This is a genomic window from Nocardioides panzhihuensis (genome assembly GCF_013408335.1).
Taxonomy (GTDB): Bacteria; Actinomycetota; Actinomycetes; order Propionibacteriales; family Nocardioidaceae; genus Nocardioides; species Nocardioides panzhihuensis.
This window is the reverse complement of sequence record NZ_JACBZR010000001.1, coordinates 2038476-2148183: the sequence shown is the minus strand read 5'-3', so window position 1 is coordinate 2148183 and position 109708 is coordinate 2038476. Positions and strand designations below refer to the sequence as shown.

Sequence of the window (109708 nt, the reverse complement as noted above, 5' to 3'; positions counted from 1 at the left end):
CGTCACCGTCCCCGCCCGCGGCTACGGCACCGTCGCCCCGACCGGGACGAAGCCCGGCATCCGCACCGAGCAGGTCCTGACCCTGGCGGCCTTCGTCATCGTCGCCGCCGTCGCCCTGTTCTTCGACAAGAACATCGGCTTCGCCTCGATCACCGCCGCGACCGTCCTGGCGGCTCTCTCCCCGAGTCAGCACAAGGAGGCGATCCGCCAGATCGCCTGGCCGACCGTCCTGCTGGTCGCCGGTGTCTCGACGTACGCCACGATCCTCAACACCGCCGGATCGCCGGAGTTCGTGGGCAACTGGGCCGCAGGCCTGGGCGCCGTGGCCATCGGCGCGCTCGTCCTCTGCTATGTCGGCGGCGTGGTCTCCGCGTTCGCCTCCTCGACGGCGCTGCTCCCGATCATCATCCCGATCTCGGTGCCGCTGATCGCCGAGGGCGGGATCTCGGCGGCCCTGTTCATCTCCGCGCTGGCGATCTCCTCGACGATCGTCGATGTGAGCCCGTTCTCCACCAACGGTGCGTTGATGCTGGCCAACCGTCCCGAGAGCATCACCGAGGAGCGCTACTACAAGCAGATCCTCGGCTACAGCGTCATCGTGGTGCTCGTCGGCCCCCTCCTGGTCTGGACCGCCCTGGTCCTCCCGGGGTGGTGACGCAGATGCGTGGACAGCTCGACGACATCGTCGTCCTCGACCTCTCCCGTGCTCTGGCCGGGCCGCACGCCGCGATGATGATGGGCGACCTCGGTGCTCGCGTCATCAAGGTGGAGGCGCCCGGTCACGGCGACGACACCCGGGGCTGGGGCCCGCCGTTCGTGGGCCAGGAGGGGCAGCGGGAGGCGACGTACTTCCTCTCGGCCAACCGCAACAAGGAGTCGATCACCCTCGACCTCAAGGACCCCGACGACAAGGACGTCCTGCTGCGCCTGGCCGACCGGGCCGACGTGCTCATCGAGAACTTCCGCACCGGCGTCCTGGAGCGGCTCGGGCTCGGCGTCGACGACCTCCAGGCCCGCAACCCTCGTCTCGTCGTGCTCTCGATCACCGGGTTCGGCCACGACGGCCCCGAGGGAGGGCGGTCCGGCTATGACCAGATCGCGCAGGGCGAGGCCGGCCTGATGTCGCTCACCGGCTCGGGCCCCGACGACCCCCAGCGGGTGGGTACGCCGATCGCCGACCTGCTGGCCGGGATGTACGGCGCCTACGGCGTGCTCGCCGCACTGCACGAGCGGGAGCGCACCGGCCGCGGGACCGTCGTACGTACCTCGTTGCTCTCCGCGGTCGTCGGTGTCCACGGTTTCCAGGGAACTCGCTGGACTGTCGCCGGCGAGGTCGGCCGCTCGCAGGGCAACCATCACCCGAGCATCTCGCCGTACGGCCTGTTCCGCTGTGCCGACGGCACCGTGCAGATCGCGGTCGGGAGCGAGGGGCTGTGGCGGCGGTTCTGCACCGCCTTCGACATCTCACCGGACCGTGAGGGAATGGCGACCAATCCCGAGCGCGCCGCCAACCGCGAGAAGGTCGTCGAGCTCGTCGAGACGCTCTTCGCGCCGTGGCCTGCCGAAGAGCTGCTCGCCAAGCTCGCCGAGGCCGGCGTCCCGGCCGGCAAGGTGCGCTCCCTGGACGAGGTCTACGCCTGGGAGCAGACCGCCAGCCAGGGCCTGCTGATCGACGTCGACCACGCCACCCTCGGTCACCTGACCCTCCCCGGGCCGCCGCTGCGGTTCTTCACCGAGGGCGCCGAGGTGACGCCCACCGAACACGCCGCGCCGCCCACCCTCGACCAGCACGGCGGAGACCTGCGAGCGTGGGTCGCGGACGGCTGACGTACCGTCTAGTCGGGCGCGGGCCGACTCTGGGCGCGGATGAGCGACGCCACCACCACGACGTTGAAGATGATCATCGCGCACACCAACGCCCGGGCGATCTGCCCCTCGGCGTGGACATCGCCGTACCCGACCGTCGTCATCGTGCTCAAGGTGAAGTAGAGAGCGTCTGTCCGTGTATCCAGGCCGACGATCTCGTCGGGACGATTCTGGTCGAGCAGGAAGAAGGTCAGCGATGCCGCCATCACCAGCAGGATCAGCAGCATGGCCAGCACTCGCACGCTTCGTCCGGGCAAGCCCCTACGGACGGAGTCGAGCTCTCTGACCATCACCGTCCCGACGAGTGCGAGCGCGCCCACCGTCACGAGCAGGTTCGTGCCGACCGCCACCACCGATTCCGTCCACCTCAACGGGAACGCGTAGTAGGCGAGCAGCAGGCCGCCGAAGACCCAGAACGGACGCGACCAGGCCCTGGACAGCACATTCATCTCATTTCCCCGGAACCGACAACGGCAAGGATCGTCCTCAGGATGCGGGCGCGTGCGGGGCGACGCGTCACCCGTCTCGGGTGATGGCGCCTGACTGGGATACTGCTCGCAACGGCGTCTCTGCCACCGAGAGAAGGGAGCCCGATCATGACGGACTCTGCGAGCGACCCGGCTCCTCTCCGGCTGGGCACCGCCCGCGGCCGGTGGGTGCTCGCGACGACGGTGCTGGGCTCCGGGCTGGCGATGCTCGACTCGACGGTCGTCAACGTCGCCCTCGGCCGGATCGGGGAGGACCTCGACGCGGGCTTCTCCGGCCTGCAGTGGACGGTCAACGCCTACACGCTGAGCCTCGCGGCACTGATCCTCCTCGGTGGTTCCCTCGGCGACCGCTTCGGTCGGCGGCGGATCTTCCTCATCGGCGTGGTGTGGTTCGCTGTCGCGTCGCTGCTGTGCGGGCTGGCTCCCGACATCCAGGTGCTGATCGCCGCGCGTGGTCTGCAGGGAGTCGGAGGTGCCCTGCTGACACCGGGGAGCCTGGCGATCATCGCCGCCTCGTTCCACGGCGAGGACCGGTCCGCGGCCGTGGGTGCCTGGTCAGGTCTGAGCGGCATCGCTGCCGCGATCGGACCGCTCGTCGGCGGCTGGCTGGTCGAGATCAACTGGCGGCTGGTCTTCCTCATCAACGTCCCCGTCGCGGTGCTCATCGTCATCGTCGCCGCTCGCCACGTCCCGGAGAGCCGGGACCCGGACGCCGCCGGCCGGCTCGACCTCACCGGCACGGTGCTGGCCGCGACCGGGCTCGGCGCTCTCACCTTCGGGCTGACTCGGGCGGGCGAGGTCGGCTTCGTCGGCTCGGTGGCGGTGACCGTCGCAGCCGGAGTCGTCTCCCTGGTCGCCTTCGTGGTCGTCGAGGCCCGCTCGGCCCATCCGCTGGTTCCGCTCGGGTTGTTCCGCAACCCCCAGTTCAGCGCGGCGAACGCCGTCACCCTGCTCGTGTACGCGCCACTCGGCGTGATCTTCGTGCTGCTGGTCCTCCAGCTCCAGGTCGTCAGCGGCTGGTCGCCTCTCGCCGCCGGCTCGGCGCTGCTGCCGGTGACCGTGGTGATGCTGCTCTTCTCGTCCCGTGCGGGTGCGCTGGCGCAACGCATCGGTCCGCGCCTGCCGATGACCCTCGGGCCGCTGCTGGCGGCCGGCGGCGCACTCTGGATGGGGCGGATCGGGCCGGAGGCGGCGTACGCCGTCGACGTGCTGCCACCCGTCCTGCTGTTCGCCATCGGACTCACGCTGCTGGTCTCGCCGCTGACCGCCACCGTGCTCGACGCCGCTGACGACCGGCACGTCGGCATCGCCTCGGGCGTCAACAACGCGGTCGCCCGGACCGCCGGGCTGCTGGCCGTCGCCGTCGTCCCGGCGGCGGTCGGGATCGCGGGCGACGACTACACGAACCCGCAGACCTTCGACGACGGCTACGGCGCGGCGATGCTCCTCAACGCCGGTCTGCTGATCCTCGGCGCGGTGCTCGCCGCGGTGTTCGTACGCCGCCCGCTCGCCGCCGAACCCGAGCCTGATCCCGAGGAGCACCGAGTGCACATCGAGACCTGTGCGCACTGCGGTGTCACCGGGACCCAGCTGCACCCGGCCGACCACGACCGCTGAGGACGGTCTGACGGTCGGGCGGACCAAGGCCCTGGGATGGCATGACCTGAGGGGCATCGGGTTACCGAGCAACCCGTGAGTTCCCCGTGGTGGCGTGAGGCCGTGACCTACCAGATCTATCCGCGTTCGTTCGCCGATGCAGACGGGGACGGCACCGGCGACCTCGCCGGTATCACCTCACGGTTGGACTACCTGGCCGCTCTCGGCGGCGACGCGATCTGGCTCTCACCGTTCTATCCTTCGCCGCAGATCGACTACGGGTACGACGTCGTCGACGCCCGTGGGGTCGACCCCCTCTTCGGGACGCTCGAGGACGCCGAGGAGCTGCTCACCAGGGCGCATGGGCTGGGGCTGAAGGTGATCATCGACCTGATCCCCAACCACACCTCCTCGTCTCACCCATGGTTCGTCGACGCTCTCGCGGCCGGCCCCGGCTCGCCGGAGCGCGATCGCTACCTCTTCCAGGACGGTCGAGGACCCGACGGCGAGGAGCCGCCGACCAACTGGCGGTCCGTGTTCGGCCAGGTGGCATGGACGCGGGTCGAAGACGGGCAGTGGTACCTCCACATGTTCGACAAGGAGGAGCCCGACCTGAACTGGCGCAACCCGGAGGTGGCCGAGGAGTTCCGTTCGGTGCTGAGGTGGTGGCTGGACCGGGGCGTCGACGGGTTCCGCGTCGACGTCGCCCACGGCTTGGTCAAAGCGCTGCGTGACCAGCACGTCCCCGCCGGCGAGTCGCCCAACTCCGACCCGGCGGTGATGTACGACCTCGGCGTCGACGACGACCCGATGTGGGACCATCCCGACGTCCACGAGGTCTACCGGGACTGGCACGACCTCATCGCCTCCTATCCCGGAGAGCGGATGCTCGTCGCTGAGGCGTGGACCCAGGGCCCGGCGGACCTACGCGGCTATCTGCGCACCGACGAGTTCGAGCAGGCGTTCAACTTCCAGTGGCTGCAGTCGCCATGGTCGGCGGTCGCGTTCCGCGACGCGATCGTGACCACCCTGGATGCGCTGCGGCCCTCCCGAGCGTGGCCGACGTGGGTCCTCTCCAACCACGATGCGGTACGCCACCGGACGCGCTACGGCGACGGGGCCCAGGCGCTCGCCCGCGCTCGCGCGGCGACCCTGGCGATGCTGGCGCTGCCGGGGGCGGCGTACCTCTATCAGGGCGAGGAGCTCGGGCTGCCCCATGTGCAGCTACCCCCGGAGCAGCAGCAGGACCCATGGGCAGAGGGCGGGAACGGCCGCGACGGCTGCCGGGTGCCGTTGCCCTGGAGCGGAGACGCGCCGCCCTTCGGCTTCGGGCCCGGCGATGGACAGCCCTGGCTGCCGCAGCCGGTCCAGTGGACGGACCTGACCGTGGCGGCGCAGACAGGTCGGCCCGGCTCGACCCTGGAGTTCTACCGGTCTGCGCTCACGGCCCGTCGTCGCCTCGCGCGTGGCGAGGACGAGGAGGTGAGGCTGCTCGATGCGCCCGAGGACGTCATCGCCTTTCACCGCGGCCGGCTGACCGTCGTCCTCAACTGCGGCGCGGAGCCCACGCCGCTGCCTCGCGGGGAGGTCGTGATCTGCAGCGGCGAGCCGGTCAGCTCCGAGCTCCCGCCGGACACCGCGGTCTGGTTGCTCAGCGACGGGTGAGACCGTGGGCTCAGCGCCGGTAGACCCGCGCCTCCCACGGCGAGAGCACCGGGCCGCCGCCGCTCCCGATCACGAGCTCACCGCGGCACTCCTCGGCGAGCTCGCCCAGGTCTGCCTCGGCTCCGCTGAAGTTCGCGAGCACGACCAGCTGACCGCTCTCGTGACGACGGCGGAAGGCGAAGACCTGAGGATGGCTGTCGGACAGCAGGGTGAAGTCGCCGTCGGCGACGATCGGGTCCTCGTGCCGCAACCGGATCAGCCGCCGGTAGTGCGAGAGCACCGAGTCCGGGTCGTCGTACTGAGCCGCGACGTTGATCTCGGTGTGGTTCGGGTTCACCGCGAGCCACGGCGTCCCGGTGGTGAAGCCGGCGCCGGGGGAGTCGTCCCACTGCATCGGCGTACGCCCGTTGTCGCGGCACATCGCCCGCAGCGACGCCATCACGTCCTCGGGCTCGAGACCCGCGGCGACCGCTTCGTGGTAGTAGTTCACCGCCTCCACGTCGTCGACCTCGTCGATGGAGGCGAACGGGTGGTTCGTCATGCCGATCTCGTCGCCCTGGTAGACGAACGGCGTGCCTCGCTGCAGGTGCAGGACGGTCGCGAGCAGCTTGGCCGACTCGGTTCGCCAGCGGCCGTCGTCGCCGTATCGCGACACGATCCTCGGCTGGTCGTGGTTGTCCCAGTAGAGGCTGTTCCAGCCCACGTCTGCCAGGCCCTCCTGCCAGGCCGCGAGCCGATCACGCAGACGACCGACGTCGAAGGGGCGTACGTCCCACTTGAAGGTGCCGTGATCGATCTCGACATGCTCGTAGTGGAGGACCATGTCGAGCTCGCGGCGTGCCGGGTCGGTGTACTTCCGTCCCTCCTCGACCGTCGTCTCACCGGTCTCCCCGACCAGCAGCAGGTCGCGGTCGTACCGGTCGAAGACCTCCCGGTGCATCTCGGCGAGGAACTCGTGCACGCGTGGCCCGTCGAGCACCGACTCGCGCATGTTGCCGTAGCGCTGCCCGGGCATGACCGGCGCATCCGGCAGCTCGGGGTCCTTCGAGATCAGGTTCACCACGTCCATGCGGAAGCCGTCGACACCGCGGTCCAGCCACCACCGCATGATCTCGTACACCGCCTGCCTCACCTCGGGGTTCTCCCAGTTCAGGTCCGGCTGCTTCTTGGTGAACAGGTGCATGTAGTACGCGGCCCTGCCCTCGCAGTAGGTCCACGCCGGACCGGAGAAGAACGACCCCCAGTTGTTGGGCTCGTCGCGCCACCAGTACCAGTCGCGTTTGGCGTTCTCGGGGCTCGAGCTGGACTCCACGAACCAGGGATGCTCGTCGGAGGTGTGGTTCGCGACGAGATCCATCACCAGCTTCATTCCGCGGCGGTGGAGCTCGGCGATCAGCTCGTCGAGCTCCGCCAGCGTGCCGTAGGTGGGGTCGACATCGTGGTAGTCGCTGACGTCGTAGCCGTTGTCGGCCATCGGCGAGGGGTAGACGGGGGAGATCCACAGGACGTCGACACCGAGCCACTCGAGGTGGTCGAGGTGCTCCCTGATCCCGCGCAGATCGCCCACGCCGTCGCCGTTCGCGTCGGCGAAGCTGCGCGGATAGACCTGGTAGACGACGGCGGAGCGCCACCATCCCGGGCCGGTGCGTCCAGCGGATCCGGTCACGGTCGCGGGCATGCTGTCTCCTCGAGCCGGTGTCGAGTGGGTCATCGAACCTCTCCTGCTTCGCGGTCGTTACCTGTCCCAGCGAGCGGTAACCGGGTCGGACGCCGCACATACACCGCCCGCACCGGCGCTAGCGTGTGGGCATGGCAATGATCCATGAGTACGCGGTCTCGGTGGAGTGGACGGGCAACCGTGGCACCGGAACGAGCGGCTACCGCGACTACAGCCGAGACCACGTCGTACGCATCGAAGGACTACCCGACATCCTCGGCTCCGCCGACCGGACCTTCCGCGGAGACGCCGGCCGGCACAACCCGGAGCAGCTGCTGCTGACAGCGCTGGCGCAGTGCCACATGCTGTCCTACCTGCACCAGGCGGTGAAGGTCGGTGTGGTCGTCCTCGACTACCAGGACGCCGCGACCGCCACCATGGAGACACAGGGGAGCGGCGGCCGGTTCATCCAGGCTGTGCTGCACCCCGTCGTCACCGTCGCGGACGCAGAGATGGTCGAGGCCGCGACCTCGGCGCATCACCAGGCCCACCTGGACTGCTTCATCGCCAACAGCGTGAGCTTCCCCGTCGTCGTCGAGCCGACCGTTCACGTTGGCTGACCTCGGTCCTTGCGTGATGGGAACAGCACGGGAAGGAGGCGTGGAAGGTGACTGAGCAGGTGCGCGCGCTGGCCGACCTGGTTCGCGCCGACCAGCCGATCACACCCGAAGCGCTTCGGCAGGCCGCGGAAGGCCTCGAGGAGGAGACCGTCCGGGCGCTGCTGGACGTTCGGGCGCGGCTCGACCGGCTGCGTGCGCGAGACCGCGAGCTGTCCTCGCTGATGGCCAGTCTCCGCGAGCTCGTGGAGGTGCGTGACGTGCAGAAGCTCCTGCAGAAGCTCGTCGACCGCGCGCACGAGCTCATGGGCACCGACCTGACCTATCTGTCGGAGTACGACGAAGCGACGGACGAGCTGCTCGTGCGAGCCAACCGGGGCACGATCTCGTCCAACATGCGCGACCTGCGGGTCCCCGCAGGCATCGGCCTGGCCAGCAAGGTCGTGCAGACACGCACACCCCAGTGGACCGCGGCCTACGATGTCGCGGCCTTCCCACACGAGAGCGAGGTCACCGCGGCGGTCGAGGCCGAACACATGGAGTCGATCCTCGGGGTGCCGCTGATCTCCTCGGATCGCGTGCTCGGGGTGCTCTTCGCCGCCGACCGGTCCGCTCACAACTTCAGCACCGAGCAGATCTCCCTTCTCACGGCGTTCGCCGACCAGGCTGCGGTGATCCTGCAGTCGGCTCGGTTGTTGGCGGCCGAGCGTGAGTCGGCGGCCAACGCGGCTGCTGCCAGCGCCGAAGCAGAGCAGAGGGCTTCCGCGATGGAGGCGTCCGCCAGCCTCCACGAGCGTCTGACCCGGCTGGTGCTCGAAGGGGAGGGCTCGTCCGCCATCGCGAGAATCCTGGCAGAGTCCCTGGGGCGCCCGGTCGCGATCGCGGACCGAGACCTCGCACCGCTGGCGACGAGCTGCGAGCAGGCGGCGGGCTGGTGGACCGCCGGGCGGCTGAGCCCCGAGGTCAGCGCCGCGATCGAGAAGAGCCGGGGCACCGCGAGATGGGTCGACGTCGGCACCGACGTGCTCGGCGTGGTCGCCGCGATGGCCGGACGTACGTTGCTCGGCGTGCTTCTGGTGGGTGGAGAGCATCTCGACGAGGTCCAGCGTCGGACGGTCGAGCGCGGCGCCCAGAGCCACGCCTTGGTCACGATGCAGCGCGACGCGATCGCCGACGCCGAGGAACGAGTGCGCGGTGAGCTGGTCGGCGATCTCGTGTCCGGGCGCCAGAGCTGGAACGGCCTGCGCCACCGGGCTTCGCAGCGCGGTGTGAATCTTGCCGGGAGCTGGACGCCGGTGGTCGCCGCCGGCTGGAAGCAGCAGCGATGGAGTCTTGTTCGTGCCCTGTCCGGCCTCGACTCCGGGTGGCTCGCCACCCAGCACGACGCTGGCGTGGTCGCGCTGGTGCCAGGTTCACCCGACGCGCGGGAGCTGCTGAACGAGTCCACGCGCGGCTTGCCCGGAGCGGCGGCACCGGACTGGTGCTTGTCGGCAGTACGACCCGGATCGAGAACGTTCCCGGCGAGGTCACCGACCTCTCCACGCTCTCGCGGATGCTTCCCGGCATCGGCGTCAGCGACGCCGCCGTCCTGGGACGGGACTACGCGCCGTACCTGGCACTCTTCGGGCCGGACGGCGAGCGGGCGCTGGCGTTCGCTCACGGGCTCCTCGCCCCGCTGCTGGCATGGGACACATCGCACCGTTCCGCCCTCGTCCGCACGCTCGACGCGTACCTGACCCACAACGCCAGCGTCACCCGGGCCGCGGCGGCGCTCTTCGTGCATCCGAACACCGTCAAGCAGCGTCTCGAGCGCATCGACCAGCTGTTGCCGGGTTGGCGGAGCCAGGAGGCCAGCTTCCGGCTGGGAATCGCGCTACAGCTCAACAGGCTGTCCGGATCGGACACTCCGGAAGGCTGATCCTGTCCGATTCAGACATGTGCGGTTCGTCACATCCAGTGGTGTCCTTGTCGGGTCAGTCAACCGAGAGGACCGATCGTGACCACCAGCCGCATCCAAGGCTTCCGCAACCTGAGCGTCGAGGAGCGCCGCTCCGTCGTGACCCAGCAGACCGGCGTCGACGCCGCCACGCTCGCTGCCTTCGACGACGGCGGCTTCGGGATCGATGCCGCCAACCACCTGAGCGAGAACGTCATCGGCACGTTCTCGCTGCCGATCGGCATCGCGGCCAACCACACGGTCAACGGACGTGACGTGCTCGTCCCGATGGTCACCGAGGAGGCGTCGGTGATCGCCGCCGCCAGCAACGGTGCACGGATGGCACGAACGCTGGGCGGCTTCCACACCTCGAGCACAGGTCCGATCATGCAAGCGCAGATCCAGGTGGTCGACGTCGTCGACCCCCACGCTGCGAGACTCCGCGTTCTCGAGGCCCGCCACGAGCTGATCGAGCTCGCCAGTGCCCAGGACCCCAAGCTCGCCGAGGTCGGCGGCGGTGTCCGCGACCTCACCGTGCGTGTCGTCGACTTCGAGAACGAGGCCTACGTGGTGGCTCACCTGGTCGTCGACGTGCGCGACGCGATGGGCGCCAACGCGGTCAACACGATGGCCGAAGCGGTGGCCGACCGGATAGCCGAGCTCGCCGGCGGACGCGTCGTCCTCAGGATCCTCACCAACAAGGCCGACCTCCGCCTGGCGCGTGCCCGCGCGGTGCTCGACGCCGAGACCCTCGGTGGAGATCAGGTCGTCGACGACATGGTCCACGCCTACAAGCTCGCGGCCGGTGACCCGTACCGCGCGGCCACTCACAACAAGGGCATCATGAACGGCATCTCCGCGGTGGTGCTCGCGACGGGCAACGACACCCGCGCCGTCGAGGCCGGGGCGCACTCCCATGCCGTCAGCGCCGCGGGCCGCTACACCTCGCTGTCGACCTACGAGAAGGACGCCGACGGCAACATCGTGGCGACCCTCGAGCTGCCCATGCCGGTCGGCCTCGTCGGGGGTGCGACCAAGTCCCACCCGGGCGCTCGCGCCGCGGTGGCGCTCACCGGTGCGACCTCTGCGGCGGAGCTCGCCGAGCTCATCACCGCTGTCGGGCTGGCACAGAACATCGCCGCGCTGCGGGTGCTCGCCAGCGAGGGCGTGCAACGCGGCCACATGTCGCTGCACGCCAAGAACATCGCCATCGCCGTGGGTGCCGGCCCCGGTGAGATCGGTCAGGTCGTAGAGCGACTGATCGCCGAGAAGGCCTTCCGTCACGACCGCGCCGAGACCGTGCTCGCTGAGCTGCGGAGCGGGCGATGACCCTAGCCCCAACCATCTCGCGAGCCGCCGATGCGCTCGCTACCAAGAACTGATCGGAGATCTGTCCCATGTCCCGACTCATCGAAGTCTGGGGTGACACCGTCGACACCAGACACCTGGGTGCGTCGATCGCGCTCGGTGCCGGCATCGCGACCCCGACCTTCCTGCTGGGCAGGAGGCTCTTCAGAGCGACGGTGGAAGACCAGACTCTTGCCCAGTCGTATGCTCTGCTGCTCGGCCTCGGCGCTTGTCTGGTCGCAGCGTTCATCGCCGCCCGGCTCTTCAAGCCCAAGCGCATCGTCACCCAGACCGCGGCGACCGCGGAGAGCCGCCGAGAAGCGCTCGACGCGATCGCGGCCGACGGTGGGGAGTGGACCGATCCCGCGGACCTGTCGGTCGAGGTGCGGGACGAGCTACGCCAGCTCGGGCTCTACGACGTGCTGAAGCAGGCACACCTCGACGCCGAGTCCGAGGCCGGCGACCGACAGGAGACCCGCTCATGATGGAACCACTGCTCTGGGCCATCGGGATGGGCCTGATCGGCGCCGTCGTCTTCGCCGCCATCGGTCTGGTGTCGGGCACCGACGAGACCGCCGTCGTCGCACCCATCACGCTGCTCGTCGTGCTCCTCGGCGTACCCGCCGCCGGCGTCTTCAGCTTCTTCCTCGCCGCGGTCATCGCCAAGCACATCACTCACGCCATCCCCACCACCTTGCTCGGAATCCCGGGCGACACGATGGCGGCGCCGATGCTGGCCGACGCCCAACAGCTGCGTGAGCTGGGAGTGCCGCACATCGCCTTGCGGAAGGCGATCTCCGGCGGCGTGCTGTCCGCATTCATCGCGGTTCCCCTGGCAGTCCTCTTCGCCTGGATGCTCTCGCCCGTGGCTGACGAGATCGGCAAGGCAGCGCCGTGGATCTTCGCCGGCGCGGCCATCCTGATCGCGCTCACCTCGAAGGGCCGCTGGGCCGCGGTGGCCGCGCTGTTCCCGTTCGTGCTGCTGATCGTCGGGATCAACTCGTTCGTCACGGCACAGCTCGGCCACGCACTGAGCATCAGCTTCTTCCTCGGCATCGCCACCGGGCCGCTCATCGCCGACCTCTTCCTGGCGATGTCGCCATCAGGCCGCAAGAGCCTCGAACGCAGCGGGCCGCGCGAGTTCGCCCTGGCCCCCGACGTACGCACCTGGTCTGGGCGGATGCCCAACCCGCTCAAGGTGCTCGACCGCAAGCAGGTGGCCTACACCTCAGGGGCCGCGGTCGTCTCGAGCGCGACCTTCGTCTTCTCCCCGGTCGCGATGACCGTCCTGATGGGCGAGGCGGTGGGTGCCCGCGTCAAGAACGGCTATCACAAGCTCACCACCAAGATGGCCGTACGCAACGGCACGACGGAGTCGACCTACATCGCGGAGACGATGATCCCGCTGATCGCGCTGGGCCTGCCGCTCTCGCCGATGGCGGCTGGTCCGGCGGCGCCGCTCTTCAACGCGCCGCCGGTCTACACGGTCGACGCCGAGACGGGTGCGACCAACAACCTCCACGACCTGCTCACGACGTGGGAGTTCCTGGCGTTCGGCCTGATCGCCGTCACGATCGCCACGCTCGTCGCCTACCCGTTCGCGATGACGCATGCCCACCGAGCCGCGTCCTGGGTCATGCGCAACGTCTCCCACGAGGCGATCATCGGCGCCTTCGCCGGGCTGATCCTCGTCATCTGCCTCTACGAAGGTGGCCTCTTGGCCGTGCTGGTCACCGTGACCGTGGGGCTGATCGGAGGCCTGCTCAACCGCGCGTTCGGCATGCACTCCGGCGTGCAGTTCATGGGCTACTACGCCGCGGTGCTCACGGTGCCCGCGATGATCGCTCTGGGCTGACCCGCCCGAGCGACCCGAGCGAGGCCCCGGCAGGCATCTGCCGGGGCCTCGCCGCACTCCTCGGAGTCAGGCCCCCTCTTCCGGGGGTAGGGCGGCGGTCAAGCTCGCGGCGATGATGACGGCCATGACGAGATCGACTTCGACCGACGCCCTCCGTGCTGCCCGCGACGCGCTGATCGACCAGCGTCTCGACTATGCGGGAGCAGTCGAGACCTTTGGCTGGCCAGAGGTCGGGGCGAGCTTCAACTTCGCCCATGACTGGTTCGACCCGATGGCGCGGGGCAACGATGCTCCGGGTCTGGTGATCTCCGAGGCCGACGGGTCGCGGGCTGCGTACTCCTTCGACGAGCTGGCGCGACGCTCGGACGCGGTCGCCCGCTACCTCGGTCGTCTCGGCGTCGGCCGCGGCGACAGCGTGATCGTGATGCTCGGCAACCAGGTCGAGCTGTGGGAGACGATGCTCGCGGCGATGAAGGTCGGAGCGGTCCTGATGCCGACGACGACGGCGGTCGGCACCGCCGAGCTGGTGGACCGGCTCGCCCGCGGCCGGGCGAAGGCGGTGGTCTGCAACGCCGAGGACACGGGCAAGTTCGACGGCGTCCCCGGCGACTACGTCCGGATCAGCGTGGGGGAGCAGGAGGGCTGGAACGGGTACGCCGCGGCGGCGGCCGAGCGCCAGGAGCCAGTCGACCACCCCGGCAACGCCACGAGCGACGCGCTGCTCCTCTACTTCACCAGCGGCACCACCAGCCGTCCGAAGCTGGTCGAGCACACCCACTACACCTACCCGGTGGGACACCTGTCGACGATGTACTGGCTGGGCCTGCGTCCCGGCGACGTGCACATGAACATCTCGAGCCCCGGCTGGGCCAAGCACGCGTGGTCGAACTTCTTCGCGCCCTGGCTCGCCGGAGCGACCGTCTTCGTCCTCAACTACGCGCGCTTCGACGCGGCCACCCTGCTGCAGCGCATCCGGGAGGAGCACGTCACCAGCATGTGCGCTCCGCCCACGGTGTGGCGGATGCTCATCCAGGCCGACCTCACCGGCGGCTGTGGCTCGCTGCGGGAGGCGATCAGCGCAGGGGAGCCGCTCAACCCCGAGGTGATCAGCCAGATCCGTCAGGCGTGGAGCCTGACCATCCGGGACGGCTTCGGGCAGACCGAGATGACCGCGACGATCGCCAACAGCCCAGGTCAGCCGGTCCGTCCCGGGTCGATGGGGCGGCCGCTGCCAGGCGTTCCGGTGGTGCTGGTCGACCCGATCGAGGGGACCGTGATCGAGGGGCCGGGGGAGGGTGAGCTCTGCCTCGATCTGGGCCTCGACCTCTCGGCGCGACCCGCCACGCTGATGACCGCCTACCGCGACGACGAGAAGCGCACCGCCGACGCCATGCGCGGCGGCTTCTTCCACACCGGTGACGTCGCCAGCCGCGACGAGGACGGCTACATCACCTACGTAGGCCGCACCGACGACGTCTTCAAGGCATCCGACTACAAGGTCTCGCCCTTCGAGCTGGAGTCGGTCCTGATCGAGCACCCCGCGGTGGCCGAGGCGGCGGTCGTCCCCGCACCGGACCCCGTGCGGCTCGCTGTCCCCAAGGCGTACGTCTCGCTCACCGCCGGCCACGAGCCGACCGCCGAGACTGCCCGGGCCATCCTCGAGTTCGCCCGCGACCACCTCCCGCCCTACCTGCGGGTGCGGCGCCTGGAGTTCTTCGACCTTCCCAAGACGATCTCGGGCAAGATCCGGCGCGTCGAGCTCCGGACCCGCGAGCAGGAGGTCGTCGACCAGCGGCCGGCGGGGGAGCACCGCTACGAGGACTTCTTTCCCCGCAGCTGAACGACGAGCAACGGGAGTGCCTGACCGTCGGTCACGGACGGACGGTCAGGCACTGCGTACTGACCCCGAAGGCGCCGCGTTCGTCGTGGAGCACCGTGGTCGTCACCCCGGCGCCCTCCGGGCCGAACGAGACGGTCGTGTCGAGCCCCAGCCAGCCGATGCCCGGCGTACGGAACAGGTGCGCGGTCAGGTCGAGGTTGGGGAAGCTGACGTCCTTCGGGTCGACCCGGACGGCTACGCCGTTGGTGATGTCGAGCAGTCCTGCGACCTGCGCCAGCCGGCTCACCTCCTCGTCGGCGACCAGGGGATGAGGCGTACGCACCCAGGCCTGGGCCCGTCCCGGGCCGAGGTCACGCCGACGCACCTCGACCGAGGCGATGAAGCCCCCGCCCCACACCGCCGTCATGTCCCAGGCAGGCACCTCGTCGCCCGGTGCGGGCATCGACGCGTGGTGGGTTCCTGCGAGGTCAGCGGTCGGGTAGTCGGCGGTCAGCCAGGCACGCAGGAGCACGACCGGCCGGCCGGCATGGCTGGCTCGGGCCTCGACGAGCTCGATCGTGCGGCCGCCGCGGAGCACTGTCACCTCCACGGCGACCGGCTCGAGCGGGATGGTCCCGAGGATGTCGTAGCCGAGCCGGGTGATCCGGAGACCGTCGTCGCGGCGGGTGTCGCGGTCGCGCTCGACCTCGTGCGCGAGCACGCCGAGCAGAGTGGCGATGTGCTGAGTCTCCAGGTCCCAGGCGCCGCCGACGTGCTCGGTCGGGGTGAAGGTGTGCGCGCCGGTCCGATGCCAATAGGTCATCGGCGACTCAGAGGCCGAGCAGAGCGACGCTCTGCTCGCGCATGTCGATCTTGCGGACCTTGCCGGTCACGGTCATCGGGAACTCGTCGACGACCAGGACATAGCGCGGCGTCTTGTAGTGGGCGAGCTTCCCGCTGGCGAAGGCACGGACGGCCTCGGTGTCCAACGGTTCGGCGTCGGGACGCATCCGGATCCAGGCGCAGAGCTCCTCGCCGTACCTCTCGTCGGGAACGCCCACGACCTGGGCCTCGGCGATGTCGGGGTGGGTGAAGAGGAACTCCTCGATCTCGCGCGGATAGATGTTCTCGCCTCCGCGGATGACCATGTCCTTGATCCGGCCCACGACCACGCAGTAGCCGTCCTCGCGCATCACCGCCAGGTCACCGGTGTGCATCCAGCCGTCGGCGTCGATCACCTCGGCCGTCTTCGTCTCATCGTCCCAGTAGCCCAGCATCACCGAGTAGCCGCGGGTGCAGAACTCGCCCGCCGTGCCGTGGGGGACCACCTCGCCGGTGGCTGGGTCGACGATCTTGATCTCGACGTGCGGGGCGGCCCGGCCGATCGTCTCGGTGCGCCGCTCGAGGTCGTCGTCGGTGCGGGTCTGGCAGGAGACCGGGGAGGTCTCTGTCATGCCGTACGCGATCGCGACCTCGCTCATGTGCATCTCGCTGACGCACCGCTTCATGACCTCGACCGGGCACAGCGCACCGGCCATGATCCCGGTACGCAGTGTGGACAGGTCGTAGGAGGCGAAGCCCGGATCGTCCTGCATCGCGATGAACATCGTCGGCACCCCGTACAGCGCCGTGCACCTCTCGTCCTGCACGGTCTGCAGCGTCGTGACCGGGTCGAAGCCGGGCCCGGGGATGACCATCGTCGCCCCGTGGGTGGTGCAGCCGAGGTTCGCCATCACCATGCCGAAGCAGTGGTAGAACGGCACCGGGATGCAGAGCCGGTCCTGTTCGGTGAAGTGGATCGTCTCGGTGACGAAGAAGCCGTTGTTCAAGATGTTGCGGTGCGACAGCGTCGCGCCCTTCGGGAAGCCCGTGGTCCCGGAGGTGTACTGGATGTTGATCGCGTCGTTCGGGTCGAGCGGGTAGCCGACGTGGTCGGCCAGCCGCTCACCACGGCCGCTGGCCAGCAGCGCATCCCATTCCGGGGAGCCCAGGAAGATCGTCTGCTCCAGCGCGCCGCAGTCGCCCTCGACCGCGCCGACGAGCGAGACGTAGTCGCTGGTCTTGAACGCCGTCGCGCTGATGAGCAGCCGCACCCCGGACTGGTTGAGCGCATAGGCGAGCTCGTGCGTGCGGTAGGCGGGGTTGATGTTGACCAGGATCGCGCCGATCTTGGCCGTGGCGAACTGGACCATCGTCCACTCGGCGCAGTTCGGCGCCCAGATGCCGACGCGGTCGCCCTTGCCGATGCCCGCCTTGCGGAGGCCGACCGCGAGAGCGTCGACGTCGGTGTTGAGCTCCGTGTAGGTCCAGCGCCGGCCGGTGGCTGCCTCGACGAGCGCCTCACGGTCTCCATGAAGGGCGACGGTGCGCTCGAAGTTGGCTCCGATCGTCTCCTCGAGCAGCGGAACGTCGGTGTTGCCACGGGCCGACGATGCGGTGATGGATGAGGTCTCGGTCATGCCGCGAGCATGACCGAGACCGGGGTGGCTGCCACACCCCCGAAGGAGGGTGAGCCGGTCCGCTGATCAGGTGAGCGCCGGCTCCGCGTCCAGGTCGACGCGGCTGGTCTCCTTGGCGATCAGCAGGCAGACGACGCTCAGCAGGGCAAGAGCGGTGAGGAAGTACGCGATCCCGTCGGTGCCCCACCGGGACAGCAGATCCTCGGCGATGACGAGCGGGACTGCACCGCCGAGGATGCCCGCGATGTTGTAGGCCAGCCCCGCACCCGTGTAGCGGTACCTGGCCTGGAACGTCTCGGGCAGGAACGCTGCGATCGGGCCGTAGTTGAGGCCGAGGACGCAGAGCAGCAGGCTGTTGCCGAGGGCGAAGCTGACGAAGCTGCCGGGCTCCATGACGCCGAAGGCGAGCGGCCCGGCGACGACGCCGAAAGCAGCGCCGACGAGCAGGACCGCGCGCCGGCCGAGCACGTCGGAGAGCAACGCCGAGACGATGACGGTCACGCTCATTGCGAAGGCCGCGATGATGACGCCGAGCAGGGCCTGGGTCATGCTCAGGCCGAGGGTGCCGACCGCGTAGGCGACCATGAAGCTGGCTCCCGTGTAGAAGGCGCCGAAGACGATCGCCATGATGCCGCCGCCGAGCAGCACCTGTCGCCACTGGTCCCGGAGGCAGCCGAGGAACGGCAGCGCGCTACGGGTCCCGGCCGACTGAACCTTCTTGAACGACGGGGTCTCGGCGATGCTCAGCCGGACCCAGAGCCCGACGCCGACCAGGATGGCGCTGGCCAGGAACGGGATCCGCCAGCCCCAGGCCGCGAACGCCTCGGGAGCCATCAGGCTGAAGGTGAGGAGCATCGCGCCGGCAGCGAGGATCAGCCCGAGGCTGGGGCCGAGCTGCGGGAACATGCTGTAGCGCCCGCGCTGGCCGTGGGCGGCGTACTCGGTGGTGAGGAGGGCCGCGCCGGCCCACTCGCCGCCGAGAGCGATGCCCTGGAAGGCGCGCAGCACCACCAGGATCACGACGGCGCTCTTGCCGATCGAGTCCGCGCTCGGGAGAAGCCCGATCGCGAACGTCGAGGCGCCCATGATCATCAGCGTCGTGATCAGGGTGGCCTTGCGGCCGATCCGGTCGCCGTAGTGGCCGAAGAGGATCGCGCCGAGCGGCCGGAAGACGAATGCGACACCGAAGGTCGCGATCGACGCCATGGTGCCCTCGGGACCGCCCATGGACGGGAAGAAGACGGCGTTGAACACCAGCGCCGCGGCGAGGCCGTAGATGAGGAAGTCGTAGAACTCGATGGTGGTGCCGGTCAGTGACGCCGTCGCGACGCGGCGCATGGTGCGCCCGTCGACCTCGGCTCGGGTAGCCGCGATTTGGGCCATGATCGTGCCTCCTACTCGGTGGGTGAACCGAGTGTTGGGGCTGCCGCAACCTCTCCGATACCCCCTGAAGGATGCCCTCGAAAGAGGGGGTATGCCCCTTGTTGCCTGTGATGGTCGTCACTTACGCTCATCGTCATGAGCACCATCGCGATCGCCCCCGAGGCGCCGTACGACGGGTCCAGGATCGCCCAGACACTGGCGTCGTTCCGCGCCGCGTCGGGGCTGGATCTCGCCTTCGGTGGTCCGGTCCGCGGTGACGGGACAGCCATCGACATCACCGCGACCTGCGGCGCCAAGGGCACTGCGCTGCGGGGTCTGCGGGTCGTCAACGGTGAAGGCCTGGGCGGAAAGACGCTGCAGACCCGTCAGCCCGGCTCCGTCGACCACTACTACACCGCTCGCGGGATCACCCACGTCTACGACACCGCCGTCGCTCAGGAGCAGATACAGACCGTCGCCGCCCTGCCGATCCTGGTCGACCGGACCCCGCGGATGCTCGTCTATCTCGCCTCCCGCTCGCAGGTCGGCCTCGGCGGCGTCTGGTTCGACGCGCTGCGCCCGCTGGTCCGCACTCTCGAGCGCGAGATCCTGATCGACGACGAGGTCCGCAACCGGCTCTCGCGGCTGGCGCCCGCGCCGTCGCCGGCTCCGAGCCCGATCGAGACGGCCGCGAAGCGCGATCTGGCCGAGCGCAGGGAGATGGCGGCCGAGCTCACCGCCCTGGCCGGCCAGGTGCTCGATCCCGAGGTCCGCGGCCGACTCGAGGCCATGGTCCGGCGGCTCACCGCCGCGCCGGGGGAGAGGAGACCGGCTCAGCTGGCCCCGGCCGTGCGCCTGGCCGCCCGCGAGCTCGACGTCCTTCGCCAGGTGGCGCTCGGGAACAGCAACCGGGAAGCCGCCGAGGCGCTCGGGATCGTGGAGAGCACGGTGAAGTCCTACCTGAAGAGCGCCACCCGCAAGCTCAACGCCAACAACCGCGTCCACGCCGTCCGCGTGGCGCGCGAAGCCGGCCTGATCGACTGACCCTGCCCTCGTACGGCGGCTACCTGCATCACGGGCCCGCGAGGCGATGAGGGTGGGCGCAGAAGCGGATTGATCGTTCCCGCCATGCGACGGGCACGCGCCCAGAATGGTTGTGTACGGAAACGGTACGGGTTGGTACGGGACGGTACGGGCAGGCTCGTGCGACCGACACTCATATCTTCGATGTCCCATCACCTCGGAGAAGGAGTGAACATGCCCGTACGTCTCAGAACGGTCATCAGCGGTCTCGTCCTGGCGGCCCTGGCGGCAGTCGTCGGCGTCTTCGTCACGACGCCCGCCCAGGCGGCTTCGCACTACGGCTGTAGCTATCCGAACATCTGCCTCAAGAACGGCTCATACAACGGCGGAACGAAGATCTGGCAAGCATGGTCGCCCGGCTACAAGATCCTCCCCAGCGGCGACCAGAACGTCGCCGACTCCGTCATCAACACCAAGAACGACGACTCGATCTGGCTTCTGGACACCGGTACGAGCCCGGATCGCTATCTTTGCATCCCCGCCGACACCTATGTGAACCTGGGGTCCTTCGCCCACCCGACGCGTGGCGGCACTTGGGCAGGCGATGTCGATGTCGTGCAGATCTGGCCGAGTTCCGACGACGGAATGTGCAGCGGTACGAACCAGGTACGGCAAGGCAGCGTCCGAGACGGGTGGCGACCGTGACGCTTTCCTGAGGAGCTGAGGATCCGACCTCGTGATGTCATCACGGGGTCGGATCTCCGGTCGTGGCCCTAGTACGCTCACGGGGTGGCCACAGTCGGAGTCATCGCCAGCGCTGCCGGCGGCGTGGAGCTCCTCTGCGACGAGCTGGTCCGCCCGCTGCTGGACGCGGGCCACCAGGTGCCGGTGACCCTGACGCCGACGGCGTTCAGCTGGCTGAGCGCGAACGGCGAGGCCGACCGGATCGAGGCCGCCACCAGGCTCCCGGTGCGGGGGACGAGCCGACTCCCGTGGGAGCCGCGCCCGCACCCGGACCTCGACGTCATCGTCGTGGCCCCCGCGACCTTCAACACCACCGCCAAGATCGCCCTGGGCCTGGCCGACAACCAGGCGCTGACGGTCGTGACCGAGGTGCTCGCGACCGTGCCGGTGGTGCTCTTCCCGCTGATCAACGCCGCCCACGCCGCGCACCCGGCCTGGGCCTCCCATCTGGCCGCGCTTCGCGCTGCCGGTGTGCACCTCATCGAGGGTCCCGACCTCTGGCCCCTCCACCCGCCGCGCCAGATGCCCCGGGATCAGGCCCTGCCGTGGAAAGCCGTCATCGACGCCGCCCGCCAGGCAGCAGCTCGCCGCTAGCGTCCTGTAGGCGCGAGCATCTCCCGGTCGACACCGGAGTTTCCGACGGATCGACAAGGTGGCGAGCGCCCGCACCGGGTCCTCGTACGCGTTGAGGTCGGCGGCGATGATCGCCATCGCTCCCGTGCCCTGGACCGCCATCGCGGCGCTCCCGGTGAACAGCGCCCGCCCGCGAGCCCGAACAGATAGCCATAGAGCCCGGCCACCGGGCTCACCCCCGCGAGCAGCCCGCTGGCCAGCCCGTCCGGCACGGACTCGATCCCGAGCACGACCCCGGCAGCAGCATCGCGTCGAGCCGTACGCCGATCGAACAGATGGCGCGGCAGCGTGATCCGCTCGCGAAGCCAGGTCAGCATCAGCCGTTGGATCGGCCGTCGGCGTACGTGGGGCTGCTCACCGAACCATCGCAGCGCCGATCGTGTGCGGCTGCCTCACCTGACTCGGGTGAGGTCGGCCGATTGGCCTTCCGGAGTGGGACCCCAGCCCGTCCTAGCGGGCGACCGGGGCTGATGCGACGCCCCGAGCGTCCGATGTTCGCGTTGCGCGTCGCGCACCTCGTCGTTGTTCGCGCCGCAGATCCCACAAGTAGTAGTCGAAGTCGACCTCCATGGTGTGTCGTGCCGACGAGTAGAACTGGCGCCGGTTTCGCTCGTGGTCGGCCAGCATCTGGCGCCGGACCTCGTCTCTGGGCGGTGCGACGTACCGTCCGATGAGCTGCTCGACGATCCATCGGCTCTGCGCTTCGGCCAACGGCATCACGGCACCGATCGGCTGCAGCAGCCCGATGAAGTACAGGCCCGGCAGGTCGGGGTGAACAGTGCGCTTCCAGAGTGGCAGGTCGTTGTCATCCGCGGCTACCAGGCTCGGTGCCAGGAACGGGAAGGTGACGTTGTATCCGGTCGCCCAGACGATGAGGTCCGCGGGCACGCGTGTGCCGTCGGCGAACTCCACGTGCTGCCGGTCCAGTCGCGAGATCCCCGGATGAGGCTGGACCCGTCCTGAACGCAGCGCGTCGCGGATGCCCTCCGACTGCACCGGGTGCGACTGCCCGGGCTTGTGATCGGGTTGCGGCAGCCCGAGCTTCGCCACGCTTCCCGACGTCACCGCCGCCAAGCGCAACCGGGCTGCGGTGACCCACCACGGCAACCATCCGGGCAGCGCGACCTGATCGGCGGGACGACCCAAGAGGAACTTGCGCAGCACCCACTGGCCGCGACGCTGCGACAGGTGCGCCGAACGTGCGATCCGCCCTGCTTCCACAGAGATGTCCAACGCCGAGTTGCCCGAACCGACGACTACGACGTCTCGTCCGGCCAGCTGCGATGAGGAACGGTAGTCGTGCGCGTGGATCTGCTCCCCCTCGAAGGTGCCCGGGTAGGCCGGCTCAGGCCAGCGCGGGTCCCAGTGATGACCGTTCGCCACGAGCACCGCGTCATATTCAATGACCGTGTCGCCGTCGGCGTCCGAAGTGCGCACGCGCCATTTGTCGTCGGCCGTGGGCGTCACCTCGGTCACGGTCGTGGAGAACGTGATCCGGTCGCGAAAGCCGAAGTGGTCGACGTACGCGTTGAAGTAGTCCGCGACCTGGTCGTGGCGGGCGTAGGCGGGGTAGTGCTCCGGCATGGGGAAGTCCGAGAAAGCCATGCGCGGGCACGAGGTGTTGATCTCCAGCGTCTCGTAGCACGCCGACTGTCCGTTGGGGTTGTCCAGCACCCAGTTGCCGCCGACGGTCGTGCCCTTCTCGAAGCAGTCGAACGGCACCCCGGCCGTGTACAGAGCCTTCGCCGCAGCGAGACCCGACGAACCGCCACCGATGACACACACTCGAGGCAGCGAACTGTCGGGCACGACGGGTGCGGTGACGGCAGGGGCGCGGTGACGTTGCTTGACCAGGTAGGGCATTGCGCAAGGTTGCCACCTCGGGACCTAGATTTACTTGACTCCAGAGGACATCGTTTTGACTTCTGGGGACATCGGCCCCCGTCGCGGCGTACGCGCCGTCATCGGGTGGCGGCGGGCTCGCTTCCCCGCGCCTGTCGTCGGATGTTTGCCGGGCTGTCGTTGAACCAGCGACGGCAGGAGCGGGTCAACACGCTTTGCTCGGAGTAGCCGAGCTCTCGCGCCAGGTGGGTCAAGCTCAGCTCCGTCTCGCGCAGGTACCGTTCGGCGCTCTCTCTGCGAACGCCGTCGACCAGGCTCCCGTAGGTGTGGCCCTCCAGGGCGAGCCGGCGTTGCAACGCTTTGGGATGCAGGGAGAACTGCGCAGCGATGAGCTCGAGGGTGACCGCACCGGTAGGGAGGAGTCGCCGGACCACGTCACGTACTTCGCCGGCCAGGCCGGGCTCCGCAGTGGCGACCACGCCGCGCAGGTAGTCCAGCAGCGCCTGGTGCGTGATGTCGTCGTGCTGCAACGGTCGGCTCAGGGTCGCCGCCTCGATGGTGAACCCGGACAGACGATCGTCGACGCTCGGAGCGCACCCGAAGTAGGCCACGTAGTCCGCGCGGGGGGCCAAGGCCGCGTGCGGAATGTGCACCGCGACAGGGGCATAGTCACGTCCGACCAGGAATCGGCACACCCTCAGCGCCACGCCGAGAGACAGTTCGGTCACCTGCGGATGGGCGAGCCTCTTGTCCAGCACGATCCGGAACTCGAAACGAAGCCGCGTTGAGCCCGGCAGCGCAGTCAGGGTGGTCCGGATGGCGGGGCTATAGGCGGAGATGTAGGTGTCGAAGATCGCGAACGCGTCACCGACCGTCGCCGATGTCTTGGCTGCCGACCCCACCGGCCCCAGGATCTCGATGCCCTGGCGGGAGGCGAGACGCCGACCGAAGTCGGCGGTTCCGGTCGACGCGGCTGCGGACTCGACGGCCGCGATCACGCCCACGTAGCTGATGAACACGTCGTTGCGGCCGATGTCGCGAATGCGCAGCCCAGCGTCGGCCAGCAGCCGTGACGGATCACCGCCCAGCTCCGCGACCAGTTCCGGGTACCCGGACAAGCAGGTCCCGCGGATCAACGACATGTCCGCAAATGTCAAGGATTCGTCCTTGCGTGTCAAGACACCGCGTCTCGTCGCTGACAGTGTGAGCCGCCTCACGTTCTTCACTCTCAAGGAGTCGCGATGCGACCACGCCCCAACCAGATGACGCCTGGGCGGACCGACCCGACCCTGCGTCGTGGTTTCAGTGCGACAGCGCTGGCCCTCACCCTCTCGATCACATTCCTCGGAGTGAGCGAGACCCCGCCGGCGTACGCAGCGGCAGCGCCAAGCGACTCGTTCTACGTCTATACCGGCTCGACACCGCTCGCGTCCCTTGCTCCCGGCGCGGTGCTCGCGACCAGAACGGTGCCCTACAGCGTCGTTGGACTACCTACGCCGGTCACCGCGGTGCAGCTCCTCTACCGCACGCAAGACGCCCAGGGGAAGCCGACCGCCAACGTCACCACAGTGTTGAAGACGCCCGGGTCCTCGTCCACGCGTGCGGTGTCGTACCAGTCGTTCTACGACTCGATGAATCCTGAGGACGGCCCATCGCATGCCATCGCCGGCAACGTCGGGCTGGGAGGACTCATCGCAAACGCCGAGGCGATCTTCCTCGTCCCACTTCTCGCCCAGGGATACACCGTGGTCGTGCCCGACACCGAAGGTCAGACCGCAGACTTCGGCTACGGCCCCGAGTACGGCATCAACACGTTGGACTCGATGCGGGCGGCCGGCAACTCCTCCGCCACCGGCCTGACGCAGAACACCGAGTTCGGCATGATCGGCTACTCCGGCGGCGCCATCGCCACCAACTGGGCTGCGCAGCTGGCGCCGGGCTATGCGCCCGACATCAATGCACGACTCGTCGGCGCGACTGACGGTGGCGTGCTCGTCGACCCGGTCCGCAACCTGTCCTACGTCAGCGGTTCAGCCTTCTGGGCTGGCGTGGCTCCGATGGCCATCGCCGGCGTCGCCCGAGCCAAGGGCGTCGACCTCACGCCCTACCTCAACGCCTACGGGCAACAGGTCTTCGCGGATATGCAGGACGCCTCGATCCTGGAGGTCAACGGCCGCTATCCAGGCTTGACCTGGCAGCAGCTTGCCAAGCCCGAGTATGCCGACTTCACCTCCGTCCGCGTGCTTGCAGACCTCCTGGACGAGGTCAACATGGCTACCGCTCCTACGCCGACCATCCCGATGTTCATCGGCCAGGGCGCCGCCGGGTGGCAGGAGGGGACCCTGGGCAACAAACCTGGCATCGGCCCCGGTGACGGAGTGATGATCGCTGGAGATGTACGGACGCTGGCCCGGCAGTTCTGCGACGACGGGAACCGCGACATCAAGTACACCCAGTACGACCTCACCGGACACAACAGCACCACCGCGGTATGGGCGCCGGTGGCGATCACCTGGCTGAACAACCGGTTCGCCGGCATCGACGCCCCGTCGAACTGCGGGCGCATTGCCCCAGGCAACGTCCTCACCCCCTGAGCCGTACCCACACGATCCCTGATGGAGGCCCTCATGAGGCACGCCAAACACGAACTGAACGGCAAGGTCGTCGCCATCACGGGTGGCGCACGCGGCATCGGGTTCGCCGTCGCCCAGAGGTGCGCCGAGGCCGGCATGCGGGTCGCCATCGGCGACGTCGAGGCCGATCTCGTCATGGACGCCGCAGCGCGGCTGGGCCCCTCCGCGCGCGGATACGTCCTGGACGTACGAGACAAGGCCTCCTTCCAGTCGTACCTGGACTCCGCAGAGGCGGAGCTCGGGCCCCTCGACGCGCTGGTCAACAACGCGGGAGTCCTGCGCATGGGGCCTCTGGCTGCCACTGACGACGCGTCGGTGGATCTTCAGCTCGACGTCAACATCAAGGGGGTCATCACCGGGTCCCGTCTTGCGCTGGAGCGGTTCCTGACCCGCGGTGACGGCCACTTGGTGAACATGGCATCCAGCGCAGGCATGGTCGCCACCGCCAACGGCGCCGCCTACAGCGCGACCAAGCATGCCGTCCTGGGGTTCACCCGAGCGCTCCGCGGCGAGCTGCGGGGGAGTGGTGTGCGCACCACCGTGGTGATGCCGGGCGTCATTCGAACCGACATGACCACCGACTTCAAGAACGCGGTCGGTGTCCGCGTGGTCGAGCCCGCCATGGTCGCCGAACGCATCGTCGAAGCGCTGCGGTCCGGTGCCCTCGAGGTCTGCGTCCCGCGGGAGATCGCGGTCCAAGGCCGCCTGTTCGCCTGCCTTCCCCCGCGCGCCTCAGACTTCCTCAAACGGATCACGCGCGTTGATGAGGTCATGCACTGAGGAGCGCAGGGTTCGAAATCGAACTAGCCCCTGACTGCATCACTGCAGATCAGGGACTAGTTTTCTGTGGACGATACTGGGTTTGAACCAGTGACCTCTTCCGTGTCAAGGAAGCGCGCTACCGCTGCGCCAATCGTCCGTGGTTATTCAGTTTGTGTCCTGCAGTTTACATCAGGGTGGTGCTTCGAGGTGGGTACGGGATTTGAACCCGTGTACACGGATTTGCAGTCCGTTGCCTCGCCTCTCGGCCAACCCACCGCTGGAGGCATTGCCTCCGGTGGAGACCTACTCCGAGCGGACGACGAGGCTCGAACTCGCGACCTCAACCTTGGCAAGGTTGCGCTCTACCAACTGAGCTACGTCCGCTTGCTGCTTCGGACCCGGTTTCCCGTGCCCTTGGCGACGAGAAGAACATTAACGGAGGCACGTGGCGGCCACAAATCGGGGGTCACCTCCGTGTCATTCGCTCGACATCTCGAAGGTCGCACCGGCGCGCTTTCCCGGCTCTGATCAGGGACGTTTTAGAGTTGCAGCATGCGCGCGTGGATCGATGGTCATCTTCTCGACAACCCGGCCGCCCCGGCGGTCTCCGTCCGCGACCATGGTCTGGTCGTCGGCGACGGCGTCTTCGAGACGCTCAAGGTGATCGAGGACCGGCCGTTCGGGCTCGCCCTCCATCTCGACCGCCTCGAACGCTCTGCGAACGGGCTTGGACTGCCCGCGTTTGACCGCACGCTCGTCACGAAGGGCGTCGAGGCTGTGCTGGGCGCGGGCCCGACGGCGTACGGGCGCCTGCGGATCACCGTCACGGGTGGGCCGGCGCCGTTCGGGTCGGGTCGCGCGGAGGTGGCACCGACGATCATGGTCGGCCTCGAGGACGCGACGCCCCTGCCGGCCGAGACGAAGGTCGTCAGTGTGCCGTGGCGCCGCAACGAGCACGGTGCGACGTCCGGCCTGAAGACGACGTCGTACGCCGAGAACGTCATCGCCCTCGCCGAGGCTCACAAGCACGGGGCCAGCGAGGCGATCTTCGCCAACACCGTCGGCGACCTGTGCGAGGGCACCGGGAGCAACGTCTTCTACGTGCTCGACGGTGCGCTCAAGACGCCGACGCTCTCCAGCGGTCCGTTGGCCGGGATCACCCGGGCCCTGGTGCTGGAGTGGTTCGGCGCCGAGGAGACCGACGAGCCGCTCGCCGAGGTGGAGGAGTACGCCACCGAGGTCTTCCTCACCTCCAGCCTGCGCGACGTGCAGGCTGTCACCGAGTGGGGCACGCGCACCCTCCCGCACGGCCCGGTGACCCGGGCGGCGCAGGAGGCCTGGCGTACGAACGAGTCGAGCCTGCTCGGCCTCTGATCGACCAGCGACGGAGCTCAGCCGGTGAAGAGCTGCGCCGCGCGGCGCAGCGTCTCGATGATCCCGTAGGCCAGGGGGATCCCGACCAGGGCCCAGGCGCCTGTGACCTTGGGGTTCATGCCGCGCTCCTCTCGGTCTCGGCGGGATCGGTGGACTTCGGTTCGTGGAACCTGTCGGGGACCTGGCGGACCAGGAGGTTGGCGACGAAGCCGACCGCGAGGACGCCGACCATGGTCAGCAGTGCCGGGCGGTAGGCCTCCGCGGTGAGCGTGCCGGGCTCACCCTGCGCGTCCAGGAAGGCGTTGATGATGAGCGGTCCGGCGATCCCGGCCGCCGACCAGGCGGTCAGGAGGCGGCCGTGGATGGCGCCGACCTGGAAGGTGCCGAAGAGGTCGCGCAGGTAGGCGGGCACGGTCGCGAAGCCGCCGCCGTAGAAGGACAGGATCACCACGGCGAGCAGCACGAAGAGCGCCATCGAGGCGTCTCCGACTGTCGCCAGCAGGAGGTAGAGGACCAGGCCGACCCCGAGGTACATCATGTAGATCGGCTTGCGGCCGATGACGTCGGAGGTCGAGGACCACACGAAGCGACCGGCCATGTTGGCGATCGAGAGCAACCCCACGAAGCCTCCGGCCGCCGCGGCGCTGACCGAGGACACCCCATCGACGCGGAAGAAGTCCTGGATCATCGGGGCCGCCTGCTCGAGGATCCCGATGCCGGCGGTGACGTTGCAGAAGAGCACGATCCACACCAACCAGAACGCCCGAGTCCGGATCGCACTGTTCGCCGAGACGCTCGCCGTGGTGACGAGCTTCTTCGCCTTGACGGTTGCCGGGTCCCAGCCGGCCGGCGTCCAGCCCGCCGGCGGGACCCGGACCGTGGCCGCGCCGAAGGACATGAAGACCAGGTAGACGACGCCCAGGGTGAGGAAGAGCATCATCACCGCATGCCCGTCGGGCACCGTGGTGCCGTCGCCGGTGAAGGACGGGTCGTAGATCGACAGGAGCCGGCCGCTCAACGGGCTGGCGATCATCGCGCCACCACCGAAGCCCATGATCGCCATGCCTGTCGCCAGGCCGGGCCGGTCCGGGAACCACTTGATCAGCGTGGAGACAGGGGAGATGTAGCCGATCCCGAGACCGATACCGCCGACGACGCCGTAGCCGAGGTAGACCAGCCACAGCTGGCCGGTGCCGATACCGAGGGCACCGATGAAGAATCCAGAGGCCCAGAAGATCGCGGCCGCGGTCATCGCCGCGCGGGGTCCGTTGCGGTCGACCCAGGTGCCCATCACCGCGGCTGAGAGACCGAGCATCACGATCGCGATCGAGAAGATAACTCCGATCGCGGTCTGGCTCGTGTCGAAGTGCTCGACCAGGGCGGTCTTGTAGACGCTGGTGGCGTACACCTGGCCGATGCAGAGATGGACCGCGAGAGCGGCGGGCGGGATGAGCCAACGGCTGAAGCCGGGACCGGCGACCGTTCGCTCGCGAGACAGGAAAGCGGGAAGCAATGTGACCTCCGAGAGAGACGCGTGACGCACATCACTATCACAGTTGACGCGGCAACGGCGAGAGCGCACTTCCGGCCAGCGAAAACGACGAACCCTCTCGTGCCGGACAGCCGGGACGAGAGGGTGCGAAGACGAAGGAGCAGACGGGCGGAGTGCCTACTCGACGTCGGAGGAGGTGCCGAGCAGGTCCGCGACCAGCGCATCGAGGTCCATGTGCTGGCCCTCGGCGCCGACCGGGACGGCCGAGAAGGACTTGCCGAGGAACGTCTGCACCTCGCTGGAATCGGCGGTCGCGATCAGGCGGCCGTCGGGGGAGCTGAAGTCGAAGACGGCGACAGCCTTGGCGTCCTCGTCGATGCTCGGGTAGATCTTCACGTCGCCCTCGCCGGCGGGCGCGGCCAGGCCCTGCAGCATCAGGGTGCGGGAGACGACCCACTCGACGTCACCGGCCCCGGAGTGGAAGGTCAGGCTCACTGCGTACGGGTCGCTCTCGCGGTAGCCGAGGGTGGTCGGCACCTCGACCGTGCGGCCCCAGGGGTCGAGGCACGAGATCTGGATGTCCTGCTGCACTGCCGGGTGCTTGATGTCGCTCATTCGTCCGCTCCTTCTTGGTGGTCTTGCCAAGGAGACGGAGCGGTACGCAGGTGATGATGCCGTTTCTACGAACTTTCTGAACCGAGTCGCGTAGACCCCGGTCACACCCGGGCGAGAGCGGCTTCCAGGCGCGCGACGGGCGAGGTGAGGTTGTACGTCGCGGCGAGCTCGTACAGACGAGTCGGGTCGGCCGGAGCGCTGGGCAGTGTCGTACGGCTGCGGTCCAGCGGGAGGTCCCGGGCCACGGCCACGACCTTCGGCGCGACTGCCAGATAGTCGACCGCGTCGATGAACCTCTGACGCTGGGACTTGGTCAGCGAGGTGGTCGGGTCGGCGACGGCGGCGATGATCCCCTCCAGGTCTCCGAACTGGTCGAGCAGCTTGGCGGCGGTCTTGTCGCCGACGCCCTTCACTCCCGGCAGCCCGTCGGAGGAGTCGCCGCGCATCGTCGCGAAGTCGGCGTACTGCGCGGCGCTGATCCCGTACTTGGCGAGCACCCACCTCTCGTCGACCAGGTCGGGATCGCCCACGCCACGGGTCGGGTAGAGGATGCGTACGCCGGCCGTGTCGTCGACCAGCTGGAACAGGTCGCGGTCGCCGGTGACGACGTCGACCGGCATCCCCGCGCCGGTGGCGAGGGTGCCGATCACGTCGTCGGCCTCGTAGCCGTCGGCGCCGATGACGCAGATCCCGGCCGCGGCGAGCACCTCGCGGATGATCGGGACCTGCACCTGCAGCGGGTCGGGGACCTCCTCGACGTCGGGGGCGGTCTCGACCTCCTCGACCACGCGGTGGGACTTGTAGGAGGGGATCAGGTCGACCCGCCACTGCGGGCGCCAGTCGTTGTCCCAGCAGCACACCAGATCGGTGGGAGAGTAGTCGTTGACCAGGCGGGAGATGAACTCCAGCAGGCCTCGGACGGCGTTGACCGGAGTGCCGTCCTCCGCCTTGATCTCAGGCACGCCGAAGAAGGCGCGGAAGTAGAGCGACGCGGTGTCCAGCAGGAGCATTCGAGGTTCAGGCACGAGTGAAGCCTAGTGAATCGCCCGCGTCGTGTCGGTCGGGTCGGACGAGAGTCGCTGGGCGAGCCAGATCGGCGCGACCGAGACGACGATCATGACGACGGCCACCACGTTGACGATCGGCGCCTGACCGGGCCGGAACAGGTTGGTCAGGATCCAGACGGGCAGGGTGGTCACGCCCGGACCGGCCGCGAACGTCGTCACGATGATCTCGTCGAAGCTGAGCGCGAACGCCAGCAGCCCTCCGGCCAGCAGCGCGGAGCGCAGCTGGGGGAGCGTGACCAGCCGGAACGTGGTCCACATCCCCGCCCCGAGGTCGGCGGAGGCCTCCTCCAGATTGCCTCCCATCCGTCGCAAGCGCGCCTGCACGTTGTTGAAGACGGTCACGATGCAGAACGTCGCATGCGCCACCACCAGGGTGAAGAATCCCAGGCGGATCCCGAGGATCGACGAGAACGCGTTGGACAGCGCGATGCCGGTGACGATTCCGGGAAGGGCGATCGGGAGGATCACCAGCAGGTTGACGGTGTTCTTCCCGAAGAAGGAGTAGCGCTGCATCGCCAGGCCGAGCAAGGTGCCGAGGAGCAGGGCCAGCACGGTGGCGCAGGTCGCGACGACCAGCGAGGTGCGGATCGCGTCGTGCGCTCCTGGGTTGACCGCGGCGCGTTGCCACCACTCGGTGGTGAACCCGCTGGGCGGCCAGGTCAGTGCCTGGGAGGTGTTGAAGGAGTTCACCACGACCAGGGCAAGCGGTGCGTAGAGCACCGCCAGCACCAGGCCGGTCACCACGGCGAGCAGACGCCGGGTCGTTCTCGAGATGGTCATAGGTTCTCCAGAGCTCCGGTGCGGCGTACCAACGCCAGGTAGATCATGATCACGACGATCGGGATCAGTGCGATCGCAGCGGCCAACGGCAGGTTCGACCCCGAGTTGATGAAGACGAGGTTGCCGAGCATCTGGTTGGCCCCACCGACGATGTTGACGGTGATGTAGTCGCCCATGGTCAACGAGAACGAGAAGATCGACCCGGCGACCAGGCCCGGAACCACGAGAGGCAGCACGACGGTACGGAACGTCAGCGCGGGCCGGGCACCGAGGTCGCCGGCCGCGTCGAGCAGCGAGTCCGGGACACGTTCATAGGCTGCGTACACGGGGAGGACGACGTACGGGAGCCAGATGTACGCCTGGGTGAGCACGATCGCAGTGAAGCCGAACCCCGGTGTGCCGAGACCGACCAGGCCGCCGGCCCAGTCCAGGAGGCCGCCATTGGACAGCAGCGAGCGCCAGGCGAGCGCCTTGACGAGGTAGGACGCCCACAGCGGCATCAGGAAGGCGATCACCAGCAGGTGACGGGAGCGCCGGGAAGCGATCTTGGCCATGTAGAAGCCGACCGGCAGCGCGATCGCGCAGTCGATCAGGGTCACCAGCAGTGCCACGCCGATGGTGCGCAGCGTGACGGTCCGGTAGAGGGCTTCGCCCGTGATCTCACGGACGTTGTCGAGGGTGAAGGTGCGTTCGAGCTCGTTGGTGAACGAGTCGATCGTCCAGAACGCGGTCACCAGCAGTGCGGCGAGGGCGACGACGTAGACGAGCACCAGCCAGGTCAGGGGAGCGGCCAGCAGGAGGCCGAGACGGATGCCCGGCCTCCTGCTGAGCGTGCTGCTGATGGAGCTCAAGGTCACCCCTTGATCTCCGACCAGGCCTTGGTCCAGTCCTGGTAGTCGGTGCACTCGACGTCGGTCCGGCCGTCCAGGCAGTCGTTGATGGGCGTGTTCCAGAACCAGATCTTCTCCGCGTACGCCTCGTCGCCGGCGTGGAAGGTCTCGCAGTGTCCCTCGGAGGCGAACTCGCAGGCCTTGTCCGAGTTGGGGGCCTCGCCGAAGTACTCCGTCGCCTGGGCGTTGACCTCCGGGTCGGAGATGTGGTTGAGCCAGGCGTAGGCGCAGTTGGGCGACTTCGAGTTCGAGGAGATCATCCAGGTGTCGTTCCAGCCGGTTGCCCCCTCCGACGGGAGGATCGCCTCGACCGGGGCCTTCTTCTGGTCGATCAGGTTGGCGATCACCTGCCAGGTCGTACCGACCACGGTGTCACCGGTCTCGAACGAGGCCTGTGTCTTGGTGTAGTCGGACCAGTACTCACCGACGGAGGCCCGCTGGGACTTGAGCAGGTCGACGGCCGCGGCGAGCTGCTTCTCGTCGAGGGAGTACGGGTTCTCGATGCCCAGGTCGGGCTGGTGCGCCATCAGGTAGACCGCCGCGTCGGCGATGTAGATCGGCGAGTCGTACGCGGTGACCTGGCCCTTGTGCTTCGGTGCGTCCTCGAAGACCGCCTTCCACGAGGTCGGCGCGGGGGTGACGTCCTTGGTGTTGTACATCAGCAGGTTCGCGCCGTAGCCGTGGGGGATGCCGTAGTTCTTGTCGTCCACGGTGTTCCACTCGCGGTCTTTGAGGAAGTCGTAGATGCCCTCGTAGTTGGGGATCAGGTCGGTGTTGACCTCGGCCGCCTCACCTGCCGCGACCATGCGCAGGGTGAGGTCGCCGGAGGCGGCCACGACGTCGTACTCGCCGGACTTGGCCAGGTTGAAGGCCTCGTCGGAGGTGCCGTAGACCTTGGCGGTGACCTGGCACCCGGTCTCCTTCTCGAAGCCGGAGACCCAGTCGACCTCGGGGTCGGTCGAGCCGTCCTCGACGTAGCCGGGCCAAGCGAGGATCGAGACCTCGCCCTCGTTCTCGCCGAGCTTGTCGACCGCTCCGGTCGAGGAGTCGCCGTCGTCGCCGCCACAGGCGCTCAGCGTGATCAGGGACAGGGCCGCTACGGCGGCGCCGATGGTGTGTCTGGTTCGGATGTTTCGCATGGTCAACCTCTCTGGTGTTCTCTGGCTCATCGGTGTTGCACGTCACGGGACGACCCGGTGCCCAGAGGGACCAGGTCGCCCGGAGACCAGGAGGCGACCACGCGGTCGCCCCGAGACTCTGGTTCGGCGGCATCGGGGTGCAGGGCGCCCCGGCTCTGCTCGAGGGCGACCAGCCTGGTGCCGTCCTCGAGCTCGATGTGGACGCGGTGTCCGGTGCCGATGTAGATCGACTCGGTGATCACCCCGGCGGCGGTCATCGCCCCGGCCGGGGCGGTCGCGGTGACCGGGGACAGCAGGATCTTCTCCGGCCGCAGCGCGAAGGCGCCCTCCATGTTCAGCACCCGTTTGGACACCTGCTCGTCGAAGACGTTGGAGGTGCCGACGAAGTCCGCGACGTACTGCGAGGTCGGGCTCTCGTAGATCTCCTTCGGCGTGCCCAGCTGCACGATCCGGCCGCGGTCGAAGACCGCGATCCGGTCGCTGAGGGTGAGCGCCTCCTCCTGGTCGTGGGTGACGAACACGAAGGTGATCCCCAGCTCGCGCTGGATCTGCTTGAGCTCGACCTGCATCTGCTCGCGCAGCTTGAGGTCGAGTGCGCCGAGCGGCTCGTCGAGGAGCAGCACCCTGGGGCGTACGACGATGGCACGGGCCAACGCGACGCGCTGTCGCTGTCCGCCGGAGAGCTCGGTCGGCTTGCGGGCGGCGACGTGGTCGAGGCGGACCATGGCCAGCGCCTCCCGCGCCCGGGCGCTGCGCTCGGCCTTCGAGACGCCGCGGACACGCAGCCCGTACGCGACGTTCTCCAGCACGTTCAGGTGCGGGAACAGGGCGTAGTCCTGGAACACGGTGGTGACGTCACGGTCGAACGGCGCCAGGGCAGTGACGTCCTCGCTACCGAGACGGATCATGCCGGAGTCGGCGCGTTCGAAGCCCGCGATGAGGCGCAGCACCGTGGTCTTGCCGGAGCCGGAGGGCCCGAGCCTGGAAAAGAACTCGCCGTCGCCGATGGTCAGGTCGAGGGCGTCGACGGCCATCACGTCGCCGTACGCCTTGGTGACGGCGTCGAGCTGGATCTGCGGAGATTCGGTCGGTCCCATTGTTGAATCATATGGAACCAGATCTTAGATTTTAAAGACCCTCTGCGTAAGTTTCTTGGTGAACCCACTCGAAGGAGGAGCCCGATCGTGGCCAAAGCCCGTGCGACGACCTCGCGCGCCAGGTCGGCGATCTTCGCGCCGATCGGCGACGAAGGCAGAGCCGTACGTGTCGAGAACCGTCTCGCGGAGGCGATCCGCTCCGGTGTGCTCGCAGACGGTGACCGTCTCCCGAGCGAGCTCGAGCTCGCCCAGATGCTGGGCGTGGCGACGGTGACCGCCCGGGAGGCGCTGGTCTCGCTGCGCGTGCAGGGCCTGGTCGTGACCACCCGAGGACGTGGCGGTGGTTCGTTCGTGCGGGCGCCCGATCCCGGCGACGTCGTCAAGGGGCGGCTCGCGACCATGTCGCGGGTGGAGCTGCGCGACCGGGCGAGCCTCTATCAGGTGGTGCTGACCGGCTGCGCCGAGCTCGCCGCGGAGCGCGCTGCGCCCGACGAGGTGGAGGACCTCCACGATCTGCTGATCCCGGAGGACGAGGACGATGTCGGCAGGTGGCGCGATGCGGAGAGCGAGCTCTATCTCTCCGTCGCCGCGCTGACGCAGTCGGCGCGCCTCACCCGAGAGGTGGTGCGACAGGAGGCCGACTTCGGTACGTTGCTGCGAGTGCCGCTGAGCGAGTCGGACTTCCGTCAGGCATCGGGCAGGCGGCATCGGGCGTTGGTAGCAGCACTGGAGTCGGGCGATGTGGCCGCGGCTCGGACGAGCGTACGCGACCACGTGACCCATGCCGTTGAACGTCTGACCGAGATCCATGAGGTGGTACGACAGTGAACATCGACGTCTCTGCCGACTGCGCCGTCCAGATCGAGCGGCACTTCGGGGCCATCCTCACCGAGCTCGAGCGGATGCGCACCGAGGTCGCTGCCCTCTTCGCCTCCGGATCGGTCACCTCCGACGAGCTGAGCGCGCAGGTGGAGGCGCCGACGCTGGAGTTCCTCCAGGACCCGAACCTCCTCGGTGGTGGCTTCGTCGTCGCACCGGACGCCCTCAGCGACCGACGGCTCTACCTCGCCTGGTGGCAGGGGGCGGGCCGAGACTTCCTCGGCGAGGCCGAGGCGCCGGGGACGGGCGAGACGATCGACTACACCCGCCAGCCGTGGTTTCGCATACCGGAGCGGACCGGGCGGCTGAACATCGCCGGTCCTTACGTCGACTTCGTCTGCACCGACGAGTACGTCCTGACCACGACCCTGCCGGTCTACGCGGGCGGCCGGCTGGTCGGGGTCGCAGGGGCCGACACCTCGGTCGAGACCCTGGAGACGATGCTGCTGCCCGGCCTGCGCGAGGCTCGCGCGACCTTGGTCAACTCCCACGGCAGGGTGGTCGTCTCCGCCGACCCTCACCTGGCCACCGGCGAGGCACTGACCCCCGGCGCCGCGGAGGCCGACGGCGGCCGGCTGCTATCGGTGGTCCGCACCTCTCCTGCTGCCGACGGCGCGTCGAGAACGCTCGCCCGCTGGCCCTCCTGAGGCCGCCCAGCCCACCGGCGGACCGCAAATCTTTCGATATCGACCGCGATTCTGGACGTTTCGGCGGAGATATTGCTGTTGTGGGTACGCTGTCGCCGTGACTACCCCTGAGATAGAGGCCACCGACCGTAAAATCCTTCAGCTTCTCGCGGAGGACGGCCGGATGTCCTACACCGATCTGGGCAAGGCCACCGGTCTGTCGACGTCGGCGGTGCATCAGCGCGTCAAGCGGCTCGAGCAGCGCGACCTGATCACCGGCTACGGCGCCACCGTCAACTACGCCGCGATCGGAGTCCCGCTGACCGCGTTCGTCGCGGTCACGCCGCTCGACCCCTCCCAGCCCGACGACTGCCCCGAGCGGGTCGCCGACCTCAACGAGGTGGAGGCCTGCTGGTCGATCGCGGGCGCGGAGTCCTACATGCTCAAGGTGCGGGTGGCGACCCCCGAGGCGCTCGAGGAGCTGCTCGGCCGGATCCGTTCGGTCGCCAACGTGGGCACCCGGACCACGATCGCGATGTACACCTACTACGAGAACCGGCCGACCCTCAAGCACTGAGCCCCCGGCGCCTCACTGGCCGTGCGTACGCCACCACTCCTGGCCTGACTCGGGCAGCGTGTGGATCGGGTCGTAGTACTCGTACGTCCTGGACAGCGCCTCGGGGTCGCTCGCCTCGATCGAGGTGCGGTAGTTCTTGGTCCAGTAGGAGATCCCGCGCTCGGTGTCGTAGTCGGCGATCTGGTGGACCCACCGCTTGCCGACAAAAGGCACGTCGCACACGATGCGCGGAGTGGCGAAACCGGGCAGGTAGCCCATGATGTCGTGCTGCAGCCGCTGGGCGTCGGCGACCGAGACCCGCCAGTGCTCGCTGAACGGGATCATGTCGCACATGTAGAAGTAGTAGGGCATGATCTGCGCGCCGTCGAGCAGGCGGAAGCTCAGGTCGAGCAGGCTGTGGCTGTCGGCGTTGACGCCGGCCAGCAGCACACCCTGGTTGCGTACGTCTCGCACGCCGGCGGCCAGCAGCGCTTTGGACGCCTCGGCGACCAGGGGAGTGACCGAGTTGGCGTGGTTGGCGTGGGTGTGGATCGCCAGCGATACGCCGCGCTCGCGGGCGACGGTGGTCACCCGGTTCATCCCCTCCAGCAGCGGCTCCTGGAGCCAGTGCTGGGGGAGACCGATCAGGCCCTTGGTGGCCAGCCGGATGTCGCGGATGTTGTCGATCGCCATCAGCTTGGTGAGGAAGTCCTCCAGCCGCGGCCAGGGCAGGTTGGCGACGTCGCCGCCGGAGACGACCACGTCGCGCACCTGCGGGGTGTTGCGGAGGTACTCGAGCATCGCCTCGTGGCGGTCGACCGGCTTGCCGGTGAGCTTGAGCTTGTCGATGACCGGGGTCGAGTTGCCGACCAGGTCCATCCGGGTGCAGTGACCGCAGTACTGGGGGCAGGTCGAGAGCAGCTCGGCGAGCACCTTGGTCGGGTAGCGGTGGGTCAGGCCCTCGGCGACCCACATGTCGTGCTCGTGCAGCGAGTCGCGGCTCGCCTGCGGGTGGGACGGCCAGTCGGTGCGGCGGTCGGAGAAGACCGGGATCATGTAGTGCCGGAGCGGGTCAGCGTAGAACGCGTTGGTGAACTCCTCGCCGGCCGACGCGCCGGACGGGACCATCGTGTTGACCATCTGCGGCGGGACCAGCATCGACATCGTCGCCCGCTCCGCCATGTCGCGCTCTAGGTCGGCGTAGAAGCGCTCATCGAGGAGATCGCCCATCAGCGCGCGGAGCTGGCGCACGTTCTTGATGCAGTTGACGCGCTGCCACTGCACGTCGCGCCACTGCTCCTCGGTGATGTCGGCCCAGCCTGGGAACCGGGTCCAGTCGGGTTCGACCAGCTCTACGCGCTGGTAGGCGTAGGGCTGTCCGTCTCGGGTCTTGGGCTCGATGGTTGCCGTCATGCTTTCCACCTTAGCGGGAGATCCTCCGGCCAATGCAAGCATCGGCCGCAATTCTTCCATGAACCGCTGGTATGGTCCGCCGTGAGATGCACGCAAGGAGGCGTACGACGATGACCACTTCCGACCCGACAGGCCTGCACCGGGTGCTCGACGAGCCGGTGGCCGGCTCGTTGCCGCTCCCGCAGGCGGCCTGCCGACTCGACACCCGAAAGACCCTGTGGCCCGACGAGGTGCGGATCCGCGTGGAGCGACTGAACCTCGACGCCGCCTCGTTCCGCCAGCTGGAGGCCGCGCACGACGGTGACGGAGAGGCCGTACGCCGCGAGGTGCTCGACATCGTCGCCGACCGCGGCAAGATGCAGAACCCGGTGACCGGGTCAGGCGGCATGCTCGTCGGCGTGGTCGAGGAGGTCGGCCCCGAGTCGCCTCTCGGCCTCTCGGTCGGCGACCGCGTCGCTACCCTGGTCTCCTTGACCCTGACGCCGCTGGTCATCGAGGACGGGCTCGGACGATGGACCGGCGAGGACGAGCAGGTGCCGTGCGACGGCTACGCCATCCTCTTCGGCCGTTCGATCGCCGCCGTCCTCCCCGCCGACGAGACCCCGGAGCTGGCCCTCTCGGTCATGGACGTCTGCGGCGCCCCAGCCCTGACCCGCCGAATCGTCACGAAATACGCCGATACGTCGAAAATTGACGGCGAGACGTCGATTTCTGACTCTGCCGCATCGAAAACTGACGTCTCGGCGTCAGAAATCGACTCCTCGGCGTCAAAGACTGACGTCTCGGCGGTGACTGTTGCGGTCATCGGGGGTGGCGGGAAGTCGGGGTCGCTGTCGTTGGCTGCGGCGCGCGAGGCCGGGGGCGGGCATCTGATCGGTGTCGTCCCCACCGACGCCGAGGCCGAGCGGCTTCGGGACGCCGGCCTGGCCGACGAGGTCGTGGTCGCCGACGCCCGCAACCCGGTGGCGCTGCGCGATGCGGTCGCCAAGGCCGGCGGGCCGGCCGACGTCACCGTCGTCTGTGTCGACGTGCCGGGCTGCGAGGGCGGCGCCATCTTGGCCACCGCCGACAGCGGCACCGTCATCTTCTTCTCGATGGCCACGTCCTTCTCCGCCGCCGCGCTGGGCGCCGAGGGCCTCGCGGCCGATGTGACGATGCTCGTCGGCAACGGCTACGTCCCCGGCCACGCGGCGTACGCCCTGGATCTTCTGCGCGCGAACCGCGGCGTACGGACTCTCTTCGAGGGCAGACTGGCGCCGTGACACGCATCCTCCTCCGCAATGGTGTGATCCACACGGGCCTGGCCTCTGCCGAGCCGACCACGGCGATGGCCGTCGAGGACGGCCGGATCGTCTGGACCGGCACCGACCCCGACGGCTTCACGAGCCCCGACGAGGTGGTCGACCTCGGCGGCCGACTGGTGACACCGGCCTTCGTGGACAGCCATGTCCACGTCGTCGAGACCGGAGAGCAGATCCTCGGGCTCGACCTCGGTGGCGCGCCCAGCCGGGAGGTGGTGCTCGACATGGTCGCTGCGTACGTCACCGACCTGGGCCCCGACGACCTGGTTCTCGCCCAGGGCTGGGACGAGACGCTCTGGCCGGACCCGACCCTGCCGACCGCGACCGAGCTCGACCGTGCCTCCGGCGGCCGCAAGGTCTATCTCAACCGCATCGACGGTCACTCCGCCGTGGTCTCGAGCGCGCTGATGGCTCAGGTTCCCGGGATCACCGGACTGCCGGGCTGGACCGCCGAGGGGCGCGTCGAGCGGGAGGCGCTGCGCGCGCTGCTTCCGCTGCTGGCCGACCTCACCCCGGCCGGGCATGCCGAGCGCGGTGCCCGCGCGGCGCTGCAGGCGATGGCCGCCCTTGGCATCGGGGCCTTCCACGAGAACGCCGGGCCCGACATCGGTCCCGAGTCGGACCTGGTCGCTGTGCAGACGCAGGCCGCCGATGCCGGGCTGCACGGCACCTACTACTGGGGTGCTCATCTCGGTTTCGGCGATCTCGACCGCCTCGACGACGTCGCCGGTCTGGCCGGCGACCTCAGCGCGGACGGCTCGATGGGATCCCGCAGTGCTGCGCTGACCTTCGACTACGCCGATCTGGCCGGCCACCGAGGTCACGCCTATCTCGACCCCGAGCGGATGGCCGAGCACATCGTCGGCTGCACCCGGCGCGGTCTGCAGGCCGGCTTCCACTGCATCGGCGACCAGGCGATCGACAACATCGCGCAGGCGTTCCGGCTTGCCGAGACGGCACTGGGCGCCGAGACCCTGCGAACCCGTCGCCACCGGCTCGAACACTGCGAGCTGCCCTCCCCGGCCGCGGCCGAGACCTTCACCCACCTCGGGGTGATCGCGAGCATGCAACCGATGTTCGACGGGCTGTGGGGTGGCCCCGACCGGATGTACGCGGCGAGGCTGGGGGAGCGCTGGCAGCAGATGAACCCGTTCCGGACCCTGCTCGACGCCGGCGTACGCATCGCCTTCGGCTCCGACTCCCCGGTCACCCCGCTGGACCCGTGGGCGGCGGTCCACGCGGCCGTGCACCACCGCACCCCGGGCCAGGGCATCACGCCCGCGGAGGCGTTCGCGGCGCACACCGTCGGAGGCTGGTACGCAGCCGGCATCGACGACGCCGGCACGCTCGCGGTCGGACAGCGGGCGACCTACGCGGTCTGGGACCGCACCACGTTCCCCGACCTGACCACACCTGACGTCGCCGACGTCACCACCGCCTGCTTGCAGACCGTCGTCGACGGCAGGACCGTATTCGAGAAGGAGGGTGTCTGGTGAGACTCGATCTGGACCCACGCACGATCGCCCAGGCCCGCGCGCTGGCGGTCAAGGTCGGCGACCCGATCGTCGAGATGGCCAAGAAGCACACGACGGTCGCCGTGGAGCGGGCCACCCTGCGGTTGGCCGGTCTCGCCGGCGCCGACCCGGACGGCACCCCATGGGTGAACCATCTCGTCGACGCGGTGCGCGCCGACGTCGGGCTGGAGCACGGGGTCGCACTGCCGGTGTGGCAGGCGCTGGGCGCCTACGACAACGATCTCGCGCGCCTGGCCGAGGAGGCGGCCGCAGGCCAGGTGACCTTCCGTCTGCCCGAAGGCGCCGAGGCAGAGCTGGCCGCGAAGCACGCCCGCGAGGCGGTCGGCGTCGGCATCGCCCGGCTCGACGCGAGCCGGGTGGCCCGCGAGCGGATGATCGCCGAGATCGGCGACGCCCCTCGCAAGCCGTGGATCTACCTCATCGTCGCGACCGGCGACATCTACGAGGACATCCCGCAGGCCCAGGCGGCCGCGCGCGAGGGCGCCGACATCATCGCGGTGATCCGCTCGACCGGCCAGTCGCTGCTCGACTACGTGCCCGAGGGGGCGACGCGGGAAGGGTTCGCCGGGACGTACGCGACCCAGGAGAACTTCCGGCTGATGCGGGCCGCCCTCGACGAGACGAGCCGCGAGCTGGGGCGCTACGTCCGGCTCACCAACTACGCGAGCGGGCTGTGCATGCCGGAGATCGCGGCGCTGGCGGGCATGGAGCGTCTCGACATGATGCTCAACGACTCGATGTACGGGATCCTGTTCCGCGACATCAACCCGGTGCGTACGTTCGTGGACCAGCGCCTCTCGCGCCAGATCCACGCACGGGCGGGGATCATCATCAACACCGGCGAGGACAACTACCTCACCACCGCCGACGCGGTCGAGGCCGCGCACACGGTGACCACCTCCCAGCTGCTCAACGAGTACTTCGCCAAGGAGGCGGGGCTCGAGGACTGGCAGCTGGGGTTGGGCCACGCGTTCGAGATCAACCCCGACGTACCGGACTCGTTCCGTCTCGAGCTCGCGCACGCGCTGCTGGCGAAGTCGATCTTCCCCGACGCCCCGTTGAAGTGGATGCCGCCGACGCGGCACATGACCGGCGACATCTTCAAGGGCTACCTGCTCGACGGCTTCTTCAACCTCGCCGGCGCGATGACCGGCCAGGGCATCCTGCTGGTGGGGATGATGACCGAGGCGGTCGTGACGCCCTGGATCTCCGACCGCGACCTGGCCCTGCAGAACGTCCGGTACGTCATGGACGCGGCCGGGCGGCTCGGCGAGGACTTCCACCCGGCTCCTGACGGCTTCATCGCCAACCGGGCGCGCGAGGTGCTGGGGGAGTCGATCGACCTGCTCGGGAAGATCATCGACGAGCCCAACGGCCTCCTCGACGCGATCGCCGACGGCACCTTCGGCCTGATGAAGCGCCCCGCCGACGCGGGCAAGGGTCTCGAGGGCGTCGCCGAGAAGTCCGAGGCCTACTACAACCCGGCCACAACGATCCTGGAGGGCGAGGAATGAGCCAAGGAAACCTGATCAGGCCCTACGGCGACACCACCGGGGACGGGATGGTCCAGGTCTCCTTCACGTTGCCGATGAAGCACAGCAAGGTCGCCGACGGCGCCGCGCTGCAGCTGGCCAACAAGATGGGCATGGAGCCGGCGATGGTCGTCCACTCCAAGCCGATGGGGGACGACTTCACCTTCTTCGTCGTCTATGGGCAGGTCAACCACCTGGTCGACGTCGACAAAGTCCAGGTCGTCGAGCGCGACTTCCCGCTGCTGACGCCCAAGGAGGCGAACGCGGTGATCAAGGAGACGCTGCGGCGTCCGCTCGTCGTCGTCGGCGCCTGCATCGGCACCGACGCCCACACCGTCGGGATCGACGCGATACTCAACATCAAGGGGTTCGCGGGGGAGAAGGGCCTGGAGTACTACAAGGAGATCGAGGTCGTGAACCTCGGCGCCCAGGTCTCCGTGCCCTCCCTGGTCGAGGCCGCCGTCACCCGGCGCGCCGACGCCGTGCTCGTCTCCCAGGTCGTCACCCAGCGCGACGCGCACCTGCTCAACACCCGGGAGATGTCGGCGGCCTTCCGCGAGGCCTATCCGGCGGGGGAGCGGCCGCTGCTGGTCGCCGGCGGGCCGCGTTTCGACGAGTCGATGACCACCGAGCTCGGCGTCGACCGCATCTTCGGCCGCGGCACGACACCTGCCGAGGTCGCCTCCTATCTCGTCCACCGCACCACCGCGAAGGAGCCCGCCGCATGACGTCGCCGCAGATCGGCCCCGAAATCGGCACCAAGGTCGTCCACCGCCGCTATGTGCCCTACTCCCACGCCCACTACGCCGGGAACCTGGTCGACGGCGCCTACAGCCTGGGGCTCTTCGGCGACGTCGCGACCGAGATGTGCATCCGCACCGACGGCGATGAGGGACTCTTCGCCTCCTACGACGACGTGCAGTTCAAGGCCCCCGTGCGTGCCGGCGACGTCCTGGAGATCAGCTGCGAGCTGATCAAGGCCGGGACCCGGTCCCGGGTGATGGAGTTCGCCGTGTACGTCGTGGCCCGAGGCGCCGCGACCGAGGCCAGTCCGGGGGCCGCCGAGATGCTGGCGGAGCCGGTCCTCGCCACCTTCGCGCGAGGGACCGTCGTCGTTCCCTGAAGGCCGTAACGGGTACGCGAAGGCGACACGCCGAGGTTCCTCGAGAATTCCTTCCTTTTTCGCGCCCAGCAGGCTGCTGCTGACCTGCGGAAACATCTGTTTCCGCAGGTCAGCACCGTGTTGACTTACGCAGAGCCAGCGGGTGATGGTGGCAATGTTCGCCCAGGCAGAGTTGCGGTCGGCGGACCGGCGCTCGACGAATCGGGTCGGGGGTGTCGAACCAGGCATGCCTTCGATTCGTTTTCGCGGGCGCGGTCCATGACCGCGAGGGCAACGCGGGAGGGCCAAGGCGCCCTTAGACAACGATCGTCCCCTTGTCTCCAGCAAGGATCGGAACGGCCCGAAGAACGTCTTGGTCCTCCCGCGCTCTGCGTCGTCGGCGCTCGCTTCGCCGTGCGCACAGCGCTGGAGGCCGGCGGGTTCGGGGATCTTGGGTTCGACCGATGGGCCGATATCCTGTGATCTCCACCCCATTCCTCGACAAGGCCGGCGTTACGTGACGAACGAGCAGCTTCCACCCTGGACCGAGATCGGCCGGGCGGTGATGGTCATCCCGACCTATAACGAGGCGGACAACCTCGCCTGGATCGTAGGACGGCTGCGCAAGGCGCAGCCGCGCGTCGACGTGCTGATCGTCGACGACGGCTCCCCTGACGGGACCGGCACGATCGCCAACGAGCTGGCTGACAACGACGGCCAGATCCACGTGCTGCACCGCGCCGAGAAGGCCGGCCTGGGAGCTGCGTACCTCCATGGCTTCGGGTGGGCCATCGAGCAGGGCTACGACCTCGTCGGGGAGATGGACGCCGACGGCTCCCACCAGCCCGAGGAGCTCCATCTGCTCCTCGACGCCATCCCGTCGGCCGACCTGGTGATCGGTGCCCGCTGGATCCGCGGCGGTTCCGTGGTCAACTGGCCGCTGTCGCGACGGCTGCTGTCGGTGGGCGGCAACCTCTACGTCCGTCTCCTGCTCGGTATCGGCGTCCACGACGCCACCGCCGGCTACCGCCTCTTCCGGCGTACGACGCTGGAGAAGCTGCAGCTGAGCAGCGTCGAGTCGACCGGTTATGTCTTCCAGACCGAGATGGTGACGCGTACGCTGCGGGCCGGCCTCACGGTCAAGGAGGTCCCGATCCAGTTCATCGAGCGGATCCGGGGCGAGTCGAAGATGAGCTCTGCGGTCGCCGCCGAGTCGATGCGCCGGGTGACCCGCTGGGGCCTGGCCGAACGCCGCGACCAGCTGCTCCGCCTGCTGCGCCGCTTCGGCCTGGACCGTCTCGCGGGAGGCCGTCGATGACCACGCGCCGCCGCCGGTTCTCTTGGGTGCTGGTGCTTCTGTTCCTGGTGATCCCGCTGGCCGAGCTGTTCGTGCTCATCCAGGTCGGTCAGGTCATCGGCGTGTGGTGGACGATCCTGCTGCTGATCGCCGACTCGATCTTCGGCGCCTGGCTGATGCGCCGCGAGGGATCCCGAGCATGGTCCGCGCTGTCGACGGCGCTTTCCTCGGGCAAGCTCCCGTCCAACGAGATCGCCGACGGCGCGCTGATCCTGCTCGGTGGCGCGCTGATGCTCAGCCCCGGCTTCGTGACCGACATCTTCGGCATCGTGCTGATCCTGCCGTTCACCCGGCCGTTCTTCCGCCGCATCCTGGCCACGGTCGTGCAGAAGCGCCTGGTCACCGCCGCTATGCCCTCCACGTTCGGACCCGGCGCCCGGCCCCGCAACGACGACATCGTCACCGGCGAGGTCATCGACAAGGACAATCTGGCCTAGGAACGTCTGCGAGATCACCAGATACGCCGATGGCGGCCTTCCAGCTGGAAGGCCGCCATCGGCGTATCTCAGGTGTAGCAGAAGTCAGGCGTTGGCCTTCTTCTTCCCCGGTCCCTTGCGGTGCAGGTGAGCCGGGCCGATCTCGCCGCCGCGAAGCAGGTCGAGGCGCTCCTTGAGGATGTCCTCGAGCTCCTTCTCCGAGCGCCGCTCCAGGAGCATGTCCCAGTGCGTACGCGCAGGCTTCTCGGCCTTCTCCTCAGGCTTGGCGCCGGAGAGGTTGAGAGCTTCCATGCCGCAGCGCGGGCACTCCCAGATCGCCGGAACCTCGGCCTCGTCCGACATCGTGATCTCGAAGTCGTGGCCCTGCGGGCATCGGTAGGCCACCTGCTGGCGGCCCGCGAACTCGATCCCGCGTTCGTCCTCAAAACTTTGTCCGCCCAGTCGGGCGCCGCGCAACGTGCGCTCGGCCATGAAGCACCTCCTGAGTCGATCGTCCCCCGTTGAATGAACTGAAGAGCGAGGCGGTCTGCGGACTCATAACACAGGCCGGTCAGGCCTCTTCGTACCTGCAACGGTACAGAGGAGGTGATGATTCCGTGAAATGTCGAGGTTCTCGCCGTGGTGTTCGATACAGGACTCGCCTGACCTGCGGATCTCCCTGAGAAAGTCCTGAGGGCCTCAGACTCGTTGGGGTGCCCGGTTGCCGGCCTGCTCGATGCCCTTCGCGGTGTTCACCAGTGCGAGCAGCGCGCCACCGAGGACGAAGAAGGCGATCAGCGCCAGGATCGCCGGCCGGTAGGAGTCGGTGAGCTGGTAGACGAGCCCGAAGACGAGGGTGCCGAGCCACGAGGTGCCACGGTCCATGGCGTGGTAGAGGCTGAAGTACTCCGCCTCCTTGCCGGCCGGGATGAACAGCGAGAAGTACGAGCGCGCCAGTGCCTGGGTGCCGCCCATGACCAGACCGATCCCGACGGCGACGATCAGAAGCGGCAGCAGAGTGCGCTCCGGCACGAAGTAGGCGGCGACGACGATGGCCATCCAGCCGACCAGCCCACCGAGGATCACCCGCTTGGCGCCGAAGACCTTGGCCAGCCGCCCGAAGAAGATCGCCCCGCCGACCGCGACGAACTGCACCAGCAGATAGATGCCGAGCATCGTGCCGGTCTCGAATCCGAGCTCCTCGACGCCGTAGATCGAAGCCGAGCTGATCACGGTCTGGATGCCGTCGTTGAAGAAGAGGTAGGCCAGCAGGAACGTCAGCGCGACCGGATACTTCGGCAGCTCCTTGAGCGTCACGAACAGCTGACCGAAGGAGCGCGCCACGACACCACCGGAGACGTTCTCGACGTCCGCGGGCTCGCGTCGCCGGATCCGACGCCAGGGGATGATGATGAAGCCCGCCCACCACAGGCCGGCCGAGAGCATCGAGATCCGCACGGCCAGCTCGGTGCCGAGGCCGAGCGGGTCGGCGAAGGTGACCAGGAGGAAGTTGACGGCGAGCAGCAGCCCGCCACCGGCGTACCCATAGGCCCAACCGATGGAGGAGACCCGGTCGCGCTCGTCCTCGGTCGAGATCAGCGGGAGGATCGAGTCGCTGACCACCACCGCCGCGCCCGCGCACAGGTTGGCGATGATGAACATGATCGAGCCGAACCACCAGTTGTCCCCGGTCATGAAGAACAGCAGCGCCGCACAGAGCGCGCCGGCCCAGGCGAAGCCGACCATCAGGTCCGGCTTGCGCGAGGTGCGGTCGGCGATCGCTCCGACCAGCGGATAGATCAGCGCCGAGAGCAGGGTGGAGAAGGTGATGACGTACGACGGCAGCGCCCCGGGTGCGATCGAGAGCCCGAGCACGTCGATCCGGTTGTCGACGGCGGCGGCCTTCGCGATCTCGATCAGGTAGGGCGCGAACAGCACCCCGGCGACCGTCGTCTGGAACGCGGAGACGGCCCAGTCGGTGAAGAACCAGCCCTTCTGCTCCCTGGCCCGCTCGGCCGGACTGAAGTCGCCGATCCCGGCTGATGTGCTCACTTCTCGGGCTCCTCGTCGTTCTGTTCGGTGGGCTCAGCCCGAGGCGTCGTAGCCTCCCACAGGCCACGCTCCTGCAGGAACGCTTTCAGTACGTCGGTGCGGTCGGTCATCAGACCGTCGACGTCGCGCTTGATCAGCCGCGCCATCTCGGCCGGGTCGTCGACGGTCCAGACGTGGACCTCCTTGCCCGCCTTGTGGGCGCGGCGGACGAGACCACGAGACGCCACCCGGATCGACAGCGGCCCGGGAAGACGGTGGCGGTGCGGGATCTGGAACGCGTCGAAACGGGCGCCGGCCAGCCGCTTGGCGATCCCGGCCGTAGGCGCCAGCAGGTAGGCCAGCACCTCTCGCGGGTGGGCCGAGGTGCGTACCCGGCCGTTGGTCAGGCGCCGGAACCTCTCCAGCCGTCGCCTCGAGAACGAGCCGACGATGACCTTGTCCTCGTGGTCGGTCGCCTCGAGCAGCTCGGCCACGGCGCCGACGGACCCGTCGGACTTGAGGTCGATGTTGAAGGTGGCCTCCGGGAAGGCCGCGAAGAGCTCGGCCAGCGTCGGCACGCCGTGCTGGCCGCCGATGCGGGCTGCCTGCACCTCGGCGTACGTCATCTCCGCGATCAGCCCGCTGACGTCGGTCACCCTGTCGAGCGCCTCGTCGTGGAAGGCGAGCAGCACACCGTCACGAGTGACGTGCACGTCGGTCTCGAGATGGGTGTAGCCGAGCTCCACCGCATGCCGGAACGCCTCCATGGTGTTCTCCATCCCGACCAGGTCGGGATGGAGCGCTCCACCACGGTGCGCATAGGCGCGTACGCGTCGTCTCTGCTCCTTCACGGGGAGCATCTAACCACCCGTCAGCGCCCGTTCGCGTGAGCCCGGAGACTCAGTTGCGACTCAGATCTGCCTCAGATGTCACGGAAAGCGGTGATGTTCGCGCCGAGCTGGTTGAGCCGCTCGGCGAGATCCTCGTAACCCCGGGCGATGACGTAGGTCGAGCGCAGGACCGAGGTGCCCTTGGAGGCGAGCATCGCGAGCAGGATGACGACGGCGGGACGCAGCGCCGGCGGGCAGACGATCTCGGTGCCGGAGAAGTGCGTAGGGCCCTCGATCATGACCCGGTGCGGGTCCATGAGCGTGACGTTGCCGCCGAGCTTGTTGAGCTCGGTCAGGTAGATCGCGCGGTTCTCGTAGACCCAGTCGTGCAGCAGCGTCTGACCCTGGGCCACCGCGGCGATGGCGGCGAAGAACGGCAGGTTGTCGATGTTGAGACCGGGGAAGGGGAGCGGGTGGATCTTGTCCAGCGGCGCGTGCAGGATCGAGTGCTTGGTGTTGATGTCGACCAGGCGGGTCTTGCCGTTGAGCGCCAGGTACTCCTCGGTGAGGGTGTAGTTGAAGCCCATCTCCTCCAGGGTCGCCAGCTCGATCTCCATGAACTCGATCGGGACCCGCTTGATGGTGATCTCGGAGTCGGTCACGATCGCGGCGGTCAGCAGCGACATCGCCTCGATCGGGTCCTCGCTCGGCGCGTAGTCGACGTCGACGTCGATGATCTCGCGGCCGGTGATGCGCAGCGTGGTGGTGCCGATGCCCTCGACCTCGACGCCCAGCTTCTGCAGGTAGAAGCAGAGGTCCTGGACCATGTAGTTGGACGAGGCGTTGCGGATCACGGTGGTGCCCGGGTGCAGGGCGGCAGCCATCAGGGCGTTCTCGGTGACGGTGTCGCCACGCTCGGTCAGCACGATCGGGCGGCCCGGCTGGATCTCGCGGTTGACGGTCGCGTGGTAGGCGCCATCGGTCGCCTTGACCTCGAGGCCGAAGGGGCGCAGGGCCGACAGGTGCGGCTCCACGGTGCGGGTGCCGAGGTTGCAGCCGCCGGCGTAGGGGAGCTCGAAGTTGTCGAGACGGTGCAGCAGCGGCCCGAGGAACATGATCACCGAGCGCGTGCGGCGTGCGGCGGTCTCGTCGACGGCGTCGAGGCGCAGCTCCTTCGGCGGCACGATCTCGAGGTCGTTGTCGTCGTTGAGCCAGCGGGTCTGTACGCCGATCGAGTTGAGCACCTCGATGATCCGGTTGACCTCTTCGATGCGTGCGACCTTGCGCAGCGTCGTACGGCCCCGGTTGAGGAGCGAGCCGACCAGGAGGGCGACCCCGGCGTTCTTCGAGGTCTTGACCGTGATCTCACCGGACAGGGTCGTCGGGCCGGTGACACGCAGGTGGGTCGGTCCGGCGCCGATGTCGACGAGGGAGGAGTCGAGAGCGGCACCGACCCGGGCGATCATCTCCAGGGAAAGGTTCTGTTGCCCCTGTTCGATGCGGTTGATCGCGCTCTGGCTTGTGTTGAGAAGGTCGGCGAGCTGTGCCTGGGTCAGGCCCTTGTGCTTGCGCGCATCGCGAATCAGATTCCCGATACGACCTTTGTATCCGTCGGTCATGGTGCACCACCGTAACTCATATATGAGATATGCCTGGATTCCCCGCGAAGTGTCGGCGATTCGTTCCTGCACTGTGGGCCCGTCCCCGGAGGGCCACTGTGTGCAACACGGTCGTACGCCGGGTGACAGGATGCCACCATGCATGCGACGACGATCCACGGGGTGGGCGACATCCGCTTCACCCAGGTACCCGATCCGACACTGGTAAAGACCACCGACGCGATCGTGAAGGTGGTCGGCTCCTGCATCTGCGGCTCCGACCTGTGGAACTACCGCGGCGCCAACGGCGAGATCGAGGAGCCGCGCACCATCGGTCACGAGTGCATCGGCGTCATCGAGGAGGTCGGCGCCGACGTACGCGACTTCAAGCCCGGCGACTTCGTGATCGTCCCCTTCGACCACTGCGACAACACCTGTCCGCACTGCCTCGCCGGCGTCCAGTCGGTCTGCGACAACCTCGGCTTCACCGTCAGCGGCCAGAGCGAGTACGCGCTGGTCAACCAGGCCGACGGCTCGCTGGTCAAGCTCGACGAGACGCCGGACCCGGCGATGTATCCCGACCTGCTCGCGCTCACCGACGTGATGGCCACCGGCTGGCACGCCGCGGTGATGTCCGGCCTCGGATCCGGCGCCAGGGGCGGCACCGCGGTCGTCGTCGGTGACGGGGCGGTCGGCCTGTGCGGCGTGCTCGCGGCCGCCCAGCTCGGCGCCGAGCGGGTCGTCGCGATGTCGCGCCACGAGACCCGCCAGGAGATCGCCAAGAAGTTCGGCGCCACCGATATCGTCGTCGCCCGCGGGAAGGAGGGTGAGGCCGCCGTACGCGAGCTCACCGGCGGCATCGGCGCCGACTACGTCCTCGAGTGCGTGGGCACCGACCAGTCCTTCAAGACTGCCTCGAAGGTCGCACGCCCAGGCGCGACCGTCGGGTTCGTCGGTGTCCCGCACGACGTCAACCTCCCGGTCAACGCGCTCTTCCGCACCAACGTGGGTCTCAAGGGCGGGATGGCGCCGGTACGCCGCTACCTGCCCGACCTCCTGCGCCTCACCCTGGAAGGCACCATCAACCCAGGTCTGGTCTTCGACAAGGCGCTGCCGTTCGCCGAGGCCGCCGAGGGCTACCGACTGATGGACGAGCGGCTCGCGACCAAGGTCCAGCTCACCTACTGATCCCGGGTGGGGGATCGGCCGGGCCGCGGATCTGAGAGACTCGGCCGATGCCCCGCACCGACACCATGCGCCTTCGTCCGCTGTCACCGGGTGACGAACACGTCTTCGCCGACTGGGCACAGGACGAGGAGTTCCGGATCGCCAACGGCTGGCCGGAGCGCGACCGCGACGGTCACCTCCGCCACTGGCGCCGGCTGATCGACGCGCCGCCGCCCGAGCTCATCAGGCTCGCCGTGGAGCTCGACGAGGAGGTCGTCGGCTACGCCGACCTCCATGGCCTCGCCCCCGACACCCGCGAGCTCGGCATCGCCATCGGCCCGAGCTCGCGCTGGGGCCAGGGCCTCGGCCAGCGGGCCATCAAGACCGCCCTCACCTACGGCTTCTCCGTCCTCGACCTGAGCCGGATCTGGGCCGAGACCCACGAGACCAACGACCGCGCCAAGAAGCTCTTCAAGGCCACCGGCTTCATCGAGACCGGCCGCCACGGCACCGACACCTATCGGGGCGAGGAAGTCAGCCTCGTGCAGTACGCCGTCGAGCGGCCTTACTGAGACCCGCCGGAGCGGCCGGCTCTCGGTGGGTCAGTCGGCGATGCGTACCGGCTTCTCGTCCGGGTAGCCCTCGGGGAGCATCATGGTGCCGTCCTGGTGGCGGTAGAGGACCTGCCAGTGCCAGTAGAGGTCGTACGCAGCGGGCTCGCGTCTCATCTGCTCGGCGTAGGCGCTGACGGCGGCCACGTACCGGTCGGAGTGGTTGTAGGACCACAGGGCGCCGGACATGTCACCGGGGGCGCCGTTGTTGGCGAGCATGCGACCGGCGGCCATGATCGCGTCGCCGGGGTCGTTGATGTCGCCACCGGCGCCGTACTGGGCGAAGGTCGAGGGCAGGAACTGCATCGGGCCCTGCGCGCCCGCGGTGCTCGTGCCGCGGATGCGGCCCATCCGGGTCTCGACCAGATGGACGGCCGCCAGGTACTCCCACGGCGTCCCCGTCTCCTGCTGCGCCTTGCGGTAGAGCCGCCGCAGCTGGTCGGGCCTCGGCGGCGTCACGATCTTCCAGTCAGGCAGCTTCGGCTGCGCGTCGGTCATCACCATGAGCTCGCGCGCCGCGGCGATGTCCGCCTCCAGCTGGGCGCGGTCTGCTCGACCGAGCGCGCCCAGGACGTCGCCGGTCTCCGCCTCCGGACTCCGGGCGAGGTCGCGAGCGGCCGTCTGCTCGAACAGGGCGGCCTCGCGTACGTCCTCGGTCCCGGGGCTTCCGGAGGCGACCGTTGCCATCGCCTGGGTGACGCGCTCGGCCAGCGGCACCGACTCGTCGTCGAGAGGGATCGTCTTCGGGGGCGCAGGCGTCGTCGAGGGCTGGGCCAGCGACGACGCGGACGGACTGCGGCCAGGATCCGAGGACGGCTCGCTCCCGCAGCCGGCGACAAGCGCCGAAACGGCTGCGATGGCGGTCAGGGCGGCGAGCCGAATGCGCACGCACCCGACGCTACCCGAAGCCGGTGGCGCGTCCCAGAAGCTCCTAGGCGCTCGGCGCGATGCTCTGATCGATGATGGTGGCGAGCTCGGCCGGCTTGCTCAGCTGCGGCCAGTGTCCGGTGGGCAGGTCGACGTAGGTGACGTCGTTGTGCTTCGGGATGGCGGCGACCGACTCGGTGCCGTCTGCGACCCATTCCTTCAGGTCGGCGGCGGTGTACTCGGGGCAGACGAAGACCGCCGGCACCGAGTAGCGGCGTTCGTCGCCGAGCTCGAACGGCTCGGAGGTCAGGCTGGCGGGGGAGGGCCGCAGCAGCGCTTCGAAGGCGGCGCGGTCGAGGTCGCGTAGGTCGGCCTCGTCGAACTCCTCCCACGGCACCGGCGGCAGGTCGGCGCCGTCGGTCGGGAAGTTCTTGGCCGGGATCATGCCCGGCTCCGCCGGCCAGCCGCCGACGTAGACCACGGTCGCGACCTTGTCGACGCGGGCGTCCAGCGCTGCGCCGGCCACCGCGCAGCCCATCGAGTGCCCGACGAGGATCACCGGCTCAGCGGACTCGTCGATGGCGGCGACCACAGCGGCGACCTGGTCGGCGACGTGCACGCCGGAGCGGTCCGTCTCGGCCGACTCGAGGCCGGGCAGGGTGAGCGGTCGCGGCGTGCGACCGGCGGCGGTCAGATGGGGGACGACGAGGTCCCATGAGGAGGCGTCCAGCCAGAGGTCGGGTACGAGAACGATGTCCATGCGGTGATCCTGCACCTGGATGCGGACGATCCGCTTCCGCCACTCACTCGATTCCGACCTTGCCGGTTTTCGCGCAAAAGAACGGTGACCACCGCGGCTGCGGTGGTCACCATGCTGGACGCCCGAGACAGCTGACGTCAGTTCGGTTCAGCGAGCGCCGGCGCCCTCCAGTAGCTCCGCGACCTCGTGGGCGCGGCAGTCGCAGTCGGCGTCACACGGCAAGAAGCGATGACGTGCGTGGCCGCAGTCGCGGCACGGCATGTCGTGAGAAAGCGTGAAGCTTTGCACCTCAACGGTGTCCCACATAATTAATTCATCCCCCAGAGAATGGTGATTGGCCTATATCGGTGAATCTGTATCGGTGAACTGCCTGATATGTAACACGATAATCCTCAATTCCGGAAGGGCTGGGACAACACGCCGAGACGATGTTTTCCCTGGTCAGTCGACCGATATGCTTATTCGGTCGACCGATAGATAAACTCATAAGGGCCTGCTGTTGGTGCCGCGTAGACGTCCGCTTTACGGCGGGTAAGGGGGCGCTCTCGCGGTGTTGATGGAATGAGAACAGAACGCAGACCGGCGCTCGACCACCGACAAGGTGGTGTCAGCTCGACCACGGTTCCGGAGAGCAGAACACACAGAGGCGAAGGTCCCAGGTCGTCCAGCCGACTCGGGCTGGACACCGCTCGGGCCCGGGCGGCGGGAATCCTGCGGGTCTGTTGATAGTTCTACTACCTGTGAAGAACATCGGATTCTTGTCTTTCGGCCACTGGACACCGTCGCCCTACTCGCAGACTCAGTCGGCACGGGACGCGCTGATCCAGGGCATCGACCTCGCGGTCGCCGCCGAGGAGCTGGGTGTCGACGGCGCTTACTTCCGGGTCCATCACTTCGCTCGGCAGTACGCCTCGCCCTTCCCGCTGCTCTCCGCGATCGGCGCCCGCACCTCGAAGATCGAGATCGGCACCGGGGTTATCGACATGCGCTACGAGAACCCGCTCTACATGGCCGAGGACTCCGCGGCCGCCGACCTGATCTCCGGTGAACGCCTGCAGCTCGGGATCAGCCGAGGCTCACCCGAGCAGGTCATCGACGGGTGGCGCTACTTCGGCTACGACCCCGGCGAGAACGCCTCCGAGGCCGCCATGGCCCGTGCGCACACCGAGACCTATCTGAAGATCATCGAAGGAGCGCAGTTCGCCGAGCCCAACCCCCGGCCGATGTTCCCCAACCCGCCCGGAAAGCTCCGGGTCGAGCCTTACTCCGAGACCCTGCGTGACCGGATCTGGTGGGGATCGAGCTCGCTGGCGACCGCACGCTGGGCTGCCGGCCTCGGCCTGAACCTGCAGAGCTCGACCCTCAAGAACGACGAGAACGGCAAGCCGTTCCACATCCAGCAGCGGGAGCAGATCGAGGCGTACCGCGAAGCCTGGAAGGAGGCCGGTCACGTGCGGGAGCCGCGCGTGTCGGTCTCACGATCCATCTTCGCCCTGGTCAACGACGAGGACCGTGGCTACTTCGGCCTCGATCGGCAGACCAAGGACCAGATCGGCAACATCGACGACCAGACCCGCGCCATCTTCGGGCGCTCGTACGCCGCCGAGCCCGACGTCCTGGTCGAGGAGCTGGCCGAGGACGAGGCGATCCAGGCCGCCGACACGCTGCTGCTCACCGTCCCGAACCAGCTCGGCGTCGACTACAACGCACATGTGCTGGAGAGCATCCTGACCCACGTCGCCCCTGCGCTCGGTTGGCGATAGCGAGGTTCGGGCCGCTCGACCTCCGGGTCACAATAGGGCGCATAATCGTTGTCAACCGCCCAGCATGGATGCGCAATTGCTACCGTGCAGGGCGACCGATATTCAAAGGGGACCCTGTTGGCTACGTACGCTGAGCTGCTCGACGTCTATCTTCGCGACCCCGACCCGGAGTCGCTGAGAGCCTTGCGCGAGGCGATCCTCGAGGCTCCCAACTTCCGGCCCGATCTCGAGATCACCGAGATGATCGCCCCGATGATGTCGGTCGGCGACTACGCCGGCGCGGTCGCCGCAGTCCACGGACTGATGCCCGGCGCGATCTTCAGCCCCTCGGCCCACGCCGCACTCGCCGACGCCCAGCGTGGCCTCGGCAACCCCGAGCAGGCTCAGCGCGAGTCGATCCTGGCGCAAGCGGCCCTCGACAGCATCATCAGCACCGGCGACGGCACCGAGTCCGACCCGTGGTCGGTGCTTCGCACCAGCGACGCCTACGACGTCGTGCTGGCCTCGGGCAAGACACCGCGTTCACAGGTCGCTGTCGGCAACCTGGACCGGATCGTGTGCACCGACTCGACGGTCTGGTTCTTCGAGATCACCACCGAACTCGCCAGGAGCTGACGACGGTGCCCAGGTCGGTGCTGATCACCGGCGCGGCCGCCGGCATCGGCCGTGCGACCGCGCTGCGCTTCGCCCGTGAGGGGTGGCTGGTCGGCGCCTATGACGTCGACCTCGACGGCTTGGCGTCCCTGGCCACCGAGGTCGAGGTGCTGAGCGGGGACGTGGTCACCGGCCCCCTGGACGTCCGTGAAGCGGCGTCCTGGCGGGACGCCCTGGATGGCTTCGTCGCCGTGAGCGGGGGCAGCCTCGACGTACTCGTGAACAACGCCGGGATCATCTCGATCGGCAGGTTCGCCGACGTGCCGTTGGACCGGCAGCAGGCGATCATCGACGTCAACCTCAAGGGCCTCGTCAACGGTTGCCACCTGGCGCGCCCGTTCCTGCGTCGCGGCTCCCACGTCGTCAACCTCGCCTCGGCCTCGGCGATCTACGGCCAGCCGGGGATGGCGATCTACTCCGCCACCAAGTTCGCCGTACGCGGCCTCTCCGAGGCTCTCGACCTGGAATGGTCCGCGGACGGGATCACCGTGACGGCCCTGTGGCCGCTCTTCACCGACACCTCGATGGTGTGGGGCCACGACTTCCCAGCGCTGCGGCGGCTCAAGGTCTCGCTCACCGCCGACGACGTCGCCGAGTCTGTCTATGCGGCCGCAACCAGCGCCCACGGTCTCCTCGGTGGCGTCCACCGAGGAGTCGGCACCAAGGCCAGGGTCCTCATGGGCATCTCCGAAGTCAGCCCGAGCTGGGCCAACCGGCTCTTCAATCGGCTGATCTCAACCTGATCCTGCCCGGCCGAATCGGTAGTGGTCGGCACGGCGGGTTCTGAATGTTCACCGGGTCGTTGCCGGTAGGGACGGCGCGCGTCGGCTTCCTGACGGGGCCGGCGCGCACCCTCGGAAGCATGATGAGTCGCATCTTGCGGATTCTGCTCGCCGGGACGGTCGCCCTCGTCTTCGCCGCCGCGGCGTTGGCCGCGCCGGCGGCGGCCGAGGGGCTGAGGGCGTCCGACCAGGGTCAGGTCGGGTTCGACCGTCGCGAGGTGGCGCCCGAGGACGCGCGGCCGGGTGGCGGTGCGGATCCGTTCGAGACCGGTGTGGTGATCGTGCTCAACACGCTGCTCCTCGGTGGGCTCGTGGGCGGTGTCCTCTGGGGTCGACGGCGCCTCGGCGGCGCCGGCCGTTCGCTCCCGCGAATGACCGCATAGCGAGATTCACGTCTCACTTTGCGGGATTCCCCGCGTAGAGTCGGCGCATGTCGACCTACACCCACGGCCATCACGAGTCGGTCCTGCGCTCGCACAGGTGGCGTACGGCGGAGAATTCCGCTGCCTACCTGCTGCCGCACCTGGAGCCTGAGCAGCGGCTGCTCGACGTCGGCGCCGGACCGGGGACGATCACGCTCGACCTCGCCGGCCGGGTCGCACGGGTGACCGCCACCGAGATCGGGGAGGCGGAGATCGAGCTCTCCCGGCAGGCCGCCGAGAGCGGGGGAGCGACGAACGTCGACTTCCGGGTCGAGGACGTGCACGCGTTGAGCATCGAGAACGATGCCTACGACGTCGTCCACGCCCATCAGGTGCTGCAGCACGTGGCAGACCCGGTGCAGGCGCTGCGGGAGATGAGGCGGGTGACGAGGCCGGGCGGGATCGTGGCCGTGCGCGACAGCGACTACGCGGGATTCGTCTGGTGGCCGGAGTCGACCGAGCTGACCGAGTGGCTGCGGCTCTACCGCGACGCTGCGAGAGCCAACGGCGGCGAGCCCGACGCCGGGCGGCGGCTGGTCTCCTGGGCGCGTGCGGCCGGATTCGCCGACATCACCGCGACCTCGAGCACCTGGTGCTTCGCCGACCCCGAGGACCGGGCCTGGTGGGGCGGCATGTGGGCGGACCGGTTCACCGACTCGGCGGTCGCCCGCCAGCTTGTCGACTCCGGAGACGCCACAACCGCCGACCTCGCCCGGATTGCGGACGGGTGGCGGTCGTGGGCGGCTGCCGAGGACGGCTGGTTCTCCGTCCTCCACGGCGAGATCCTGGCTCGCGCCTGAGGAGCGAGCCCGAGCCTCAGCCCGGCCTCAGCGCCGCAGGATCCGGGCCGAGAGCGTGTTGCCGAGGAGCTGGATGACCTGCACCAGCCCGACCAGGATGAGCACACAGACCCAGGTCACGGCCGGGTCGTACTGGCGGTAGCCGAAGGTCTGGGCGAAGCTGCCCAGGCCACCGCCGGCGATGAGACCGGCGACCGCGGACATGTCGACGACCGCGACGAAGGCGAAGGTGTAGCCGAGGATCACCGGCGCCATCGCCTCGGGCACGACCACCGTCGCGGCGATCCGGGCACGCGTGGCGCCCATCGCGCGAGCGGCCTCGATGACGCCGGGCGGGACGGAGACGAGATTCTGCTCGACGATCCGGGCGATGCCGAACATGGCAGCCAGGACCAGGGAGAAGACGACCGCGGGCGTGCCGATGCCGGTGCCGACGATCAGTCGTGCGGCCGGCTGGACGGCGGCGATGAAGATGATGAACGGGATGGGCCGGAAGAAGTTGACCAGCACGTTGAGGACGAACGAGACGATCACGTTCTCGTAGAGCCCGCCCTTGCGGGTCAGGTAGAGCCCCAGCCCGAGGATGAGGCCCAGGCTGCCGCCGATCAGCATCGTCAGCGCGACCATGAGCAGGGTCTCGCCGGTGGCCTGCCAGATGTCGGGCCACAGCTCGCCGAGGCGGGTGTCGGTGGGGAGAGCGGTCAGCATCACAGCTCCTTGGCGGGGACGAGGGCAGCCAGCTCACGTACGGCCTCGTCGACAGAGGTGGCGGGGCCGTCGAGGGAGAGGGTGAGGTTGCCGAAGGTGGCGCCCTGGATCTCCTCGATGCCGCCGAAGACGAGCTCGAAGGCGATCCCGCGCTCGTGGAGCACCGCGAAGATGTCGGTCTGGCGAGGGCCACCCTCGCGCAGCTCGACCTTCACGAACCGGCCGGGATGGCGAGAGCGCAGCGCGGCCAGCGCGTCGGTGGATGGCTCGTCGTCGACGACGGTGCCGACGAAGCGCCGGGTCACCGGCTGCTGCGGAGCCGAGAAGACGTCGTAGACCGGCCCGGACTCGACGATCCGGCCGCTCTCCATGACCGCGACGTGGTCGGCGAGCTCACGCACGACCTCCATCTCGTGGGTGATGGCCACGATGGTGGTGCCGAACTCCTCGTTGACCCGCTTCAGGAGCCGGAGCACCTCGTGGGTGGTCTCCGGGTCGAGCGCGCTGGTGGCCTCGTCGGCCAGCAGGAGCGAGGGGTTGGTGGTGAGCGCGCGGGCGATGCCGACGCGCTGCTTCTGTCCGCCCGAGAGGTTGCGCGGGTAGGTGTGGGCCTTGTCGGGGAGCCCGACGAAGTGGAGCAGCTCGGAGATCCGGCGCTGCTGCTCGGCCTTGGCGACGCCGGCGATCTGCAGCGGGTAGGCCAGGTTTCCCCAGACCGTACGCGACTCGAAGAGGTTGAACTGCTGGAAGATCATCCCGATGCCCAACCGGATCGGCCGCAGCTGCCGCTCACGCAGACCGACCAGCTCGGTGCCGCCCACCTGGATGGAGCCCGCGGTGGCCGGCTCGAGTCCGTTGAGCAGCCGGACCAGGGTGGACTTGCCGGCTCCCGAGTAGCCGACGATCGCCTGGACATCGCCGGCGGCGATGTCCAGGTCGACGTCGACCACGGCGTGTACCTCGTTGCGGCCCTTCGCCGCGGGGTAGGTCTTGGTGACGTCGCGGAGCCGCACCAGCGGCACCGCGCCGGTTCCCTGGTGCGTCACTGACGCCCCTTGACCTGCTTCTCGGTGTCATCGAGCGACTTCTGCAGGTCCTCGACCGGGATCTTCACCATCTCGGCGGTGTCACCGGAGGTCTCGTAGACCCCCTTCTGCACGTCCTCGTTGTTCTGGAAGATCTCGACGAGCTTCTTGTACGTCGGGTTGTCCTTGTCCTCGGTGCGTACGGCGAAGATGTTGACGTAGGGGAGCGCCTTCGGGTCAGAGGGGTCGTCGGTCACCAACGCGTCCTCGAACTTCAGGCCGGCGTCCTCGACGAAGTCGTTGTTGATGATCGCCGCAGCGACGTCGGGAAGCGAGGAGGCGGTGATCGAGGCCTGGACCGCCTTGATCTTCACCTTGGAGGAGGGGTCGACCTCCTTGACGGTGCTGAACGGGGTGCCGCCGTCGGTCAGCTTGATCAGACCCTCGGACTGGAGCAGGACCAGACCACGGGCCTGGTTGGTCTCGTCGTCGGGCACGATCACGGTCTCGCCGGCCTTGATCTCATCGAGGCTCTTGTACTTCGAGGAGTAGAGCCCCAGTGGATAGGTCGCGGTGGAGCCGAGCGCCACCAGGTCGTCGTCGTTCTGGACGTTGTAGTCGGCCAGGAAAATGATGTGCTGGAACTGGTTGAGGTCCAGCTCGCCCTCGGACAGTGCCGGGTTGGGCTGGTTGTAGTCGCTGAAGTTCTTGACCACGAGGTCGATGCCCTCCTCGCGAGCGGCATCCTGGAAGGTCTCCCAGTAGGGATCGTCGGCACCGACGACGCCGATGGTGACCTTGGTGAGGTCGCTGCCGGAGTCGTCGTCACGGGTGAGGAAGAACGCGAGGCCGCCGATCACAAGCGCGGCGACGACGATCCCGATGATCAGCGGGAGCTTTGACTTGGGAGCCTCGATGAGCGGGGTGGGCTCGGGCGTGCTGGAGGACACGGGTGGGAACCTCTTCTGGCGTTGAGAGTGCTTGGGCAACGTGGTTGTTGTCCACCAACACAGTAGACTTAACGAGCATCACACTCGCTCGCGCGACCACACCCCGAGATCATGTCATCGACATGCCTCGAGGTGTGTTAGGTGCCGTTCACGCCAGGTCGCGGCGTCTCATCACCACCACTGCGGCGATGGCCGCGACCAGGACGTACGCGGTGACGGTGACCAGCGCCCGCTCACCCGAGATCGCGTCCAGGACTCCCGGGGTTCCGTTGGGTCCGCCGATGATCGCTCCGGCGAGGGACCCGCCCGCGGTGCCGGGGAGCGCCTCGGTGACGGTCCCGACCCCGGAGAGCAGGCTGCCCACGCCACGGAGCAGGTTCTCGACCACCAGCGACCAGACCAGGCCGAGGCCGACGGCGAGGGCGGGCCCCTTGACGAGCACCCCGACCAGGAACCCGAGCAGCGCCCACATCTCCAGCATCAGGAACCCGGCGCCGAACGACTGCGCCAGATCGGTCAGGGCCGGCATGGTGATCGACTGGCCCTCGGCCGCCGCGATCGCGACCGAGACCCCCGTGCACAGAACCAGCGTCGCCGTCATCATCACGAGCACGAACACGGTCACCGCGGCCAGCGAGCCGCCGACGGCGGCGGATCGGCTCGGACCCTGGGTGAAGACGGTCTTCCAGGTGCCCCACCCGAACCCGTTGCCTGCGACCAGGGCGCCGACGACCATCGCCAGAGCGCCGCCGAACATCGGCAGCCCGCTGATGATGACGTCCGGGATCGCGCTCGGCATCACCTCTGCGAGCAGCTGGGCGCTGGTCGCGCCGTCTTCGGCGAAGTTCTCATCACCCGTCTTGTAGGCGACGTAGTTGAAGACGTACCCGAAAGAGAGGGTCAGCGCCTGACCGGCGCCGATGATCACCCAGATCGCCGACCACTTGCGCAGGCGCAGGAGCTCCGCGCGGGTGCTGTTCAGGAACGCGGTCATGACACGAGCTCCTCTCCGGCGCCGGTGCTGGTCATCTCGAAGAAGGCGTCCTCCAAGGAACGCTCCGCGACGGTGACCTCGTGGACGTCGACGGACCGGGAGACCAGATGACGTACGACGTCCGGTGCTGCCGAGGCCGGAAGATCAACCTCGAGCCACTCGTTGCCGACGCGGCGTACACCTTCGTCACCGGCCATCCGCATGACGACCGCCAGCGCGGTGTCCTCGGGCGTGGCCCGGATCCGCAGAGTCGCCCCGCCGCGCAGCTCGGCCACCGTGGACTCCCGCAGGAGCCGGCCCTGGTCGATGACGCCGACGCGGTCGCAGATCTCCTGCACCTCGGCGAGGAGGTGGCTGGAGAGGAGCACGGTCTGACCGGCTGCGGCCAAGGAGACGACCAGTGCTCGCATGTCGGCCATCCCGGCCGGGTCGAGGCCGTTGGTGGGCTCGTCCAGCACCAGGAGGTCGGGGGAGCCGAGCATCGCCGCCGCGACCCCGAGCCGCTGCTTCATCCCGAGCGAGTAGCCCTTGAAGGCATCGCGCGAACGCGAGCTCAGATCGACCATCTCGAGCACCCGATCGACCTCGGCGTCCGGAAGCCCCTGGTAGCGCGCCATCGTGCGCAGGTTGTCGCGGCCGTTCAGGTAGGGGTAGAAGCCAGGGCCTTCGATCAGCGCGCCGATCCTGGCCGTGACCTCGGGCCGCCCGGCGGGCCGGCCCAGGACGCTGGCGGATCCGGCGGTGGGCCGGATCAGGCCGAGCATCATCCGCAAGGTGGTCGTCTTCCCGGCCCCGTTGGGGCCGAGGAAGCCGTACACCTCTCCACGCTTGACGGTCATGCTGACCCGGTCGACGGCAAGCCGGTCGCCGTAACGTTTGGTCAGCCCGTCGGTCTCAACCACGAGTTCGTTCATGGCGACCACGCTCCCGCAGCGGGGCCGTGGTGGCGTCGCCCTCAGCGACGACCTGGGTTACGCAGATCTGCGTAGTGGGTTGCCCCACGATGTCGTACGCCTCGGGCGCCCGCGCGAACTACGGTGTGTCCATGTCCTGGCTACGTCGTCACCCGCTGCCGTGGCTGGTCGTGGTGTTCGTGGTGGTCGGATCGCTGGCCACCGCCTCGCGGAGCGGTGCCGGCGGTTCGACGTTCCTGGTCGCCGTGCTCGCCCTGGTGGCGATCTTCCCCGTGCTGCTGCACCAGCACCGCGGCTGGGTCGTCGCGGTCAGCGGGCTGTGCGTCGGGGCCTACTTCATCGCCGGCTACGGTCCCGGGCCGATCTTCTTCGTGCTGCCCGCCGTCACCTTCGCGGTCGCGCTGTCGCTGCCGTTGCGTCGCTGGGTCGGCTGGGCGGTCGGGGGCACCGCGCTCGCTGTCGCCGGGATGATGCTGAACCCCGACCGGCCCGGATCAGGGTCGCAGGTCGGACAGGGGCCGCCGTGGTGGTCCGAGGGTGCGGGCGGCCACGGCCCGAGCCTCGAGAGCGACCTGTCGATCTGGCAGGCCATCGGCCAGGTCGCGATCATCGCCGCCTGCGGTGCGATCGCGACCGCGCTGCGAGCGCGTAACGAGGCCCGGGCCCAACGGCAGCGCCGGGCGGTCAGCGACGAACGGGTGCGGATGGCCGCGGACCTGCACGACGGGGTCGGACACGGCCTGGCCGTGATCGCGATGCAGGCCGGCGCCGCGCTGCACGTGCTCGACCGCGACCCCGAGGCGGCCCGCCGAAACCTGGAGGCGATCCGGGCAGAGAGCAAGGAGTCGCTCGACCTGCTGCGCAGGCAGCTGGCCCGGCTGACCGACGCGGCGCCCGACGCCGGATCGGCGCCACGGGCGCCGGAGCACGGGCTCGCCGACCTGCCCGCACTGGTCGAGCGGGTGCGCACCGGCGGCCTGGAGGTCTCGCTACGGCTCGAGGCCGAGTCGGTGCCGGCGGAGGCGGCACGGGCTGCGTACGCCGTGGTCCAGGAGGGGCTCACCAACGTGCTGCGGCATGCGGAAGCATCGCGGGCCGAGGTCTCGGTCCTATCGGTCTCGGCGACCGAGCTGGTGGTGACCGTGCGTGACGACGGGCGGGGATCGGACATTTCCAGCGTTGAGAAAGGCTCAGGGATGGGAATTGTGGGAATGCGGTCGCGCGTGGAGGAACTTGGGGGCACCCTGGATGCGGGGCCGGAGGTACGGGGCTTCCGGCTGCGGGCTTCGATTCCGCTTTCTGGGTCCTCAGCGGATTCGGCGGAGGGGCTGGCATGAGCACTGCTGATCAGAAGAAGATCAGGGTTGCTCTGGTCGATGACCAGCCCCTCGTCCGGATGGGTCTGGCGACCATGATCGGCGCCGAGCCCGACCTGGAGGTCGTCGGCGAGGCCTCGGACGGGAGCGCGGCGCTGCCGATGCTGCGGCGCACCCACCCCGACGTCGTCCTGTGCGACATCCGGATGCCGGTCCTCGACGGCCTCGGGATGCTCGAGCAGGTGACCCGCGACTCCTCGCTCCAGGACGTACGGGTGGTGATGCTGACGACCTTCGAGCTCGACGAGTACGTCTTCGAGGCGCTGCGTCTGGGAGCGAGCGGGTTCCTGCTCAAGGATGCCGAGCCGGTCGCGCTGCTGGATGCGATCCGGGTCGTCGCCGACGGTGGCTCGTTGCTCGCGCCGACGGTGACGAAGCGGGTGATCGAGGAGTTCGGCTCCTCCCGTCGGGCGGCGAACCCGCATCCGCGGCTCGGCGACCTGACCGAGCGTGAGCGGGAGATGGTCGCCTGGGTGGCCACCGGTCGCTCCAACGCCGAGATCGCCGCCGAGCTGGTGGTAAGTCCCGATACCGTCCGCACGCACGTCTCGCGGGCGATGGTGAAGCTGCATGCTCGCGACCGCGCCCAGCTCGTCGTCTTCGCGATCGAGTCTGGTCTGAGGGTCTAGAGGTCGAGATCTAGGCGGCCAGCGGGACGCTGCCGGGCATGATGACCGGGGCGCACGAGCAGGTGTCGCTGCAGGCGAGGTAGGTGTGCACCTCGTGGCCGCACCGCTGGCACGGCAGGAAGTGCGACACCGGGAAGCTGCGTACGTTGGTGTTCTCGGGGTTCTGAGCTGTATCCCACATGACTTTCTCCTATCCGTGTCTGTTGTTCCTTCACCTGTTCCACGAGTGTGGGCGCCCGAATTCGACACTTCTGCTTCAACCCGCGGCAGATTCATCAAAATGGGATGATCGACAGCGTGACCAGCAAGCCCAATGGCGGGCAGAGCCAGGAGCAGCGGCTTCGCGACCTGAAGCTGCTGCGGCGGGTGAAGGACCGGATCGACAGGGAGTACGCGCGGCCGCTGGACGTGGAGGCGCTGGCCCGTGGCGTGCACATGTCGTCGGGCCACCTGAGCCGGGAGTTCAAGAAGGCATACGGCGAGCCGCCCTACTCCTACCTGATGACCCGCCGCGTCGAGCGGGCGATGACCCTGCTGCGGCGCGGCGACCTCAGCGTCACCGACATCTGCTTCGAGGTCGGGTTCTCCTCTCTGGGCACGTTCTCGACGCGGTTCAGCGAGCTCGTCGGGATGTCGCCGAGCACCTACCGCGACAAGGCCGTCGCCGGCGAGGCCGGTCTCCCGCCGTGCGTCGCCAAGCAGGTCACCCGACCGATCAGACGGACATCGATCAGGAATAGAGAAGCAAAGGTGCCTGACCCCTACCTACCGTGAGGGTCATGGACATCAGCATTCACGTCACTTTCCTTCCGCACACCGACCCCGAGGCATCGCTGGCCTTCTACCGCGACACTCTCGGCTTCGAGCTGCGCAAGGACGTCGGCTACGAGAACATGCGCTGGCTCACGCTCGGCCCGGTCGGGCGTGCTGACTCCAACATCGTTCTGTATCCGCCGAACGCCGACCCCGCCGTCACCGAGGAGGAGAGCAAGGTCGTCCTCGAGATGATGGCGAAGGGCACCTACGCCTCGATCATGCTCGCCACGCCGGACCTGGATGCGGTCTTCGCACAGATCCAGGGATCGCTGGACAAGAGCGGCGCCGAGGTCATGCAGGAGCCGACCGACCAGGACTGGGGCCAGCGCGACTGCGCGTTCCGGGACCCGGCCGGCAACACCGTCCGCATGCAGCAGGTCAAGTAGTCGAGTCATGTGCAGCGCAGGTTTCATGCCGCCGCCGGACGCTCGTGACCAGGAGAAGACCGATGACACAGACAGAGACGAAGAAGCCCGGTACGCCGGGGAAACTCTCCCGCTGGATGCAGCACCGCGCCAACGCGCGGCTGATCCGCAAGGTGCGTAAGGGGAAGGGCAAGTTCTGGGGCATGGATGTCCTCGTGCTGCACACCGTGGGCAGGCGCAGCGGCGAGCCTCGGGAGACGCCGCTGGCGTGGTTCGACGACGGCGCCGGCGGGCGGGTCGTCGTCGCCTCGGGCGGCGGCGCGCATCACCCGGACTGGCACGCCAACCTGTTCGGGAAACCCGACCAGGCGGCGTACGAGCTTCCGGGTGGTGAGCCGGTCCGCGCCGTCCCCGAGCGCCTCGAGGGCACGGAGCGCGAGCGGGTCTGGCAGGTCGTGGCGGAGAAGTCGCCGCAGATCGCGAAATACCAGGCCAAGTCCGACCGGGTCTACCCGCTGATCCGTCTGCTGCCGCGGTGAGACGGGTGGGACACGACGAATCCGGAGGCGCACCTGCCGGGTCACGATCTAGCCTGAACGGCATGAGCGAGCAAAGTGCTGACAACCACGACCTGATCCGCGTCCAAGGGGCCAGGCAGAACAACCTGAAGGACGTCTCGGTCGAGATCCCCAAGCGCCGGCTCTCGGTGTTCACCGGGGTGTCGGGCTCCGGGAAGTCGTCGCTGGTCTTCGGCACGATCGCGGCGGAGTCGCGACGCCTCATCGACGAGACCTATTCGACCTTCATCCAGGGGTTCATGCCCAGCCTCCCGCGGCCCGAGGTGGACGCGATGGAAGGGCTGACGACCGCCATCCTGGTCGACCAGGAGCGGCTCGGCGCCAACCCCCGCTCGACGCTGGGCACGGTGACCGACGGCCACGCGATGCTGCGCCAGCTCTTCTCCCGGTTGGGGACGCCTCACATCGGCGGCCCGACCGCGTTCTCGTTCAACATCCCGACCACGAAGGTCGGCGGCGTCTCGGTCACGGAGTCCGGCAAGAAGAACGTCATCAAGCAGGAGACCTACCTCGGCGGCATGTGCCCGGCGTGCGACGGCCGTGGCGTCGCCTCAGACCTCGACCTCGGCGCCATCGTCGATGAGTCCAAGTCGCTCAACGAGGGCGCCATCCTCGTGCCCGGCTACAAGCCCGACGGCTGGATGGTGAAGGGATTCTCCGAGACGGGGCTGCTCGACGGGGACAAGCCGATCCGCGACTACACCGAGACCGAGCGTCACGACTTCCTCTACAAGGAGAAGGGGAAGATCAAGGCGCTCGGGATGAACATGACCTACCAGGGCCTCATCCCCAAGCTGCGCGAGTCGGTCTTCAGCAAGGATCCCGAGCAGCTGCAGCCGCACATCAAGGCGTTCGTGGAACGTGCCGCCGTCTTCGCACCGTGCCCGACCTGCGAGGGCACCCGGCTCAACGAGTCGGCTCGCTCCTCGAAGGTCAGAGGCATCGACATCGCCGAGGTCTGTGCCATGCAGATCACCGACCTCGCCGAGTGGCTGCGCGGCATCGATGAGCCGGGCGTCGCGCCGCTGATCGGCTCACTGCTCCACCTGTGCGACTCGATGACCGAGATCGGCCTCGGCTATCTCTCCTTCGACCGGCCCTCGGGCACCCTGAGCGGTGGTGAGGCGCAGCGTACGAAGATGGTCCGCCACCTGGGTTCGGCGTTGACCGACGTGACCTATGTCTTCGACGAGCCGACCGTCGGTCTGCACCCGCACGACATCCAGCGGATGAACAAGCTGCTCCTCGACCTGCGCGACAAGGGCAACACCGTCCTGGTCGTCGAGCACAAGCCGGAGACCATCGCGATCGCCGACCGCATCGTCGACCTCGGTCCGGGCGCCGGCAGCGACGGCGGCACGATCTGCTTCGAGGGCACCTACGAGGAGCTCGCCGTCGCCGACACGCTGACCGGGCGCCACCTCGGTCACCGCGCCTCGGTGAAGGAGACGGTGCGCGAGCCGAAGGGGTATCTGGAGATCCGCGGGGCGACCTCGCACAACCTCCGTAACGTCGACGTGGACGTGCCGCTCGGCGTGCTGACGGTCGTCACCGGTGTCGCCGGGTCGGGGAAGTCGTCGCTGATCCACGGCTCCATCCCTCCTGGCACCGAGGTCGAGTTCGTCGACCAGAGCGCGATCAAGGGGTCGCGCCGCAGCAACCCGGCGACGTACACCGGTCTTCTCGAGCCCATCCGGAAGGCGTTCGCCAAGGCGAATGATGTCAAGCCGGCGCTCTTCTCGGCCAACTCCGAGGGCGCCTGCCCGACCTGCAAGGGCAACGGGATGATCTACACCGAGCTCGGCTTCATGGAGACTGTCGCGTCGCCGTGCGAGGACTGCGGTGGCAAGCGGTTCCAGCCGCTGGTGCTCGAATACCGCCTGGGCGGGCTCAACATCGCCGAGGTGCTCGACCTGTCCGTCGCGAAGGCGCTCGCGTTCTTCTCCGAGGGGGAGTCGAAGGTGCCCCCCGCGGCCAAGATCCTGGAGCGGATGTCCGACGTCGGCCTCGGCTATCTCAAGCTGGGCCAGCCGCTCAACACCCTCTCCGGTGGCGAGCGGCAGCGGATCAAGCTGGCCATGCACCTGGGGGACAAGGGCGGGACGTACGTCCTGGACGAGCCGACCACCGGCCTCCACCTGGCCGACGTCGACAACCTGCTCGCGCTGCTGGACAAGCTGGTCGATGCCGGCAAGTCGGTGATCGTGATCGAGCACCACCAGGCCGTCATGGCCCATGCCGACTGGATCATCGACCTCGGCCCGGGCGCCGGTCACGACGGCGGGCTGGTCGTCTTCGAAGGCACGCCGGCCGAGCTCGTCGCGAAGAAGTCGACGCTGACCGGCGAGCACCTGGCGGCGTACGTCGGGGCTTGACGCTGGACCGGAAGCGGGCGTAGCGCCTCAAGTGGCGGGAATCACGCCTGTTTGCGGGCATCTGAATGCGGTCGAGGTAGAGGGTCACATCTAGTGTGAATTGGTTGCAGTATCAATCAAGGAGCACCCGAGATGACCCTCTACCTTCCCGAGCACAGGCAGACCCCGCCGGTGGAGATCGCTCGCGTGCCGGCGCGACCGGCGCCGGTCTGGCCGCGCGGACTGGTGGCCACGGCCATCGCCGCGGTCGCCACGACCCTGACCGCGGTGATCGCCAAGACGGCAGGTGTCGACTTCGGCAGCAGCCTCGGCGACGTACCCATCTCGGCGTTCCCGCTGCTGACCGTCTGCTGCTCGCTGATCGGCATCATCATCGCCGAGGTGACGATCCGGGTCGCCAAGCTGCCCCGCTCGACGTTCCAGATCACTGCCATCGTGCTCACCGGGCTCTCCCTGGTCCCCGACGTGCTGCCGTTCTTCGAGTTCGACCTGGCCTTCGTCGGTGTCCTGTGCCTGACGCACATCCTCGCCGCCGCGATCGTGGTCCCGATGATCGCGCTGCGGATGGAGGAGCGCCGCGGCCTCGGGCTGCGCGCTCCTGCCCATCGCCGATAGCGGAAGCCCTCCGTCCTGATTCGGTGCCATGGTGGTGCCATGACATTCGCTTTCCAGGTCACCTTCGACGCGCACGACCCACGCGCGCTCTCCACGTTCTGGCGTGACGTCCTCGGCTACGTCCACCCAGGCCCGCCGGGGGTCGAGGTCCCCCAGGGCAGCGATCCCCTGGACGCGTGGGACGAGTTCCTCGCTCGTGTCGGGGTGCCTGCAGACGAACGCAACAACGCTTCGGCCATCGAGGATCCCGCAGGCACCGGTCCGCGCGTCTTCTTCCAGCGGGTGCCGGAGTCCAAGACCGCCAAGAACCGCGTCCACCTCGACGTCCGGGCTGCTCCAGGGCTGCAGGGGGAGGAGCGGATGGCCGCACTCGAGGCGGAGTGCGAGCGCGTCGTCGCGCTCGGCGCCACCCGCGTGCGCCGTTTCGAGCCCGACCCGCCGATGAGCCACGGCTTCATCGTCATGCAGGACCCCGAGGGAAACGAGTGGTGCCTCGACTGAGCGGTTCCCTATCCTCACGGCATGTTGATCAGACCAGTCGCTCTCGATGATGCCGAGGCGTTGACCGACCTCCACCTCGATGTGTGGGAGGAGGCGTACACCGGTCTGATCCCGGACGAGATCCTCATCGAACGACGCTCTCAGCGGTCGGCGAGGGTCGACCGGTGGCGTACGAACATCCAGACTGGCCGGTTCTCCAGCGTGGTGGCCGAGGGGGAGGAGCCGGGCCGGTTGCTGGGGTTCGCCAGCGCCGGGACCGCTCGCGACGATGCTCCAGGGTTGCCAACGCTGGAGCTCACCGCCCTCTACGTCCGAGCAGAGAGATACGGGACCGGCCTCGGCCACGCGCTGCTCGAGAAGACGATCGGGTCATCGGCGGCGTACCTGTGGGTCCTGGACGGCAACCAGCGCGCCACGGCGTTCTACGAGCGCCAGGGGTTCCGGTTCGACGGCGAGACCAAGGTCGACCCGGTCGGCATCGAGCGCCGCATGGTTCGCGGCTGAGGGACGCGCCTCGGGTGTGAAGGAACAGCTTCCTTCACACCGAGCGCGGCCGCCGGGCGAGCAGGGTCGAGTCGTCGATGTCGACCTCGACGCCGTCACGGACGACGGAGCGGGGGCGCTGCTCGACGACGACCGGCTCGAATCCCTCGGGAAGGCCGGGAAGCAGGTCCTCGGCCAGGAACATCGCGTCATGGTGGCTGTGGTGCGCGAAGACCACCGAGGGCGCGTGGCCGACGATCAGGAGATGGCCACCGGGTGCGACCGCGGTGGCCAGCCGGCCGGCGACCTCGACCATGCTCCCGTCCGGCGTGTGCAGGAAATGGCACGTGACCAGGTCGAACTTCCGGCCTTCCGCATCGAAGGTGCGGGCATCGACCTGCCACCAGGACGTACGATCCGCGACGCCGGCGTCCTCGGCGTGGCGAGCCGCACGCTCCAGGCCCTTCGCGGAGAAGTCGGCGCCGGTGACCGTCCAGCCCTGCTGTGCGAGCCAGATGACGTCGCCGCCCTCGCCGCAGCCGACGTCGAGCGCCGTGCCCGGTGCCAGCGCGGACACCTCGGCCACGAGCTGCGGGTTCGGGTTGCCGCTCCAGACCTTCTCCTCTCCGGCGTAGCGCTCCTCCCACGACTCCGGCTCGAACATCCTGCGTCCCTCGTCATCGCTCATGGCACCAAACTACGCACCTACGACGCACTGCGGTGTGCATCTGAGGGCGGTCGCCTCGGTCGGCGATACTCTCACCCATGCACGCTCTCGTACGCCGCCCCTCGCCCCGCCTCGCCGACGGCCTCGTCACCCACATCGAGCGGAGCCCGGTCGACATCGACCTCGCTCACCAGCAGTGGGAGGCGTACGTAGCCGCGATGGGTGCCGCCGGCTGGATCATCCACGAGGTCGACCAGGCCGACGACTGCCCGGACTCCGTCTTCGTCGAGGACACGATGGTCGTCTTCGCAGATCTGGCCGTGATCAGCCGGCCGGGTGCGCTGGAACGGCGCCCCGAGATCGGTGCCGCCGAGGACGCCGTCCGCGCACGTGGCTACCGGATCGCCCACATCGAGGCACCCGGGACACTCGACGGCGGGGACGTGCTCAAGCACGAGAACACCGTGTGGGTGGGGGAGGGCGGGCGTACGAACGCCGACGGCATCGCCCAGCTCCGCGCACTGCTCGCCCCGTTGGGCGCCGAGGTCGTCGCCGTCCCGGTCTCGAAGGTGCTCCATCTCAAGTCGGCCGTCACAGCACTGCCCGACGGCACCGTGATCGGCCACGAGCCGCTGGTCGACGACCCGAGCATGTGGGGAGCCCGGTTCCTGCCGGTCCCGGAGGAATCGGGCTCCCACGTGGTCGTCCTCGATGACGACACGCTGCTGATGGCCGCCTCGGCGCCGCTGAGCAGAGCGATGTTCGAGGAGCGTGGCTACGTGGTCATGGCGGTCGACATCTCCGAGTTCGAGAAGCTCGAAGGCTGCGTCACCTGCCTGTCCGTGCGGCTACGAGCAGCTCAGGGCTGACTCGGCAGGGTCGCACAGTTGGAGCTGCCGGCGACGCCCTTGAACCGGTCGGTGATCCAGCTGACCGCAGCGGTCTGGTCGACGAGCAGCGGCGTGATGTGGTTGGTGATCAGCCCGTCGCCCAGATTGGGCAGGACGACCGCCTTGTAGGTCACCTGGGCGCCCTGACCGCACCAGTCGACGGCCAGCTGGCGGGCCTGCTCGTGCGGAACGATGTCGTCCTCGGTGCCGGTGGCCAGGCGTACGGGGATTCGCGGTGCGATGGTCCCGATCTTCTGCTCGGCGATGATCGCCTCCACCGTGGGCTCGCGCTCGATGACGTCGTCGAGGCTCTCCCCGGAGACCGTCCAGCTGCTGCTCCGACGGAACGGGTAGCGGACGATGCCGTCGGCGACGCAGGCCGTCGAGAGATCCTCGAGCGCCGCCTTGCCGGTCTGGTTGAGGTTCTCGTCCAGGATCGGCCGCAGCTCCGGGTTGGACTGCGCCAGACCGTTGATCGTCCAACCCAGCGCTGCCACCAGGGCGGAGCCGTCGATACCTCGAGCCGTCGCCCGCAGATCGGCCGGCGGCGCGCCGACGTAGGCGCCGACGAGGTTGACGTCGGGAGCGTACGTCGGGTGGAGCTCGGCGGCCGACCCGGTCGCGCCGCCACCCTGGCTGTAGCCGTAGAGCGCCACCCGCGACGCGCTCGTCACCGACGTATCCGGAATCTGACGCGCCGCCCGTGCGGCGTCCAGTACGGCGTGGCCGCCGTCGACCCGGTCGACATAGGTGTGGAGCCGGTCGGTGGCGCCCAGCCCGACGTAGTCGGTCACCATCACCGCGACGCCGCGCGCCAGCAGGCGGTAGATCCCGATGTCCTCGTACCCCACCGAGACGGTCCTGCCGTTGAAGAAGATCGGTCGTTCGAGTCCGAGCGAGGCCGAGCACTGGTCGCCCTGGCCCATGGTGCCTGGCGCGACGACGACCAAGGGGCGATCGCCCGTGCCGCCCCAGGCAGCGAACGGCTCGATATAGGCGCCGGTGACCGCGGCCGGGGCGCCGTTGTTGTCGGTGGTCTTGTACATGACCCGGGTCGCGGTTCCCGGCAGCGATCCGATGCCCGGGATCGTGAGACCGATGCCGAGGGGGAGTGGCTCGGTCCGGACGAGGTCACCGTCGGACTCCGGGAGGGTCGCCGGCGGGTTGTAGAACTCGGGGATCTCGACTCCGCGGGAGACGACGGTCGTGCTGTTGTCGGCAGCATTGGCAGCGGCGGCAGCCGGGACGGCCAGGGTGGTCAGTGCGGCTGGGGAGACCGCGGCGACGGCCAGAGCGGTGGCCAGCATCGCCCTCGATGTGTGCAGAGGCATGGGGGAACTCTCCTCACTCAGCGGGACTCCTCGGTCCCGGGTTACTGAAGAGTAATGTGAGCCCGCTCACGTCGACAAGAGTTTGAGTCAACATTTGTACACCGAAACTTCGGCGGCTCGGGTCACGCCCGAAGGACGGGCTGACGAAGGATCGTCCGCAGCTTGGCCGGCTCGACCCGCCGCGGGTCGCCGAGGTAGATCTCGTGGTGCCTCCCAGTCAGCCGGAGGCCCTGGTCGGGGATGAACCGATCGTGCATCTCCGCGAGCACCGGGCCCTCGTCGTCGTACGGCCCGATGTGCAGGGTCTGCACGCAGGTGCCCTCAACGAGCGTCTCTAGCCGCACCTTGCTCAGACTCGCCGGGCGGTCTTTCGCGCCGACCCTCGCCACCGCCTCGTCGAACATCTCCGCGGTGATCCAGTCCGGCGTCATGATCATCGCGGTCCAGTCCCACTGCGACTTGTCCCGCGCCCGGGTGAACGCGTCCATGTCCTCGGCCCACCACAGCGCCTCCAGCGGCGGCACCACATAGTCGTGGCCCTCGCTCTTGCTGGCGAACTTCAGCTTGTACGCCACCGGGTAGAGCGCCGCGAGCGCGTCCGCGTACTCGCCACCGGCGTTGGGGTCGCCGTGCCCGTCGACCATCAGGTAGGGGAGTGGGGGCACCTCGAGCACTCGGAACTCACCCCGGCGCGCCCGATAGCTGTCGAGCGTCTTCTTCAGGTCCGTCTTCGCCGCCATGGAGCCATGATGTCGCGCGGCCGCGATCACCGGGCGCGAAACTCAGGTGCCGCCGGGGGAGACTGCGCCTACGCTCCGAACATGGCGACCGTGGAGGATGTCCGCTGGCTCGGGTCGAGCCTCGAGCGCTCCTACGAGGTGTTCGTACGCGGCCGACTGAAGTTCAGGGTCGGCTCGATCGTCTACGTCGCCTTCTCCCTGGACGAGACCGAGATGGGTTTCGGGTTCCCGAAGGAAGAGCGCGCCGCCCTGGTCGCGAGCGCACCCGACACGTTCCGCCTGCCCCGAGAGTCGGAGATGCGGTTCAACTGGGTGGAGTCGTCCCTGGCCGCGCTCGACCCGGTCGAGGCCTGCGAGCTCGTCGTGGACGCCTGGCGACTGTGCGTACCGAAGAAGGTCTCCGCCGCCTACGACCTCCGCCATCCGGGCGGCCCCGGCCCGGACCGGCCTCGCGTACGCCTCGAGGCGGAGCATCGGCAGACGCTCGCGCGCCTGGCAGACCTGAGCCAGGACTTCGACGCTGTGGTCGCGGCCTCGCGCGACACCAACGCCGACGACGAGCATGATCCCGAGGGCGCGACGATCGCCTTCGAGCGATCTCAGGTGCAGGCGCTCGTACGTCAGGCGCGAGAGCATCTCGCCGAGATCGAGGCGGCCATGGAGCGCGTGGACGCCGGCACGTTCGGGACCTGCGAGGACTGCGGCCAGCCGATCGGCGCGGGCCGGCTCGACGCTCGCCCGGTGGCACGCACCTGCATCAGCTGTGCCGGCAAGCCGAGGGGCCGGCGGAGCTAGCGGCGGTGCCGGCCGCGCTGGTCACGCATCTCGACGAGATCGTCGTGGATCCGGCGCGCACGCCGTCTCTCCACCCTCGCCAGCAGGAAACCGGCTGCTGCCGCGAGCACCATCAGGACGATGAGCACCACGACCGTGGCGCCCACCATGTCCAAGACGTTGCTCCCCATGGAGAGAGCAGGTACCCGACCTCGGCAGCGCTCATGCGCGCCCGATGCGCGATGGCGTCCGCTACGGTGACCGTCATGTCAGGTGCACCCGAAGGTCCGATCCGTCTGTGCTGTCTCCTGTGGGCGCACGGGGGAGAGGCGGAAGCCCTCCACGCCTACGAGGACCGAGTCCTGCAGCTGATCTCCGAGCACGGCGGGGAAGTGGTGCACCGCGCGATCGCCGACGACGCGCCCGGGCAGCCGGACGAGGTGCAGCTTCTCCGGTTCCGGGACCAGGCCTCGCTGGACGCCTACATGAACGACGAGCGACGGACGGCGCTCAGCGCCGAGCGCGACGCGGCCGTCGCGCGCACCGAGGTCTTCCCGGTGAGATTCTGACGGTCGGCGTCAGCGTCGCTCTGTTCCAGCGAGGAACTCGAGCAGGAGCTGGTTGGTCTCCTCAGGGCGCTCCTGCTGGACCCAGTGGCCGCACCGGGGGAGTACCACCGACCGAGTGAGCCCCGGAAGGGTCTGGTCGAAGCGTTCGATCTGGCGTCGGCCGGTGATCGCGGGACCGTCGTGCTCGCCGGCGATGAAGAGGGACGGCGCGGTGATCGGCACGTCGGCGAATGCCGCGAGATCCTCCCAGTCGCGGTCGATGTTGCGGTAGCGGGCCAGCGGACCGAAGAAGTCGGAGTCGGCGAACTCGCGGGCGTAGAAGTCGACATCGGCCTCGGTCAGCCACGCGGGCATCTCGGTGGGGTAGACGAACTGGTCCGAGAGCCGGTCACCGCGCGGCACCAGCCCGAGCGCACCACGAGGATCCCCGCCCGCGGCTCGCACGCCATCGCCCGAGATCGAGTAGTAGATGCCGAGCAGCCAGCGGCGTACGTCGGGCAGGATCTCGGCCTCGACGACGCCGGGAGTCTGGAAGTAGGAGATGTAGAACTCTTCGTCCTCACCGCCCGCCTGGGCCATCGCCTCGGTCGGCCGACGGCGACCGGACGGGCTGAACGGCACCGACAGGCCGGCCACGGCGGTGAAGACGTCAGGCCTCAGCTGTGCTGTCGTCCACGCGATGGGAGCGCCCCAGTCGTGCCCGACGATGGTGGCTGTCTCCGCGCCCAGGGCGTGCACCAGGGCGACGTTGTCGCCGACATGGCGCAGCATCCGGTAGTCCTCGACGGCCCGCGGTTTCGAGGACCCGCCATACCCGCGCACGTCGATCGCGACGGCCCGGTAGCCGGCGCCGGCGAGGGCGGCGATCTGGTGGCGCCACGAGTACCAGGATTCCGGGAAACCGTGGACCAGGATCACGAGCCGGCCGTCCGCCGGCCCTGACTCCACCCAGTGCAGGTCGATTCCGTTGATGTGTTCGGTGCGATGAGCTACAGCGGTGTCGGCCACGGCGGGAGTCTGGCACGTCGTGCCATTTCCGCGATAGTACCCCCTATCGCAGAAATGTTCGAAAAGACTGTAATATCAGGGGATGTGAGCGTAACTGACGAGACAGTGATGTTCGGTGATGTGGTCGAGGACTTCCTGACCGACCGGGCGACGCTCACGCGCCGCGGCCTCAACGACAAGTCGCGCAACGCCTACCGGCAGGACATCGCCGCCTGGGCCCGGCAGCTGCATGTCGACGACGGCGGCGACCCGGAGGCGGAGGCGCTGGCGCTGGTCCCGATCTCGGCGCTGACCGACCAGAACGTACGCATCGCCTACAGGTCGTTGCGGGAGAGCTCGGCCGCGGCGACCTGCCAGCGCCGCGTCGGCACGCTGCGGCTCTTCACGCACTGGCTGCAGCTCGAGGGACATCTGCTGGTGGATCCCACACTGCGCATCGAGGCGCCCGAGCGACCGAGCCGACTGCCGGCCGGCTGGAGCGTCGACGAGCTGCGCCGCCTGGCGCGGGTCGCCTCGGCGCCGCGCGAAGGCACCGACCGGCGCCGCTGGCCGACTCGTGACCGGGCGATCTTCGCGGTGCTGGTGACCACCGGCGTACGTGCTGCCGAGCTGTGCGACCTCACCGTCGGGTCGATCCGGCGCGAGCCGGACGGCGAGACGCTGGTGCGCGTCATCGGCAAGGGCGATAAGCAGCGCAACCTGCCGATGCCGCCCGAGGCGGTCGACGCCGTCGATGCCTATCTGGCCGAGCTCGAGGCCCGTTTCGGCAGTCCTGACCCGGCCGACGGCCTGTTCCTGCTGACCTCGGGAAAGCGGCTGCGGCCAGGGGCGCTCAACCATCTGGTCGAGACCTGGATCCGCCTCGCCGGCGTCCCGAAGCAGCCTGGCGAGGCCGCACACGCCTTTCGGCACAGCGCCGCCAAGGGCCTGATCCGTTCCGGCGTACCCGTGCCTGCCGTCCAGGGGCTGCTCGGACACGAAGACCTCAAGACGACCGGGATCTACGTCAAGGCCACGGCCTCCGACACCCGCGACGCCGTGCTGCTCTCACCGGCACGCGAGGTGCTGCGCGAGACGGCGGTGGCGTCCGAGCCGATTGTGACCAGGGAAGATCGTGCGGTCAGGGAGCGGCCGGCTTGACCGCACGGGTCGCGATATAGGCGGAAAGGTGCTGCGCGGTGATGTCTGCGTGGTGCGGCGCTTCGCTCAGATGGGTGAGGATGAACCCGGCGGCCAGCTGCCCGCCGATCTGCGCGGTCAGCGAGTGGCTGTACTCGATCGGACCGGTTCCATAGGCGCGCATCCGGTCGCTCTCGGAGAGATCGAGCGAGCTGAACGGGAGCCGATGACGCACCACCAGCTCCTGCCGGTCGAGCGCCACCTCGTCGAAGATGTAGACGTCCGGGTTCATGAACCCGGTCAGGAGCGACCCGCCAGGACGCAGCACACGGAACGTCTCCGCCCAGACCGGCGTCAGGTCAGGGCAGAACACGTTCGAGACGGGGTTGACGATGACGTCGAAGCCGGCGTCGCCGAAGGCACTGAGGTCGCGCATGTCGCCGAGGACGGTGCGAAGCGTCAGGCCCTCGCGGGCGGCTACCTGCTCGTCGCGGGCCAGCTGCTTGGGCGAGTTGTCGAAGACGGTCACGTCGGCACCCGCAGCCGCGAGGACGGGGCCCTGCTGACCGCCGCCTGAAGCGAGGCAGAGAACGCGAGCACCGGCCAGCTTCGACGGTAACCAGTCACGTGGCGTCGGCTCGTGACCGATGAGCACCACGGACCAGTCGTCAGCACGCGCCCGGGCGATGATCTCGGGGCTGACCGGCCGAGACCATTCGTTGTCGCTGTCGACCAGGACGTCCCAGGCGACGCGGTTGTGAGCGACCGGGTCGAAGTCTTCTGTCACGACTGCGCACCTTAACGCTCCAGGCGTGCGTACGCCGTCAGCAAGCGTGCTTTTCGGGTCAGGACGCCATCGGGACTAATCGCCGATAATGCACATTATGTCAGTCTGAACATCTGGTCGCGGCCCGAATCGACCGCGACCCCCATCCCCCCGCTTCGAGCGGATAGACACCCGAGCCCAAGAAACCCGTACCGCACTCCGCGACCCTGCCGCCCACTCTGCGAGATGTCGACGAGTGGTTGGCGACCGCCTCCACCATGCGAGCTCGGGCTGAACGCGACCGCCTGTGCCCGAGCGACTCAGGGTGTTGACGACTCGACGGAGTGTGGATAACGTCGATTATCCAATAATGATCGTTATCGAAATGGAGAGGCGCGCGATGGATGGTTTCGATCTGGTGATCCGGGGCGGATACTTCTTCGACGGGACCGGGGCTCGACCCGCGATTCGCGACGTAGGAGTGCGCGCGGGAAGAGTTGCTGCGATCAGCGCTGAGCCTTTGGCGACGGAGGGAGCGGTGATCGTCGACGCTGAAGGCCTGTGGGTGATGCCGGGCCTCATCGACGTCCATACGCACTACGACGCTGAGGTGCTGGTCGCCCCTGGGCTCTCGGAATCGGTGCGGCACGGCGTCACGACCGTCGTCTTCGGCAACTGCTCCCTCTCCACTGTGTACTCCTCCCCCGACGACTGCGCAGACCTGTTCTCGCGCGTCGAAGCCCTGCCGTGGGACGCCGTCCACTCATCGGTCAAGCAACACCAGACCTGGACAGACCCACACCGCTACGTGGAGGCACTCGAGTCTCGCCCGCTCGGACCCAACGTCGCGGCGCTCATCGGTCACTCCGACATCCGTGCTGCGGTCATGGGTCTGGATCGGGCCACCGCTCCCGACGTACGCCCCACTCCCCCGGAGCTGGACCGGATGCGCGCGATGCTGATCGATGCGCTCGACGCGGGGTTCCTGGGTCTGTCGACCATCAGAAGCTCGTTCTCGAAGCTGGACGGCGTCCGCTACCCAGGGCGCCAGCTTCCCTCCACCTACGCGACCTGGCGAGAGTATCGCGCGCTGAACCGCGTCCTCCGCGACCGCGGGCGCCTGCATCAGTGCACGCCCAACGCCGCCCGCAAGGCCGAGACCGGCAAGTTCTTCGCCCAGAGCGCTGGTCGGGGCCGGGCCCCGCTGAAGACGACGATGCTCACCGCGGCAGATCTCAAGGCAGACCCGAGGCTGATCTGGTTGATGACCAAGGCGACGGCATTGCTGAACCGGGTGATCGCCTCGGACTTGCGCTGGCAGCACCTGCCCGTGCCGTTCGAGGTGTACGCCGATGGCATCGACCTGGTCGTCTTCGAGGAGTTCGGCTCCGGCGCCGCAGCCCTCAACGTGCGCGACGAGGTCAAGCGTGGCGAGCTCGTGGACTCCGAGGCGTACCGCCGCCAGTTCCGCAAGGACATCGAGCGCAGGTTCGGTCCGAAGCTGTGGCACCGCGACCTGTACGACGCCCACGTCGTCAGCTGCCCGGACGCCGAGGTGGTCGGCAAGTCGTTCGGCCGCGTCGCCGAGGAGCGGGGCATCCATCCGGCTGACGCCTTCCTCGACCTCGTGGTCACCCATGGCGCTGCCTTGCGCTGGCGTACGACGATCGCCAACCACCGACCCGAGGTGCTCGACAAGATCGCGGACGATCCTCAGATCCAGATGGGTTTCGCCGACTCCGGGGCCCACCTGCGCAACATGGCGTTCTACAACGCCGGCCTTCGGCTGCTGAGGCGGGTCAAGGAGTCCGCCGAAGACGGCAACGAGTTCCTCACCCTCGAGCGTGCCGTGCACCGGCTCACCGGCGAGCTCGGTGACTGGTACGGCCTGGACGCCGGCACCCTCCGACTGGGCGACCGCGCCGACATCGCCGTCATCGACCCCGCCGGGCTCTCGGAGGCCTCGGCCGACTATGCCGAAGCCGTCCTCGACGGGCTCGGAGGGGTCTCGCGCATGGTCAACCGCAACGACGGCGCAGTGGCCGCGACCATCGTGGGCGGTGAGCTCGTCTACCGCTACGGCACCTTCACCGAAGGATTCGGCACGACGCGAAGCTCCGGGTCCTTCCTGCGCGCAGCAAACGTACGTTCGAACGACGGATCGTCCTCATGAGCACATCCCCAGCCCCCATCACCCGTCGGACGCCCCGCTCCGAGGTCCGCGACCGGCTCCTGCGAGCGGCCTCCACGGTGTTCGCCGAACGCGGCTTCGCCGGAGCCACGATGCAACAGGTCGCCGCCGCAGCCGGGTTCACCACCGGCGCGCTCTACTCCAACTTCGGGAGCAAGGACGACCTCTTCTTCGAGCTCTTCGACCGGGAGGTGACAGGCCGCATCGCAGCAGTGCGAGAGATCCTCGGCCAGGCCGACCTCACCGTCATCGACGAGGCGAGGGTACTCGAAGCCGGTCAGCAACTGACCGCCGCGATGCAGCAGAGCCGCGAATGGCAGTTGTTGTTCACCGAGTTCTGGCTTCGCGCCACCCGTGACGCCCAGCTACGCGAGCGCTGGGTCGAAAAGCGCCGCGACTACCTCCAACAACTGACCGAGCTGGCCGACGAAGCGGTCACTGGCTGGGGCGCAGACACGACCGTCTCCTCGCGCACTCTCATGCTCACCATGCTGGCGCTGAACAACGGCCTCGCCATCGAAGAGCTCGCCGATCCGGGCAGCGTTCCGGCCGACACGATCGGGACCGTTCTGGTCCGACTGCTGGGTCTCCAGTCCCCCACTGCGTGACGCGCCACATCACGAACACAGCCGTACGAGGAGAGAGCTTGACCACCAAGAGCACAGCGTCGCCCGGGCGGTGGCGTGTCGGCAGCCTGGCTGGCCACCTGACCGGTCGTACCGGCGCGGAGCCGGCAACGGGCGGCGCGGGAACGGTCATGTCCATCGATGGCGTCGACCTGCACGTCCGAGCGGACGGTCCAATCGGCGGCCCGGCACTCCTGATGCTGCACGGCTTCGGCGCCTCCACCGCATGGTTCGACCAAGTCGTTGACCGCCTGCCGGAATGCCGGATCACCCGGGTCGACCTCCTCGGACACGGCGGTTCTGCACGACCCGCGTCCGGCTACGACCCCGAGAGCCAAGGTCGGCTCTATGCGCGTCTTCTCTCCGAGCTGGACCTGGACGGCGTCACGGTTGTCGGCCACTCGATGGGCAGCCTCTTCGGCGTGGCCACCGCCGAGCACAGCACCCGCGTCAGCCGGCTGGTGCTGATGGGCGAAGGGCCCGACACGAGCACCGGAACGCTGCCACCAGGCGAGTGGGTGATCCATCGCCCGCGGATCGGCCCTGTCGTGCAGCAACATGGCCCTGCGTTCGTCACTGAACGCGTGGTCCGGCGAGCATTCGCACCGGGCTTCGACATGGCCAAGGCCTTCGCCAACCCGAACCAGGGCCTCGATGACGCCCGCAGCCTGAATCACCCCGCCTTCACCGAATCCATACAGCGGCGGAAGGCGTGGACCGACCAGCTAGGGCTGGACGCGCGGCTGGACGATCTCGCACTGCCGGCGCTGGTCATCTTCGGCCGAGAGGACCGCTTCTACGACGTGGATGCCTCCCTGGCCCGCTACCGGGCAGTGCGAACGATCACGACCACGGTCCTCGAGCACGTGGGACACACGCCGATGATCGAGGCACCCGACCGCATCGTTGAACTGATCCGCGAGTTCCTCTCCCCCGGTGAGAAGCTGTAAGCGCTCGACCAACCCGATCTCGTCGACGCACGCGCCGCCAGCGACTAGCCAGTGAGGCCCGGCCCCAGCGCCACCGTGACATCGCGTGCGGTAATGGTTTCGTCGCAGGCGTCGCAGGCGAGTCGGACATGGGCCTCCCCCGTGCACTCGCGATGCAGGTAGCGCACCGGCTGGCCCCCAGGTGCCATGTAGGCGTCACCCCAGTCTCTGATCGCCATCAGCACCGGGTACAGGTCGAATCCCTTCTCGGTCAGCCGGTACTCCTCATGCGGTCCGTCGGCCGCCTTCTGCTTGACCAGGATGTCGTGCTCGACAAGACGGTCGAGCCGATCCTGCAACCGGCTGCGGGAGATGCCCATTGCGTCCTTGAACGCATTGAAACGCCGCACGCCCGCGAAGGCCTGTTTGAGCAGGACCAGCGTCCAGCGGTCCCCCAGGACGACCAGCGGCCGGGTGATCGAACAGGGCTCCTCGGCGAGCTCTTCGTAGCGCACGCCCCGAGCCTACCCATCGGTTCCATTTCGAGACCAGCCTCGCTAGGCTGCCAGTCTCGAAACAAGACCACTCTCAGGAGCGCAAATGCCCGATCCCCACGACGCCGCCACGACGCTGGCGGGCCTGCTCGATGAACGTTGGACCTGCCGCCAGTTTCTGGCCGACCAGGTCCCGCGAGAGACGATCGAGCGTCTGCTTGCGCTGGGGCAACGCACCCCGTCGTGGTGCAACACCCAGCCGTGGCAGGTCGTCGTCACGAGCGGCGAAGCCACGGACCGGTTCCGCAAGGAGCTCCTCGAGCACGTACTAAGCCAGCCCGCTGCCCCGGACTTCGAGTTCCCGGTCGCCTACATCGACGCGTACCGCGAGCGCCGCCGCGCGTGTGGCTTCCAGCTCTACGACAGCGTCGGTATCGTCAAGGGTGACACCGACGGGACCCTGCGCCAAGGCCTGCGCAACTTCGAATTCTTCGATGCCCCGCACGTCGCCATCATCACCACGGAGGCTGACCTCGGCGTGTACGGCGCGATCGACTGCGGCCTCTATGTCAACACCTTCCTGCTCGGCGCCCAGAGCCTGGGCCTGGCCGCCGCGCCCCAGGCCGCACTCGCGTCGTACTCACCGTTCCTGCGCGAGTACTTCGGCATCCCCGACAACCGTCGCGTCGTCGTGGGCATCTCGTTCGGGTACGCGGACCTCGACCACCCGGTCAACGGCTTCCGCACGTCCCGAGCCGCACTCGCCGATACCGTCACCTGGCACACCAGCTGACCGCCGACCGCGACTTGTGGATTCGCCATCGTTACTCGCCTGACGCGCTCATCCGAGATCGCGACCCGCTCAAGGCCTCCTGGCCAGCTAGGGTCGGGCCTGTGACCGCTACCCCCGCCCTGCTCGATGCCACTGTCGACGAGTGCAAGAAGCTCATCGCAAACCGGTTTGCCGCAGACGATTCACGCGGCGCCGCCGCGGTGCTCCTCGACGACGGCACGATCCTGACGGGCACGAGCCCGGACTTCCTGAACTCCAGCACCACGTTGTGCCACGAAGCCGAGCCGTACTGCGCCGCGTTCCGGCTCGACCGCAAGATCATCGCTTCCGTCTGCCTACACCGATTCGAAGACGGGCGGCATGTCGTCCTCAGCCCCTGCGGCATCTGCCGTGAACGACTCGCAGGCCATGGCCCTGATGTTCTGGTCGCAGTGCCACACAGCTCGGACGGCTCCGAGATCCACTGGATCACTCTCAGAGTGGCGCTCCCCCACTACTGGCTCACCGTGATTCCGGAAGAGGCCTCCGCCTGGGTCCAGAACAACGTGGATTCGTAACAACCCGGTCGGGCTCCGCGCGGGCGCGCTACCGCCGGACGTCGTCGCCACGCAAGGCGAGGATCGTTCGTACGTCGGCGGCTGTCGCGATCGCCAGGGCCGGCACCGCGATCTTGTGCGCAGTGCTGCCTTCGGCGCGCGCAAGGTGGGCGCAGTAGGCCGCGATCGCCATGTTCAGCCCGGCACGCGCAGCCAACCAGGGCAGTCTGCGACGCCCGGTCAGCAACCCGGGAACGAGCGCCAGGTCGGCGGCGCCGATCGCGCGCAGCGCCACCGGGTGGTCGCCGAGCTTCAGCGACCGGCCTACTCGCCCCGGCGCGAGGAGGAGCGCTGCCCCGATCGGAAGGGTGGCCATTCCGACGAAAGCGGCCGATCGCCGCGCACTCTCAGGATCCATGAGAACCATCTTGTCCGACGACTGGTCGTCCGGACACCGGCGTAGGTGCGTCACACACTCCCCCAGTGATCGACCTGACCTCGGTCACCCCACGCATTCCTAGACTGTCCGGGTGACCAGAGCACCTGATGGCGATGCCCGCCCTTCATTTCTGTCGGGGTTGCGGCTGGGGGTGCCGTTCGCGCTGGTGGGCTTCGTGTTGAGCCTCTCCTTCGCCGTGCTCGCCCGGCAGGCCGGATTCAGCGTCGCGCAGGCGATCGTCACCTCGGTGATCGTGTTCGCTGGCTCTGCCCAGTTCGCGATGCTGTCAGTGGTCGCGGGCGGTGGCGGGGTGCCCGCTGCGCTCGCTGTGGCCGGTCTGATGAACTCGCGCTTTCTGGCGATGGGGATCGCGCTGGCGCCGTCGCTGCCCGGGGGTCCCGTGAAACGAGCCGCTCAGGGGCAGGCGGTCGTCGACGCCTCTTGGGCGCTTGCCAACCGCGGCGACGGCACCTTCGACAGATGGTTGCTGTTCGGCACGACCGCGCCGCAGTACCTCACCTGGACGCTCGGCTCCGCGGTCGGCGCCGTGTTCGGTGACGCCCTGGGCGACCCGGACCGGCTCGGGCTCGACGCGATCTACCCGACCTTCTTTCTTGCGCTGCTCATCGCCGAGATGCGCGATCGCACCACCCGTTGGGTCGGGGTGGGCGGCGGACTGCTCGCGCTCGCGCTCGTGCCGGTCGCACCACCCGGCATACCTGTCCTCGCCGCGAGCGCGGTCGCTCTGGTCGGACTCGCCAGGCGGCCCGCATGACCCTGTCCTCGGACCAGATCTGGGTCCTCATCATCGCGTGCGCCGTGCTCACCGCCGTCATCAAGGGGTTCGGGCCAGTGCTTCTCGGGGGTCGAGTGCTGCCGGGCTGGTTCGACAGAGTGGTCGTGCTGATGGCGCCCGCACTGCTCAGTGCGCTGGTCGTCACCGCGGTCCTGGCCGACGGACGTACGTGGTCGGTCGGCGCCCACACCGTCGGCGTGGCCGTGGCCGGCGTGATGCTATGGCGACGCCTACCACTGGTGCTGTGCGTCGCGGTCGCCGTCGGCCTGACTGCCTTGCTGCGGATGTGGTGACACCGCATCGCTCGGCCGGCGGCCACCTGTACTCCACTCCCCCAGAGAACCGCCGGACCTCGGCCGGCACCCGTGGCACCATGTGCCCCGTGACCGACGAGACGCCCGCCGCCGGACTGACCGAGCTGCACGCCCGCCGCTTCCTGACCACGGACGCGGCACGGCCCGACAAGGTCGCCCGCTGGCACGCCAAGGGGCGGCGTACGGCTCGGGAGAACATCGCCGACCTGATCGATCCGGGCTCGTTCGTCGAATATGGGAGGTTCATCACCGCGGCCCAGGAACGGCGCCGTGACCTGGCCGATCTCGTGGTCGAGACCCCTGCGGACGGCATCGTCGGCGGCACCGCGACCGTCGCCGGGAGGCCGTGTGCGGTGCTGTCCTACGACTACCTGGTGATGGCCGGTACGCAGGGCATGCGCGGGCACCGCAAGTCGGACCGGCTGATCGAGATCATCGGCCGGATGCGGCTGCCGGCCGTCTTCTTCACCGAGGGCGGCGGCGGTCGCCCCGGCGATACGGACATCCCGCTGGTCTCCGCGCTCGACGTCGGCTCTTTCGCGCTGTGGGGCGAGCTCGAGGGCGTGGTGCCACGTATCGCGGTCGTCTCCGGGCGCTGCTTCGCCGGCAACGCGGTGCTCGCCGGCTCCGCCGATCTCCGCATCGCCACCCCCGACGCCAACCTCGGCATGGCCGGCCCGGCGATGATCGCCGGCGGCGGGCTCGGGAGCTTCGCGCCGGAGGAGATCGGCCCCGTCAAGGACCAGACCACCAACGGCGTCATCGACCTGCTCGTCGAGGACGAGGCGGCAGCCGTCCAGGCCGTACGTGCCGTCCTGGCCTACCTCGAGCCGGCCGCCGATGGCGGCGAGGCCGACGACCAGGCCGACCTGCGTACGCTTCTCCCCCACAACGACCGCGAAGCGTTCGACGTACGCCCTGTCGTCGAGGCGCTCGCCGACCTCGACTCGGTCACGTGGCTTCGCGAGGCGTACGCACCGGAGCTGGTCACCGCGCTGGCGCGCATCGACGGGATCCCGGTCGGCGTGGTCGCCAACCAGTCCACCCATCTCGCCGGCGCGATCACCAGCGAGGCATCGATCAAGGCCGCCGACTTCCTCGCCCTCTGCGAGCGCTGGGGCCTACCGGTGGTCTCGCTGGTCGACACCCCGGGGTTCATGGTCGGACCCGAGGCCGAACGCGGCGGCCTGGTCCGGCACGCATCCCGGATGGTCGTCGCCGGCGCTCAGCTGTCGACGCCGCTGGTCGGGGTGATCCTGCGGCGTGGCTACGGCCTCGGCGCGCAGGCGATGCTCGGCGGAAGCACCCATCGTCCCCTGCTCACCGTCGCCTGGCCCGACGCCCACCTCGGGCCGATGGGCCTGGAGGGCGCCGTACGCCTCTCCATGGCCACCGAGCTCGCCGCGATGCCCGAGGCGGAGCGGGAGGACCGGGTGGCGGTGCTCACCGAGGAGTACCGCAAGCAGGCCAGTGCTCTCAACGCGGCCCGGATGTTCGAGATCGACGACGTCGTCGACCCCGCCGAGACCCGCGCGATCATCGCCGCGACGCTGCGCAGGGCCTAGGAGGCTCCGCCGTCGTTGTCCCAGATCTGCCGGCCGATCTGGCTCTGGTCGGGACCGTCGAGGCCCAGCAGCTGTGCCGGGCGGTAGGTGTTCCGGTCGTCGGCGGCCTGGGCCATGATCCTCTCGGCGACCTCGGGGTCGGTGTCGTGAGGCACGACCAGCAGGCGCAGCCGTTCACCGGTGGCCATCGACAGCACCATCAGATGGGTGTCGTCGGACGGGAACGAGCCAACCTTCACCATCCCGCGCGCGGCGCGGATCTTACGGACGCCGGGCGCTCCCGCGATCGAGTCCCAGTCGGGCCGGGAGAACAGCAGCCGTGAGATCCGGCCGACGCGGTGAGGAAAGTTGTCGATCAGGTCGGCGGCCTCGTCCTGGAAGTCGCGGGACTGCGGCCACCAGGCGCCATCGAGCGGACCGGTGCTGAAGCTGTTGTCCAGGCGGATCCGGAGATCGGTGCGAACGGCCGTGGAGAGCTCTGCTGTCGGTGACGTCGTCATGACGTCCACCTTTCGTGCTGCCCCGCAAACTCGACGAGTCGGGCTGGCAGCGTGGTTAGAACAAGTGTACTACGCCGCCAGCCAGAGCAGTCTTCCTAGACCTCCTTCAGCCGCGGCACCAGGTCGACCAGCGAGGTGGTCCACGGCACCGGGTCGACGTACGGGGTCGGCATCAGCCCGACGAGAGTGATGCCCAGGGCTGCGTACTCCTCCATGGACTTCAAGAAGGCGTCCGGGTCCTCGACCGAGGGGCCTTGGAAGAGCATGGTCTTCTCGATTGCGTCGTAGTCGGTGCCGAGGTCGTCGCAGTGGCCGCGCAGCACCTCGAGCTTGTGCTTGACGGTCTCGACCGCCTCGGGGCCGGGGCCGCCGAAGAGGTTGGTGCCCTGGCCGTACTCGGCGACCAGGCGAAGGGTCTTCTTCTCCCCTCCCCCGCCGATCAGGATCGGGACCGTGCCGTTGACGGGCTGTGGCAGCGAGATGGTCTCGGCGAGCTGGTAGTGCTTGCCCTCATAGGCGCCGTCGTTCTCCGACCACATCTGGCGGCAGATCTCCAGGGTCTCCTCCAGGCGCTCGAACCGCTCGGCGGTCGGCGGGTAGGGCACGCCGAGACCCTGGTGCTCGCGCTCGTACCATGCCGCGCCCATACCCAGGAGCGCACGGCCGCCGGAGAGCCGGTCCAGGGTGGTGACGGTCTTGGCGAGCAGCCCGGGGTGGCGGTAGGTCACTCCGGTGACGAGGAGGCTGAGGCGTACGTTGTCGGTGATCCCGGCCAGGTAGCCGAGCGTGGTGTAGCCCTCGAGCATCGGCTCGAAGGGGCCGCCGGCCTGCTCCATCTGGAACCAGTGGTCCATGACGGTGAACAGGTCGACGCCCCCCTCGTCCGCGATGCAGGCCGTCTCGGTGAGCTTGTCGGCGAGCGTGGTCTCCCACTCGGGGTGGGTGAAGGTGAAGTAGTGGAGTCCAAGATCCATACCTCAGACGCTATGGCTTCGAGCGCGCTCGAAGACAAGCCCTTTCGGCGCAGACAAGCCCTATCGGCTCAGCATCGGCTCAAGGTCGCATGCTGCGCTCCTGACGCAGGTCACGCTTGTCGAGCTTCGCGTCGTACGCCGCCAGCGGCTTCGCCTTCGCCGCGTCCGCCTCGACCGCGGCGGTCGCGACACCCGCCCACTCCAGGATGCGGGCGGTGGCGAGCTCACGCTCGTCGGCGACCAGACCCGCGACGTTGGCGCCGTGGTTCATCCCCGGTGCGGTGAAGACGTAGGAGTCCTTGGCCTTGACGCCCGGCCGGAACTGCTCGGCGCCCCACGGGTCCGCCTCGCCGTAGACGAAGAGCATCTGGTTGGCGTGCTTGCGCACCCAGGAGTCGACGTCGCGCATCGCGGACGGGTCGAACCGCATGTCGATCTCGCGCGGGACGAAGCTGCGCGGAGCCTGGTAGCCGTAGCGGATCAGGTCGTCCTCGATGTGCGGGAAACCGATCGTCGGCGCGCCCAGCTCGGTGCCGGCCTGGTAGTAGTAGGGCGTGTACGGGCTGAGGCCCTGATCGGTGTAGAAGCTGAAGCCCGAGTAGTTGTCGATCACGTCCCAGATCTGCTGGTCGGTCGCGGTCGCCGCATCGGCCGGGACGTTCGAGCACGCGGAGGTGCCGGCGTACTGCCAGTAGGCCCAGACAAAGTCGAGCACGACCATCTCGTATGCGGAGTCCAGGCTGCCCACGGTCTTGAAGGTGTACCCCTCCTTGGCAGCCATGTCTGCGTAGGTCGCCTTCAGCGCCTCGCGGCGCACGAGGGCCTCCCGCTGGACGCCATTGAGGCGGTTGCGGCAGTCCTCGGTGCCGACGCTCGCGAAGAAGTCGTCGTAGGCGGAGTCCTCACGGTTGACCACGTCGTTGGGCGCGACGTAGGCGACGACGCCGTCCATGTCGCTCGGGTAGAAGCGCTCGTAGTAGGTCGCAGTCATGCCACCCTTGGAGCCGCCGGTCGAGAGCCACTTGGCTCCGTAGATCGGCTCGAGCGCTTCGAAGATGGCGTGCTGGTCGCTGGCGCCCTGCCAGATGTCGAGGTCGTCCCAGTCGGCCGGGGCAGGGCGGGACGGGGTGAAGAACCGGTATTCCATCGAGACCTGGTTGCCGTCCACGATCCGGGTCGGCTCGCTGCGGCCGGGGTTGGTCGAGACGTTGTAGCCGCTGGTCTGGAACACCGTCGGGCGGGCGGTGTCCTTGTGCAGCACGGTGAATCGCTGCTGGAAGGTGTCACCGTCTGGCTGACGGTGGTCGACCGCCTGGGTGAAGTTCAGGACGAAGTAGCGGTAGCCCTGGACGGGCTTCTCCTGGATCAGGCTGACGCCCTCGATGGCGAGCAGGCGGTCGAGGATGTCGTCCTCGGCGGCTGTCGCGGGGCTGGCGGGTGTGACGAGGAGCAGGGATGCCAGCCCCATCGCCACCAGGATCCGGCCGATCAATGCACGCATGTTGGGGTCTCCTTCGGTGCGGGTTCTGGGCAACCTAGCCGTTCTCCGACATCCCCGCCGCCGATTAATCGCTCACGTGCCAGCGGATGGCCCACTCGTCCAGGGGCTCGAGTCTGCGGAGGAGGTCGCGACCGGTCTCGCTCAGGCGATACCCATCGCCGAGATGCTGCACGACCCCGGCCTCCGTCAGCTCGCGCAGGCGCGCTGAGAGGACGCTCGAGGACACTCCCCCACACCGGATCTGCAGATCACGGAAGGTCGGTGCTGCTGTCTCCTCACGGAGCTCCCAGATCACGCGAAGGGTCCAGCGGCGGCCCAGCAGGTCGAGCAGGGCCATGATCGGCCGGCCGGTGCTGGAGCCGCGAACCGGCTGTCCGGGGAGCGGCGTACTCAACGGGCTTGCTTTTCTTTTCGAAGCACGGGGTCTATCTTGCCAGATATGCCTCTGAATTCGAAGCAACCTCGTATCGAACCGCTCGAACCGCCCTACGACGACGAGACCTCTGCCGCCCTTGACCTGCTCGGACCACCGATTCAGCTCTTCCGAGTCCTCGCCCGCCGCCCGGATCTCGCTCGCGGGATCTCGGGCTGGGGGTCGTACTACCTCTCCCGTCGAGCGGCGATGACCCTGCGCCACCGGGAGATGGTGATCCTGCGTACGACTGCCCTGTGCGGCGCGGACTACGAATGGGCCATCCACGTGAAGACGTTCGCCGCCAAGGCCGAGCTCGACGAGGACCAGCTCCGGTCGCTGGGGGCCGGGTCCGCGGAAGACGCCTGTTGGCGAGAGTCGTCAGATTCCGCCGTGATCACCGCGGTGGACTCGCTCCATCATCACCACGACCTCGACGATGCGACGTGGGCAGGGCTGGTCGAGGCGGTCGGAACGGACGCTGCCCTCGAGATCACCCTGCTCGCCGGGTGGTATCACGCAATCTCGTACGCCGTGCGAGCTCTTCGCCTCCCGCTCGAACCTGACACCGACGCCATCCCACGCTGAGGATCCCCGACGGGACGGCGACCGGGAAGGAATCCGTGCCGGGGAACCTTCTACCGCTACAGACCGCATCGAGGAGGCGCTTCAACATGACGTTCGATCCGCACGAGCTGCTCGCCACGACCCGCCACGGAATCCTGGCCACGATCAAGGCCGACGGGCTGCCCCAGCTCTCACCGGTGTGGCAGCACTACGACCGCGAGCGCAGCGAGATCCTGATCTCGACCCGCGAGGGCCTGGTGAAGACCAGGAACCTCCGGCGCGACCCGCGGGCGGCGATCGAGGTCGACGGGCCCGGCGGGCGGTCCTGGGCGACGGCCGAGGGCACAGTCGCCCTCACCGGCCCCGGTGCCTCTCTCGACAGCCCCGAGGTCGATGCGCTCGTCGACTACTACCGGCGAGGCGCCGGCGAGCACCCCGACTGGGACGAGTACCGCGAGGTGATGGTCAGCGATCGACGAGTGCTCATCACCATCGCCGTCACGAAGGTCTACGGCGCCGACCTGGGCTGATCCGGCGCGCCCGGATGCGCCTCGGGCTTGAACGAGGCCAGATCGTGAGGAATGGTGGGATGGGTACTCCGCACCCAACATGGAAGATCTCGACATGCTTCAGCTGACCGAGAACGCCACCACCATCGTCCGCTCGATCTCCGAGCAGGCCCAGGGCGCCGGCCTCCGGCTCGCCGCCGACGCAGAACCGGACGGTGCTTTGAGCGCCGCCCTGGTCCCCGAGCCCGAGGGCGCGGACCAGGTCATCGAGCAGGAGGGCGCGCGGGTCTTCCTCGACCAGGGCGCCGCCGCCGAGCTCGACGACAAGGTCCTCGACGCCGGGATGGATGACTCCGGAAACGTCCAGTTCGGGATCTCTCAGCAGGGCTGATCCCGTCCCGCACACGCCGGGGCGCGCCGCATTCGTGGCGTGCCCCGGCGTCGTCTTTTTTGTCGCGAACCAACGAGTCGCGGGCGTAGGGTCGACAGACATGAGCACCGCTGGCGTACCTGCCTGGTTCCATCTCTTCCTCGATGTCCCGCGCCCTGGCTGGGAGGAGGCAGTCGAGTTCTGGTCGGCCGTGACGGGCTGGGCGGTCTCGCCGCCTCGCGGTGAGACCGGGGAGTTCGTCACCCTCGTACCGCAGAAGGGCGACGCCTGGCTGAAGGTGCAGGCCATCGAAGAGGGCGAGCCGCGGATCCACATCGATCTCGACGCCGTCGACCGCGACGCGGCGCTGGAGCGGTCGGTGTCCCTCGGTGCGACCTCGGCATGGACCTACGACGGGGTCCCGGTGATGCGCTCGCCCGGCGGCCTGCTCTTCTGCCACACGCTCGGCGAAGGCACCGCGCCGAGCTGCGCGCGCACGGAGCCCGCGCGAGTGCTCGATCAGGTGTGCATCGACATCCCCCGCTCCCGGTGGGAGCAGGAGGTGGCCTTCTGGACGGAGATCACCGGACGGACTCCCGAGCAGACGAAGTCCCCCGAGTTCGTACGCCTCGCCGACCCCGACCCACACGGTGGGCTGCGGTTTCTCCTGCAACGGCTCGACGAGGAGGCCGGCGATGTCCGGGCGCATCCGGATATCGCGGTCGCCGACCGTGCCTCGGAGACCTGCCGACATGAGGCGCTCGGCGCCGAGACGGTCGGCATCCTGGAGTGGTGGACGGTGCTGCGTGCGCCTTACGGACAGCTCTACTGTCTCACCGATCGCGACCCGCTGACCGGCCAGGCCTAGCGCCCGCCGACTTCACCGGCCCTTGGGCTGAAAGCCTCTCGTACGCCGCCGAGATCTGCGTCAAATAGGTTCATGTGCCTCGGACATGAACCCCACCAAGGGACCCGCCGGGCGATGACCCGGCCACTGACCAGACGTACCGCGCTGGGGGCGGCAGGAGCCGGGCTCCTGATGGCCTCGATGTCATCGTCGTTCACGGGAGCGGCAGCATCGGCGACCGCACGCCCCGGCATCGGGGCGAGCCGGACATCGCGGCTCTCCCACGGGACCACGCTGGTCCACGCCGACCTGCACAACCACACGCTGATGTCCGACGGCGACGGCGACCCCGATCTGGCCTTCGACTCGATGCGCAGCGCCGGCCTCGACGTCGCGGCACTCACCGACCATGCCACCGTCTCCGACAACATCCTGGGAGACGCCCTGGCAGGGCTGCTCCCGCCGGCGTACAAACAGCTCGGGGGCCTCACCCGCTCGGACTGGGCGCGGACCCGTGAGCTGGCGGACGCGGCCAACGCGGACGGCACCTTCACCGCCATCCGCGGGTTCGAGTGGTCGGAGCCGTTGCTGGGTCACATCAACGTGTGGGGCACCGAGCACTTCACCGACATCGTCGACGTCGGCGCGATGCGACCGTTCTTCGACTGGCTGGCGCGCTCCCCTGACACGCCGCTGATCGACGGCGGGTCCGACGGGATCGCGGGGTTCAACCATCCCGGGCGAGAGCCGTTCCGGTTCCAGGGGTTCCGCTTCGACGCGCGCGCCCGCGAGCGGATGGTGTCGCTGGAGATGTTCAACCGCGGCGACGACTACCTCTTCGAGGGGTACGCCGACGGCAAGCCCTCGCCGCTGTGCCAGTGCCTCAACGCCGGCTGGCGCACCGGGATCAGCGGCGTCACCGACGAGCACGGCACCGACTGGGGTCATCCGGAGGGCAAGGGGCGTACGGGGCTGTGGGTCTCCTCCCACGACCGCGGCGGGGTCTTCGAGGCGATGCGGGCGCGGCGGTTCTTCGCCACCCGCACCTCAGGGCTTCGCGTCGACGCCGTGGCGACGCTGGGCGGCGTCGAGCACCGGATGGGCTCGGTGGTCCCCGGACGTGGCGGCGACATGCGGTTCACCCTCGATCTCGCCCGCGACGATGAGTGGGGCGGCCGGGAGCTCCATCTACAGGTGCTGCGGCCGGGCCCCTCTGTCCCGGTCGTGGCGGATGTCGCGCCGTTCCGCGTCGGAGACCCGGTCTCGGCCACGGTGCCGGTCTCCTACGACGACGGCGACTGGGTGCTGCTGCGGGTCAGCGACCCGAGCCAGGCCAATGCGACACCGGGTCCCGACGGCCACCCCTGCAACGACCTGGGCATCGCCTACACCAGCCCCTGGTGGCTGCAACCGTGAGCATCGTTCCTGAGAAGGCGCCTCGGAGCCTGAAGATGCGCTGAGGGTGGGCGTCTCGGCCGTGGTTGCAGGCCGTGGCTGTGGCACGCTGGCCAGGTGAACGAGGTTTGGTACGTCGTCGGGCTGGTCGCGGTCTCCGTGGCCGTGCTCGCGCTCGGGGTGTGGTTCGTGCGGCGTGAGATCCGGGACGAGATCTCCCCGGCGCCGCTGCTGTGGACCGGATACGCGGTCGTGGCGGCGTTCGTCGTCCTCGGCGTGCTTCGCACCTCCTGGGTGGTGCTCTCATGAGGACCCGTGCGGATCTGCTGGGCTGGATCGGTCTCGCCGGCCGCCTCTACCTCGGCTTCATCTTCCTCTCGGCCGGGGTCGCCAAGCTGCCTGAGCCGGCGATCACCGAGCAGGCGGTCCGCGGCTACCAGCTGCTGCCCTGGCAGCTCGCGCCTGCGTACGCCATCGCGATGCCGATCGCCGAGATCGTGCTCGGGGTGCTGCTCATCCTCGGACTGTTCACCCGGACGGCCGCGGTGGCCACGGCGCTCGGACTGTGCTCGTTCATCGTCGGGATCACCGCTGCGTGGGTGCAAGGGCTCAACATCGACTGCGGCTGCTTCGGCGGTGGCGGCGCCTCGGCCGATCCCACCTACCTCGCCGACACCCTGCGGGACCTGGGCTGGCTCGCGATCGCGGTCTACCTGATCGTCCTCCGCCGCACCAAGCTCGCCCTCGACGACCTGCTGTTCCGGCGGGGCGCTCCGTCGGTCGACGACTACAGCGAGAGCTCGAAGAAGACCGAGTTGGGGTCGAGCACGTAGCTGCCGAAGGGTGGGCGTTCGGTGAAGCCGTTGCCTGCATAGAGGCGCCGGGCCGGTTCGTAGAAGTCTTCGGTCCCGGTCTCCAGGAGCACTCGACGGCCGCCCCGTGACCTGGCCTCGGCCAGCAGGTGGCGCAGCATCGCGGTCGCGACGCCGCGGCCTCGGGCCGCTGCCGTGGTGCGCATCGACTTGAGCTCGTAGTCGCCTTCGCCGAGCGACTTCAGCGCACCGCAACCGACCAGCTCGGTCTCGTCCCAGGCCGACCAGAACGCGATCTCGGGCACCTTCAGCGCCTCGAGGTCGAGCGCGTGCACCGATTCGGCGGGTGTCACCGCGTACATGTCCTCGAGATGGTCCTCGAGGATCCGGATCACCTCGGGCCGGGTCAGGTCGTCGAGCTCGAAACGCAGGGAAAGCACTGGCACGGCTGGATGCTAGCCCAGCCCTCTCCTGTCTTGGCGTTGTGGTCAAGCCGAGGCTGGTGCAGTATCGCGGCCAGCAACGAAGGTGTGCGATAGTGCGTTGCACCGATGCTGGAGACGAGAGTGTGGCATAGCCACGCGGGGTCGGTCGCGAGTGGGTTCGGACGGCTCCCCTAGCATCTGGGCATGCTGACTCATATGCTCTCGGCCACTGCCGCCGCTGCCCTGCTCCTGACGCTCTCCGCCTGCGGGTCGGACTCCTCCAGCGACTCCCCCGGCTCAGGTGACGCGAAGGAGAGCAAGGGCCCGAAGTCGAGCGAGTCGAGCGACTGGAAGTCGATCGTGAAGCCGGGCACCACCAGCTGCGACTACGTCGAAGACCCGATGGGGGCCTCGAAGGAGGTGGACGCGCCGGAGAAGTCCGCGCAGTACACCGGCAAGGTCGCCGCGACGATCAACACCTCCGTCGGCCCGCTCGCGGTCACCCTCGACGCCGACAAGGCGCCCTGCACCGTCAACTCGTTCCTGTCGCTGGCCTCGCAGGACTACTACGACGGCACCAGCTGCCACCGCCTCGGCGCCAACCCCGGCTTCGAGCTGCTGCAGTGCGGCGACCCGACCGGCCAGGGCACCGGCGGCCCGGGCTACACGATCCCCGACGAGTTCGAGGAGAGCGACACGTTCCCCGCCGGCACCCTCGCGATGGCCAACACCGGCCAGCCCAACACCGGTGGCAGCCAGTTCTTCATGGTCTTCGGCGACACCCAGCTCCCGCCCTCCTACACCGTCTTCGGCACGCTCGACGAAGCGGCCATCAAGGCCCTCCAGGAGGTCGGCGAGGCGGGCGTGGCCGAGGCCGGCGCCGACGGCACCGGCGCCCCCAAGAAGCCGGTCGAGTTCGAGACGATCACCGTCGGCTGACCAAACCCTGCCGAGGCGTCACTCCCGTCGGCCGAGGCGTCACGTACGTCGTGCGAGATGGCACGAACGCGACCACTCGAACGACCAAAGTGACGTTTCGAACGACCGGGGTGACGCCTCGGCAGGTCAGGGGCGGCGGCGGGGTGGGTCGCGGCGCAGGACCTTGGGGAGGTACGCGGCACCGGCGCTCTGGGCAGCTGCGGCATCGTCGGGGTTGGAGATGCGGCAGCGCTGCAGGGAGAGGCAGCCGCAGCCGATGCAGGAGTCGAGGTTGTCGCGGAGGCGCTCGAGAGCGTGGATCTGCTCCTCGAGGCGGCGCCGCCAGTGCTTCGACATCCGGGCCCAGTCGGCCTTGGTGGGGGTTCGGTCCCCCGGCAGACAGTCGAGCTCGGTCCTGATCTCCTCCAGCGACAGGCCGACGTTGGCGGCCGCCCTGATGAACGCGAGCCGGCGCAGCACGCTGCGCTCGAACGTGCGCTGTCCCCCGGACGATCGCTCCGCCCGGATCAGGCCCTGGCTCTCGTAGTAGCGCACCGCGGAGGCCGCGTAGCCGCTTCGCCGGGTCACCTCGCCCATCGTGAGCAGGTCGTGGGTGTTCATGTCACTCTTTTCTGTCGCAGCCCTTGATCTCAAGTTCACTTTAGGTTGAATGCTAGCGAGCATGAACAGATCACACAACGAAGTAGCAGTCATCACCGGCGGCTCCGCAGGGCTGGGGCTCGCCCTCGCCGAGACACTCCTCGACCGGTCGTGGAACGTCGTCACCGACGCCCGCGACGCCGACCGCCTCCACGCCGCGCTGCCCGACCGGCCGCGGGTGACGACCCTGGCCGGCGACGTCCGAGACCAGGATCACCAGGACGCCATCGCCGCCGCCGTGGCGCGGCACGGGCGTCTCGACCTGCTCGTGCACAACGCCAGCGACCTCGGTCCGATGCTCCCGCTCGCCGAGGTCTCCGAGGGCGACCTCTCGCGCGTGCTCGAGACGAACCTGCTCGCGCCGCTCTCGCTCACCCAGCGGCTCCTCCCCTACCTGATCGCCTCGGGCGGCACGCTCGTGGGAATCTCGAGCGACGCGGCGGTCGAGCACTACCCGACCTGGGGAACGTATGCCGCGAGCAAGGCCGCGCTCGATCACCTGATCCTGACCCTCGGCGAGGAGAACGGGATCCGCGCGTACACCGTCGACCCCGGTGACATGCGCACAGCCATGCACCAGGCCGCCTTCCCCGGTGAGGACATCTCCGACCGTCCCCTCCCGGAATCGGTCGTTCCGCACCTGCTCGCGTTGCTCTCCGGCGACGAGCCCACAGGGCGCTACCGCGCCACCGATCTCGCACCCGTAGGAGTAGTCCGATGACGATGCTCGCCGAACGACCGACCACCACGTTCCCCTTCCCCGACGGCACCACCGCTCCCGCACCAGCGGAATGGCGCGGCCTCGAACGCGACGGCGTGCGCCTGCTCGTGGCGTCACCGGGCGGCGTACGACACTCCCGGTTCCACGACCTGGCCGGCCACCTCTCCCCCGGTGACCTGGTCGTGGTCAACGACTCGGTGACCGAGGCGCGTCAGCTCGACGCCGACCTCATCGGGCGCGGCCGGGTCGTCCTCCACCTCGCCCAGCGCCTCGACACCGGCTGGGTCGTGGAGATCCGCTCCGCGCCGGACGCCTCGCGGGCCGTGCTCGACGCGGCCGAGGGTGATGTCGTCGTGACCGCCGGCCTCCGGGTCACGCTGGCCGAGCCCTACCCCGGCGGCCGCGCCTCCTCCCCCACCGGGCTGGGCAACCGGCTGTGGCGCGCCGACGTCACCGGCGACGTGACCGCCGAGCTCGAGCGGGCGGGCCGCCCGATTGCGTACGGCTATCTCGACCGGCGCTACCCGCTCGACGCCTACCAGACGGTCTTCGGGCACCGCCCCGGGAGCGCCGAGATGCCCTCGGCCGCCCGCCCGTTCACCCATCCGCTGGTCACCGAGCTCGTCACGCACGGCATCCAGGTCGCACCGGTCACCCTGCACACCGGCGTCTCTTCCCAGGAGGCGGGCGAGGCCCCCGGCGCGGAGTGGTTCGAGGTCTCCGAGACCACGGCCCGGCTGGTCGAGCAGACCAGGTACGCCGGCGGCCGCATCGTCGCGGCCGGCACCACCGTCACCCGGGCCCTGGAGTCGGCGGTCGTCCCGGCGACCGGAGCGGTCAAGGCGGCGAGCGGCTGGACCGACCGGGTCATCACCCCCGCCAACCCGCCGTACGTCGTCAACGGGCTGATCACCGGCTGGCACGACCCACAGGCCAGCCACCTGCTGCTCGTCGAGGCCGTCGCCGGCCCTGAGCTAGCCCAGGCTGCCTACGACGCCGCTGTCGCCGGGGACTACCTGTGGCACGAGTTCGGCGACTCCGCCCTCCTGCTCCCCTGAGCGCCGAGACGTCACGTACGTCGGGCGAGGCGTCACGTACGTGCCATCTCGGCCGACCGAAGTGACGTCTCGGCCGACGGGGGTGACGTCTCGACGGGTTAGAGGTCGCCCTCGGCGTAAGTCACGGGGGTGCCGACGGAGACGGTGCGGCCGACGGTGCACAGCCGGGTCTCGGACTTCTTGATCGCGTCCGGGAGGACCTTGCGGGCGGCATCGCCGGCCTCGCCCTCGGGGAAGGTGATGTCGAAGGTGACCGAGATGTCGACCAGGCGGTTTCCCTTCTCGTCGCGGATCTTGGTGGCCGCGGCGAGGGCCTCGAAGGCCTCCATCGGCGACCGCTTGCCGGTGATGAAGTCGACGTCCAGCGCGCTGCAGCCGGCGAGGGCCGCGAGGAGCATCTCGACCGGCGTGAAGTCGGGGTCCTCCCCGTGGCCGAGCACCAACGTGCCTCCGCGGGAGTTGGTCGCGCGGAAGCGGTGCTCGCCGATCTTCTCCAGAGATACCGAGCGCAGGTCTGCAGCAGAGTCAGTCATGGGCAAAGAGTGCCATCCGCCGGTTAGCCTGTGCGACGTGACCACCCAGAGCCTGCCCTTGCGCCGTGACGAGGCCGCCGACCGAGCCAGCCTGCTGACGATCGACGACTACGACGTACGTCTCGACCTGGCTGCCAGCGAGAAGACCTACCGTTCGGTGACGACGATCCGGTTCACCTCGAGAGGCGGGCCGACGTTCGTCGACCTGAAGCCGGTCTCGGTCGAGCGGATCAGCCTCAACGGCAGCCCCGTCGACCCGGTCACGCTCGCCAAGGGACGCCTCCCGATCACGACGCAGGAAGGCGCCAACGAGCTCGTAGTCGAGGCCACGATGCCGTTCCGCAACGACGGCGAAGGGTTGCACCGCAGCGTCGACCCCGCCGACGGCCGGGCCTACGTCTACGGCATGTGCTTCATGGACGCCGCCCCGACGATCTTCGCCTGCTTCGACCAGCCCGACCTGAAGGCGCCCTACACATTCCACGTGACCGCGCCGCAGGACTGGACGGTGATCGGCAACGCTCCGGGCACCCAGACCGAGCCCGGCGTGTGGGAGCTCGAGCGCAGCCAGCCGCTCTCGACGTACTTCGTCACGCTCGTCGCCGGTCCCTGGCACGTGATCCACGACGAGCACGATGGGATCCCGCTGTCGCTGAGCTCGCGGCAGAGCATCGCGGCCGACCTCGACAAGGACGCCGAGGAGCTCTTCACGCTCACCAAGCAGTGCTTCGACGAGTTCCACCGGCTCTTCGGCATCCGCTACCCGTTCGGCAACTACCATCAAGCGTTCGTGCCGGAGTTCAACGCCGGCGCGATGGAGAACCCGGGCTGCGTCACCTTCCGGGACCCGCTCATCTTCACCTCGCGGGTGACCCGCGGCATGCGCATCCAGCGTGCCACCACCGTCGCCCACGAGATGGCCCACCAGTGGTTCGGCGACCTGGTCACCCCGCAGTGGTGGGACGACCTGTGGCTCAACGAGTCCTTCGCCGAATACATGGGCAACCGGGTGACCGCCGAGGTGACCGAGTACGCCGACGCCTGGGCCGACATGTCCTACGCCCGCCGCCAGTGGGGGCTGACCGCCGACCAGCGCGGCTCGACGCACTCGGTGGCCGGCAACGGCGCCGAGGACGCGGTCTCGGCGCTGCAGAACTTCGACGGGATCTCCTACTCCAAGGGCTCCGCGATCCTGCGACAGCTGGCCGCCTCCCTGGGCGACGACGTCTTCTTCGCGGGCGCTATCGACCACTTCACCAAGCACCGGTTCGGCAACGCGACGATGCACGACCTGTTCGGCTCCTGGGCCTCGGCCGCCGCCGAGGCAGGTGTCGAGTTCGATCTCGACACCTTCACCGCCCAGTGGCTGCTCACCGCCGGGCCGGACACGCTCTCCTGGGACCCGGCCAAGATGGTCGTCAACCGCACCGCGCCCTCACTGCACCCGGCCGACCGCTCCCACACGTTCCGCGCGGCCATCCTCAACGGCACCAGCTGGACCACCGAGGACATCACGGTGAACGGCGACCAGACGCCGCTGAAGGTCGCCGCCAACGCCGTCGTGCTCGACCCGTACGACGACACCTGGGCCGCGGCGATCCCCGACTGGGAGACCGTGCAGGCGCTGAAGGGCTCGATCGCCTCGATCACCGACGACGGCCTGCGCGCAGGCGTGTGGAACAACCTGCGCAGCGCCTGGTTCAACGCCGCGGTCGACCCGGCCGACGTCATCGACGTCGCCGAGGCGTCCCTGCCGATCGAGGACCTCGAGGACACCCCGAGGCGTACGATGCCGTGGCTGTTCGGCTCTGTGGTCCCGCTGGCGCCCGAGGGTGCCCGTGAGCGGCTCCACGATGCTGCGCTGCGCAAGCTCGCCGAGGTCGCTCCCGGCTCCGAGCTGCAGCTGTCCGCCTACCGCGCGGCGATCCGCTCGGCTCGCTCCGAGTCGCTGCTGCGGGAGTGGCTGGCGACTCCCCCGGCCGGCATCGAGACCGACCTCGACCTGCGCTGGCGCATCCTCGCCAAGCTCGCCGAGATCGGCTCGGCGACCCGCGAGGAGCTGCAGGCCGCGTACGACGCGGAGCCCGCCAACGACGCCCGCATCCACCACACGGGCGCCCTGGTCAGCATTCCCGACGCGGAGGCGAAGGCGTACGGCTGGTCGGTGTTCACCGGCGAGACCGACCTGCCCAACTACGACATCCTGGCCGCCGGGCGAGCGTTCTGGAGCGGTCCGGCCGAGCTCACCGAGAGCTATGTCGAGCGCTATTTCGACGAGCTTCCGGCCACCGCCGAGAAGCGGTCCGGGTGGAGCCTCGCCGAGGCCGCCGAGGCGTTCTTCCCGAGCGGCTCGGTGACCGAGGAGACGATCGTCGCCGCTCGGGCGGTCGTCAAGCAGGACCCTTCGACAAGCTCAGGACACCGTCTCGACCCGGGCGTACGCCGCCGGGTCTCCGATGCTGCCGACAACCTGCAGCGCCACCTGGCGATCAAGATCACCTATCCGCGCACCTGAGACGGGCACGAGCACCGCGACCCGCGACCTCGTCGCGGGTCGCAGGCTCGAATGTCCGTGGTCACCGATAGTTTTCGTTACATGCGGATCCTGCACACCTCCGACTGGCACCTGGGCCGGTCCTTCCACCGGGAGGGCATGCTCGGGCACCAGGCGGCGTACGTCGACCATCTCCTCTCCGTCGTGGAGCAGGGGAACGTCGACGTGGTGTGCGTCTCCGGCGACATCTACGACCGTGCGCTTCCGCAGGTCGACGCGGTGCGGCTCGCCTCCGAGGCGCTCTCGCGGCTTGCGGCCTCGCGTGCGAAGGTCGTCATCACCAGCGGCAACCACGACTCGGCCCAGCGACTCGGCTTCGGCTCCGAGCTCATCGACGCCGCCGGCATCTTCATCCGCACCGACCTGGCCGGAGTCGGCCGCCCGGTGATGCTTCCCGACGAGAACGGCGAGGTCGCCTTCTACGGTCTCCCCTACCTCGACCCAGACGCAGCCAAGGCGTCGTGGCGACTGGAGTCCCGCTCCCACCAGGCAGCGCTCGGAGAGGCCATGCGCCGGGTCCGCGCCGACCTCGAAGGCAGAGGCGGCCGCAGCGTGGTGATGGCCCACGCCTTCGTCACCGGGGCGGAGCCGTCCGACTCCGAGCGCGACATCTCCGTCGGTGGTGTGTCGATGGTGCCGGCCAGCCTCTTCGAGGACATCTCCTACGCCGCTCTCGGTCACCTCCACGGCCGCCACACGATCACCGAGACCGTGCGCTACAGCGGTTCCCCGCTCGCCTACTCCTTCTCCGAGGCCAACCAGCTCAAGGGGTCGTGGCTCATCGACCTCGACGAGTCCGGCTTCGTCGCCAGCGAGTTCGTGGAGGCGCCGGTCCCGCGGACGCTGGCCAGGCTGCGGGGCACGCTCGAGGAGCTGCTGGGCGACCCCCGCCACGAGGTCAACGAGCAGTCGTGGCTGCAGATCACCCTGACCGACCGGATCCGCCCGGCCCAGGCCATGGAGCGTCTGCGGCGGCGTTTCCCGCACACCCTCGTGCTCGGGTTCGAGTCCACCGCGCCGGTGCTCGGCGCGCTGTCGCGACCGGACCCGTCCCAGCCCCGGCGCGACATCGACCTGGTCACCGAGTTCGTCGCCGAGCTCCGCGGCGAGCCCGCCGCCAAGGCCGAGCTCGCGCTGCTCCAGACGGCGGTCGACGCCTGCTGCGAGGACCCCGAGGTGGACACGCTCGACTCGCGCGCCGGCGACGCCGAGGAAGAGGAGTGGCTCGAGGTGCTCTTCTGATGCGCCTCCACCACCTGGAGGTCGCCGCGTTCGGGCCCTTCACGGGCATCGTCGAGGTGGACTTCGACCAGCTCTCCGAGGCGGGGCTCTTCCTGCTCTCCGGAGCTACCGGCGCCGGGAAGACGAGCGTCCTGGACGCGGTCTGCTTCGCGCTCTACGGCGACGTCCCCGGTGACCGTTCCGTCGCGAAACGCCTGCGCAGCGACCGCGCCCCGGCCGAGGTCGCAACGCGGGTCGTCCTGGAGGCGACCCTCGCGCAGCGCCGCTTCCGGATCACCCGCTCGCCGTCGTGGGAGCGTCCCAAGCGGCGCGGTGCCGGCACCACCACCCAGCAGGCATCGGTGGTGCTCATGGAGCAGGTCGGCGAGGAGTGGCGCACCCTCACCACCCGTCTCGACGAGGCCGGTCACCTGGTCTCGGATCTCCTCGGTATGACGCTGACCCAGTTCGTGCAGGTCGCCATGCTCCCCCAGGGCCGCTTCCAGGCCTTCCTCCGCTCCAGCGCCGAGGAGCGCAAGCGACTGCTCGAGCGGCTCTTCCGCACCGAGCGTTTCGCGGATGTCGAGCGCTGGCTCCGGGAGCGCCGCGTCGAGCTCCGGCGCCGCTCCGAGGAGCTCAACGCCGGCGTCGCCGAGGTGGTCAGCCGGATCAGCGAGACCGCCGCCGTCACCCTCCCCGACGACTGGGACGTCCACGATCTCGGCCTCCCCGCCGGCGACGGCGCCATCGCGGCCTGGGCGCGTGGTCTCGCCGAGGAGGCCACCGAGGCGCAGGCGGTCACCTCCGGCGCCGCGATGGAGGCCCTCGCCGCGGAGGCGGAGACCCTCGACGCTCTCGACGCCGCCCGTGCGATGGCGGAGAAGCAGCGCGGCCTCCGTGCGGCCGCTGCCGCCGAGAGCCGCCTCGTCGCAGCGTCAGAGGAGCAGCAGGAACGCGTACGCCGCGTCGAGGCCGCCCAGCGCGCCGAAGCCGTCACCGGGGTCAGCGAGCTCGCCGACCAGGCACGGCGCGAGCACGCGCAGGCGACCGCCCTGGCTCCGAGCGATCTGACCCTGACCGATGCCAAGGCAGCCGTCGAACGCGTCTCCGCGCGTCTCGCGCAGGCCCGCGCCCTCGAGCCCGTGCAGCATCGGCTCGACGAGGTCACCCGTGAGCTCGCCGCCACCCGCACCCAGCGCGACCGTCTCCTCACCCAGACGCGCGAGCAGGCTCAACTCGCCGAGGAGCTGCCCCAGCAGATCGAGACGCTCGCCGCGGGCCTGACAGCGGCCACCGAGGCGGCCGCCGCGATCCCGGTGCTGCGTGCCCAGTTCGCGGCGGTGACCGAGGTCAGCCGGCTGAGCGGAGAGCTCGTCGAGGCCCGCGCCAGGCACGAGGCGGCCCGGACGGCCGCCATGGAGGCGCGCACCCACTATCTCGACGTACGCCAGGCCCGGCTGGACGGCATCGCCGCCGAGCTCGCCGGCGCCCTCGCGGTCGGCGCGGACTGCCCCGTGTGCGGGTCTCACGAGCACCCCCACAAGGCCTCCCCGGCGGACGGCGCTCCCGATGCCGCAGCAGAGAAGACCGCTCAGACCGCCTATGACAACGCCAGTGCCGAGGAGCACGCTCGAGACCAGCACGTGCGCGACCTCAGCACCCGTCTCCAGCTCGCCCAGGAGGCCGCCGGGGAGACCGAAGAGCCTGCCGCGACCATGGCCGAGCGCCTGGCCGGTCTGGAGCGGCGGGCCGCCAGCGAGCCGGGCCTGCGCGCCCAGCTCGCCTCCGTCGAGGAGCGACGGGCCCGCTCGGTGACGCTCCGTGCCGAGCTGGAGACCCGTGCCGCCGAGCTCGAGACCACGCTGCGTCACCTCACCGAGGAGCGCGCGCGGCTCGAGGAGCAGCTGGCCGACGTCCGTGGTGACCACCGCGATCTGGGCGCCGTGCTCGCCGCTCTCGAACGTGACCACCGGGCCGCGGCCACCGACCTCGAGCGCCTCGAGGCTGCCACCCGCGCCGCGGATGCGCTCGCCGCCGCCGAGCGCACCCTCACGGCCACCGCGGTCCGGGCCGGCTTCGACTCGCCGCAGAGAGCGCTCGCCGCGGTCCTCCCGGCGGAGCGGGTCGCCGCCCTGAACAGCCAGATCAAGACGTACGCCGACAGTCTGGCTGCTGCCCGCGCGACCCTGGACTCCCCCGGCGCCGCCGAGATCCTGGCCACCGACGAGCCCGACCTGCCAGCGCTCTCACTCGCCCACCGCAAGGCCGCAGACGCAGCCGACACCGCCCGCTCGGCTGCAGACACCGCGGCCACGCGGGCGGCACGCCTCGACTCCCTCCAACGCGACCTCACCCACGCGCTCTCCACCTGGGCGCCGGTGCGCGGCGACCTCGAGATCGCGGCGCGGCTCGCCTCCTTCGCCGAGGGGAAGAGCAGCGACAACCAGCTGCAGATGAGCCTGTCGGCCTACGTCGTCGCATACCGCCTCACCCAGGTCGTCGCGGCCGCCAACGAGCGACTGGCGAAGATGAGCGACCAGCGCTACGCCCTGGAGCACTCCGCGGCCAAGGGAGCCGGAGACCGCCGCGGCGGCCTGGCGCTGATGGTCCGCGACGACTGGTCAGGCGAGTCCAGAGACCCCGCCACCCTCTCGGGCGGCGAGACCTTCGTGGTCTCCCTCGCGCTCGCGCTCGGACTGGCCGACGTCATCATGAACGAGGCCGGCGGCCAGATGCTCGACACCCTCTTCGTCGACGAGGGCTTCGGCTCCCTCGACGCCGACACCCTCGACGACGTACTCGACGTCCTGGACACGCTCCGCGAGGGCGGGCGCATCATCGGCGTGGTCAGCCACGTCACCGAGATGCGCGAGCGCATCCCCACCCAGCTCGCGGTCGCCAAGGGTCGCGAAGGCTCCACCCTCGAGATCCACGGCACCTGAGCCCAACCAGCCGAGGCGTCACTCCGGTCGGTCGAAGCGTCACTCCCGTCGTTCGAGGCGTCACCCACGTGCCATCTCGGCCGACGCGGGTGACGCCTCGACAGGTCACTCGGCGAAGGACTCCACCGGCGGGCAGGAGCAGATCAGGTTGCGGTCGCCGTAGGTGTTGTCGATCCGAGCCACGGGCGGCCAGTACTTGTCCGGGTCGATGCCACGGGGGAAGACGGCCTCCTCGCGGGAGTACGGGCGGTCCCACTCGCCGACGAGCGCCCGGGAGGTGTGCGGAGCACCGCGCAGGACCGAGGTCTCTGCGGTCCACTCGCCCGAGGCGACCCGGTCGACCTCGCCCTTGATCGCGATCATCGCCTCGATGAACCGGTCCAGCTCGGCGAGGTCCTCGGACTCGGTCGGCTCGACCATGAGCGTGCCGGCGACCGGGAAGGACATCGTCGGAGCGTGGAAGCCGTAGTCGATGAGCCGCTTGGCGACGTCGTCGACCGTCACGCCCGTCTCCTTCGTCATCGGCCGCAGGTCGAGGATGCACTCGTGGGCGACCAAGCCGCTCTCACCGCGGTAGAGAACCGGGAAGTGCTCGTTGAGCCGCGCTGCCACGTAGTTGGCCGACAGCACGGCCGCGGAGGTCGCCCGGGTCAGGCCCTCGGCACCCATCAGGCGGACGTAGGCCCAGGAGATCGGCAGGATGCCCGCCGAGCCGTACGGAGCGGCCGAGATCGCGCCGATGCCCGAACGCTTCGAGGCGTCGGGGTGCAGCGAGTGCGAAGGCAGGTAGGGGGCCAGGTGAGAGCGGACCGCGACCGGGCCGACACCCGGTCCGCCACCGCCGTGCGGGATGCAGAAGGTCTTGTGCAGGTTGAGGTGGGAGACGTCGCCGCCGAACTCGCCGGGCTTGGCGTAGCCCAAGAGCGCGTTGAAGTTGGCACCGTCGATGTAGACCTGGCCGCCGGCCGCGTGCACCAGCTCGCAGACCTCGGTGATGCCCTCCTCGTAGACCCCGTGGGTCGAGGGGTAGGTCACCATGATCGCGGCGACGTTCTCGCCGTGGGCGTCGAGCTTGGCCCGCAGGTCGTCGAGGTCGACGGTGCCGTCCTCGGACGATTTCACGACCTCGACCTTCATCCCGGCCATCACGGCCGAGGCGGCGTTGGTGCCATGCGCCGAGGACGGCATCAGGCAGATCTTGCGGTGCCCCTGCCCCTGCGCGTCCAGGTAGCCACGGATCGCCATCAGGCCCGCGAACTCACCCTGCGAGCCGGCGTTCGGCTGGATCGAGACCTCGTCGTAGCCGGTCACCTCGGCCAGCCACCCCTCCAGCTCCCCCACGAGACGCGCGTAGCCGGCAGCGTCCTCAGCGGGGACGAACGGGTGCAGGTCGGCGAAGCCGGGCAGCGAGATCGGCTCCATCTCGGTGGTCGCGTTGAGCTTCATGGTGCACGAGCCGAGCGGGATCATGCCCTTGTCGAGCGCGTAGTCGCGCCCCGCCAGCTTGTGCAGGTAGCGCAGCATCTGGGTCTCGCTGTGATGCGTGTTGAAGACCTCGTGGGTGAGGTAGTCGGTGGTGCGCAGCAGAGCGTCGGGCAGCGCGCTGGCCGAGGTGCGGTCGATCTCCTCCAGGTCCGCGCCGGAGACGCCGAAGGCGTTCAGCACGGCCGACAGGGTCGAGCGCGTGGTCGCCTCCGAGGTGGAGATGCCGACGGTGTCGGCGTCCACCAGACGAAGGTGTACGCCGAACCGGCGCGCGGCGGTGACGACATCGGCCGCCCGCCCGGGAACGGTGACCCCCAGCGTGTCGAAGAACGTCTCCGAGACCAGCGAGAGCCCGGCCGACCGGAGCGCGGCGGCCAGCACGGCGGCGTAGCGGTGGGTGCGGGTCGCGATCGTCCGCAGCCCCGCAGGGCCGTGGTAGACGGCGTACATCGAAGCGCCCACGGCCAGCAGCACCTGCGCGGTGCAGATGTTGGAGGTGGCCTTCTCCCGGCGGATGTGCTGCTCGCGGGTCTGCAGGGCGAGACGGTACGCAGGTCGCCCCTCGGCGTCGACGGAGACGCCGACCAGGCGACCGGGCAGGTGCCGCTCGATCCCCTCGTGGACGGCCATGTATCCGGCGTGCGGGCCGCCGTAGAAGAGCGGGATGCCGAAACGCTGGGTGGAGCCGACGACGACGTCGGCGCCGAGCGTGCCAGGCGCCTCCAGGACGGTCAGCGCGAGCAGGTCGGCCGCGACCACCGCGAGCGCGCCCCGCTCGTGGGCGGCATCGATGACCGGCTTCAGGTCGGGCACCCGACCGGAGGCACCCGGGTACTGCACCAGCACGCCGATCAGGTCGCCCTCGGGCAGGCCCTCGGAGAGGTCCGCCACGACGACCTCGAGGCCCATCGCCTCGGCGCGCACCTTGACGACCTCGATCGACTGCGGCAGGGCGTCGGCGTCGATGACGAACGGCCCCGAACCCTTCCGGTTGGCCCGGTGCACCAGCGCGAGCGCCTCGGCGGCCGCGGTGCCCTCGTCCAGGAGCGAGGAGTTGGCCACCGGCAGGCCGCTCAGGTCGCCGACCATGGTCTGGAAGTTGATCAGAGCCTCGAGGCGGCCCTGGGAGATCTCTGGCTGGTAAGGCGTGTAGGCGGTGTACCAGCTCGGGTCCTCGAGCACGTTGCGACGGATCACCGGTGGCGTCACGGTGGCGTGGTAGCCGAGCCCGATCATCGCCTCGCCGGGCTTGTTGGAGGCGGCGATCTCCCGAGCCAGCGAGGCGACCTGCGCCTCGGACAGCGCGCCCGGAAGGTCGAGCGACTCGACCGAACGGATCCCGGCCGGGACGGCGTCGTCCATCATCTCCGCGACCGAGTCATATCCGAGCCGCGAGAGCATGGTCGCCTCGTCGGCGGCGGAGAGCCCGACGTGGCGCTCCACGAACGGGGAGGCGGCATCGAGCTCGGACAGGGTGGGCGTGTCGGACACAGTGGCTCCTGAGGGCATCTAAGACAACTCGTAAGCCCTCCCCTCTGTCACCGCACAAGCACGGCTTCAGAGTTGCCTGGTCCGCACAGTCGTGGGTGCCTGAGAGTTTCCGGGGAGGAATTGCCCCTTCGGCGCCCCAACGCGTGGGGCTCTCCCGTGCGGGATGGTCAGCAGGTCCAGCATAAAGGACGAGACCCTGAGGCCCCGCCTTCGCGGGGTCTCAGGGTCTGGTGTCGACTGAGTCCTATCTCACCCGGCGGTGCGAGCGGCGCGCCTGGCGGCCAGCTCGTCGGACATCGAGGCGACCTGCTCGCCGTCCTCGGACGTACGCTCGCTGGGGAGCTCGGCGAGAGTCCCCTCGACCTCGCGCCAGACACCACCGATGGCGATACCGAAGACACCCTGTCCGCCCTGGAGCAGGTCGATGACCTCGTCGTTGCTGGTGCACTCGTAGACCGAGGCGCCGTCGCTCATCAGGGTGACGCGGGTCAGGTCGTCGGTGCCGCGCTCGCGCAGGTGCTGCACAGCGGCACGGATCTGCTGCAGGGAGATGCCGGCGTCGAGCAGGCGCTTGATGACCTTGAGGATCAAGATGTCGCGGAACGAGTAGAGCCGCTGCGTACCCGAGCCGGTCGCGCCGCGCACGCTCGGCTCGACGAGCCCGGTGCGGGCCCAGTAGTCGAGCTGGCGGTAGCTGATCCCCGCTGCGTTGCAGGCCGTGGGCCCGCGGTAACCGGTGTCGCTGGGCAGGGTCGAGACATCGTCGGTGAAGAGAAGGCCCTGCTCGTCAGCCTGCTCCGCCGCGCGTTGCGCGTCGTCGGCGCCGTGGCCGGGCTTCTGTTCGTGGTCGAACACGATGTCCTCCATCGTCTACTCCGTTGTGCGTAACTCCACTCGGGGAATGAACGGCTGCGGCGGGGGGACCACACCGTTGGAGTTACAACAGAGACAATTACAAGGTAAGCGCCGTAAGCGCCCTGGTCAAAGAACCCTCCCCGGCGTGTCGCCGCCGCTAACTCTCAAGCTCAACTTGAGGGTTAGGGTCAGTGGGACTCGAAGTCCTCGGGCGTGATCTCGTCCAGGAACTCGCGGAACTTCTCGATCTCGTCCTCCTGCTCGGCCGGAACCGCGAGGCCCGCCTCGTCGAGGACTTCCTCGGAGACCACGATCTTGGTGC

The 109708-nt window shown here is 68.9% G+C and carries 114 protein-coding genes, 3 tRNA genes and 1 riboswitch (2 of these 118 only partly in view); of the genes, 68 read left to right on the top strand and 49 right to left on the bottom strand.

Annotated features, from left to right (window positions below; all coding sequences use genetic code 11):
* Nucleotides 1–655, top strand: partial view of an SLC13 family permease gene (locus tag BJ988_RS10180; protein WP_179657881.1) — the final stretch only. Its footprint begins 674 nt before the window's first position; 655 of the gene's 1329 nt are visible here — the last part of the coding sequence; its start codon lies off the left edge, out of view; it ends in the stop codon at nucleotides 653–655.
* A 5-nt stretch (nucleotides 656–660) separates the two neighbouring features.
* Nucleotides 661–1827, top strand: coding sequence for a CaiB/BaiF CoA transferase family protein (locus BJ988_RS10175; protein WP_179657880.1), 1167 nt, complete (start codon nucleotides 661–663; stop codon nucleotides 1825–1827).
* Between the two features lie 8 nt (nucleotides 1828–1835).
* Here BJ988_RS10175 and BJ988_RS10170 read toward each other — a convergent pair whose 3' ends face one another.
* The gene (locus BJ988_RS10170) at nucleotides 1836–2315 is read right to left on the bottom strand and encodes a potassium channel family protein (RefSeq protein WP_179657879.1); all 480 of its coding nucleotides are present in this window, start codon (nucleotides 2313–2315) and stop codon (nucleotides 1836–1838) included.
* 147 nt (nucleotides 2316–2462) lie between these two features.
* On the opposite strand from BJ988_RS10170, the gene BJ988_RS10165 reads away from it, so the two are divergent.
* Nucleotides 2463–3971, top strand: a complete 1509-nt coding sequence (locus tag BJ988_RS10165) for an MFS transporter (RefSeq protein ID WP_179657878.1) — start codon at nucleotides 2463–2465, stop codon at nucleotides 3969–3971.
* A 75-nt stretch (nucleotides 3972–4046) separates the two neighbouring features.
* On the top strand, nucleotides 4047–5615 hold the full coding sequence (locus tag BJ988_RS10160; RefSeq protein WP_179657877.1) for an alpha-amylase family glycosyl hydrolase: 1569 nt from the start codon (nucleotides 4047–4049) through the stop codon (nucleotides 5613–5615).
* Nucleotides 5616–5625: 10 nt separating this feature from the next.
* Here BJ988_RS10160 and BJ988_RS10155 read toward each other — a convergent pair whose 3' ends face one another.
* The gene (locus BJ988_RS10155; RefSeq protein WP_179657876.1) at nucleotides 5626–7293 is read right to left on the bottom strand and encodes an alpha-glucosidase; all 1668 of its coding nucleotides are present in this window, start codon (nucleotides 7291–7293) and stop codon (nucleotides 5626–5628) included.
* A 131-nt stretch (nucleotides 7294–7424) separates the two neighbouring features.
* Here BJ988_RS10155 and BJ988_RS10150 point away from each other — a divergent pair, with 131 nt between their 5' ends.
* The 7 genes from BJ988_RS10150 to BJ988_RS10125 all read left to right on the top strand — a co-directional run bounded on the left by BJ988_RS10150 (nucleotide 7425) and on the right by BJ988_RS10125 (nucleotide 14867).
* Complete coding sequence (locus BJ988_RS10150) at nucleotides 7425–7892, top strand: OsmC family protein (RefSeq protein WP_179657875.1); 468 nt, start codon at nucleotides 7425–7427, stop codon at nucleotides 7890–7892.
* A 47-nt stretch (nucleotides 7893–7939) separates the two neighbouring features.
* Nucleotides 7940–9625, top strand: coding sequence for a GAF domain-containing protein (locus BJ988_RS10145; protein ID WP_179657874.1), 1686 nt, complete (start codon nucleotides 7940–7942; stop codon nucleotides 9623–9625).
* Nucleotides 9535–9807: a PucR family transcriptional regulator gene (locus BJ988_RS31565; RefSeq protein WP_425490919.1), complete on the top strand. Its 273-nt coding sequence runs from the start codon at nucleotides 9535–9537 to the stop codon at nucleotides 9805–9807. The genes BJ988_RS10145 and BJ988_RS31565 overlap by 91 nt, the downstream gene beginning before the upstream one ends.
* A 78-nt stretch (nucleotides 9808–9885) precedes the next feature.
* A complete protein-coding gene (locus tag BJ988_RS10140; protein ID WP_218860728.1) occupies nucleotides 9886–11154 on the top strand; it encodes a hydroxymethylglutaryl-CoA reductase, degradative in 1269 nt (422 codons plus the stop codon).
* Nucleotides 11155–11222: 68 nt separating this feature from the next.
* Nucleotides 11223–11657 carry a hypothetical protein gene (locus BJ988_RS10135; RefSeq protein ID WP_179657873.1) on the top strand — a complete coding sequence of 145 codons (435 nt, stop codon included), beginning with the start codon at nucleotides 11223–11225 and terminating at the stop codon, nucleotides 11655–11657.
* Nucleotides 11654–13027, top strand: coding sequence for a tripartite tricarboxylate transporter permease (locus tag BJ988_RS10130; protein ID WP_179657872.1), 1374 nt, complete (start codon nucleotides 11654–11656; stop codon nucleotides 13025–13027). Before BJ988_RS10135 ends, BJ988_RS10130 begins: the two co-directional genes overlap by 4 nt.
* 124 nt (nucleotides 13028–13151) lie before the next feature.
* A complete protein-coding gene (locus tag BJ988_RS10125) occupies nucleotides 13152–14867 on the top strand; it encodes an AMP-binding protein (RefSeq protein WP_179657871.1) in 1716 nt (571 codons plus the stop codon).
* A 31-nt stretch (nucleotides 14868–14898) separates the two neighbouring features.
* Here the strand turns inward: BJ988_RS10125 and BJ988_RS10120 are convergent, their stop codons facing one another.
* The 3 genes from BJ988_RS10120 to BJ988_RS10110 form a co-directional block, all read right to left on the bottom strand.
* A complete protein-coding gene (locus tag BJ988_RS10120; RefSeq protein ID WP_179657870.1) occupies nucleotides 14899–15669 on the bottom strand; it encodes a thioesterase family protein in 771 nt (256 codons plus the stop codon).
* Nucleotides 15670–15676: 7 nt separating this feature from the next.
* Nucleotides 15677–17305 carry an AMP-binding protein gene (locus BJ988_RS10115; protein ID WP_179657869.1) on the bottom strand — a complete coding sequence of 543 codons (1629 nt, stop codon included), beginning with the start codon at nucleotides 17303–17305 and terminating at the stop codon, nucleotides 15677–15679.
* Between the two features lie 66 nt (nucleotides 17306–17371).
* Complete coding sequence (locus BJ988_RS10110; RefSeq protein WP_179657868.1) at nucleotides 17372–18688, bottom strand: MFS transporter; 1317 nt, start codon at nucleotides 18686–18688, stop codon at nucleotides 17372–17374.
* Nucleotides 18689–18823: 135 nt separating this feature from the next.
* On the opposite strand from BJ988_RS10110, the gene BJ988_RS10105 reads away from it, so the two are divergent.
* The 3 genes from BJ988_RS10105 (at nucleotide 18824) to BJ988_RS10095 (ending at nucleotide 21028) form a co-directional block, all read left to right on the top strand.
* Nucleotides 18824–19711, top strand: a complete 888-nt coding sequence (locus tag BJ988_RS10105; protein WP_179657867.1) for a helix-turn-helix transcriptional regulator — start codon at nucleotides 18824–18826, stop codon at nucleotides 19709–19711.
* Between the two features lie 213 nt (nucleotides 19712–19924).
* Entirely contained in the window at nucleotides 19925–20395 is a 471-nt protein-coding gene (locus tag BJ988_RS10100) for a hypothetical protein (protein ID WP_179657866.1), read from the top strand.
* An 84-nt stretch (nucleotides 20396–20479) separates the two neighbouring features.
* On the top strand, nucleotides 20480–21028 hold the full coding sequence (locus BJ988_RS10095) for a flavoprotein (protein WP_179657865.1): 549 nt from the start codon (nucleotides 20480–20482) through the stop codon (nucleotides 21026–21028).
* A gap of 489 nt (nucleotides 21029–21517) precedes the next feature.
* Here BJ988_RS10095 and BJ988_RS10090 read toward each other — a convergent pair whose 3' ends face one another.
* A complete protein-coding gene (locus BJ988_RS10090) occupies nucleotides 21518–22930 on the bottom strand; it encodes a flavin-containing monooxygenase (protein WP_179657864.1) in 1413 nt (470 codons plus the stop codon).
* A 98-nt stretch (nucleotides 22931–23028) separates the two neighbouring features.
* The gene (locus BJ988_RS10085; RefSeq protein WP_179657863.1) at nucleotides 23029–24051 is read right to left on the bottom strand and encodes an AraC family transcriptional regulator; all 1023 of its coding nucleotides are present in this window, start codon (nucleotides 24049–24051) and stop codon (nucleotides 23029–23031) included.
* 99 nt (nucleotides 24052–24150) lie between these two features.
* Here BJ988_RS10085 and BJ988_RS10080 point away from each other — a divergent pair, with 99 nt between their 5' ends.
* The gene (locus BJ988_RS10080) at nucleotides 24151–25503 is read left to right on the top strand and encodes a lipase family protein (protein WP_218860726.1); all 1353 of its coding nucleotides are present in this window, start codon (nucleotides 24151–24153) and stop codon (nucleotides 25501–25503) included.
* 33 nt (nucleotides 25504–25536) lie between these two features.
* Entirely contained in the window at nucleotides 25537–26322 is a 786-nt protein-coding gene (locus BJ988_RS10075) for an SDR family NAD(P)-dependent oxidoreductase (protein WP_179657862.1), read from the top strand.
* A gap of 67 nt (nucleotides 26323–26389) precedes the next feature.
* Here BJ988_RS10075 and BJ988_RS10070 read toward each other — a convergent pair.
* From BJ988_RS10070 to BJ988_RS10060, 3 genes are all read right to left on the bottom strand, one after another.
* A tRNA-Val gene (locus tag BJ988_RS10070) sits at nucleotides 26390–26461 on the bottom strand.
* 48 nt (nucleotides 26462–26509) lie between these two features.
* Nucleotides 26510–26580: transfer RNA gene (locus BJ988_RS10065), tRNA-Cys, on the bottom strand.
* 35 nt (nucleotides 26581–26615) lie between these two features.
* Nucleotides 26616–26688: transfer RNA gene (locus BJ988_RS10060), tRNA-Gly, on the bottom strand.
* Nucleotides 26689–26856: 168 nt separating this feature from the next.
* Here BJ988_RS10060 and BJ988_RS10055 point away from each other — a divergent pair.
* Nucleotides 26857–27678: an aminotransferase class IV gene (locus tag BJ988_RS10055; protein WP_179657861.1), complete on the top strand. Its 822-nt coding sequence runs from the start codon at nucleotides 26857–26859 to the stop codon at nucleotides 27676–27678.
* A 17-nt stretch (nucleotides 27679–27695) separates the two neighbouring features.
* Here the strand turns inward: BJ988_RS10055 and BJ988_RS31560 are convergent, their stop codons facing one another.
* From BJ988_RS31560 to BJ988_RS10020, 8 genes are all read right to left on the bottom strand, one after another.
* Nucleotides 27696–27797 (bottom strand): MFS transporter small subunit, encoded by a 102-nt coding sequence (locus BJ988_RS31560; RefSeq protein ID WP_425490831.1) that lies wholly within the window; start codon nucleotides 27795–27797, stop codon nucleotides 27696–27698.
* On the bottom strand, nucleotides 27794–29191 hold the full coding sequence (locus tag BJ988_RS10050) for an OFA family MFS transporter (RefSeq protein WP_179657860.1): 1398 nt from the start codon (nucleotides 29189–29191) through the stop codon (nucleotides 27794–27796). Before BJ988_RS10050 ends, BJ988_RS31560 begins: the two co-directional genes overlap by 4 nt.
* A 156-nt stretch (nucleotides 29192–29347) precedes the next feature.
* Nucleotides 29348–29785, bottom strand: a complete 438-nt coding sequence (locus BJ988_RS10045; protein ID WP_179657859.1) for an SsgA family sporulation/cell division regulator — start codon at nucleotides 29783–29785, stop codon at nucleotides 29348–29350.
* 101 nt (nucleotides 29786–29886) lie between these two features.
* Nucleotides 29887–30795: a 5'-3' exonuclease gene (locus BJ988_RS10040; protein ID WP_179661419.1), complete on the bottom strand. Its 909-nt coding sequence runs from the start codon at nucleotides 30793–30795 to the stop codon at nucleotides 29887–29889.
* Between the two features lie 24 nt (nucleotides 30796–30819).
* A complete protein-coding gene (locus BJ988_RS10035; protein WP_179657858.1) occupies nucleotides 30820–31632 on the bottom strand; it encodes an ABC transporter permease in 813 nt (270 codons plus the stop codon).
* Nucleotides 31629–32489, bottom strand: coding sequence for an ABC transporter permease subunit (locus tag BJ988_RS10030; protein ID WP_179657857.1), 861 nt, complete (start codon nucleotides 32487–32489; stop codon nucleotides 31629–31631). Before BJ988_RS10030 ends, BJ988_RS10035 begins: the two co-directional genes overlap by 4 nt.
* The gene (locus tag BJ988_RS10025; RefSeq protein WP_179657856.1) at nucleotides 32486–33661 is read right to left on the bottom strand and encodes an extracellular solute-binding protein; all 1176 of its coding nucleotides are present in this window, start codon (nucleotides 33659–33661) and stop codon (nucleotides 32486–32488) included. The genes BJ988_RS10030 and BJ988_RS10025 overlap by 4 nt, the downstream gene beginning before the upstream one ends.
* Nucleotides 33662–33687: 26 nt before the next feature.
* Nucleotides 33688–34758, bottom strand: a complete 1071-nt coding sequence (locus tag BJ988_RS10020) for an ABC transporter ATP-binding protein (RefSeq protein WP_179657855.1) — start codon at nucleotides 34756–34758, stop codon at nucleotides 33688–33690.
* An 87-nt stretch (nucleotides 34759–34845) separates the two neighbouring features.
* Between BJ988_RS10020 and BJ988_RS10015 the strand changes: the two genes are divergently transcribed.
* The 3 genes from BJ988_RS10015 to BJ988_RS10005 all read left to right on the top strand — a co-directional run bounded on the left by BJ988_RS10015 (nucleotide 34846) and on the right by BJ988_RS10005 (nucleotide 36840).
* The gene (locus BJ988_RS10015) at nucleotides 34846–35586 is read left to right on the top strand and encodes a GntR family transcriptional regulator (RefSeq protein ID WP_179657854.1); all 741 of its coding nucleotides are present in this window, start codon (nucleotides 34846–34848) and stop codon (nucleotides 35584–35586) included.
* The gene (locus BJ988_RS10010) at nucleotides 35583–36284 is read left to right on the top strand and encodes a cache domain-containing protein (protein WP_179657853.1); all 702 of its coding nucleotides are present in this window, start codon (nucleotides 35583–35585) and stop codon (nucleotides 36282–36284) included. Before BJ988_RS10015 ends, BJ988_RS10010 begins: the two co-directional genes overlap by 4 nt.
* Before the next feature lie 97 nt (nucleotides 36285–36381).
* A complete protein-coding gene (locus tag BJ988_RS10005) occupies nucleotides 36382–36840 on the top strand; it encodes an Lrp/AsnC family transcriptional regulator (protein WP_292652767.1) in 459 nt (152 codons plus the stop codon).
* Between the two features lie 12 nt (nucleotides 36841–36852).
* On the opposite strand, the gene BJ988_RS10000 is transcribed toward BJ988_RS10005, so the two are convergent.
* Nucleotides 36853–38232, bottom strand: coding sequence for a KamA family radical SAM protein (locus tag BJ988_RS10000; RefSeq protein ID WP_179657852.1), 1380 nt, complete (start codon nucleotides 38230–38232; stop codon nucleotides 36853–36855).
* A 110-nt stretch (nucleotides 38233–38342) separates the two neighbouring features.
* Here BJ988_RS10000 and kdd point away from each other — a divergent pair, with 110 nt between their 5' ends.
* The 7 genes from kdd to BJ988_RS09965 all read left to right on the top strand — a co-directional run bounded on the left by kdd (nucleotide 38343) and on the right by BJ988_RS09965 (nucleotide 45496).
* Nucleotides 38343–39494, top strand: a complete 1152-nt coding sequence (kdd, locus tag BJ988_RS09995; RefSeq protein ID WP_179657851.1) for an L-erythro-3,5-diaminohexanoate dehydrogenase — start codon at nucleotides 38343–38345, stop codon at nucleotides 39492–39494.
* The gene (locus tag BJ988_RS09990) at nucleotides 39491–41029 is read left to right on the top strand and encodes an amidohydrolase (RefSeq protein ID WP_343051555.1); all 1539 of its coding nucleotides are present in this window, start codon (nucleotides 39491–39493) and stop codon (nucleotides 41027–41029) included. Before kdd ends, BJ988_RS09990 begins: the two co-directional genes overlap by 4 nt.
* Complete coding sequence (gene kamD, locus BJ988_RS09985; RefSeq protein ID WP_179657850.1) at nucleotides 41026–42582, top strand: lysine 5,6-aminomutase subunit alpha; 1557 nt, start codon at nucleotides 41026–41028, stop codon at nucleotides 42580–42582. The genes BJ988_RS09990 and kamD overlap by 4 nt, the downstream gene beginning before the upstream one ends.
* Nucleotides 42579–43328: a lysine 5,6-aminomutase subunit beta gene (gene kamE / locus BJ988_RS09980; protein ID WP_179657849.1), complete on the top strand. Its 750-nt coding sequence runs from the start codon at nucleotides 42579–42581 to the stop codon at nucleotides 43326–43328. Before kamD ends, kamE begins: the two co-directional genes overlap by 4 nt.
* The gene (gene kal, locus BJ988_RS09975) at nucleotides 43325–43723 is read left to right on the top strand and encodes a 3-aminobutyryl-CoA ammonia lyase (protein ID WP_179657848.1); all 399 of its coding nucleotides are present in this window, start codon (nucleotides 43325–43327) and stop codon (nucleotides 43721–43723) included. Before kamE ends, kal begins: the two co-directional genes overlap by 4 nt.
* A gap of 544 nt (nucleotides 43724–44267) precedes the next feature.
* Complete coding sequence (locus BJ988_RS09970) at nucleotides 44268–45020, top strand: polyprenol monophosphomannose synthase (RefSeq protein WP_179661416.1); 753 nt, start codon at nucleotides 44268–44270, stop codon at nucleotides 45018–45020.
* A complete protein-coding gene (locus BJ988_RS09965) occupies nucleotides 45017–45496 on the top strand; it encodes an FxsA family protein (RefSeq protein ID WP_179657847.1) in 480 nt (159 codons plus the stop codon). Before BJ988_RS09970 ends, BJ988_RS09965 begins: the two co-directional genes overlap by 4 nt.
* 84 nt (nucleotides 45497–45580) lie before the next feature.
* Here the strand turns inward: BJ988_RS09965 and BJ988_RS09960 are convergent, their stop codons facing one another.
* From BJ988_RS09960 to BJ988_RS09945, 4 genes are all read right to left on the bottom strand, one after another.
* Complete coding sequence (locus BJ988_RS09960) at nucleotides 45581–45967, bottom strand: RNA polymerase-binding protein RbpA (protein WP_008359714.1); 387 nt, start codon at nucleotides 45965–45967, stop codon at nucleotides 45581–45583.
* A gap of 207 nt (nucleotides 45968–46174) precedes the next feature.
* The gene (locus tag BJ988_RS09955) at nucleotides 46175–47527 is read right to left on the bottom strand and encodes an MFS transporter (RefSeq protein WP_179657846.1); all 1353 of its coding nucleotides are present in this window, start codon (nucleotides 47525–47527) and stop codon (nucleotides 46175–46177) included.
* Nucleotides 47524–48366: a glycerophosphodiester phosphodiesterase family protein gene (locus BJ988_RS09950; RefSeq protein WP_179657845.1), complete on the bottom strand. Its 843-nt coding sequence runs from the start codon at nucleotides 48364–48366 to the stop codon at nucleotides 47524–47526. The genes BJ988_RS09955 and BJ988_RS09950 overlap by 4 nt, the downstream gene beginning before the upstream one ends.
* A 62-nt stretch (nucleotides 48367–48428) precedes the next feature.
* Nucleotides 48429–49955: a UDP-N-acetylglucosamine 1-carboxyvinyltransferase gene (locus BJ988_RS09945; RefSeq protein ID WP_179657844.1), complete on the bottom strand. Its 1527-nt coding sequence runs from the start codon at nucleotides 49953–49955 to the stop codon at nucleotides 48429–48431.
* A 138-nt stretch (nucleotides 49956–50093) separates the two neighbouring features.
* Between BJ988_RS09945 and BJ988_RS09940 the strand changes: the two genes are divergently transcribed.
* Both BJ988_RS09940 and BJ988_RS09935 read left to right on the top strand, forming a co-directional pair.
* Nucleotides 50094–51122, top strand: a complete 1029-nt coding sequence (locus BJ988_RS09940; protein ID WP_179657843.1) for a zinc-dependent alcohol dehydrogenase family protein — start codon at nucleotides 50094–50096, stop codon at nucleotides 51120–51122.
* Nucleotides 51123–51169: 47 nt separating this feature from the next.
* Nucleotides 51170–51673 (top strand): GNAT family N-acetyltransferase, encoded by a 504-nt coding sequence (locus BJ988_RS09935; protein WP_179657842.1) that lies wholly within the window; start codon nucleotides 51170–51172, stop codon nucleotides 51671–51673.
* Nucleotides 51674–51703: 30 nt separating this feature from the next.
* On the opposite strand, the gene BJ988_RS31295 is transcribed toward BJ988_RS09935, so the two are convergent.
* On the bottom strand, nucleotides 51704–52600 hold the full coding sequence (locus BJ988_RS31295; protein ID WP_179657841.1) for a transglycosylase SLT domain-containing protein: 897 nt from the start codon (nucleotides 52598–52600) through the stop codon (nucleotides 51704–51706).
* Nucleotides 52601–52643: 43 nt separating this feature from the next.
* Nucleotides 52644–53339, bottom strand: a complete 696-nt coding sequence (locus BJ988_RS09925; RefSeq protein ID WP_179657840.1) for an alpha/beta fold hydrolase — start codon at nucleotides 53337–53339, stop codon at nucleotides 52644–52646.
* A gap of 758 nt (nucleotides 53340–54097) precedes the next feature.
* Here BJ988_RS09925 and BJ988_RS09920 point away from each other — a divergent pair.
* From BJ988_RS09920 to BJ988_RS09900, 5 genes are all read left to right on the top strand, one after another.
* Nucleotides 54098–55102 carry an LLM class flavin-dependent oxidoreductase gene (locus BJ988_RS09920; protein ID WP_246321453.1) on the top strand — a complete coding sequence of 335 codons (1005 nt, stop codon included), beginning with the start codon at nucleotides 54098–54100 and terminating at the stop codon, nucleotides 55100–55102.
* Nucleotides 55103–55219: 117 nt separating this feature from the next.
* Nucleotides 55220–55717 carry a DUF4919 domain-containing protein gene (locus BJ988_RS09915; RefSeq protein WP_179657838.1) on the top strand — a complete coding sequence of 166 codons (498 nt, stop codon included), beginning with the start codon at nucleotides 55220–55222 and terminating at the stop codon, nucleotides 55715–55717.
* Nucleotides 55718–55722: 5 nt separating this feature from the next.
* On the top strand, nucleotides 55723–56499 hold the full coding sequence (locus BJ988_RS09910) for an SDR family oxidoreductase (protein ID WP_218860722.1): 777 nt from the start codon (nucleotides 55723–55725) through the stop codon (nucleotides 56497–56499).
* A 119-nt stretch (nucleotides 56500–56618) separates the two neighbouring features.
* A complete protein-coding gene (locus tag BJ988_RS09905) occupies nucleotides 56619–56921 on the top strand; it encodes a hypothetical protein (protein WP_179657837.1) in 303 nt (100 codons plus the stop codon).
* A gap of 47 nt (nucleotides 56922–56968) precedes the next feature.
* The gene (locus BJ988_RS09900; RefSeq protein WP_179657836.1) at nucleotides 56969–57760 is read left to right on the top strand and encodes a class I SAM-dependent methyltransferase; all 792 of its coding nucleotides are present in this window, start codon (nucleotides 56969–56971) and stop codon (nucleotides 57758–57760) included.
* Between the two features lie 27 nt (nucleotides 57761–57787).
* Here BJ988_RS09900 and BJ988_RS09895 read toward each other — a convergent pair whose 3' ends face one another.
* From BJ988_RS09895 to BJ988_RS09875, 5 genes are all read right to left on the bottom strand, one after another.
* Nucleotides 57788–58468 carry a methionine ABC transporter permease gene (locus BJ988_RS09895; RefSeq protein ID WP_179657835.1) on the bottom strand — a complete coding sequence of 227 codons (681 nt, stop codon included), beginning with the start codon at nucleotides 58466–58468 and terminating at the stop codon, nucleotides 57788–57790.
* Entirely contained in the window at nucleotides 58468–59514 is a 1047-nt protein-coding gene (locus tag BJ988_RS09890) for an ATP-binding cassette domain-containing protein (RefSeq protein WP_179657834.1), read from the bottom strand. Before BJ988_RS09890 ends, BJ988_RS09895 begins: the two co-directional genes overlap by 1 nt.
* Nucleotides 59511–60443 carry a MetQ/NlpA family ABC transporter substrate-binding protein gene (locus tag BJ988_RS09885; RefSeq protein WP_179657833.1) on the bottom strand — a complete coding sequence of 311 codons (933 nt, stop codon included), beginning with the start codon at nucleotides 60441–60443 and terminating at the stop codon, nucleotides 59511–59513. Before BJ988_RS09885 ends, BJ988_RS09890 begins: the two co-directional genes overlap by 4 nt.
* Before the next feature lie 148 nt (nucleotides 60444–60591).
* Complete coding sequence (locus tag BJ988_RS09880; RefSeq protein ID WP_179657832.1) at nucleotides 60592–61437, bottom strand: ABC transporter permease; 846 nt, start codon at nucleotides 61435–61437, stop codon at nucleotides 60592–60594.
* The gene (locus tag BJ988_RS09875; protein WP_179657831.1) at nucleotides 61434–62351 is read right to left on the bottom strand and encodes an ABC transporter ATP-binding protein; all 918 of its coding nucleotides are present in this window, start codon (nucleotides 62349–62351) and stop codon (nucleotides 61434–61436) included. The genes BJ988_RS09880 and BJ988_RS09875 overlap by 4 nt, the downstream gene beginning before the upstream one ends.
* A 131-nt stretch (nucleotides 62352–62482) precedes the next feature.
* Here BJ988_RS09875 and BJ988_RS09870 point away from each other — a divergent pair, with 131 nt between their 5' ends.
* Nucleotides 62483–63688: a sensor histidine kinase gene (locus BJ988_RS09870; RefSeq protein ID WP_179657830.1), complete on the top strand. Its 1206-nt coding sequence runs from the start codon at nucleotides 62483–62485 to the stop codon at nucleotides 63686–63688.
* Nucleotides 63685–64356: a response regulator gene (locus BJ988_RS09865; RefSeq protein WP_179657829.1), complete on the top strand. Its 672-nt coding sequence runs from the start codon at nucleotides 63685–63687 to the stop codon at nucleotides 64354–64356. Before BJ988_RS09870 ends, BJ988_RS09865 begins: the two co-directional genes overlap by 4 nt.
* A gap of 10 nt (nucleotides 64357–64366) precedes the next feature.
* Here BJ988_RS09865 and BJ988_RS09860 read toward each other — a convergent pair whose 3' ends face one another.
* Complete coding sequence (locus BJ988_RS09860) at nucleotides 64367–64537, bottom strand: hypothetical protein (RefSeq protein WP_179657828.1); 171 nt, start codon at nucleotides 64535–64537, stop codon at nucleotides 64367–64369.
* Between the two features lie 116 nt (nucleotides 64538–64653).
* Here BJ988_RS09860 and BJ988_RS09855 point away from each other — a divergent pair, with 116 nt between their 5' ends.
* The 7 genes from BJ988_RS09855 to BJ988_RS09825 all read left to right on the top strand — a co-directional run bounded on the left by BJ988_RS09855 (nucleotide 64654) and on the right by BJ988_RS09825 (nucleotide 70110).
* Nucleotides 64654–65130: a helix-turn-helix transcriptional regulator gene (locus BJ988_RS09855; RefSeq protein WP_343051552.1), complete on the top strand. Its 477-nt coding sequence runs from the start codon at nucleotides 64654–64656 to the stop codon at nucleotides 65128–65130.
* A 5-nt stretch (nucleotides 65131–65135) separates the two neighbouring features.
* Complete coding sequence (locus BJ988_RS09850; protein WP_179657826.1) at nucleotides 65136–65558, top strand: VOC family protein; 423 nt, start codon at nucleotides 65136–65138, stop codon at nucleotides 65556–65558.
* A 62-nt stretch (nucleotides 65559–65620) separates the two neighbouring features.
* The gene (locus BJ988_RS09845; RefSeq protein ID WP_179657825.1) at nucleotides 65621–66076 is read left to right on the top strand and encodes a nitroreductase family deazaflavin-dependent oxidoreductase; all 456 of its coding nucleotides are present in this window, start codon (nucleotides 65621–65623) and stop codon (nucleotides 66074–66076) included.
* Between the two features lie 62 nt (nucleotides 66077–66138).
* Entirely contained in the window at nucleotides 66139–68490 is a 2352-nt protein-coding gene (locus tag BJ988_RS09840) for an ATP-binding cassette domain-containing protein (protein ID WP_179657824.1), read from the top strand.
* Nucleotides 68491–68622: 132 nt separating this feature from the next.
* Nucleotides 68623–69105: a DUF6069 family protein gene (locus tag BJ988_RS09835; RefSeq protein WP_218860718.1), complete on the top strand. Its 483-nt coding sequence runs from the start codon at nucleotides 68623–68625 to the stop codon at nucleotides 69103–69105.
* Nucleotides 69106–69144: 39 nt separating this feature from the next.
* Entirely contained in the window at nucleotides 69145–69606 is a 462-nt protein-coding gene (locus BJ988_RS09830; protein WP_179657823.1) for a VOC family protein, read from the top strand.
* Between the two features lie 21 nt (nucleotides 69607–69627).
* Nucleotides 69628–70110 carry a GNAT family N-acetyltransferase gene (locus BJ988_RS09825; protein WP_179657822.1) on the top strand — a complete coding sequence of 161 codons (483 nt, stop codon included), beginning with the start codon at nucleotides 69628–69630 and terminating at the stop codon, nucleotides 70108–70110.
* Between the two features lie 34 nt (nucleotides 70111–70144).
* Here BJ988_RS09825 and BJ988_RS09820 read toward each other — a convergent pair whose 3' ends face one another.
* A complete protein-coding gene (locus BJ988_RS09820; RefSeq protein ID WP_179657821.1) occupies nucleotides 70145–70777 on the bottom strand; it encodes a class I SAM-dependent methyltransferase in 633 nt (210 codons plus the stop codon).
* A 77-nt stretch (nucleotides 70778–70854) separates the two neighbouring features.
* Between BJ988_RS09820 and ddaH the strand changes: the two genes are divergently transcribed.
* Complete coding sequence (gene ddaH, locus BJ988_RS09815; protein WP_179657820.1) at nucleotides 70855–71625, top strand: dimethylargininase; 771 nt, start codon at nucleotides 70855–70857, stop codon at nucleotides 71623–71625.
* Here ddaH and BJ988_RS09810 read toward each other — a convergent pair.
* Nucleotides 71616–72977, bottom strand: a complete 1362-nt coding sequence (locus BJ988_RS09810) for a lipase family protein (protein WP_218860717.1) — start codon at nucleotides 72975–72977, stop codon at nucleotides 71616–71618. The two genes, ddaH and BJ988_RS09810, sit on opposite strands and share 10 nt — an antisense overlap.
* Before the next feature lie 122 nt (nucleotides 72978–73099).
* A complete protein-coding gene (locus BJ988_RS09805; protein WP_179657819.1) occupies nucleotides 73100–73717 on the bottom strand; it encodes a GyrI-like domain-containing protein in 618 nt (205 codons plus the stop codon).
* A gap of 81 nt (nucleotides 73718–73798) precedes the next feature.
* Between BJ988_RS09805 and BJ988_RS09800 the strand changes: the two genes are divergently transcribed.
* Nucleotides 73799–74512, top strand: coding sequence for a TraR/DksA C4-type zinc finger protein (locus tag BJ988_RS09800; protein ID WP_246321452.1), 714 nt, complete (start codon nucleotides 73799–73801; stop codon nucleotides 74510–74512).
* Here the strand turns inward: BJ988_RS09800 and BJ988_RS09795 are convergent.
* Nucleotides 74509–74682, bottom strand: coding sequence for a hypothetical protein (locus tag BJ988_RS09795; protein ID WP_179657818.1), 174 nt, complete (start codon nucleotides 74680–74682; stop codon nucleotides 74509–74511). The genes BJ988_RS09800 and BJ988_RS09795 overlap by 4 nt on opposite strands.
* Nucleotides 74683–74757: 75 nt before the next feature.
* On the opposite strand from BJ988_RS09795, the gene BJ988_RS09790 reads away from it, so the two are divergent.
* On the top strand, nucleotides 74758–75060 hold the full coding sequence (locus tag BJ988_RS09790) for a hypothetical protein (protein WP_179657817.1): 303 nt from the start codon (nucleotides 74758–74760) through the stop codon (nucleotides 75058–75060).
* 9 nt (nucleotides 75061–75069) lie between these two features.
* Here BJ988_RS09790 and BJ988_RS09785 read toward each other — a convergent pair whose 3' ends face one another.
* The gene (locus tag BJ988_RS09785; RefSeq protein WP_179657816.1) at nucleotides 75070–76068 is read right to left on the bottom strand and encodes an alpha/beta fold hydrolase; all 999 of its coding nucleotides are present in this window, start codon (nucleotides 76066–76068) and stop codon (nucleotides 75070–75072) included.
* Between the two features lie 84 nt (nucleotides 76069–76152).
* On the opposite strand from BJ988_RS09785, the gene BJ988_RS09780 reads away from it, so the two are divergent.
* The gene (locus tag BJ988_RS09780) at nucleotides 76153–77208 is read left to right on the top strand and encodes a tyrosine-type recombinase/integrase (protein ID WP_343051551.1); all 1056 of its coding nucleotides are present in this window, start codon (nucleotides 76153–76155) and stop codon (nucleotides 77206–77208) included.
* Here the strand turns inward: BJ988_RS09780 and BJ988_RS09775 are convergent.
* Nucleotides 77189–77974, bottom strand: coding sequence for a methyltransferase domain-containing protein (locus BJ988_RS09775; protein ID WP_179657815.1), 786 nt, complete (start codon nucleotides 77972–77974; stop codon nucleotides 77189–77191). The two genes, BJ988_RS09780 and BJ988_RS09775, sit on opposite strands and share 20 nt — an antisense overlap.
* A 517-nt stretch (nucleotides 77975–78491) precedes the next feature.
* Between BJ988_RS09775 and BJ988_RS09770 the strand changes: the two genes are divergently transcribed.
* Genes BJ988_RS09770 through BJ988_RS09760 form a run of 3 tightly spaced genes read left to right on the top strand, consistent with a single transcriptional unit; the run spans nucleotide 78492 to nucleotide 81720 of the window.
* Nucleotides 78492–80126 (top strand): amidohydrolase family protein, encoded by a 1635-nt coding sequence (locus BJ988_RS09770; RefSeq protein WP_218860715.1) that lies wholly within the window; start codon nucleotides 78492–78494, stop codon nucleotides 80124–80126.
* The gene (locus tag BJ988_RS09765) at nucleotides 80123–80752 is read left to right on the top strand and encodes a TetR/AcrR family transcriptional regulator (RefSeq protein ID WP_179657813.1); all 630 of its coding nucleotides are present in this window, start codon (nucleotides 80123–80125) and stop codon (nucleotides 80750–80752) included. The genes BJ988_RS09770 and BJ988_RS09765 overlap by 4 nt, the downstream gene beginning before the upstream one ends.
* 38 nt (nucleotides 80753–80790) lie before the next feature.
* A complete protein-coding gene (locus BJ988_RS09760) occupies nucleotides 80791–81720 on the top strand; it encodes an alpha/beta fold hydrolase (RefSeq protein WP_218860713.1) in 930 nt (309 codons plus the stop codon).
* A gap of 44 nt (nucleotides 81721–81764) precedes the next feature.
* Here the strand turns inward: BJ988_RS09760 and BJ988_RS09755 are convergent, their stop codons facing one another.
* On the bottom strand, nucleotides 81765–82214 hold the full coding sequence (locus tag BJ988_RS09755) for a winged helix-turn-helix transcriptional regulator (protein WP_179657812.1): 450 nt from the start codon (nucleotides 82212–82214) through the stop codon (nucleotides 81765–81767).
* Nucleotides 82215–82299: 85 nt separating this feature from the next.
* Here BJ988_RS09755 and BJ988_RS09750 point away from each other — a divergent pair, with 85 nt between their 5' ends.
* Together BJ988_RS09750 and BJ988_RS09745 are read left to right on the top strand one after the other, a co-directional pair.
* Nucleotides 82300–82986, top strand: a complete 687-nt coding sequence (locus tag BJ988_RS09750) for a nitroreductase (protein ID WP_179657811.1) — start codon at nucleotides 82300–82302, stop codon at nucleotides 82984–82986.
* 101 nt (nucleotides 82987–83087) lie between these two features.
* Complete coding sequence (locus BJ988_RS09745) at nucleotides 83088–83543, top strand: cytidine deaminase (RefSeq protein WP_179657810.1); 456 nt, start codon at nucleotides 83088–83090, stop codon at nucleotides 83541–83543.
* A 28-nt stretch (nucleotides 83544–83571) separates the two neighbouring features.
* Here BJ988_RS09745 and BJ988_RS09740 read toward each other — a convergent pair whose 3' ends face one another.
* Nucleotides 83572–83940 carry a hypothetical protein gene (locus BJ988_RS09740; RefSeq protein ID WP_179657809.1) on the bottom strand — a complete coding sequence of 123 codons (369 nt, stop codon included), beginning with the start codon at nucleotides 83938–83940 and terminating at the stop codon, nucleotides 83572–83574.
* A 112-nt stretch (nucleotides 83941–84052) separates the two neighbouring features.
* Between BJ988_RS09740 and BJ988_RS09735 the strand changes: the two genes are divergently transcribed.
* From BJ988_RS09735 to BJ988_RS09725, 3 genes are all read left to right on the top strand, one after another.
* Nucleotides 84053–84736, top strand: a complete 684-nt coding sequence (locus tag BJ988_RS09735) for an AzlC family ABC transporter permease (RefSeq protein WP_179657808.1) — start codon at nucleotides 84053–84055, stop codon at nucleotides 84734–84736.
* Nucleotides 84733–85050 carry an AzlD domain-containing protein gene (locus BJ988_RS09730; RefSeq protein WP_179657807.1) on the top strand — a complete coding sequence of 106 codons (318 nt, stop codon included), beginning with the start codon at nucleotides 84733–84735 and terminating at the stop codon, nucleotides 85048–85050. The genes BJ988_RS09735 and BJ988_RS09730 overlap by 4 nt, the downstream gene beginning before the upstream one ends.
* 80 nt (nucleotides 85051–85130) lie before the next feature.
* Nucleotides 85131–86636 carry an acyl-CoA carboxylase subunit beta gene (locus BJ988_RS09725; protein WP_179661409.1) on the top strand — a complete coding sequence of 502 codons (1506 nt, stop codon included), beginning with the start codon at nucleotides 85131–85133 and terminating at the stop codon, nucleotides 86634–86636.
* On the opposite strand, the gene BJ988_RS09720 is transcribed toward BJ988_RS09725, so the two are convergent.
* From BJ988_RS09720 to BJ988_RS09705, 4 genes are all read right to left on the bottom strand, one after another.
* A complete protein-coding gene (locus BJ988_RS09720; protein ID WP_179657806.1) occupies nucleotides 86633–87136 on the bottom strand; it encodes a DUF5994 family protein in 504 nt (167 codons plus the stop codon). The two genes, BJ988_RS09725 and BJ988_RS09720, sit on opposite strands and share 4 nt — an antisense overlap.
* Before the next feature lie 95 nt (nucleotides 87137–87231).
* Entirely contained in the window at nucleotides 87232–88110 is an 879-nt protein-coding gene (locus BJ988_RS09715) for an LLM class F420-dependent oxidoreductase (RefSeq protein ID WP_179657805.1), read from the bottom strand.
* Between the two features lie 79 nt (nucleotides 88111–88189).
* Nucleotides 88190–89611 carry an alpha/beta hydrolase family protein gene (locus BJ988_RS09710; protein WP_179657804.1) on the bottom strand — a complete coding sequence of 474 codons (1422 nt, stop codon included), beginning with the start codon at nucleotides 89609–89611 and terminating at the stop codon, nucleotides 88190–88192.
* A gap of 64 nt (nucleotides 89612–89675) precedes the next feature.
* Nucleotides 89676–90005 (bottom strand): winged helix-turn-helix transcriptional regulator, encoded by a 330-nt coding sequence (locus BJ988_RS09705; RefSeq protein ID WP_218860711.1) that lies wholly within the window; start codon nucleotides 90003–90005, stop codon nucleotides 89676–89678.
* A gap of 45 nt (nucleotides 90006–90050) precedes the next feature.
* Between BJ988_RS09705 and BJ988_RS09700 the strand changes: the two genes are divergently transcribed.
* The 7 genes from BJ988_RS09700 to BJ988_RS09670 all read left to right on the top strand — a co-directional run bounded on the left by BJ988_RS09700 (nucleotide 90051) and on the right by BJ988_RS09670 (nucleotide 94544).
* A complete protein-coding gene (locus BJ988_RS09700) occupies nucleotides 90051–90611 on the top strand; it encodes a carboxymuconolactone decarboxylase family protein (RefSeq protein ID WP_179657803.1) in 561 nt (186 codons plus the stop codon).
* An 86-nt stretch (nucleotides 90612–90697) separates the two neighbouring features.
* Nucleotides 90698–91120 (top strand): PPOX class F420-dependent oxidoreductase, encoded by a 423-nt coding sequence (locus tag BJ988_RS09695; protein WP_179657802.1) that lies wholly within the window; start codon nucleotides 90698–90700, stop codon nucleotides 91118–91120.
* Nucleotides 91121–91214: 94 nt separating this feature from the next.
* A complete protein-coding gene (locus BJ988_RS09690) occupies nucleotides 91215–91490 on the top strand; it encodes a Fe-S cluster assembly protein HesB (RefSeq protein ID WP_179657801.1) in 276 nt (91 codons plus the stop codon).
* Nucleotides 91491–91590: 100 nt separating this feature from the next.
* On the top strand, nucleotides 91591–92337 hold the full coding sequence (locus tag BJ988_RS09685) for a VOC family protein (protein WP_179657800.1): 747 nt from the start codon (nucleotides 91591–91593) through the stop codon (nucleotides 92335–92337).
* A 114-nt stretch (nucleotides 92338–92451) separates the two neighbouring features.
* Nucleotides 92452–93732 carry a CehA/McbA family metallohydrolase gene (locus BJ988_RS09680; protein WP_246321451.1) on the top strand — a complete coding sequence of 427 codons (1281 nt, stop codon included), beginning with the start codon at nucleotides 92452–92454 and terminating at the stop codon, nucleotides 93730–93732.
* Nucleotides 93733–93828: 96 nt separating this feature from the next.
* Nucleotides 93829–94020 (top strand): hypothetical protein, encoded by a 192-nt coding sequence (locus tag BJ988_RS09675; protein ID WP_179657798.1) that lies wholly within the window; start codon nucleotides 93829–93831, stop codon nucleotides 94018–94020.
* Nucleotides 94017–94544: a MauE/DoxX family redox-associated membrane protein gene (locus tag BJ988_RS09670; RefSeq protein WP_179657797.1), complete on the top strand. Its 528-nt coding sequence runs from the start codon at nucleotides 94017–94019 to the stop codon at nucleotides 94542–94544. Before BJ988_RS09675 ends, BJ988_RS09670 begins: the two co-directional genes overlap by 4 nt.
* Here BJ988_RS09670 and BJ988_RS09665 read toward each other — a convergent pair.
* Entirely contained in the window at nucleotides 94499–94969 is a 471-nt protein-coding gene (locus BJ988_RS09665) for a GNAT family N-acetyltransferase (protein WP_343051550.1), read from the bottom strand. The genes BJ988_RS09670 and BJ988_RS09665 overlap by 46 nt on opposite strands.
* A 183-nt stretch (nucleotides 94970–95152) precedes the next feature.
* Between BJ988_RS09665 and BJ988_RS09660 the strand changes: the two genes are divergently transcribed.
* Nucleotides 95153–95887, top strand: coding sequence for a peptidylprolyl isomerase (locus BJ988_RS09660; protein WP_179657796.1), 735 nt, complete (start codon nucleotides 95153–95155; stop codon nucleotides 95885–95887).
* Between the two features lie 126 nt (nucleotides 95888–96013).
* Here BJ988_RS09660 and soxR read toward each other — a convergent pair whose 3' ends face one another.
* Nucleotides 96014–96487 carry a redox-sensitive transcriptional activator SoxR gene (gene soxR, locus BJ988_RS09655; protein WP_179657795.1) on the bottom strand — a complete coding sequence of 158 codons (474 nt, stop codon included), beginning with the start codon at nucleotides 96485–96487 and terminating at the stop codon, nucleotides 96014–96016.
* A gap of 61 nt (nucleotides 96488–96548) precedes the next feature.
* Between soxR and BJ988_RS09650 the strand changes: the two genes are divergently transcribed.
* Complete coding sequence (locus BJ988_RS09650; RefSeq protein WP_179657794.1) at nucleotides 96549–97247, top strand: SDR family oxidoreductase; 699 nt, start codon at nucleotides 96549–96551, stop codon at nucleotides 97245–97247.
* On the top strand, nucleotides 97244–98305 hold the full coding sequence (locus BJ988_RS09645) for an S-adenosylmethionine:tRNA ribosyltransferase-isomerase (protein ID WP_179657793.1): 1062 nt from the start codon (nucleotides 97244–97246) through the stop codon (nucleotides 98303–98305). The genes BJ988_RS09650 and BJ988_RS09645 overlap by 4 nt, the downstream gene beginning before the upstream one ends.
* Before the next feature lie 98 nt (nucleotides 98306–98403).
* Here the strand turns inward: BJ988_RS09645 and BJ988_RS09640 are convergent, their stop codons facing one another.
* On the bottom strand, nucleotides 98404–98838 hold the full coding sequence (locus BJ988_RS09640; RefSeq protein ID WP_179657792.1) for an OsmC family protein: 435 nt from the start codon (nucleotides 98836–98838) through the stop codon (nucleotides 98404–98406).
* Between the two features lie 37 nt (nucleotides 98839–98875).
* On the opposite strand from BJ988_RS09640, the gene pepN reads away from it, so the two are divergent.
* From pepN to BJ988_RS09625, 3 genes are all read left to right on the top strand, one after another.
* Nucleotides 98876–101353, top strand: coding sequence for an aminopeptidase N (gene pepN / locus BJ988_RS09635; protein ID WP_179657791.1), 2478 nt, complete (start codon nucleotides 98876–98878; stop codon nucleotides 101351–101353).
* An 81-nt stretch (nucleotides 101354–101434) separates the two neighbouring features.
* On the top strand, nucleotides 101435–102634 hold the full coding sequence (locus BJ988_RS09630; protein ID WP_179657790.1) for an exonuclease SbcCD subunit D: 1200 nt from the start codon (nucleotides 101435–101437) through the stop codon (nucleotides 102632–102634).
* Nucleotides 102634–105555 (top strand): AAA family ATPase, encoded by a 2922-nt coding sequence (locus tag BJ988_RS09625; protein ID WP_179657789.1) that lies wholly within the window; start codon nucleotides 102634–102636, stop codon nucleotides 105553–105555. Before BJ988_RS09630 ends, BJ988_RS09625 begins: the two co-directional genes overlap by 1 nt.
* A gap of 105 nt (nucleotides 105556–105660) precedes the next feature.
* Here BJ988_RS09625 and gcvP read toward each other — a convergent pair whose 3' ends face one another.
* The 3 genes from gcvP to BJ988_RS09610 form a co-directional block, all read right to left on the bottom strand.
* The gene (gene gcvP, locus BJ988_RS09620) at nucleotides 105661–108549 is read right to left on the bottom strand and encodes an aminomethyl-transferring glycine dehydrogenase (RefSeq protein WP_179657788.1); all 2889 of its coding nucleotides are present in this window, start codon (nucleotides 108547–108549) and stop codon (nucleotides 105661–105663) included.
* A 58-nt stretch (nucleotides 108550–108607) separates the two neighbouring features.
* Nucleotides 108608–108698, bottom strand: a riboswitch (glycine riboswitch).
* 82 nt (nucleotides 108699–108780) lie between these two features.
* Complete coding sequence (locus BJ988_RS09615) at nucleotides 108781–109398, bottom strand: MerR family transcriptional regulator (RefSeq protein ID WP_218860707.1); 618 nt, start codon at nucleotides 109396–109398, stop codon at nucleotides 108781–108783.
* A gap of 176 nt (nucleotides 109399–109574) precedes the next feature.
* Nucleotides 109575–109708: the 3' portion of a bifunctional nuclease family protein gene (locus tag BJ988_RS09610; protein ID WP_179657787.1), read on the bottom strand. Its footprint extends 334 nt past the window's final position; 134 of the gene's 468 nt are visible here — the last part of the coding sequence; the start codon falls outside the window, past its right edge; the stop codon is at nucleotides 109575–109577.

Coding starts and splice junctions, on each gene's coding strand:
- BJ988_RS09805 (WP_179657819.1), bottom strand. CDS start 73,717: ATGGCGGCGAAGACGGACCTGAAGAAGACGCTCGACAGCTATCGGGCG.
- BJ988_RS10040 (WP_179661419.1), bottom strand. CDS start 30,795: ATGCTCCTGCTGGACACCGCGTCGCTCTACTTCCGCGCCTTCTTCGGC.
- BJ988_RS09820 (WP_179657821.1), bottom strand. CDS start 70,777: ATGAGCGATGACGAGGGACGCAGGATGTTCGAGCCGGAGTCGTGGGAG.
- BJ988_RS10035 (WP_179657858.1), bottom strand. CDS start 31,632: ATGACCATCTCGAGAACGACCCGGCGTCTGCTCGCCGTGGTGACCGGC.
- soxR (WP_179657795.1), bottom strand. CDS start 96,487: ATGAACACCCACGACCTGCTCACGATGGGCGAGGTGACCCGGCGAAGC.
- BJ988_RS09865 (WP_179657829.1), top strand. CDS start 63,685: ATGAGCACTGCTGATCAGAAGAAGATCAGGGTTGCTCTGGTCGATGAC.
- BJ988_RS10130 (WP_179657872.1), top strand. CDS start 11,654: ATGATGGAACCACTGCTCTGGGCCATCGGGATGGGCCTGATCGGCGCC.
- BJ988_RS09835 (WP_218860718.1), top strand. CDS start 68,623: ATGACCCTCTACCTTCCCGAGCACAGGCAGACCCCGCCGGTGGAGATC.
- BJ988_RS09730 (WP_179657807.1), top strand. CDS start 84,733: ATGACCCTGTCCTCGGACCAGATCTGGGTCCTCATCATCGCGTGCGCC.
- BJ988_RS09880 (WP_179657832.1), bottom strand. CDS start 61,437: ATGACCGCGTTCCTGAACAGCACCCGCGCGGAGCTCCTGCGCCTGCGC.
- BJ988_RS09960 (WP_008359714.1), bottom strand. CDS start 45,967: ATGGCCGAGCGCACGTTGCGCGGCGCCCGACTGGGCGGACAAAGTTTT.
- BJ988_RS09950 (WP_179657845.1), bottom strand. CDS start 48,366: ATGCTCCCCGTGAAGGAGCAGAGACGACGCGTACGCGCCTATGCGCAC.
- BJ988_RS09925 (WP_179657840.1), bottom strand. CDS start 53,339: ATGGACATCGTTCTCGTACCCGACCTCTGGCTGGACGCCTCCTCATGG.
- BJ988_RS10025 (WP_179657856.1), bottom strand. CDS start 33,661: ATGCGAAACATCCGAACCAGACACACCATCGGCGCCGCCGTAGCGGCC.
- BJ988_RS10170 (WP_179657879.1), bottom strand. CDS start 2,315: ATGAATGTGCTGTCCAGGGCCTGGTCGCGTCCGTTCTGGGTCTTCGGC.
- BJ988_RS09695 (WP_179657802.1), top strand. CDS start 90,698: ATGACGTTCGATCCGCACGAGCTGCTCGCCACGACCCGCCACGGAATC.
- BJ988_RS09670 (WP_179657797.1), top strand. CDS start 94,017: ATGAGGACCCGTGCGGATCTGCTGGGCTGGATCGGTCTCGCCGGCCGC.
- BJ988_RS10000 (WP_179657852.1), bottom strand. CDS start 38,232: ATGACGGCAACCATCGAGCCCAAGACCCGAGACGGACAGCCCTACGCC.
- BJ988_RS09945 (WP_179657844.1), bottom strand. CDS start 49,955: ATGACCGACGGATACAAAGGTCGTATCGGGAATCTGATTCGCGATGCG.
- BJ988_RS10080 (WP_218860726.1), top strand. CDS start 24,151: ATGCGACCACGCCCCAACCAGATGACGCCTGGGCGGACCGACCCGACC.
- BJ988_RS10135 (WP_179657873.1), top strand. CDS start 11,223: ATGTCCCGACTCATCGAAGTCTGGGGTGACACCGTCGACACCAGACAC.
- BJ988_RS09765 (WP_179657813.1), top strand. CDS start 80,123: ATGAGCACATCCCCAGCCCCCATCACCCGTCGGACGCCCCGCTCCGAG.
- BJ988_RS09935 (WP_179657842.1), top strand. CDS start 51,170: ATGCCCCGCACCGACACCATGCGCCTTCGTCCGCTGTCACCGGGTGAC.
- BJ988_RS10150 (WP_179657875.1), top strand. CDS start 7,425: ATGGCAATGATCCATGAGTACGCGGTCTCGGTGGAGTGGACGGGCAAC.
- BJ988_RS09715 (WP_179657805.1), bottom strand. CDS start 88,110: ATGGATCTTGGACTCCACTACTTCACCTTCACCCACCCCGAGTGGGAG.
- BJ988_RS09615 (WP_218860707.1), bottom strand. CDS start 109,398: ATGGAGGACATCGTGTTCGACCACGAACAGAAGCCCGGCCACGGCGCC.
- kamE (WP_179657849.1), top strand. CDS start 42,579: ATGAGCCAAGGAAACCTGATCAGGCCCTACGGCGACACCACCGGGGAC.
- BJ988_RS10165 (WP_179657878.1), top strand. CDS start 2,463: ATGACGGACTCTGCGAGCGACCCGGCTCCTCTCCGGCTGGGCACCGCC.
- BJ988_RS09800 (WP_246321452.1), top strand. CDS start 73,799: ATGGCGACCGTGGAGGATGTCCGCTGGCTCGGGTCGAGCCTCGAGCGC.
- BJ988_RS09680 (WP_246321451.1), top strand. CDS start 92,452: ATGACCCGGCCACTGACCAGACGTACCGCGCTGGGGGCGGCAGGAGCC.
- BJ988_RS10115 (WP_179657869.1), bottom strand. CDS start 17,305: ATGACCGAGACCTCATCCATCACCGCATCGTCGGCCCGTGGCAACACC.
- BJ988_RS10100 (WP_179657866.1), top strand. CDS start 19,925: ATGCCCGTACGTCTCAGAACGGTCATCAGCGGTCTCGTCCTGGCGGCC.
- BJ988_RS09875 (WP_179657831.1), bottom strand. CDS start 62,351: ATGAACGAACTCGTGGTTGAGACCGACGGGCTGACCAAACGTTACGGC.
- BJ988_RS10085 (WP_179657863.1), bottom strand. CDS start 24,051: ATGTCGTTGATCCGCGGGACCTGCTTGTCCGGGTACCCGGAACTGGTC.
- BJ988_RS09900 (WP_179657836.1), top strand. CDS start 56,969: ATGTCGACCTACACCCACGGCCATCACGAGTCGGTCCTGCGCTCGCAC.
- BJ988_RS10125 (WP_179657871.1), top strand. CDS start 13,152: ATGACGAGATCGACTTCGACCGACGCCCTCCGTGCTGCCCGCGACGCG.
- BJ988_RS10020 (WP_179657855.1), bottom strand. CDS start 34,758: ATGGGACCGACCGAATCTCCGCAGATCCAGCTCGACGCCGTCACCAAG.
- BJ988_RS10110 (WP_179657868.1), bottom strand. CDS start 18,688: ATGGCCCAAATCGCGGCTACCCGAGCCGAGGTCGACGGGCGCACCATG.
- BJ988_RS09710 (WP_179657804.1), bottom strand. CDS start 89,611: ATGCGTGCATTGATCGGCCGGATCCTGGTGGCGATGGGGCTGGCATCC.
- BJ988_RS09700 (WP_179657803.1), top strand. CDS start 90,051: ATGCCTCTGAATTCGAAGCAACCTCGTATCGAACCGCTCGAACCGCCC.
- BJ988_RS09660 (WP_179657796.1), top strand. CDS start 95,153: ATGCTGACTCATATGCTCTCGGCCACTGCCGCCGCTGCCCTGCTCCTG.
- BJ988_RS10045 (WP_179657859.1), bottom strand. CDS start 29,785: ATGAGCGACATCAAGCACCCGGCAGTGCAGCAGGACATCCAGATCTCG.
- BJ988_RS09630 (WP_179657790.1), top strand. CDS start 101,435: ATGCGGATCCTGCACACCTCCGACTGGCACCTGGGCCGGTCCTTCCAC.
- BJ988_RS09725 (WP_179661409.1), top strand. CDS start 85,131: ATGTGCCCCGTGACCGACGAGACGCCCGCCGCCGGACTGACCGAGCTG.
- BJ988_RS09850 (WP_179657826.1), top strand. CDS start 65,136: ATGGACATCAGCATTCACGTCACTTTCCTTCCGCACACCGACCCCGAG.
- BJ988_RS09965 (WP_179657847.1), top strand. CDS start 45,017: ATGACCACGCGCCGCCGCCGGTTCTCTTGGGTGCTGGTGCTTCTGTTC.
- BJ988_RS31560 (WP_425490831.1), bottom strand. CDS start 27,797: ATGAACCCCAAGGTCACAGGCGCCTGGGCCCTGGTCGGGATCCCCCTG.
- BJ988_RS09790 (WP_179657817.1), top strand. CDS start 74,758: ATGTCAGGTGCACCCGAAGGTCCGATCCGTCTGTGCTGTCTCCTGTGG.
- BJ988_RS09720 (WP_179657806.1), bottom strand. CDS start 87,136: ATGACGACGTCACCGACAGCAGAGCTCTCCACGGCCGTTCGCACCGAT.
- BJ988_RS09870 (WP_179657830.1), top strand. CDS start 62,483: ATGTCCTGGCTACGTCGTCACCCGCTGCCGTGGCTGGTCGTGGTGTTC.
- BJ988_RS10055 (WP_179657861.1), top strand. CDS start 26,857: ATGCGCGCGTGGATCGATGGTCATCTTCTCGACAACCCGGCCGCCCCG.
- BJ988_RS09685 (WP_179657800.1), top strand. CDS start 91,591: ATGAGCACCGCTGGCGTACCTGCCTGGTTCCATCTCTTCCTCGATGTC.
- BJ988_RS09830 (WP_179657823.1), top strand. CDS start 69,145: ATGACATTCGCTTTCCAGGTCACCTTCGACGCGCACGACCCACGCGCG.
- BJ988_RS09905 (WP_179657837.1), top strand. CDS start 56,619: ATGATGAGTCGCATCTTGCGGATTCTGCTCGCCGGGACGGTCGCCCTC.
- kal (WP_179657848.1), top strand. CDS start 43,325: ATGACGTCGCCGCAGATCGGCCCCGAAATCGGCACCAAGGTCGTCCAC.
- BJ988_RS10120 (WP_179657870.1), bottom strand. CDS start 15,669: ATGACCTATTGGCATCGGACCGGCGCGCACACCTTCACCCCGACCGAG.
- BJ988_RS09940 (WP_179657843.1), top strand. CDS start 50,094: ATGCATGCGACGACGATCCACGGGGTGGGCGACATCCGCTTCACCCAG.
- BJ988_RS09810 (WP_218860717.1), bottom strand. CDS start 72,977: ATGCCTCTGCACACATCGAGGGCGATGCTGGCCACCGCTCTGGCCGTC.
- BJ988_RS09840 (WP_179657824.1), top strand. CDS start 66,139: ATGAGCGAGCAAAGTGCTGACAACCACGACCTGATCCGCGTCCAAGGG.
- BJ988_RS09690 (WP_179657801.1), top strand. CDS start 91,215: ATGCTTCAGCTGACCGAGAACGCCACCACCATCGTCCGCTCGATCTCC.
- BJ988_RS10155 (WP_179657876.1), bottom strand. CDS start 7,293: ATGCCCGCGACCGTGACCGGATCCGCTGGACGCACCGGCCCGGGATGG.
- BJ988_RS09845 (WP_179657825.1), top strand. CDS start 65,621: ATGACACAGACAGAGACGAAGAAGCCCGGTACGCCGGGGAAACTCTCC.
- BJ988_RS09860 (WP_179657828.1), bottom strand. CDS start 64,537: ATGTGGGATACAGCTCAGAACCCCGAGAACACCAACGTACGCAGCTTC.
- BJ988_RS09750 (WP_179657811.1), top strand. CDS start 82,300: ATGCCCGATCCCCACGACGCCGCCACGACGCTGGCGGGCCTGCTCGAT.
- BJ988_RS09825 (WP_179657822.1), top strand. CDS start 69,628: ATGTTGATCAGACCAGTCGCTCTCGATGATGCCGAGGCGTTGACCGAC.
- gcvP (WP_179657788.1), bottom strand. CDS start 108,549: ATGCCCTCAGGAGCCACTGTGTCCGACACGCCCACCCTGTCCGAGCTC.
- BJ988_RS09640 (WP_179657792.1), bottom strand. CDS start 98,838: ATGACTGACTCTGCTGCAGACCTGCGCTCGGTATCTCTGGAGAAGATC.
- BJ988_RS09740 (WP_179657809.1), bottom strand. CDS start 83,940: ATGGATCCTGAGAGTGCGCGGCGATCGGCCGCTTTCGTCGGAATGGCC.
- BJ988_RS10075 (WP_179657862.1), top strand. CDS start 25,537: ATGAGGCACGCCAAACACGAACTGAACGGCAAGGTCGTCGCCATCACG.
- kdd (WP_179657851.1), top strand. CDS start 38,343: ATGACCACTTCCGACCCGACAGGCCTGCACCGGGTGCTCGACGAGCCG.
- BJ988_RS10175 (WP_179657880.1), top strand. CDS start 661: ATGCGTGGACAGCTCGACGACATCGTCGTCCTCGACCTCTCCCGTGCT.
- BJ988_RS09795 (WP_179657818.1), bottom strand. CDS start 74,682: ATGGGGAGCAACGTCTTGGACATGGTGGGCGCCACGGTCGTGGTGCTC.
- BJ988_RS09650 (WP_179657794.1), top strand. CDS start 96,549: ATGAACAGATCACACAACGAAGTAGCAGTCATCACCGGCGGCTCCGCA.
- ddaH (WP_179657820.1), top strand. CDS start 70,855: ATGCACGCTCTCGTACGCCGCCCCTCGCCCCGCCTCGCCGACGGCCTC.
- BJ988_RS09645 (WP_179657793.1), top strand. CDS start 97,244: ATGACGATGCTCGCCGAACGACCGACCACCACGTTCCCCTTCCCCGAC.
- BJ988_RS09970 (WP_179661416.1), top strand. CDS start 44,268: ATGGTCATCCCGACCTATAACGAGGCGGACAACCTCGCCTGGATCGTA.
- BJ988_RS09895 (WP_179657835.1), bottom strand. CDS start 58,468: ATGCTGACCGCTCTCCCCACCGACACCCGCCTCGGCGAGCTGTGGCCC.
- BJ988_RS10090 (WP_179657864.1), bottom strand. CDS start 22,930: ATGCCCTACCTGGTCAAGCAACGTCACCGCGCCCCTGCCGTCACCGCA.
- BJ988_RS10105 (WP_179657867.1), top strand. CDS start 18,824: ATGAGCACCATCGCGATCGCCCCCGAGGCGCCGTACGACGGGTCCAGG.
- BJ988_RS09625 (WP_179657789.1), top strand. CDS start 102,634: ATGCGCCTCCACCACCTGGAGGTCGCCGCGTTCGGGCCCTTCACGGGC.